At 64.8% G+C, this 114,329-nt stretch carries 101 protein-coding genes and 3 tRNA genes (1 of these 104 running past the window's edge); 32 read left to right on the plus strand and 72 right to left on the minus strand.

Annotated features, from left to right (window positions below; genetic code table 11):
- From AC066S_RS14660 to AC066S_RS14685, 6 genes are all read right to left on the minus strand, one after another.
- The coding region (locus tag AC066S_RS14660) for a caspase family protein (RefSeq protein ID WP_478270026.1) at window positions 1-2,032 on the minus strand (2,032 nt) is incomplete at its 3' end.
- A gap of 202 nt (window positions 2,033-2,234) precedes the next feature.
- Window positions 2,235-2,762 carry a DUF2846 domain-containing protein gene (locus tag AC066S_RS14665; protein ID WP_478270027.1) on the minus strand — a complete coding sequence of 176 codons (528 nt, stop codon included), beginning with the start codon at window positions 2,760-2,762 and terminating at the stop codon, window positions 2,235-2,237.
- 144 nt (window positions 2,763-2,906) lie between these two features.
- A complete protein-coding gene (locus AC066S_RS14670) occupies window positions 2,907-3,650 on the minus strand; it encodes a carbonic anhydrase (RefSeq protein ID WP_478270028.1) in 744 nt (247 codons plus the stop codon).
- Between the two features lie 113 nt (window positions 3,651-3,763).
- Window positions 3,764-7,267, minus strand: coding sequence for a DNA polymerase III subunit alpha (dnaE, locus tag AC066S_RS14675; protein ID WP_478270029.1), 3,504 nt, complete (start codon window positions 7,265-7,267; stop codon window positions 3,764-3,766).
- A gap of 477 nt (window positions 7,268-7,744) precedes the next feature.
- A complete protein-coding gene (locus tag AC066S_RS14680; RefSeq protein ID WP_478270030.1) occupies window positions 7,745-8,470 on the minus strand; it encodes an outer membrane protein in 726 nt (241 codons plus the stop codon).
- A 404-nt stretch (window positions 8,471-8,874) separates the two neighbouring features.
- Window positions 8,875-9,660 carry a helix-turn-helix transcriptional regulator gene (locus AC066S_RS14685; protein ID WP_478270031.1) on the minus strand — a complete coding sequence of 262 codons (786 nt, stop codon included), beginning with the start codon at window positions 9,658-9,660 and terminating at the stop codon, window positions 8,875-8,877.
- 109 nt (window positions 9,661-9,769) lie between these two features.
- Here AC066S_RS14685 and AC066S_RS14690 point away from each other — a divergent pair, with 109 nt between their 5' ends.
- Window positions 9,770-10,849, plus strand: coding sequence for a zinc-binding dehydrogenase (locus tag AC066S_RS14690; RefSeq protein WP_478270032.1), 1,080 nt, complete (start codon window positions 9,770-9,772; stop codon window positions 10,847-10,849).
- A 94-nt stretch (window positions 10,850-10,943) separates the two neighbouring features.
- Here AC066S_RS14690 and AC066S_RS14695 read toward each other — a convergent pair whose 3' ends face one another.
- From AC066S_RS14695 to AC066S_RS14730, 8 genes are all read right to left on the minus strand, one after another.
- Complete coding sequence (locus AC066S_RS14695; protein ID WP_164718564.1) at window positions 10,944-11,645, minus strand: ABC transporter ATP-binding protein; 702 nt, start codon at window positions 11,643-11,645, stop codon at window positions 10,944-10,946.
- 7 nt (window positions 11,646-11,652) lie between these two features.
- The gene (locus AC066S_RS14700; protein ID WP_478270033.1) at window positions 11,653-12,933 is read right to left on the minus strand and encodes a lipoprotein-releasing ABC transporter permease subunit; all 1,281 of its coding nucleotides are present in this window, start codon (window positions 12,931-12,933) and stop codon (window positions 11,653-11,655) included.
- A gap of 88 nt (window positions 12,934-13,021) precedes the next feature.
- Complete coding sequence (gene proS, locus AC066S_RS14705) at window positions 13,022-14,341, minus strand: proline--tRNA ligase (protein ID WP_126257362.1); 1,320 nt, start codon at window positions 14,339-14,341, stop codon at window positions 13,022-13,024.
- 143 nt (window positions 14,342-14,484) lie between these two features.
- Entirely contained in the window at window positions 14,485-16,047 is a 1,563-nt protein-coding gene (locus tag AC066S_RS14710; protein WP_478270034.1) for a copper resistance CopC/CopD family protein, read from the minus strand.
- Window positions 16,047-16,574 carry a YcnI family copper-binding membrane protein gene (locus AC066S_RS14715; protein ID WP_164718563.1) on the minus strand — a complete coding sequence of 176 codons (528 nt, stop codon included), beginning with the start codon at window positions 16,572-16,574 and terminating at the stop codon, window positions 16,047-16,049. Before AC066S_RS14715 ends, AC066S_RS14710 begins: the two co-directional genes overlap by 1 nt.
- A gap of 29 nt (window positions 16,575-16,603) precedes the next feature.
- Window positions 16,604-17,137, minus strand: a complete 534-nt coding sequence (locus tag AC066S_RS14720; protein ID WP_126257359.1) for a copper chaperone PCu(A)C — start codon at window positions 17,135-17,137, stop codon at window positions 16,604-16,606.
- A 62-nt stretch (window positions 17,138-17,199) separates the two neighbouring features.
- Window positions 17,200-19,407, minus strand: coding sequence for a TonB-dependent receptor family protein (locus tag AC066S_RS14725; protein WP_478270035.1), 2,208 nt, complete (start codon window positions 19,405-19,407; stop codon window positions 17,200-17,202).
- A gap of 88 nt (window positions 19,408-19,495) precedes the next feature.
- Entirely contained in the window at window positions 19,496-19,870 is a 375-nt protein-coding gene (locus AC066S_RS14730; RefSeq protein WP_126257357.1) for a DUF2946 family protein, read from the minus strand.
- Window positions 19,871-20,353: 483 nt separating this feature from the next.
- Here AC066S_RS14730 and AC066S_RS14735 point away from each other — a divergent pair, with 483 nt between their 5' ends.
- The 4 genes from AC066S_RS14735 (at window position 20,354) to AC066S_RS14750 (ending at window position 24,469) form a co-directional block, all read left to right on the plus strand.
- On the plus strand, window positions 20,354-20,758 hold the full coding sequence (locus AC066S_RS14735) for a globin (protein WP_135170016.1): 405 nt from the start codon (window positions 20,354-20,356) through the stop codon (window positions 20,756-20,758).
- Window positions 20,759-20,900: 142 nt separating this feature from the next.
- A complete protein-coding gene (locus AC066S_RS14740; protein ID WP_126257355.1) occupies window positions 20,901-21,923 on the plus strand; it encodes a sugar ABC transporter substrate-binding protein in 1,023 nt (340 codons plus the stop codon).
- Between the two features lie 6 nt (window positions 21,924-21,929).
- Window positions 21,930-23,432 carry a sugar ABC transporter ATP-binding protein gene (locus AC066S_RS14745; protein ID WP_478270036.1) on the plus strand — a complete coding sequence of 501 codons (1,503 nt, stop codon included), beginning with the start codon at window positions 21,930-21,932 and terminating at the stop codon, window positions 23,430-23,432.
- An 11-nt stretch (window positions 23,433-23,443) separates the two neighbouring features.
- Window positions 23,444-24,469 (plus strand): ABC transporter permease, encoded by a 1,026-nt coding sequence (locus AC066S_RS14750; RefSeq protein WP_126257353.1) that lies wholly within the window; start codon window positions 23,444-23,446, stop codon window positions 24,467-24,469.
- 157 nt (window positions 24,470-24,626) lie between these two features.
- Here AC066S_RS14750 and AC066S_RS14755 read toward each other — a convergent pair whose 3' ends face one another.
- Both AC066S_RS14755 and AC066S_RS14760 read right to left on the minus strand, forming a co-directional pair.
- Window positions 24,627-25,328 carry an L-2-amino-thiazoline-4-carboxylic acid hydrolase gene (locus AC066S_RS14755; protein WP_478270037.1) on the minus strand — a complete coding sequence of 234 codons (702 nt, stop codon included), beginning with the start codon at window positions 25,326-25,328 and terminating at the stop codon, window positions 24,627-24,629.
- A gap of 49 nt (window positions 25,329-25,377) precedes the next feature.
- A complete protein-coding gene (locus AC066S_RS14760) occupies window positions 25,378-25,770 on the minus strand; it encodes a RidA family protein (RefSeq protein WP_126257351.1) in 393 nt (130 codons plus the stop codon).
- Between the two features lie 128 nt (window positions 25,771-25,898).
- Between AC066S_RS14760 and AC066S_RS14765 the strand changes: the two genes are divergently transcribed.
- Complete coding sequence (locus AC066S_RS14765; protein WP_126257798.1) at window positions 25,899-26,525, plus strand: LysR family transcriptional regulator; 627 nt, start codon at window positions 25,899-25,901, stop codon at window positions 26,523-26,525.
- Between the two features lie 54 nt (window positions 26,526-26,579).
- On the opposite strand, the gene AC066S_RS14770 is transcribed toward AC066S_RS14765, so the two are convergent.
- The 7 genes from AC066S_RS14770 to AC066S_RS14800 all read right to left on the minus strand — a co-directional run bounded on the left by AC066S_RS14770 (window position 26,580) and on the right by AC066S_RS14800 (window position 35,481).
- Complete coding sequence (locus tag AC066S_RS14770; RefSeq protein WP_126257350.1) at window positions 26,580-28,340, minus strand: B12-binding domain-containing radical SAM protein; 1,761 nt, start codon at window positions 28,338-28,340, stop codon at window positions 26,580-26,582.
- A gap of 375 nt (window positions 28,341-28,715) precedes the next feature.
- Window positions 28,716-29,996 (minus strand): lipoprotein-releasing ABC transporter permease subunit, encoded by a 1,281-nt coding sequence (locus tag AC066S_RS14775; protein WP_126257797.1) that lies wholly within the window; start codon window positions 29,994-29,996, stop codon window positions 28,716-28,718.
- 80 nt (window positions 29,997-30,076) lie between these two features.
- Entirely contained in the window at window positions 30,077-31,120 is a 1,044-nt protein-coding gene (locus AC066S_RS14780; RefSeq protein WP_478270038.1) for an ABC transporter ATP-binding protein, read from the minus strand.
- Window positions 31,113-32,093, minus strand: a complete 981-nt coding sequence (locus tag AC066S_RS14785; protein ID WP_478270039.1) for an ABC transporter ATP-binding protein — start codon at window positions 32,091-32,093, stop codon at window positions 31,113-31,115. The genes AC066S_RS14780 and AC066S_RS14785 overlap by 8 nt, the downstream gene beginning before the upstream one ends.
- Complete coding sequence (locus AC066S_RS14790) at window positions 32,090-32,911, minus strand: ABC transporter permease (protein ID WP_135170011.1); 822 nt, start codon at window positions 32,909-32,911, stop codon at window positions 32,090-32,092. Before AC066S_RS14790 ends, AC066S_RS14785 begins: the two co-directional genes overlap by 4 nt.
- Window positions 32,908-33,831: an ABC transporter permease gene (locus AC066S_RS14795; RefSeq protein WP_126257796.1), complete on the minus strand. Its 924-nt coding sequence runs from the start codon at window positions 33,829-33,831 to the stop codon at window positions 32,908-32,910. Before AC066S_RS14795 ends, AC066S_RS14790 begins: the two co-directional genes overlap by 4 nt.
- Before the next feature lie 60 nt (window positions 33,832-33,891).
- Window positions 33,892-35,481: an ABC transporter substrate-binding protein gene (locus tag AC066S_RS14800; RefSeq protein WP_478270040.1), complete on the minus strand. Its 1,590-nt coding sequence runs from the start codon at window positions 35,479-35,481 to the stop codon at window positions 33,892-33,894.
- 268 nt (window positions 35,482-35,749) lie between these two features.
- Between AC066S_RS14800 and AC066S_RS14805 the strand changes: the two genes are divergently transcribed.
- Window positions 35,750-36,634, plus strand: coding sequence for a hypothetical protein (locus AC066S_RS14805; protein WP_478270041.1), 885 nt, complete (start codon window positions 35,750-35,752; stop codon window positions 36,632-36,634).
- A 133-nt stretch (window positions 36,635-36,767) separates the two neighbouring features.
- Here AC066S_RS14805 and mtnK read toward each other — a convergent pair whose 3' ends face one another.
- On the minus strand, window positions 36,768-38,078 hold the full coding sequence (gene mtnK, locus AC066S_RS14810) for an S-methyl-5-thioribose kinase (RefSeq protein ID WP_478270042.1): 1,311 nt from the start codon (window positions 38,076-38,078) through the stop codon (window positions 36,768-36,770).
- A gap of 105 nt (window positions 38,079-38,183) precedes the next feature.
- On the minus strand, window positions 38,184-38,456 hold the full coding sequence (locus AC066S_RS14815; RefSeq protein ID WP_478270043.1) for a hypothetical protein: 273 nt from the start codon (window positions 38,454-38,456) through the stop codon (window positions 38,184-38,186).
- 234 nt (window positions 38,457-38,690) lie between these two features.
- Here AC066S_RS14815 and AC066S_RS14820 point away from each other — a divergent pair, with 234 nt between their 5' ends.
- A complete protein-coding gene (locus tag AC066S_RS14820) occupies window positions 38,691-39,158 on the plus strand; it encodes a YidB family protein (protein ID WP_478270044.1) in 468 nt (155 codons plus the stop codon).
- A 30-nt stretch (window positions 39,159-39,188) separates the two neighbouring features.
- Window positions 39,189-39,452, plus strand: a complete 264-nt coding sequence (locus tag AC066S_RS14825) for a GlsB/YeaQ/YmgE family stress response membrane protein (protein WP_126257341.1) — start codon at window positions 39,189-39,191, stop codon at window positions 39,450-39,452.
- Between the two features lie 88 nt (window positions 39,453-39,540).
- Here the strand turns inward: AC066S_RS14825 and AC066S_RS14830 are convergent, their stop codons facing one another.
- The 22 genes from AC066S_RS14830 to AC066S_RS14935 form a co-directional block, all read right to left on the minus strand.
- Window positions 39,541-39,888 carry a hypothetical protein gene (locus tag AC066S_RS14830; protein WP_126257340.1) on the minus strand — a complete coding sequence of 116 codons (348 nt, stop codon included), beginning with the start codon at window positions 39,886-39,888 and terminating at the stop codon, window positions 39,541-39,543.
- A 214-nt stretch (window positions 39,889-40,102) separates the two neighbouring features.
- Window positions 40,103-40,378, minus strand: coding sequence for a DUF1467 family protein (locus AC066S_RS14835; protein ID WP_135170006.1), 276 nt, complete (start codon window positions 40,376-40,378; stop codon window positions 40,103-40,105).
- A 9-nt stretch (window positions 40,379-40,387) separates the two neighbouring features.
- Entirely contained in the window at window positions 40,388-40,792 is a 405-nt protein-coding gene (mce, locus tag AC066S_RS14840) for a methylmalonyl-CoA epimerase (RefSeq protein WP_028136079.1), read from the minus strand.
- 11 nt (window positions 40,793-40,803) lie between these two features.
- Window positions 40,804-42,474, minus strand: coding sequence for a ribonuclease J (locus AC066S_RS14845; RefSeq protein WP_478270045.1), 1,671 nt, complete (start codon window positions 42,472-42,474; stop codon window positions 40,804-40,806).
- The gene (locus tag AC066S_RS14850) at window positions 42,474-43,280 is read right to left on the minus strand and encodes a biotin--[acetyl-CoA-carboxylase] ligase (protein ID WP_478270046.1); all 807 of its coding nucleotides are present in this window, start codon (window positions 43,278-43,280) and stop codon (window positions 42,474-42,476) included. The genes AC066S_RS14845 and AC066S_RS14850 overlap by 1 nt, the downstream gene beginning before the upstream one ends.
- A gap of 1 nt (window position 43,281) precedes the next feature.
- Entirely contained in the window at window positions 43,282-44,718 is a 1,437-nt protein-coding gene (gene nuoN / locus AC066S_RS14855; RefSeq protein ID WP_126257335.1) for an NADH-quinone oxidoreductase subunit NuoN, read from the minus strand.
- A 22-nt stretch (window positions 44,719-44,740) separates the two neighbouring features.
- A complete protein-coding gene (locus AC066S_RS14860; RefSeq protein WP_126257334.1) occupies window positions 44,741-46,249 on the minus strand; it encodes an NADH-quinone oxidoreductase subunit M in 1,509 nt (502 codons plus the stop codon).
- Window positions 46,250-48,340 (minus strand): NADH-quinone oxidoreductase subunit L, encoded by a 2,091-nt coding sequence (gene nuoL, locus AC066S_RS14865; protein WP_478270047.1) that lies wholly within the window; start codon window positions 48,338-48,340, stop codon window positions 46,250-46,252.
- An 8-nt stretch (window positions 48,341-48,348) separates the two neighbouring features.
- Window positions 48,349-48,657 carry an NADH-quinone oxidoreductase subunit NuoK gene (gene nuoK / locus AC066S_RS14870; protein WP_126257332.1) on the minus strand — a complete coding sequence of 103 codons (309 nt, stop codon included), beginning with the start codon at window positions 48,655-48,657 and terminating at the stop codon, window positions 48,349-48,351.
- The gene (locus AC066S_RS14875) at window positions 48,654-49,292 is read right to left on the minus strand and encodes an NADH-quinone oxidoreductase subunit J (RefSeq protein ID WP_061027048.1); all 639 of its coding nucleotides are present in this window, start codon (window positions 49,290-49,292) and stop codon (window positions 48,654-48,656) included. The genes nuoK and AC066S_RS14875 overlap by 4 nt, the downstream gene beginning before the upstream one ends.
- 116 nt (window positions 49,293-49,408) lie before the next feature.
- On the minus strand, window positions 49,409-49,903 hold the full coding sequence (nuoI, locus tag AC066S_RS14880) for an NADH-quinone oxidoreductase subunit NuoI (RefSeq protein ID WP_191093171.1): 495 nt from the start codon (window positions 49,901-49,903) through the stop codon (window positions 49,409-49,411).
- Window positions 49,904-49,911: 8 nt separating this feature from the next.
- A complete protein-coding gene (gene nuoH, locus AC066S_RS14885) occupies window positions 49,912-50,979 on the minus strand; it encodes an NADH-quinone oxidoreductase subunit NuoH (RefSeq protein ID WP_085969087.1) in 1,068 nt (355 codons plus the stop codon).
- A 10-nt stretch (window positions 50,980-50,989) separates the two neighbouring features.
- Window positions 50,990-53,065 carry an NADH-quinone oxidoreductase subunit NuoG gene (gene nuoG, locus AC066S_RS14890; RefSeq protein ID WP_126257331.1) on the minus strand — a complete coding sequence of 692 codons (2,076 nt, stop codon included), beginning with the start codon at window positions 53,063-53,065 and terminating at the stop codon, window positions 50,990-50,992.
- Window positions 53,066-53,070: 5 nt separating this feature from the next.
- Window positions 53,071-54,396: an NADH-quinone oxidoreductase subunit NuoF gene (gene nuoF / locus AC066S_RS14895; protein WP_028136070.1), complete on the minus strand. Its 1,326-nt coding sequence runs from the start codon at window positions 54,394-54,396 to the stop codon at window positions 53,071-53,073.
- Between the two features lie 15 nt (window positions 54,397-54,411).
- Complete coding sequence (locus AC066S_RS14900) at window positions 54,412-54,618, minus strand: hypothetical protein (RefSeq protein ID WP_126257330.1); 207 nt, start codon at window positions 54,616-54,618, stop codon at window positions 54,412-54,414.
- Entirely contained in the window at window positions 54,618-55,229 is a 612-nt protein-coding gene (nuoE, locus tag AC066S_RS14905) for an NADH-quinone oxidoreductase subunit NuoE (RefSeq protein WP_091885987.1), read from the minus strand. Before nuoE ends, AC066S_RS14900 begins: the two co-directional genes overlap by 1 nt.
- Before the next feature lie 12 nt (window positions 55,230-55,241).
- A complete protein-coding gene (locus AC066S_RS14910; protein WP_164718561.1) occupies window positions 55,242-56,204 on the minus strand; it encodes an FkbM family methyltransferase in 963 nt (320 codons plus the stop codon).
- Complete coding sequence (locus AC066S_RS14915; protein ID WP_028136066.1) at window positions 56,204-57,400, minus strand: NADH-quinone oxidoreductase subunit D; 1,197 nt, start codon at window positions 57,398-57,400, stop codon at window positions 56,204-56,206. Before AC066S_RS14915 ends, AC066S_RS14910 begins: the two co-directional genes overlap by 1 nt.
- A 2-nt stretch (window positions 57,401-57,402) precedes the next feature.
- The gene (locus AC066S_RS14920) at window positions 57,403-58,017 is read right to left on the minus strand and encodes an NADH-quinone oxidoreductase subunit C (protein WP_126257328.1); all 615 of its coding nucleotides are present in this window, start codon (window positions 58,015-58,017) and stop codon (window positions 57,403-57,405) included.
- A gap of 11 nt (window positions 58,018-58,028) precedes the next feature.
- Window positions 58,029-58,616: a NuoB/complex I 20 kDa subunit family protein gene (locus AC066S_RS14925; RefSeq protein WP_028136064.1), complete on the minus strand. Its 588-nt coding sequence runs from the start codon at window positions 58,614-58,616 to the stop codon at window positions 58,029-58,031.
- Window positions 58,607-58,972, minus strand: a complete 366-nt coding sequence (locus AC066S_RS14930) for an NADH-quinone oxidoreductase subunit A (protein ID WP_478270048.1) — start codon at window positions 58,970-58,972, stop codon at window positions 58,607-58,609. The genes AC066S_RS14925 and AC066S_RS14930 overlap by 10 nt, the downstream gene beginning before the upstream one ends.
- A gap of 748 nt (window positions 58,973-59,720) precedes the next feature.
- The gene (locus AC066S_RS14935; RefSeq protein WP_478270049.1) at window positions 59,721-61,982 is read right to left on the minus strand and encodes a TonB-dependent siderophore receptor; all 2,262 of its coding nucleotides are present in this window, start codon (window positions 61,980-61,982) and stop codon (window positions 59,721-59,723) included.
- Between the two features lie 404 nt (window positions 61,983-62,386).
- Here AC066S_RS14935 and AC066S_RS14940 point away from each other — a divergent pair, with 404 nt between their 5' ends.
- From AC066S_RS14940 to AC066S_RS14960, 5 genes are all read left to right on the plus strand, one after another.
- Window positions 62,387-62,590 carry a hypothetical protein gene (locus AC066S_RS14940; RefSeq protein ID WP_126257325.1) on the plus strand — a complete coding sequence of 68 codons (204 nt, stop codon included), beginning with the start codon at window positions 62,387-62,389 and terminating at the stop codon, window positions 62,588-62,590.
- 159 nt (window positions 62,591-62,749) lie between these two features.
- Window positions 62,750-62,826: transfer RNA gene (locus AC066S_RS14945), tRNA-Asp, on the plus strand.
- Between the two features lie 202 nt (window positions 62,827-63,028).
- Complete coding sequence (locus AC066S_RS14950) at window positions 63,029-63,358, plus strand: HU family DNA-binding protein (protein ID WP_126257324.1); 330 nt, start codon at window positions 63,029-63,031, stop codon at window positions 63,356-63,358.
- A gap of 101 nt (window positions 63,359-63,459) precedes the next feature.
- Window positions 63,460-64,710, plus strand: a complete 1,251-nt coding sequence (gene pepT, locus AC066S_RS14955; RefSeq protein ID WP_126257323.1) for a peptidase T — start codon at window positions 63,460-63,462, stop codon at window positions 64,708-64,710.
- 29 nt (window positions 64,711-64,739) lie between these two features.
- Window positions 64,740-65,555, plus strand: coding sequence for an alpha/beta fold hydrolase (locus AC066S_RS14960; protein ID WP_478270050.1), 816 nt, complete (start codon window positions 64,740-64,742; stop codon window positions 65,553-65,555).
- Between the two features lie 16 nt (window positions 65,556-65,571).
- Here the strand turns inward: AC066S_RS14960 and AC066S_RS14965 are convergent, their stop codons facing one another.
- Window positions 65,572-66,462: a hypothetical protein gene (locus AC066S_RS14965; RefSeq protein ID WP_478270051.1), complete on the minus strand. Its 891-nt coding sequence runs from the start codon at window positions 66,460-66,462 to the stop codon at window positions 65,572-65,574.
- 527 nt (window positions 66,463-66,989) lie between these two features.
- Between AC066S_RS14965 and AC066S_RS14970 the strand changes: the two genes are divergently transcribed.
- The 6 genes from AC066S_RS14970 to AC066S_RS14995 all read left to right on the plus strand — a co-directional run bounded on the left by AC066S_RS14970 (window position 66,990) and on the right by AC066S_RS14995 (window position 74,725).
- On the plus strand, window positions 66,990-67,289 hold the full coding sequence (locus AC066S_RS14970; RefSeq protein WP_478270052.1) for a hypothetical protein: 300 nt from the start codon (window positions 66,990-66,992) through the stop codon (window positions 67,287-67,289).
- Between the two features lie 55 nt (window positions 67,290-67,344).
- Entirely contained in the window at window positions 67,345-68,622 is a 1,278-nt protein-coding gene (gene ihpA, locus AC066S_RS14975) for a divalent metal ion exporter subunit IhpA (protein ID WP_478270053.1), read from the plus strand.
- On the plus strand, window positions 68,619-69,593 hold the full coding sequence (ihpB, locus tag AC066S_RS14980) for a divalent metal ion exporter adaptor subunit IhpB (protein WP_478270054.1): 975 nt from the start codon (window positions 68,619-68,621) through the stop codon (window positions 69,591-69,593). Before ihpA ends, ihpB begins: the two co-directional genes overlap by 4 nt.
- Window positions 69,586-72,804 carry an efflux RND transporter permease subunit gene (locus AC066S_RS14985; RefSeq protein ID WP_478270055.1) on the plus strand — a complete coding sequence of 1,073 codons (3,219 nt, stop codon included), beginning with the start codon at window positions 69,586-69,588 and terminating at the stop codon, window positions 72,802-72,804. The genes ihpB and AC066S_RS14985 overlap by 8 nt, the downstream gene beginning before the upstream one ends.
- 2 nt (window positions 72,805-72,806) lie before the next feature.
- Window positions 72,807-73,772: a cation diffusion facilitator family transporter gene (locus tag AC066S_RS14990; RefSeq protein ID WP_478270056.1), complete on the plus strand. Its 966-nt coding sequence runs from the start codon at window positions 72,807-72,809 to the stop codon at window positions 73,770-73,772.
- A gap of 92 nt (window positions 73,773-73,864) precedes the next feature.
- Complete coding sequence (locus tag AC066S_RS14995) at window positions 73,865-74,725, plus strand: cobaltochelatase CobT-related protein (RefSeq protein ID WP_478270057.1); 861 nt, start codon at window positions 73,865-73,867, stop codon at window positions 74,723-74,725.
- Window positions 74,726-74,983: 258 nt separating this feature from the next.
- On the opposite strand, the gene AC066S_RS15000 is transcribed toward AC066S_RS14995, so the two are convergent.
- On the minus strand, window positions 74,984-75,841 hold the full coding sequence (locus AC066S_RS15000; RefSeq protein ID WP_478270058.1) for a class I SAM-dependent methyltransferase: 858 nt from the start codon (window positions 75,839-75,841) through the stop codon (window positions 74,984-74,986).
- Between the two features lie 203 nt (window positions 75,842-76,044).
- On the opposite strand from AC066S_RS15000, the gene AC066S_RS15005 reads away from it, so the two are divergent.
- Window positions 76,045-77,142: an acyltransferase family protein gene (locus AC066S_RS15005; RefSeq protein WP_478270059.1), complete on the plus strand. Its 1,098-nt coding sequence runs from the start codon at window positions 76,045-76,047 to the stop codon at window positions 77,140-77,142.
- Window positions 77,143-77,183: 41 nt separating this feature from the next.
- Here AC066S_RS15005 and AC066S_RS15010 read toward each other — a convergent pair.
- The 7 genes from AC066S_RS15010 to AC066S_RS15040 form a co-directional block, all read right to left on the minus strand.
- Window positions 77,184-77,260: transfer RNA gene (locus AC066S_RS15010), tRNA-Val, on the minus strand.
- Between the two features lie 60 nt (window positions 77,261-77,320).
- Complete coding sequence (locus AC066S_RS15015; protein WP_126257312.1) at window positions 77,321-77,725, minus strand: GFA family protein; 405 nt, start codon at window positions 77,723-77,725, stop codon at window positions 77,321-77,323.
- Window positions 77,726-77,796: 71 nt separating this feature from the next.
- Window positions 77,797-80,220: an endopeptidase La gene (gene lon, locus AC066S_RS15020; protein ID WP_126257311.1), complete on the minus strand. Its 2,424-nt coding sequence runs from the start codon at window positions 80,218-80,220 to the stop codon at window positions 77,797-77,799.
- Window positions 80,221-80,544: 324 nt separating this feature from the next.
- Window positions 80,545-81,816 carry an ATP-dependent Clp protease ATP-binding subunit ClpX gene (gene clpX / locus AC066S_RS15025; RefSeq protein ID WP_018320118.1) on the minus strand — a complete coding sequence of 424 codons (1,272 nt, stop codon included), beginning with the start codon at window positions 81,814-81,816 and terminating at the stop codon, window positions 80,545-80,547.
- Window positions 81,817-82,275: 459 nt separating this feature from the next.
- Window positions 82,276-82,911 carry an ATP-dependent Clp protease proteolytic subunit gene (locus AC066S_RS15030; RefSeq protein ID WP_126257310.1) on the minus strand — a complete coding sequence of 212 codons (636 nt, stop codon included), beginning with the start codon at window positions 82,909-82,911 and terminating at the stop codon, window positions 82,276-82,278.
- 282 nt (window positions 82,912-83,193) lie between these two features.
- Entirely contained in the window at window positions 83,194-84,555 is a 1,362-nt protein-coding gene (gene tig, locus AC066S_RS15035) for a trigger factor (protein ID WP_126257309.1), read from the minus strand.
- Window positions 84,556-84,729: 174 nt separating this feature from the next.
- Window positions 84,730-84,814: transfer RNA gene (locus AC066S_RS15040), tRNA-Leu, on the minus strand.
- A gap of 154 nt (window positions 84,815-84,968) precedes the next feature.
- Here AC066S_RS15040 and AC066S_RS15045 point away from each other — a divergent pair.
- Window positions 84,969-86,273 carry a multicopper oxidase family protein gene (locus AC066S_RS15045; RefSeq protein ID WP_478270060.1) on the plus strand — a complete coding sequence of 435 codons (1,305 nt, stop codon included), beginning with the start codon at window positions 84,969-84,971 and terminating at the stop codon, window positions 86,271-86,273.
- A 4-nt stretch (window positions 86,274-86,277) separates the two neighbouring features.
- On the opposite strand, the gene AC066S_RS15050 is transcribed toward AC066S_RS15045, so the two are convergent.
- Complete coding sequence (locus tag AC066S_RS15050; RefSeq protein ID WP_478270061.1) at window positions 86,278-87,777, minus strand: NAD(P)H-hydrate dehydratase; 1,500 nt, start codon at window positions 87,775-87,777, stop codon at window positions 86,278-86,280.
- 380 nt (window positions 87,778-88,157) lie between these two features.
- Between AC066S_RS15050 and AC066S_RS15055 the strand changes: the two genes are divergently transcribed.
- Window positions 88,158-88,496, plus strand: coding sequence for a P-II family nitrogen regulator (locus AC066S_RS15055; protein ID WP_007603495.1), 339 nt, complete (start codon window positions 88,158-88,160; stop codon window positions 88,494-88,496).
- A 151-nt stretch (window positions 88,497-88,647) separates the two neighbouring features.
- The gene (glnA, locus tag AC066S_RS15060) at window positions 88,648-90,057 is read left to right on the plus strand and encodes a type I glutamate--ammonia ligase (RefSeq protein ID WP_126257306.1); all 1,410 of its coding nucleotides are present in this window, start codon (window positions 88,648-88,650) and stop codon (window positions 90,055-90,057) included.
- Window positions 90,058-90,135: 78 nt separating this feature from the next.
- On the opposite strand, the gene AC066S_RS15065 is transcribed toward glnA, so the two are convergent.
- The 4 genes from AC066S_RS15065 to AC066S_RS15080 form a co-directional block, all read right to left on the minus strand.
- Window positions 90,136-91,275, minus strand: coding sequence for an asparaginase (locus AC066S_RS15065; RefSeq protein ID WP_135169991.1), 1,140 nt, complete (start codon window positions 91,273-91,275; stop codon window positions 90,136-90,138).
- A gap of 322 nt (window positions 91,276-91,597) precedes the next feature.
- Entirely contained in the window at window positions 91,598-93,202 is a 1,605-nt protein-coding gene (locus tag AC066S_RS15070) for a TRAP transporter large permease (RefSeq protein ID WP_478270062.1), read from the minus strand.
- Window positions 93,199-93,738: a TRAP transporter small permease subunit gene (locus tag AC066S_RS15075; protein WP_135169989.1), complete on the minus strand. Its 540-nt coding sequence runs from the start codon at window positions 93,736-93,738 to the stop codon at window positions 93,199-93,201. The genes AC066S_RS15070 and AC066S_RS15075 overlap by 4 nt, the downstream gene beginning before the upstream one ends.
- Window positions 93,739-94,036: 298 nt before the next feature.
- A complete protein-coding gene (locus AC066S_RS15080) occupies window positions 94,037-94,273 on the minus strand; it encodes a hypothetical protein (RefSeq protein WP_126258283.1) in 237 nt (78 codons plus the stop codon).
- A gap of 1,149 nt (window positions 94,274-95,422) precedes the next feature.
- Between AC066S_RS15080 and AC066S_RS15085 the strand changes: the two genes are divergently transcribed.
- The 4 genes from AC066S_RS15085 (at window position 95,423) to AC066S_RS15100 (ending at window position 102,111) form a co-directional block, all read left to right on the plus strand.
- Window positions 95,423-98,668, plus strand: a complete 3,246-nt coding sequence (locus AC066S_RS15085; RefSeq protein WP_478270063.1) for an autotransporter domain-containing protein — start codon at window positions 95,423-95,425, stop codon at window positions 98,666-98,668.
- Window positions 98,669-98,874: 206 nt separating this feature from the next.
- Window positions 98,875-100,215 carry a caspase family protein gene (locus AC066S_RS15090; RefSeq protein WP_478270064.1) on the plus strand — a complete coding sequence of 447 codons (1,341 nt, stop codon included), beginning with the start codon at window positions 98,875-98,877 and terminating at the stop codon, window positions 100,213-100,215.
- A gap of 28 nt (window positions 100,216-100,243) precedes the next feature.
- Window positions 100,244-100,744, plus strand: a complete 501-nt coding sequence (locus AC066S_RS15095; protein ID WP_478270065.1) for a hypothetical protein — start codon at window positions 100,244-100,246, stop codon at window positions 100,742-100,744.
- Between the two features lie 152 nt (window positions 100,745-100,896).
- Window positions 100,897-102,111 carry a hypothetical protein gene (locus tag AC066S_RS15100; RefSeq protein ID WP_478270066.1) on the plus strand — a complete coding sequence of 405 codons (1,215 nt, stop codon included), beginning with the start codon at window positions 100,897-100,899 and terminating at the stop codon, window positions 102,109-102,111.
- On the opposite strand, the gene gmk is transcribed toward AC066S_RS15100, so the two are convergent.
- The 9 genes from gmk to AC066S_RS15145 all read right to left on the minus strand — a co-directional run bounded on the left by gmk (window position 102,044) and on the right by AC066S_RS15145 (window position 110,661).
- Window positions 102,044-102,703, minus strand: coding sequence for a guanylate kinase (gene gmk / locus AC066S_RS15105; protein ID WP_478270067.1), 660 nt, complete (start codon window positions 102,701-102,703; stop codon window positions 102,044-102,046). The genes AC066S_RS15100 and gmk overlap by 68 nt on opposite strands.
- Before the next feature lie 3 nt (window positions 102,704-102,706).
- Window positions 102,707-103,594 (minus strand): YicC/YloC family endoribonuclease, encoded by an 888-nt coding sequence (locus AC066S_RS15110; RefSeq protein ID WP_126258278.1) that lies wholly within the window; start codon window positions 103,592-103,594, stop codon window positions 102,707-102,709.
- Between the two features lie 113 nt (window positions 103,595-103,707).
- On the minus strand, window positions 103,708-104,982 hold the full coding sequence (gene mltG / locus AC066S_RS15115; protein ID WP_478270068.1) for an endolytic transglycosylase MltG: 1,275 nt from the start codon (window positions 104,980-104,982) through the stop codon (window positions 103,708-103,710).
- Window positions 104,983-105,105: 123 nt separating this feature from the next.
- On the minus strand, window positions 105,106-106,371 hold the full coding sequence (gene fabF / locus AC066S_RS15120; protein ID WP_478270069.1) for a beta-ketoacyl-ACP synthase II: 1,266 nt from the start codon (window positions 106,369-106,371) through the stop codon (window positions 105,106-105,108).
- 108 nt (window positions 106,372-106,479) lie between these two features.
- A complete protein-coding gene (locus AC066S_RS15125; protein WP_008551805.1) occupies window positions 106,480-106,719 on the minus strand; it encodes an acyl carrier protein in 240 nt (79 codons plus the stop codon).
- A 314-nt stretch (window positions 106,720-107,033) separates the two neighbouring features.
- Entirely contained in the window at window positions 107,034-107,771 is a 738-nt protein-coding gene (fabG, locus tag AC066S_RS15130; protein WP_126258275.1) for a 3-oxoacyl-[acyl-carrier-protein] reductase, read from the minus strand.
- Between the two features lie 10 nt (window positions 107,772-107,781).
- Window positions 107,782-108,753: an ACP S-malonyltransferase gene (fabD, locus tag AC066S_RS15135; protein ID WP_135169984.1), complete on the minus strand. Its 972-nt coding sequence runs from the start codon at window positions 108,751-108,753 to the stop codon at window positions 107,782-107,784.
- Between the two features lie 174 nt (window positions 108,754-108,927).
- The gene (locus AC066S_RS15140) at window positions 108,928-109,953 is read right to left on the minus strand and encodes a fatty acid desaturase family protein (RefSeq protein WP_478270070.1); all 1,026 of its coding nucleotides are present in this window, start codon (window positions 109,951-109,953) and stop codon (window positions 108,928-108,930) included.
- Window positions 109,954-109,956: 3 nt separating this feature from the next.
- Window positions 109,957-110,661 carry a TetR/AcrR family transcriptional regulator C-terminal domain-containing protein gene (locus AC066S_RS15145; RefSeq protein WP_478270071.1) on the minus strand — a complete coding sequence of 235 codons (705 nt, stop codon included), beginning with the start codon at window positions 110,659-110,661 and terminating at the stop codon, window positions 109,957-109,959.
- A 337-nt stretch (window positions 110,662-110,998) separates the two neighbouring features.
- Between AC066S_RS15145 and rpsF the strand changes: the two genes are divergently transcribed.
- The 4 genes from rpsF (at window position 110,999) to rplI (ending at window position 113,503) form a co-directional block, all read left to right on the plus strand.
- Window positions 110,999-111,499: a 30S ribosomal protein S6 gene (gene rpsF, locus AC066S_RS15150; protein ID WP_126258271.1), complete on the plus strand. Its 501-nt coding sequence runs from the start codon at window positions 110,999-111,001 to the stop codon at window positions 111,497-111,499.
- Window positions 111,500-111,504: 5 nt separating this feature from the next.
- On the plus strand, window positions 111,505-111,744 hold the full coding sequence (gene rpsR, locus AC066S_RS15155; RefSeq protein ID WP_007592020.1) for a 30S ribosomal protein S18: 240 nt from the start codon (window positions 111,505-111,507) through the stop codon (window positions 111,742-111,744).
- A gap of 129 nt (window positions 111,745-111,873) precedes the next feature.
- A complete protein-coding gene (locus tag AC066S_RS15160; RefSeq protein WP_478270072.1) occupies window positions 111,874-112,851 on the plus strand; it encodes a YybS family protein in 978 nt (325 codons plus the stop codon).
- Between the two features lie 52 nt (window positions 112,852-112,903).
- Window positions 112,904-113,503, plus strand: a complete 600-nt coding sequence (gene rplI, locus AC066S_RS15165) for a 50S ribosomal protein L9 (RefSeq protein ID WP_126258269.1) — start codon at window positions 112,904-112,906, stop codon at window positions 113,501-113,503.
- A 111-nt stretch (window positions 113,504-113,614) separates the two neighbouring features.
- Here rplI and AC066S_RS15170 read toward each other — a convergent pair whose 3' ends face one another.
- Window positions 113,615-114,082, minus strand: coding sequence for a PaaI family thioesterase (locus AC066S_RS15170; RefSeq protein ID WP_126258268.1), 468 nt, complete (start codon window positions 114,080-114,082; stop codon window positions 113,615-113,617).
- Window positions 114,083-114,093: 11 nt separating this feature from the next.
- Window positions 114,094-114,329 carry the 3' end of a TetR/AcrR family transcriptional regulator gene (locus tag AC066S_RS15175; protein ID WP_135164348.1) on the minus strand. 361 nt of this gene lie beyond the right edge of the window, so only the last 236 of its 597 coding nucleotides appear in the window; its start codon lies off the right edge, out of view — the gene reads right to left on this strand; the stop codon is at window positions 114,094-114,096.

The following is a 114,329-nucleotide window of genomic DNA, read 5'->3' on the forward strand; positions in this document are numbered from 1 at the left end:
GCGGCGGTGGCGGCGCGAAGCCGAAATCGGGGTCGCTGAAATACAGCACCGGACGGTCGAAATAGACCACCTCCTCCGGCGGCGGTGGCGGCACGTCGTAGTCCAGCATCGTGAAAGTCGGCGGCGGGCCACCAGGGGTCCCGGGGACAGGCAATGTGTTCGCCTGCGGCAGCTTGGCGGGTGCTGGTGGGTGCGGCGTCGCCGCAGCATTGCCAGCCGGCGCCGTCGCGGTCGGACTTGGTGCGGCGTTCGGCGTGGCAGCGCCGGGCACAACCCCCGCCCCCGTCGGCGGAGCGCCCGGAGTCCCCGGCGCCGGCAAGGTATTAGCCTGCGGCGGCTTGGCCACAGCCGGAGGCTGCGCTGTTGTGGCGGGAGCGACATTGGCCGGAGCAGGTGCCGGGATACCCGGCCTCGCCGTCGGCTGGATCGTCGCGCTCGGCGGCATCGGTGCCTTGCCCTGCTGGATCAGCGCGGCGCGCTGCGCGACCGCCTGCGGCACGGCCGGACCTGCCGGATTGGCACGGCCGGCAACCGCCGGCGCCAGATTGGCCGGACCAGGTCCCGGCCCCGCGGCCGGCGCAGGTGCCGGCGGGCGATTGATCACCGTGTTGATCACCGTCGTATTATGGATGTTCTGGTAGATGATGTTGTTGGGCGGCGGCGCGACATAGATCGGGGGCCGGACGAACACCGGAATCGGCACGAACACCGGCTGCGGCAGCACGAACAGGCCGAACACCGGCAGCGGCGGCGCCAGCACGACGAAATCCGGCGGCGGCGGCGGCAGATAATAGACCGGCGGCGGCGGTGGCGGCGCGAAGCCGAAATCGGGGTCGCTGAAATACAGCACCGGACGGTCGAAATAGACCACCTCCTCCGGCGGCGGTGGCGGCACGTCGTAGTCCAGCATCGTGAAAGTCGGCGGCGGCTCGAGCGGCGCAGTCAGGATCGCGAGCCTGCGCCGGGCATCGCCCGCATGCGGCCCGCGCGGATAGCGGCGCAGATACGACCAATAGGCGTCCGGCGTATCGGCGCGATAGGTCCGCCGCCAGGTGATGGCTTCGCGGCGCGCCGCCACGATCGCCATCACGCGCTTTGCGAGCGGATCGCCCGGATAGGCCGCGAGGAATTCCTCATAGGCCGGCAGCGTGTCGCGCGCGAGCGCGGCGGCATAAGCGTCCTGCACGCCGAGATCGCGGATCGGCTTGCTGCGGATTGCGGCGACCTGGTCGGGTGCGGTCTCCGGCGGCGGCGCGTCGGGCCCGCGCTCGAAGAACGAGAACGGCGCCGAGATCTTCTGCTCGTTCCAGGGCACCTGCGCGCCCTTGCTGGCCTCGTTGACGCGCAGGCGGACACGGTCGAACACCTCCGCCAGCGGCAGGCCGCCGGTGCGGATCATCTCGGCCAGCGACTGCGCATAGATGCCGTACGGCCCCGGCTCCTCCGGCGCGACAGTGCCGGGCGCCGCGTTGAACGCGATCAGCATGTTCGCGTCGGGCTCGACCAACGCCAGACCGCCCGCGATCCCGCCCTCGATGAACGGCTGCGCGCGGGCCGCGTCCAGCACAAGGATGTTGGCCTTGAGCGGAATCGCAGCGAGCTGACGCACATAATCGCTGATGCGCAGCGCCTCGGTCGGAATGTCGGTATCGCGCGCGATATTGGAATCGACCGGGATGAAATAGTTCTCGCCGGCAAGCTGCACGCCATAGCCGGCAAGATAGATCATCGCGACGGTTCCCGGCCCCGAGGCCTGGGCTTTCTGGATGAAGTCGCGAAGACTCTTGCGCAGCGTGTCGCCGTCGAGATCGCGCGCTCCGACGACGTCGAAGCCGGCCGCCTGCAGCGTCTGCGCGATCAAGCCGGCATCGTTCGCGGGGGTTGCCAGCGGCGACTTGGCATAGGCGCCGTTGCCGACCACGAGCGCGATGCGCTTTTCCGGCTGCTGCGCGCGGGCCGCGTCCGGCGCGCCGGCGGCAAGGGCCATGATCGGCAGGAGAAGGCAAATGAAGACTCTGAACGTCCCACGCATGGCTTGCTTGCCCGTTATTCTTGTTGCGGTGCCACCACGCATCAGGCGCGCGGCCAGCTGAACGGCACTTGAACGAAAAGCTCGGATTGAGGCGGTGGCGTGGCCGCGCCGCCGCTCGCGTCAGCTCCGCAGCAGCCTCACGGCAACCTCAAGTCAGCGTCGAAACGGCGCAAGGCTCCTTCAGGTCCCTGCGCAGCGCCCCTCACTCCACCGCTTGCAGCTCGGCGAGCTTCGTTCGCGCCGTCGCCTCGTCCAGCGCGACGAGTTCGGCCGGCCCGGGATTGGCCTCGCCCGCCGTCGCGACGGAAACCGCTGCAAGCCCGATCAAGCCGCCGAGGACCGCGCCGCCCGTCGTGGCATCGTGCCTGGGGCTGCTCTTGATGAGATAGAAATGCGTCCGGCCGGCTTCCATCACGATCTCGCGCTTGGTGTCGCCCGGAAACAGCAGCTCCGTCACCAGCAATTCGTGGCGACCTGCCGGCCGATCGGCATAGGCATATTTCCCAGCCACGACCTTGCCGAGCGGCGCACCGTCGAGCTTCACCTCGCAGGCGCAGATGGCCATGCTGAGACCGTTCCGCTTGTCCTGGAGCAGGACGACGCGCGAATGTCCGGCGCGCGGAGGTCCGACTTTCTTTGATACAGAGGCAAAGTCGGTCCCGACCTGATCGCTGACACAGCCCACCAGCATCGCACCGACGGCCAACAACAACGCGCCCCGTCGCAACATCGCACACCCCAGTCCATTCCCCGGGATGCATGCTAGCTGGAATCAGCGACAGGTTGCAACAAGGTCCGACAACCATTGCGGCGATTGCGCAGACCGGGCGTCGGTGCTGCTGCACACGACGCCAGGTGCTCCAAACGCCGGGCTTTAGCCCTGGGCAAGCAACTCGACGGTGCCCGTGCTCAGACGATAGATACCGCCGACCACCTTGAGCTTGCCCTGCTCGACCGCCGCATTGAGGATCGGTGCGGCCGATTTCAGCTTGGCAACGTTGTCGATGACGTTCTGGCGGATGGCGTTGTCGAGCGCGTTGCCGCTCTGCTGGGCCGCGGCCTTCACCGCCGGCGCGATCGCGGAGATCAGCGTGGGGATGTGTCCGGGCGGCGGCTTGTCGTCCTTCAGCGACTTGATCGTGGCGTCGACGGCGCCGCAATTGTCGTGGCCGAGCACCAGGATCAGCGGCGTGCCGAGCACGGCGACGGTGTATTCCATGCTCGCAACGGTCTCGTCGCCGGCAAAATTTCCGGCGATGCGGCACACGAACAGATCGCCGCGTCCGCTGTCGAAGGCATATTCGGGCGCAATCCGCGAATCGGCGCAGCTCAGAACGGCTGCGTAGGGATTTTGACCGCCGACCAGAACCTCGCGCTCATGCTTGAAATCGTGGCGGCGCGACACGCCCGACACGTAGCGCGAATTGCCCTCCATCAACCGCTTCAGCGCCGCATCGGGCGACAGCACGTTCTGGGGTTTCGGCGGCGCCTTCGCCTCCTTGGCCGACGCGGCCCCGCCAAACGCCGCGGCCCCCAGCGCGGAGGCGGCGAAAAGCATCATCGAACGGCGGGAGGGAGCGAGCGATTGATCGGGATTTTCACAGCATTTGTCACACATGGTTGTTCTTCCTTGTTTCGCGCCGGGAAACAACTGATAGCTGTGCCCGGCACAGTTCGAAACCATGCGTGAGTCTGATAGTTAAGCTTTGGTTTGCGGCGGTGCAGGCAGCGTCAGATCTGCTGCACGTCCACCACGCCCGCGACCGCCTTGATCGCGCCGGCGATCTGCGGCGAGACCTTGAAGCGGCCGGGCAGCTTCATCTCGACCTCGGTCTCGAGGTCGAGCATCATCACCAGCGAGACCTCGCCGTCGCCATTTCCGCGCGGCGCGATGCCCGGACTGCCGACCTTCGGCGCAGCGCCGTTTGCAGCCGCCATATCGGGGCCGGCCAGACGCTTGGCGATCGACTCCAACGGCTTGGTATCGCGCACGAAGATGCGCAGGCCCTTCTGCGTCTTGGCGGCGGCATCGTCGAGCGGCTCGGCATGCAGCACGCGGGCGCGGACGTCCTCGCCCTGCAGCTCGGCGCCCAGTTGCAGCAGCACGGCGGCGCCCGGCTCCAGCACGTCGCGATATTGCGCGAGGCCTTCGGAGAACAGCACCGCCTCGAAATGGCCCGTGGGATCGGAGAGTCCCATGATGCCCATCTTGTTGCCGGTCTTGGTGCGCCGCTCCATGCGCGAGACCACGGTGGCGGCGACCTTGCCGGCGGTGGCGCCGGTCTTCACCGCGCGCGAGAATTCCGCCCAGCTCTGCACCCGCAGCCGCTTCAGCACGGTGGCATAATCGTCGAGCGGATGGCCCGACAGGAAGAAGCCGACGGCGTCGTATTCGCGGCGGAGCTTCTCGGCCGGCAGCCAGGGTTCGATCTGCGGCAGCATGATGGTCGGCGCATCCGCCGACATCCCGAACATGTCGTTCTGGCCGATGGTCTCGGCCTGATGCGCGCGCTGGCAGGCGGCCAGGATCGAGTCCGCGCCGGCGAAGACGCGGGCGCGGTTCGGCTCCAGCGTGTCGAAGGCGCCGGCGGCGGCTAGACTTTCGATGATGCGCTTGTTGATCGCGCGCGGATTGACCCGCGCGGCGAAGTCGGCGAGCGAGGTGAACAATCCGCGCTTGGTGCGCTCCTCGATGATCTGCTCGATCGCCTGGATGCCGACGCCCTTGAGCGCTGCGAGCGCGTAGTAGATCGTCTTCTCGCCGACCTCGAAGGTCGCGCCGGAGCGGTTGATGTTCGGCGGCTCGACCTTGATGCCGAGGCGCTGCGCCTCGGAGCGGAATTCGGAGAGCTTGTCGGTGTTGTTGAGATCGAGCGTCATCGACGCCGCGATGAACTCCACCGGGTAATGCGCCTTCATGTAGGCGGTGTGGTAGGACACCAGCGCGTAGGCTGCCGCATGGCTCTTGTTGAAGCCGTAATCGGCGAACTTGGCGAGCAGCTCGAAGATGGTCTCGGCCTGCCCCTTCGGCACGCCGTTCTTCACCGCGCCGGCGACGAAGATGTCGCGCTGCTTGTCCATCTCGGCGCGGATCTTCTTGCCCATGGCGCGGCGCAGCAGGTCGGCGTCGCCGAGCGAATAGCCCGACATCACCTGCGCGATCTGCATCACCTGTTCCTGGTAGATGATGACGCCGAAGGTCTCCTTCAGGATCGGCTCCAGCACGGGATGCAGATATTCCGGCTCCTCGTCGCCGTGCTTGCGCGCGCAATAAGTCGGGATGTTCGCCATCGGGCCCGGCCGATACAGCGCCACCAGCGCGATGATGTCCTCGAAACGGTCCGGGCGCATGTCGACCAGCGCGCGCCGCATGCCCTGGCTTTCAACCTGGAACACCCCGACCACCTCGCCGCGGGCCAGCATCTGGTAGCTCTCGGCATCGTCGATCGGCAGCGTGGCGAGATCGACATGGATGCCGCGCGGCTTCAACAGCTTCACCGCGACGTCGAGGACGGTGAGCGTCTTCAGGCCGAGGAAGTCGAATTTGACGAGGCCGGCCGGCTCGACCCATTTCATGTTGAACTGGGTCACGGGCATGTCGGATTTGGGATCGCGGTAGAGCGGCACGAGCTCGCTCAACGGGCGATCGCCGATCACGATGCCGGCGGCGTGGGTCGAGGCGTGCCGCGTCAGGCCTTCGAGGCGCTGCGCGATGTCGAAGGCGCGCGCCACGATCGGATCTTCGTCGCGGAACGCCTGGAGCTTCGGCTCGCTCTCGATCGCGGCCGCAAGGGTCACCGGTGCGGCCGGATTCTGCGGCACCAGCTTGGTCAGCTTGTCGACCTGGCCATAGGGCATTTGCAGCACGCGGCCGACGTCGCGCAGCACGCCGCGCGCCTGCAGCGTTCCGAAGGTGATGATCTGCGCGACCTGGTCGCGGCCGTAGCGCTCCTGGACGTACCTGATCACCTCGCCGCGGCGGTCCTGGCAGAAGTCGATGTCGAAGTCCGGCATCGAGACGCGTTCGGGATTGAGGAAGCGCTCGAACAGCAGGCCGAACCTGATCGGATCGAGGTCTGTGATGGTCAGCGCCCAGGCAACCAGCGAGCCCGCGCCCGAGCCGCGGCCCGGCCCGACCGGAATGCCCTGGCTCTTCGCCCATTTGATGAAGTCGGACACGATCAGGAAGTAGCCCGCGTATTTCATGCGCATGATGACGTCGAGCTCGAACGCCAGGCGCTTGTTGTAATCTTCTTCGGTTGTGCCTTGCGACAGGCCGTGGATGCTGAGACGCTTTGCGAGCCCCTCCTCCGCCTGGCGCTTCAATTCCGCCGCCTCGACTGCGGCAGCGTCCGAGCTCTGCGCGGCGCCGACGGTAAAGAGCGGCAGGATCGGCTTGCGCGTCATCGGGCGGAAGGAGCAGCGCTCGGCGATCTCCACCGTCGAGGCCAGCGCCTCGGGAATGTCGGCGAACAGCACCGCCATCTCGGCGCGCGTCTTGAAGCGATGATCGGGCGTGAGCTGCTCGCGCTCGGTCTCGGCGATCAGCCGCCCGCCGGCGATGCAGAGCAGCGCGTCATGCGCCTCGTAATCGTCGGTCGTTGCGAAATAAGGCTCGTTGGTCGCGACCAGCGGCAGGCCCCTGGCATAGGCGATGTCGATCAAGCCGCTCTCGACGCGCCGCTCCTTCTCGGTGTTGTGACGCTGCAATTCGATGTAGAGGCGATCGCCGAACAGGCCGGCCAGACGCTCGCAGCGCAAGGCCGCGAGCTCGGCATGACCGCCGGCAAGCGCCAGCGAGATCGGCCCGTCCGGTCCACCCGTCAGCGCGATCAGGCCTTCGGTCTCGCCCTCGAGCCAGTCGAACTTGATGTGGGAGGCATGGGTGTCGGGCGTCTCCAGGAACGCGCGCGAGTTCAGTCGCATCAGGCTGCGATAGCCGCGCTCCTGCGCCGCCAGCAGCACCACGCGCGACGGCCCCATCGCGTTGCGCGCATTCGGATCCTGATCGCCGAAATCGATCGCCAGCTCGCAGCCGACGATCGGCTGGATGCCGGAACTCGCCATCTTGTCGGAGAACTCCAGCGCGCCGAACATGTTGTCGGTGTCGGTCAGCGCCAGGGCCGGCTGGTGGTCTTTCTTGGCAAGCTCGGCGAGCTTGCCGATCTTGATCGAGCCCTTGAGCAGCGAATAGGCCGAGTGAACGTGTAGGTGGACAAATCCGGCGCTCGGCATGGTCGCGTGACGGCCTCTTGCAGATGGAATGGAGCGGTCGCCGGCGCCTCAAGGCATCATGCACCCGCATCTGCCCTCTCCTGCCGACTCGCCTCGCAATGGTGAGGTGCCGCAGCTTCAGAGTCCACGCCCGAGCGGCCAATTGGCCGCGCCGTCCTGCTTTTCCCCAAGGGCCAACGTGGGCTCCCGCCCTGGAGCGCCGCAATCAGAGCTGCGGTATGACTTGAGCCCAGATCGCGATCATCCCGACGAACAGCGTGATCGACGCCAGTGCGGCGGCTTCTTCGACGAAAACCCTGAACATGCCTCGCTCCCTTGCTAGAACGTATGAAGAACATTGTTCTCATTTTGTTCTGACGAGTCAAGCGCGGCAGACGGCCTCCAAGGGCAATGGTTAACTCGATGAATTCACACAATAAAAAAGCCCCGGCCAAGGCCGGGGCTTCTCGACGAGCGCTCCGAGAAGAGCGATCGGTCTCAGTAACGGCCGAGCACCGGGCCGCCGAACTTGTAGTTCAGGCGGACGAGGCCCATGTCGACGTCCTGCTTGATGCGGTCGGTACCCGCCAGGCCTGCGAAAGTGACGTCCTTGTCCTGCAGGAAGATGTGGTTGTACTCGACGCCAACCGACCAGTTCGGCGCAAAACCGTACTCGAGGCCGGCACCGACCGTACCGCCCCAACGGGTCTGGTCGTTCGACGACAGCAGCGCGCCTGAGGCCGTGCTGAACACGTCGTACTTGACGCCGACCACAGCCGCACCGCCCTTGACGTAGAGCAGGACGTTGTTCCAGGCGTAGCCGACCTGACCGGTGATCAGACCGAACGAATCGATCTTCGAGCGGTTGCGAGTGGCGAACAGCGCGCTGACATTGTCGCCCGAGAAGTCGGCCCAGTTGCCCTGACCTTCCACGCCGAACACCCACTGGCCGGACTGCCAGCGATAGCCGATCTGGCCACCGACCGTGCCGCCGGTCGCATCGTGCGAACCCTCACGGCCGCCGCCGACGAGATCCCAAGTGGAGTGCGACGAACCACCGCCGCCGTTGATACCGATGTAGAAGCCGCTCCAGTCGTAAACCGCAGCGAGCGCCGCCGGCGGCGCCTTGGTGTAGGGCCGCGCCGCGAGGTCAGCAGCCAGCGCCGGCGCCGCCGCGCTCAGCGCGACCAAGCTCACAGCAGCAAGCAACAAATTCTTCTTCATTTGATTCCCGTTCCAGTTTCTTCAGAGGCCCCCGGGCCGTGCCGTCGTCATAACAGCGATCGACAGAATTGCTGTAACCTCGACGCAACAGTTCGCGCCAAAGGCCCGCGCTTCATTAATGAAGATTTATCAGGGCGCGTCCGAAACCCTTTGAAACAAGTGTTTTCTGTAGTTCCAATGTTCGCTCGAGGGCGTCAGCTGCGTACGCGCGTAACGACGTCGCGCGCACATTCGCGTGATGCCGAATTGAGAATGCTAGATGAATTGCTCTGCCCATTGTCGCCACATTTTTCGCTCGCGCTCGCCACATTTGCGCGCGCGTCGAGCGCATCACACCGGCGCGCGCTGGCCGCGGGCGGTGAACAGGCCTGCCAATCAGTCTTCAGAAGTTGAAGCCTGCCCCGTCAGTCCCCACCCTCGACCGGCGTGTAAATCACCAGCTTCAGCGCGGGGTCATCGTTGGCCTGGAAGCTGGTGTGCTCGAACCGGAGCAGGCCCCTGGTCGGATGGTTCATGGTCTTGAGGCCGGACATCGTGCTGCGGATGTCGTGGGCTTCCCACCATTTGACGAATTCCGGGCTGCCCTGGCGCAGCCGCGTCAGCAGCTCCGTAAAGGCGGGATCGCCGGCCCAGACGTCATGGGTGGCGCGGAACATCGCGACCATGCTTTTCGCAACCTCGGTCCAGGTCGCACCGTAGAACTTTCGCATCTGCTTGTTGGTCATCACCAGCAGCAGCGTGTTGCGATCCTGCTCCGGCAACTGCCCGAAGGCGAAGATGTCCTCGGCGGCCTCGTTCCAGGCCAGCACGTCCCAGCGCCGCCCGGTGACATAGGCCGGCTGGTTCAGGCTCGCGATCATCCGCCGGATCGGCGGCGGCACGATCTCGCGCGTGAACGCGCCTCTGGCACCGTCACGCGCCAATGCCTTCAGGTGCGCGTGCTCGGCCTTGCTGAGACGGAGCGCGCGGGCCAGCGCGTCGATGGTGGTGACGGACGGGCTGACAGTGCGGCCCTGCTCGAGGCGGATGTACCAGTCGACGCCGATGCCGGCGAGCTGCGCGACCTCCTCGCGGCGCAGCCCCGCGGTGCGCCGGCGGCGGCCAGCCGGAAGCCCGACGGTCTTCGGCGACAGCTTTTCGCGGCGGGACCTGAGAAAATCGCCGAATTCGACGCGGCGCGGGTCGGCCATCGCTGTCGCTCCTGCATGGAGGGCCTCTGCAATACTAGGATAATACCAGGCCTTTTTGTTCCCTCCAAGGCGGCGCATATCGCCATCACCCGACGTCGAGGTGAACATCATGAAAGCTGCCGTGCTCGAATCCTTCGGTTCGCCGCTGGCGATCGAGAATGTCCCCGAGCCGGTGCTCGGCACCGGCGAGGTCATCGTCGATGTCGTCGCCACGCGCGTGTTGTCGTACATGAACGAAGTCTTGGACGGGACGCGCAATTACTCACTCGACCTGCCGATCATCCCGGGTCCTGGCGGCATCGGCCGGGTGCGCGCGATCGGCCCGGACGCAACCAGACTCAGCGTCGGCGACTGGGTGTTCTGCGATCCGACGGTGCGTTCGCGCGACGACGCGGCGGCGCCCGACATCGAGCTGCAAGGGCTCACCGCCGCCGGTCCCGGCGGCATGCGCCTGCAACAGCATTTTCGCCACGGCTCGTTTGCCGAGCAGATGCGCCTGCCGACCGAGAACGTCAAACGGATCGGCACGATCACGTCCGAGGAAGCGGCGCAATGGTGCGCGCTGGGCACGCTGCTGGTGCCTTACGGCGGCTTCCTCGCTACGAACCTGCGGCCAGGCGAGACCGTGCTGGTGAGCGGGGCCACCGGCAATTTCGGCAGCGCAGCCGTCTCCGTCGCGCTGGCGATGGGCGCCGCCTGCGTGGTCGCACCGGGCCGCAACGAGACGATCCTCGCCGATCTCGTCCGCCGCTTCGGCCCGCGGGTGAAGCCGGTCAAGCTCACTGGCGATGAGGTCGATGACCGCGAGGCGATGAAGCGCGCAGCGCCCGGCCCGATCGACTGCGTGCTCGACATCATGCCGCCCTCGGTCAGCCCGACCGTGGTGCGGGCCGCGATCATGACCGTGCGCCCCTATGGACGCGTCGCACTGATGGGCGGCGTCGGCATGGCCGGCGGCGCGGGGCTCGAGTTGCCCTACCCCTGGATCATGCGCAACTGCATCAGCATCCACGGCGTCTGGATGTACCCGCCGGATGCCGCGAGCCGCCTGATCGCGCTGGTGCGCGCGGGACTGCTCAGGCTGGAGGAATACGAGACGACGGCCTTCGACCTCGATCATGCCAACGAGGCCGTGGCGCACGCCGCCGCCAATGGCGGGCCGTTCAAGATGACGGTGATCCGGCCTTGACCGCTTGCGGCGCGGCCGTGCGCGATCGCCGATTTTTTTCGCAAGTCCCGCCAGGCACTTGGCTACTGTGCATGGGGTTGTTTTCGCGGTTTTGTCAGTCGAGCTCGACCACCTGGCCGTTCGACAGCGACACGCGCCGGTCCATGCGGCCGGCGAGCTCCATGTTGTGGGTCGCGATCAGCATCGACACTCTGGTCGCCTTGACCAGCTGCATCAGGGCCTGGAACACGTGATCGGCCGTATGCGGATCGAGGTTGCCGGTCGGCTCGTCCGCGAACAGCACCCGCGGCGCATTGGCAACCGCACGGGCGATCGCGACGCGCTGCTGCTCGCCGCCCGACAGCTCGGCGGGGCGATGGGTGATGCGCTCGCCGAGGCCGAGATAGCCGAGGATCTCCTTGGCGCGCGTGACGCTCTCGGACTTCTTCAGGCCACGGATCATCTGCGGCAGCATGACGTTCTCGAGCGCGGAGAACTCCGGCAACAGCCGGTGCGACTGGTAGACGAAGCCGATATCGGTGCGGCGCAGCTGGGTGCGTTCGATATCGGGCAGCTGCGAGGTCGGCGCGCCGTTGACATAGACCTCACCGGAATCCGGCGCCTCGAGCAGCCCTGCGATGTGCAGCAGCGTGGACTTGCCGGAGCCCGACGGAGCCACCAGCGCGACCGATTGACCGGCCCACAGCGCCAGCTTGGCGCCGTCCAAAATCGTCAGCGGCACCTCGCCCTGCAAGTACTGCCGCTTTATCTCGTGGAGATAAATGACCGGTACATCGTCAGCCCCCTGCTGCTCCATCAGCCCCTCACTCGTACCGCAGCGCTTCGACGGGATCGAGGCGCGCGGCGCGCCACGACGGATACAGCGTCGCCAGGAACGACAGCGTCAGCGCCATGATGACGACGGCCGTGGTTTCGCCGATGTCGATTTCGGCAGGCAGCTTCGACAGGAAATAGAGCTCCGGCGAGAACAGCTCGGTGCTGGTCAGCCAGGACAGGAATTGCCGGATCGATTCGATGTTGAGGCAGATCACGAGCCCGACGAAGAAGCCGACCAGCGTGCCGACCACGCCGATCGAGGCGCCCGTGATCAGGAAGATCCGCATGATCGATCCCTGCGAGGCGCCCATCGTGCGCAGGATCGCGATGTCGCTGCCCTTGTCCTTCACCAGCATGATCAGGCCGGACACGATGTTGAGCGCCGCGACCAGCACGATCATGGTCAGGATCAGGAACATCACGTTGCGCTCGACCTGGAGCGCGTTGAAGAAGGTCGAGTTGCGCTGCCGCCAATCGACCAGGAACACCGGACGTCCCGCGGCCTCCGTCACCGCCTTGCGGAAGGCGTCGATCCTGTCGGGGTTGGTGGTGAACACCTCGATCGAGGTGACGTCGTTGCTGCGGTTGAAATAGGCCTGCGCTTCGGCAAGCGGCATGAACACGAAGCCGAGATCGTATTCGGACATGCCGATCTCGAACACCGCGACGATCTTGTACGGCTTGATGCGCGGCGTCGTGCCCATCGGGGTGACCGCGCCCTTCGGCGCCACCAGCGTGATGCTGTCGCCGGCATGCAGCGAGAGCTGGTCGGCGAGGCGCCGGCCGATCGCCACGCCCTGCCCCTCGTCGAAGCCTTCGAGCGAGCCCTGCTTGATGTTCTTGGCGATCGAGGTGAGGTTGTTGAGGTCGTCGGAGCGGATGCCGCGCACCAGGACGCCCGAGGCGTTCCATGGCGACGATGCCAGCGCCTGGCCGTCCACCACGGGCGCGGCGAGCCGGATGCCCCCGACCTGGCTGAGGCGGTCGGCGACATCCTTCCAGTCGGTCAGCGGCGATTCCAGCGGCTGCACCAGGATGTGGCCGTTGAGCCCGAGGATCTTGTCGAGCAACTCTTTGCGGAAACCGTTCATCACGGCCATGACGATGATCAGCGTCGCCACGCCCAGCATGATGCCGAGAAAGGAGAACCCGGCGATGACCGAGATGAATCCCTCCTTGCGGCGCGCCCGCAAATAGCGCGCCGACAGCATCCACTCGAATGGCGCAAAAGGCGCGGTCTGCACGGTTTTGGTCATGGTCTCATCCATCGCTCGATAATCCCATGATTCGGGGTCAATTGTGGCCGGATTGGCGGCCGCGATCTTGCGATGAACAATATTCAGCCGACCAGCCTTATCAGCCCACAAGTCTTGCGACCGCGTCCGCAGGCGACATGGTCTCGCGGGAGCCGTCACTTCGCCGCTTGATCTCGACCTTGCCGTCGGCAAGCCCCTTCGGCCCGATCATGATCTGCCAGGGAATGCCGATCAGGTCGGCGGCGGCGAACTTGGCGCCGGCGCGCTGGTCGGTGTCGTCATAGAGCACGTCGACGCCCTTGGCGGTGAGCTCGGCATAAAGCTTCTCGCAGGCCGCATCGACGGCGGCATCGCCCTGCTTGAGGTTGAGGATCGAGACGCGGAACGGCGCCACCGCCTCCGGCCATTTGATGCCGGCATCGTCATGGCAGGCCTCGATGATGGCACCCAACAGGCGCGAGACGCCGACGCCGTAGGACCCGCCATGGATCGGCACGTCGACGCCGTCGGGCCCTGCCACCAGCGCCTTCATCGGCTCGGAATACTTGGTGCCGAAGTAGAAGATCTGCCCGACCTCGATGCCGCGGGTGTTCACCCGCTTGTCCGCGGGCACCTCCTGCTCGAAGCGCGCGGCGTCGTGGACGTCTTCGGTCGCGGCATAGAGCGAGGTCCATTGCTTGATGATCGGCGTCAGGTCGTTCTCGTAGTCGACATCCTCACCCGGCACCGGCAGGTCCAGCACGTCGCGATTGATGAAGACGCCGGATTCGCCGGTCTCCGCCAGCACGATGAATTCGTGGCTGAGGTCGCCGCCGATCGGGCCGGTCTCGGCGCGCATCGGAATCGCCTTCAGCCCCATCCGCGCAAAGGTGCGCAAATAGGCAACGAACATCTTGTTGTAGGCGACGCGCGCTGCGGCCTCGTTGAGGTCGAATGAATAGGCGTCCTTCATCAGGAACTCGCGGCCGCGCATCACGCCGAAACGCGGACGCTGCTCGTCGCGGAATTTCCATTGGATATGATAGAGATTGAGCGGGAGGCTCTTGTAGGACTTCACATAGGCGCGAAAGATCTCGGTGATCATTTCCTCGTTGGTCGGCCCGTACAGGAGCTCGCGCTTGTGGCGATCGGCGATGCGCAGCATCTCCGGGCCATAGGCGTCGTAGCGGCCGCTCTCGCGCCAGAGATCGGCCAGCTGGAGCGTCGGCATCAAAACCTCGATCGCGCCGGAGCGATCCTGCTCCTCGCGCACGATCTGCTCGATCTTCTTGAGCACGCGGAAGCCGAGCGGCAGCCAGGCGTAAATGCCGGCCGCCTCCTGCCGGATCATGCCGGCGCGCAGCATCAGCCGATGCGAGACGATCTCCGCCTCTTTCGGATTTTCCTTCAGGATGGGCAGAAAGAACCGCGACAACCGCATGGCAATACTCTGGGAATCAGTGATCGGTTGCAGTGAAACCGGATTGAGAGCGAAAATACAAGACCGGGAATGAGGAAAAGCCGCTAAGCAGCGGAATTCCTGTCATTTTTCCTTCGGACTTCAGGTTCAGCGCGAACCGCGCCTTAACGCGAAGTGACGTCGAGTTCATCCTCGAGCGTGATTTGCTCGAAGTCGCTCACCAGTGCGTCGATCCGCGCGTGCCAGCGGCCGGCAAAGGGAAGCTCGACCTTGCGCACATGCCAGTGGCCGTCCGGCCCCAGCGCGGCCTTCCGCTCCATCGGCTCGATGCCGCGCTCGGGCAGGCTCAGCGTCAACGTCGTCTCCCGTGCCGCCAGCGGACTCCCCTCGCCGTTCATGAGCTGGAGCACGAAGTCATTGATCCCCGGCTTGCCGGGCGAGACCAGGACTTGGAACATCGCCTTGTCGCTGTGGATGTGGATCGCCAGCGGCGTCTCGGGAACGATGGTCCGCGGCGGCGGCGTGAAGCGCCAGCCGGCGACGACGGCCAGGATGGCCAGCGCGATGGCGCATTCGGCCAAGATCGAGCGCTTGAGCGCGGGCGTCCCTGTCCCGTCCCGGGCCAGCGCCGGTGTGAGCCGGAACCGGTTTAGCGCGGCCAGCGCCAGCAATCCCGTGACGAGAACGAGCTTGCTCGCGAGGATCAGTCCGTAACGGGTCTCCACCAACGCTCCCGGCTTTTCGAGCTGCACGATTGCGAGAGCGAGGCCGGTCACGGCCAGCACACCGACCGCCAGCGCAGCGATGCGGGAAAAGCGGTTCACGATTGGGAGCGGCGGTGTCGTCGGATGCGAGACCAGGGCGACGAGCGGCGCAAGCGCACCGATCCAGATGGCGACACCGAGGCCGTGAAGAAAGATCGCCGGACGCATTAGCGCCTCCGGCGGGGCGGTTGCGGCGTGCCCAGTCATGGCGAGCGACAGCCCGACGCCGACCAAGGCCACGATCGCAAGTGCGTGCGCATACCGCGCGCTTCGCAGCGCCATTAGCGCCAGCAGCACCGCCGCGATGGCGACCAGCAGGGCGGGACCGGCACTCGCCCCGAGCGCGACTTTCCAGGGTGCGGCGGTCGTGAGAGCTGTTAGCGGCAGGCCGAGAAGGTCGAGGCCCAACGTGCCGAGAGACGCTGCAGCACCAAGGATACCGATGGCGATCGCCATGCGCGGCGCGGCCATGCCGATCATCGACCATGCGATCCAGCGCGCGAAGAACACGCCGCCGACGCCGACGAACAGCCCGAGATAGAGGCCGACGCGCGCCAGCCAGATCAGCGCATTCACCTCGCCGTCAACCGCGGCGGGGAGCTTCGTCGCCGTCGGCATGCCGATCGAGAAGATCACCGAGCCGACGACCGGATGGCCGTCCTGCGAGATCACGCGATAGCTGACGACCGCGGTGCCCTCAGGCAGATCCGCAGGCATCGCCACCGAAATCGTCTCGCCGGATGCGCTGATACCTACGTCGTCCCGCGCTCTGCCGGCACCGTCGATCAGCCGGATCGCACCGGGCGTCACAGCCTCGTTGAAGCGCAGCTCCACCGCCTTGGGCGCGGCCGCGAGCATGCTCCCGCTCGGCGGCTCGACCGAGATCAGCGCTGCATGCGCCCACGCCGCGCTCGCCAATCCGGCGGCGAACAGCAGGGTCGCGAGCGCGGCGAAGAAGCGCATCAGGATTTCGGCAGCAGCTTCACGCCCGGCGCCGGCGACTTGCCCTCGGACTTGCCCTGATGCGAATGCCCTGCTCCCTCGGTCGGGATTTCGATCCAGCGGCTGACGCCGGTCTCGCATTCCTGGACGACGGGGAAGTATAGGGTGGTGTTCGGCTTGAGCTTGTCGGTCAGGACCGTATGCATGACGAACTCGTCATAGTGCTTGTCCGGCAGCTTGCCGCCGGACCACGCCACCTCCTTGACGCCGGAGGAGAGCTTGTTGCCGTGATAGTCGTATTCGACGGCATATTTGCCCTCGACGACATCGACGTTCCAGCCCGCCTTCGGCATCGGCTTCACCGCGATCACCCCTTCCGGGACCTGCACACGGATCTTCACCGTCGGCGAGCCCGCGCAACCGTGCGGCACGGTGAACACAGCCTTGTAGGAAGCACCGACCGTCGCTTGCTTGGTCTCGAGCGACACGTGCGCCGCCGCCGGCGAGGCAGCGAGCGCGGCAACCAGGAACAGGCAGGCTCTCTTCATGTTCGGTCTCCCGGGAATCGAGATCGATCTCATTTCATTTTCATTCCCGAATGATCCGGCATCTTCTTCATGTCCATGTGACCCGAATGCCCGGCATCGCCGGGGGCCTGCGCGCCGACGCCCTGGACGTCGAGGGAGACGGCGACCTTGCCGGCCTTCTCGAATTGCAGCGTCACCGGCACCTTGTCACCCTGCTTGAACGGGCCCTTCAGCTCCTGGAGCATCAAATGATTGCCGCCGGGCGCGAGCTTCACCGTCTTGCCGGGATCGACCACCAGCCCCTTGTCGAGTGCGCGCATCTTCATCACGCCGTTATCCATCGCCATCTCGTGGATCTCGGCCTTGCCGGCGATGTCGGCGGACACGCCGACCAGCCTGTCCGGCGCCGTCCCCTTGTTCTCGATGACGAGATAGCCGCCGGCAACCTTTGCGCCGCCCGGGGTCGCACGGCTCCAGGCCTGCGAGATGACGAGATCGCCGGCCTTGACGTCGTCGGCCAATGCAGCCGCGCTGCCGCTTAGCAGAATGGCGATGGCGAAAAGTGTTTGTCTGGTCCTGTTCATTTTGGTTCCCTCGTGGTTGATCTGGCCGATCGCGTAAGGTTGTTTCAGCGAGCCCGCAGCACTTACCATCGATACCGCATTCCGGCATAAACCGTCCGTCCCGTTCCCGGCTCGAACAAAGTCGACGCCGCAGTCGCGCGGTCGATGATGCTGGCGCTTGCGATATAGATCCGGTTGGTAAGGTTACGGCCCTCGACGTAGGCGGAGAATGGACCGCCATTGTCAAAACCGGCCTTCAGTCCCAACAATGCATAAGGCTCCGTCGTCAGCGTATTCATGCTGTCAACGAAATAGGCCTTCGGCACCCATTCGACGTTAGGTCCGATATAGAGGCCCGTCGGATGCTTGTAGAGCAATTCGGCGCGCAAATAGTGACGAGGCGCTCCAGGTAGCTGATTGTTGCCAAAGGTAGCATCGTTGTCGAAGCGAAAGTCGTTATAGGTGTAGGCCAGATTGAGCCACACCTTGTCCGGCGCGCTTCCCATTACGAAGAGGTCATGGAAGACCGCGGCCCCCGCGCCGGCTTCGATGCCTTGGTGGATGGTCCGATCCGCATTGGTCACGTTGCAATTGCCGAAGGCGCTGTAGAGGCATAGCAGTTCGTCGCGGATGTTGGCGCGATAAGCGGTCAGCTCCCACGAGTAGTCCGGCCTCCGCATGCGCGTCCCGATCTCGTAGGTCGTCGCGATCTGGGCGCGGATGCTGGTAAACGGAATCGTCGGAATGCCCGGCCCATTTGAACTCTCGCCGAAGCTCGGCACTTCGGCGCTCCGCGACACGTTGGCGAAAGCCTGCCATGTCGGATCGATTTGCCACAGCAAGCCCGTTTTCGGCGACCACAGATTGAAGCGGGTCGCCCCCGATTGATCGCCGTTGCTGAGAAAACGGTCCTGCCGGTTGCGAGTCGCATGGAGAAACTGCGTTCCGGCTATCGCCGCAACGCTGGGAAGGAAATAGAAGCTGTCTTCAACGTAGACGGATGTGTTCTTCGAGCGGTCGATCGACGACGAGAGCAGAGCTCCCTTTTGTCCAGCGATGTTGGCGAATTGCTGATTGTCGATGCTGCCATTCAGCACGTTGACACCCGCAACCAGCCTGTTGCGAAAGCCGCCGATGAAGCGCTCGTCGGTAACTTTCGCGAAGCCTCCGTAGTCCTTGTAACGATAGTCGAGCCACTGGAAAATCGGATGCATCAGATGGCGATCGACGCCGAAGGCTCCGAATTCAACCTTGGTCTGGTCGAAACGGATCGTGGTCTTGTTTGCCAGCCTGACCGTGTCGATATTGCGCTGCTGATCCATGGCAACATTTGCCGGAGCTGCAGCCTCGGGATTGGTCAGCGCAGACGTCTTGGTAACGGTGCCGGGAATGCGTTGCCGCACCTCGTTGGCGTTGAGATAGAAGCGCGTCTCGAAATCCGGCGAAAACTGATAGCCGACATTGGCGCTGAGCCGGTTGCTTGAGCCAAAGCTGTGGTCTCGAAAACCGTCCGCGGCCTGCGTCGAGGCCGTGACGAAGCCGTCCCAAGGACCGTTTGCTCCGCCAGCGTTGGCCTGGAAGCGCTTATATCCGAAGCCTCCCATATCGACGGAAACCCCGTTCGGAAACGGATCGCGGCCGGTCGGCGTCACGAAGTTGATCGCTCCGCCAAGCGAGTTCGCTCCGAACTGGAGCGCGTTGCCGCCCTTGTAGACCTCAACGTACCTGTAGGCGGTAGGGTCGATCTCCTGGAAATCGCCGTAACCGTCCGCGGTGTTGATCGGGATGCCGTCCATATAGAGCTGCACGCCGCGCAGATGGAAATTACGCGACAGCCCGGAGCCTCGGATCGAGAGCCGGGTGTCGTCGCCCCATTTAGGCTGGGCGAAGATGCCAGGGACGTAGTCGAGAACGTCCTTGATTGTGCTCGCGGGCGTAGAATTCCGGTAGGCCTCGGCTGTCACCAGCGCCACGCCGCCCGGCGTCTGGTTGATTTCCGCAAGGGCCTGCTGCGCCGTCAGAACGGTCAACGCGCCTGGACCGCTCGCGCCTTCACCCTGCGAACGCGCCGCTTGTTGCGGAGCCGCGGTGCGCGCGCGCGTTGATCGCACGGGAGTTCGCTGCGAGCGGGCCGGCGCAGCGCGCCTCTCGCGTGGCGAGTCGACGGTCACCGGAGGAAGTTCGCGCCCACTTTCCTGCGCGTCGGCGAGCTGTGGCAGGGAGAGAGCAGAGAGAGAAGCAAGCAAAATTCCGCGCGCGGAAGCGCTTTGGAGCAAACCAAGGCGAGACATGTGAAAATTCCCGATACCAGCACGAGTAGTGCCGGTGCATTGCGAATCCCCGTGCAGCAGCCGCTGACGAGGCAGATTCGTAGCTAGATCAGGAAATGTGAGGCGGCGCGCGCGCCTGGGCGCTCGAGCCCTTGTGAACGGTGGTGGCGGACGCGTCCGCCGGACGCCACACCACCCGCTCGGCATGGCGAACGGGAATCGAGAATGCCGCGGGCGTCGGCGAATCGAGCGAGGCATTGGCCTGGGCCAGGCAGCACAGGGCGCACGCGCCGGCATGGGCGGTCGGCACGCCGGTCTGATCGTTCAGGCCGCCCTGCTCGCTCGCACTATGGCAGATGACGGCGGCAGACAGCGGATCGGCAATGGCCAAGCCGGTCGCCCAGCAGGCGGCAATCGGCGCCAGCACCTGCATCGCCAGGGCGAGCAGGACCAGGGGGAGGAATTTTTGTAGCCGTGCGCGCATCCGCCGAACCGTTCGTTCGTCTGCTAACTAAACACCGCACCCAGCTCCAAGTCGAGGCCAGCACCGCCTCCCTTCTTGCCCCAGCGCAAACTTGTCCAAAATCGTGACCTGCAAAACCCAGCATAGGATGGACGGCAGCCATTTGAGGCAGGTCAAACGGACCCGCGCTCAACAGATTTCTTTTATTTGTCATATACTTGCGGGCCATGACGCCTGATCATTTCGTCTACTGACCGAATTTTGAACATTCGTTGCCGAAAATGATGACAAGTGAGAAAAGTTGATCTAGCATCCCTCTCGCTCAGGCTGGCCGTGAGGTCAAAGTCTGGTGGTCCAAGTCTCGGGAGGAGCCCCTGACGCGCAAAATGCAGCGTCGCCCCGTCAATCAAGAGCAAATCTTAGAATCGGGGATAATAGGGTCGACACAATTTTTGAGCGGGGCCAGGGCCCCGCTCTTTTTTTGTCCGCGAGGCTGACGCGCGGATGCGTGCTTTGCGCAATCCAATCGAAATCAGCTTCGAGCTGGCGGCCTCGCGCTGCGAAGATCTCACGCCCTTCGTCTACCGACGCCTGTTCGACGAGCGTCCCGAGACGCAGGCGATGTTCCGTTCCGACGGCCGCGACCTCGTGAAAGGATCGATGCTCGCGCTGGCGATCGAGGCGATCCTCGATTTCGCCGGTCAGCGTCGCGGGCATTTCCGAATGATCGCCTGCGAGGCCGCCTCGCACGATGGCTATGGCACGCCGCGTGAGCTGTTCATCGCGTTCTTCGCCATCATCAGGGATACGCTGCCCGACCTGCTCGGCGACCAATGGTCAACCGAGATTGCGCGAGCCTGGGACGCATTGCTCGCCGACATCGACACGCTCGCCGGCGCGACGGCCTGACACTTTGCGCTGCACCAACGCGGCCTGCTGCAATGTCGGCGAGTGATTGCAGATTGAGTGGCGGCAACTCTTGTGAGACACTTTCGGACATCGGTAGCGCAATCAATGACGCGCCGAGGCTAAAATCTTATGGGAGCGAGCAATGTCCGGGACGAAAGATTTCTCGACGACGAGGCGCGATCTTCTTCAGGCGGCCGCGACCGCCGGCGCCGGAGCTGCCCTCCTCGGCAGCATGGGCATGAACCCCGCATTGGCAGCCGCGGTCGGGCGCAGCGAGAAGCCGCTGAAGGCGGCGTTCTCCAATGCCGGCCTCCAGGCCACCTGGTGCGCGCAAGGCAAGCAGGCCGCCGAATTCTGGGGCAAGCTGTTCAACGTCGAGGTCACCTGGTTCGACGGTCAGCTCGACGCGGTGAAGCAGCGGGCGGCGATCGACAACATGGCTTCGCAGAAATGGGACTTCGTGGCGATCCAGGCCTTCGGCATCGGCACCCTCACCCAGCCCGTGCAGAAGATGATCGACGCCGGCACGCCGGTGATCGACATGGACACGCTGATCGCCCCGCTCGACCAGATCAACGTGCATTCCTTCCTCGCTCCCGACAACGAGTTCATGGGCGCCTCGGTGACGCAGGCCCTCTGCAACGCCATGGGCGGCAAGGGCAAGATCATCATGACGCAGGGCGCGCTCGGCCACACCGGCGCGCAAGGACGTGCCAAGGGCTTCAATTCGGTGGTCAAGCAATTCCCCGGCATCGAAGTCCTCGACACCCAGCCTGCTGACTGGGACGTCTCCAAGACGGCGCGGCTGTGGGAAACCTATCTGACCAAGTATCCCCAGATCGATGCGGCATTCTTCCACAACGACGACATGGCGCTCGCCGCCGCCAACATCATGAAGGCGCGCGGCCGCACCAACATCCTGATCGGCGGCGTCGATGCCATGCCGCCGGCGATCCAGGCGGTGAGCGAAGGCCGCATGTTCGCGACCGTCCGCAATCCCTCCTGCCGCATCCACGGCGGCGCCATCATCGCCGGCGTCTCGGCCGTGGTCGGCGGCGAGAAGAGCGGACAGGGCATTCCCAAGAACGTCGTTACCGACGGCCCGGTCGTGACCAAGGCCAACGCCGCCGGGATGCAGTGGATGCAGGATCACTTCCTGATCTGAACTTTCATGTCCGAGGGTCGTCCGCCCATCCTTGAACTGCAGGGCATCACGAAGAGCTTCGGCGGCGTCGAGGCACTTCGTGGTGTCGACTTCGCGCTCCATCCCGGCGAGATCCACGGTCTCGTCGGCGAGAACGGCGCCGGAAAAAGCACGCTGATGAAGATCATCGCCGGCGTGCACACCGAATTCTCCGGCCGCTTCCTGATCGGCGGGGTGGAGACGCATTTCCGCTCGGCCCGCGATGCGCACGCGGCCGGCATCGCCATGGTGCACCAGGAGCTCTCCGTCGCGCCCGACCTCACGGTCGCCGAGAACGTCTTCCTCGGCAACCAGCCGACCAACGCCCTCGGCCTCGTACAATGGCGGCGGATGGCGCGCGAGGCCGGCGAGCAGCTTGCCCGCTTCGGCATCGACGTCGATCCGATGACGCGGCTGGGCGACCTCCCCATCGGGTTGCAGCAGCTGATCGAGATCGCGCGCGTGCTGTTCTCCGGCGCCCGCATCATCATCCTGGACGAGCCGACCTCCGCGCTCTCCCCGCCCGAGGTCGAGCGGCTGTTCGCAACGCTGAGGCGGCTGCGCGAGCAAGGCACCGCAATCGTCTTCATCTCGCATTTCATCGAGGACATCCTGCTCGTCTCCGACACGGTGACCGTGTTCCGCAACGGGCGGAAGGTGGCGGAGACCGCGAGCGCGGCGACCAGCAAGGGCGCGCTGATCGAGGCCATGATCGGCCGCGGCGGCGAGGCGCTCGAGCACAGCTATACCGACGATTTGATGCTGCCGCGGCCAAGCGACAGCCAGGTCGTTCTCAAGGTCGATCAGCTCTCGCTGTCCCGCAGCCTGAAGGACGTCTCGTTCGAGGCGCGCGCCGGCGAGGTGCTCGGCATCTACGGCTTCATGGGCTGCGGCCAGCAGGAGCTGTCGCGCATCCTGTTCGGCAAGCTGAAGCCGGACACCGGCACGCTTGTCGTCGACGGCACGCCGAAGACCTTCGCCAGCACGGCGGCGGCGCGGCGCGCCGGCGTGGCGCTGGTGCCGGAGAGCCGACGCGACATGCTGTTTCATCAGGAGCCGGTCTACAAGAACATCTCGATCAGCATTCTCGATCGCATCTCCGCGCTGCTGCTCAAGCCGGCGCAGGAGCGCGACATCGCCAAGCGTCAGGTCGAGCAGTTGCAGATCCGGCCGCCGGTGGTCGGTCTCGACCTTGGCATGCTCTCCGGCGGCAACCAGCAGAAGGTCGCGCTGGCGAAATGGCTGACCTATCCGCCCAAGCTCTTGGTGCTGTGCGAGCCGACCCGCGGCATGGACGTCGGCGCCAAGAACGACGTCATCAACATCGTCCGCGACCTCCGCACCAAAGGGCTCGCGATCATCGTGCTGTCGACCGAGCCGGAAACGGTGCTGTCGCTGGCAGACCGCATCCTCGTGCTCAAGCGCGGCGCATTGGTGCGGGAATTCAGGAACGAGCCGGTCAGCAAGGACCGCCTGCTGGAAGCGGCGTGACGGAGAAGCACATGAGCAGCGAGACGGCTTTAGCGGCGGGGCAGCGGACGCGGGGCCTAGCGCCATTCCTGCGCTCGCAGATGCGCAACATCGCCCCGTTCCTCACCCTGATCTTCCTGTCCGCGTTCTTCGCCTTCGCCAGCCCCTCCTTTGCGACGCTGGACAACCTCGGCAACATCCTGACGCAGGTATCGGTCACCGGCATCATCGCGGTCGGACTCACCTTCGTGATCCTCTGCGCCGAGATCGACCTGTCGATCGCCAGCATCGCCAACGTCACCGGCATCGCCGTCGCCTACTTCACGCTGCAGGAATCCTACGTCAACATCGCCAACATCCCGCTGCCCGGCGCGGTCGCGATCCTGCTGTCGATCCTGCTCTGCGCCCTGCTTGGCCTCGTCAATGCGCTGGGGCTGACCGTGATCGGCATCCCCTCCTTCATCATGACCTTGGCGATGATGCAGATCGCCGCCGGCATCTCGGCGCTGCTGGTGCGCGGCCAGATCGCCTACAAGGTGCCGAGCCTCGTCACCACGCTCGGCTCGGGATCGATCGGCGGCATTCCCTGGATCGTCATCGTCGCCGCCATCATGCTGCTCGCCGGTCATCTGGTGCTGACCTACACGCGCTTCGGCCGCTACGTCTACATGGTCGGGGGCAACCGCGAGGCGGCCGAATATTCCGGCCTCAACGTCAAGCTCATCCTGGGCAGCGTGATGGTGATCTCGGCGGTCTGCTCCGGCATCGGCGGCATGCTCGGCGTCGCCCATTTCGGCAGCGCGCAGCAGAACGAGTTCGATACTTACCTTCTCGACTCCATTGCCGCGGTCGTGGTCGGCGGCACCAGCCTGTTCGGCGGCCGCGGCGGCATCGGCAATACAATCGTCGGGCTGTTCGTGCTCGGCGTCCTCAACAACGGCCTCGACCACGTCAACATCGACAGTTTCCTGAAGATCCTGATCCGCGGCCTGATCCTGCTGGCGGCGCTGGTCATCAACGTCTACGCGCAGCGCTTGAGGGAGAAGGCGGCGGACTAATTCAGACGCCCTCAGAACAAAAAGCGCGAAAACAACCCCATGCACAGTAGCCGGGGCCAGCAGAATCAATGGCTTGCCAGTGACGCTCCGCGCTTGCGGATTTCACGAAGTCCGTTTGACGCGTCGGGCAAAACAGGGCCACGATGTCATCGGCACCTCAGGGTGACGGCTCGATATCCGCAACGCGCGAAAATCGAAAATCGCAGTGGCTCGCACCGCCCGCCAACGTTTGTGTCCGTTCCAGGCGGATGCCTCGCGTTGCATAGGCGTCGAAATCGAGCCCGCAGATGTTCGGCAGGATGTCCTTGTCGCCGTGGCGCGCCGCGAGCTTGCAGAAGCCGCAGGCCTTGTAGTTGATGCCGAATTCGAACTTGTCGTGTGGACCCGGCTCGACGAAATCGTAGACGAAGTCCTCCGGAAACTGCTCCTGATGGCTCTCGGTGACGCTTCTTGCCGCCTGCTCGCGCAACAACGCCTGGTTCTCCGGCGACATGAACTGGCGGCCCGAGGCGAGGCGCTCGGCTTCGGACACCCTGAGCAATTGCGCCTTGTAGGTTTCCCGCTCGATCTCGCCGATCACGGCCACCGGCACGCCGTGCCGTTGCAGCACCCGGCTGATGGCCATGAAGCCCGTCAGGCGCATGAAGAAATCGCTCATGCGGCTTGCCGCGCCGCCGACATAGGGCATCTGGGCGAGCACGATCTCGAATTCGTCCATCACCTCCCGGCTGATTCCGTCGGTATCGCCCAAGTGCGCGCGCTCGCGCAACATTGTTCCGGCAAGGTCGATGCGATCGCGCATGGCGGCCACCATGGCGCTTCGATGCGCCTCGTAGAAGGGATGGACGATCTCAGTCATTGGTCACCCATTTCGGTTCGTTTCATTGCGAGGCCGGCAAGGCCCGGCTTCATTCCGCGGCGATCGCCTCGATCTCCAGCAGCCATTTGCTGTCGACAGTCTCGACGATCACGACTGTCAAGGCGGGCTGGTGCTCCCCGAGCATCGCGCGCCGAATGATGCGGTTGGGCACGACCTGGTTGCGGTCGGTCACGAACGTCGTGATCTTGACCAGATGCTCGACGCCAAGGCCGGCCGCGGCGAGCACTTCCTTGACGTTGCGCCAGGCCTGCTCGCATTGCGCCTCGAAACCCTCTGGCACGGTGCCGTCGGAGCTTTCAGGGACCTGGCCGCTGATGAACAGCAGGCGGCGATGCTGCCTCAGCTCAAGTCCCATGCTGTAGCCGCCCAACGGCGCGTTGAGCGTTGCAGGATTGTGGCTGACGATGTGAGCTGGGGGCATGGTGTTTCTCCGGATTGCGAGCCGACCCTACCCGCCGGCATCGCGGCCGCGCAAAGCATCATTCCTGCGGTTCAGCGCAAGAAAATCTATTGCAGCGCCCCGGCCCGGCAGTGTCAAAGTGCAGCGCGATGACCTACGCTCTTCCACCACTGAACGCGCTCCGCGCCTTCGAAGCCGCCGCACGGCATCTCAGCTTCAAGCTGGCCGCGCACGAGCTGCACGTGACGCCTGCTGCCGTGGGACAGCAAGTGAAAGCGCTGGAGGCGCGCCTTGGCGTGCAGCTGTTCGAGCGGCTGCACAAGCAGCTCATCCTCACCGCGGCCGGACAGGCCTACCTGCCCGGCATCTCCGAAGGTTTTCGCCACATTGCGGAGGCGACCTCGCAATTGAAACCGGCAGGCGCGATGCAGCTTCAATTGGGAGTCCATGGCAGCTTCGACCTGCGCCGGCTCGATCTGGCGGCGTTTCGCAGCACCCATGCGGAGATCGGCTTGCGGGTGCTGCAGCCGGCCGGCCTGCACGAATTGGTCGAGGGCAAGGTCGACCTGTTGATCGCCCGCGGCCTCCGCCATCATCCGGGCTATCGCTGCGAGCGGATCGATGAGGGATCGGGCGGGGGTGATTGGCTGGTTGCGCCGGAAGGTACGGCAGATTGTCCGGAGATCGTGAGTTTTCGCGTGTGGCTACGCGCCTTGCCCGCGGCGAAGCCGCTCGCAAATCGCAGGCCGCGTCTGGTCGGCGGCGTTGGGAGTTGACAGGGCCAAAGGTTGCGTGCCGAGGCCCAGGGCTGCCGTTCAACTCAAGGCATCCTATCCCCCGGCTAACTTAGGTTTCTGTGCCTCTTCGATATGCCGCCGCTGATCGAGAAACGCCTGGCTGGACCGCGTCTTGTACAAATCCAGACTCGCGGTCTCGTCGGCCTGCAGTGTGATCGCCGCATCGACATAGGCGAGCCGGTGCGGATCCGACTTGACCTTGCGCGCCAGCCGGTGGAGGCGCAGAGCGAGCGAAGCCCATTGTACGGCCTTTACGACGGTGTCGGCGGCATAGCGAGGATAGAACGACCAGGCCGGCTCGACCGGCAGATGCGGACGGCGCTCGCCGCGGCTCTTCAGCCGCAGCACACCCCCTTCGAGCGGATGGACGCGCTCAATGGGATGGTAGCCTTTGAAATAGAGCGCGTAGGTGCCGATCTTGCCGACATTATTGCCCATCGCCGCGGCACGCCGCATCAGCGTCTCGATGTGCTCCCAGCTGTAATAGGTGTTCCAGGCGAGCTCGACGGCGCGCTCCCAGTCCGCCTTGGACATGGCGGGGTGGTCCGTCGTGACGTGGTCCAAGTCGTATTTGTTGAGGTCCAGATCCATCGCGACGCCCTTCAAGTAGAGCGTCTTGTGGTCTTCCGAGCCCGGCAGCGGCGTCAGGAAGAAGAACTCCAGCATGTCGATCGGCAGCTCATGCTTGATGATCTCGATGTCGCGGACGATCGATTCCGGTGTGTCGTTGGGAAAGCCAACAATGTAGCCGCCGACGGTCATGATCCTGGCCCTCTTCCAGGCCATCATCATCTCGCGATAGTCGGTGATCTTGTTCTGCCGCTTCTTGGCGCCGAGCAGACTGTCCGGGTTGATGTTTTCGAGGCCGATGAAGCATCGCCGGACGCCGGCCTTGGCGCATTTCTCGATGAAGTTAGGCAGCTTGTGGCAGAGCGTGTCGACCTGGATCGTGAAACGGAGGTCCCAGCCCTCCTTCTCGCGCAACGCGATGATGCGGTCGAGCAAAATTTCCCAATCCTTGTTGCGCGCAAAATTGTCGTCGGTGAGAAAGAAGGCGAAGACGCCCTGAGCGACGTTGGCGCGGATCACGGCCTCGATATCGTCGGCGCTGCGGCGTCGCGACTTGCGGCCCTGCACGTTAATGATGGTGCAGAACGAGCACTGGAACGGGCAGCCGCGCCCCGCGTCGAAGCTCGTGGTGTGGCCGATGACCCGTCCGATCTGCTGGCGGGGAATGATCGGCAAAGGCTGGTTCTCCAAGTGTGGCAGATCGTCGATGTAGTTGTACAGAGGCTGCAATCGCCCGGCGACCGCATCCTGCAACAGCTCCTCGAGCCGTCCCTCGGCTTCGCCTGCGAAGACCGACACACCGAGGTCCATCATCTCCTGAACGCCGGGATCGCGCTCCGGCAACATCGAGAGAGTGCCGGACACATGGAAGCCACCGATCGCAACGTGGATTCCGAGCTTGCGAAACTGTCTCGCCAGATCGAGCGATCGGGGAAACTGGTTGGACTGGACCCCGACCAGCATCACCATGCCGGCCTCCGCGGCCTTGATCGCGCGCGCCAGATCCGCGACACGCACCTTCCAGTTGGTCTCATCGATGGCGTCGATCTCGATGTTGCAATCGGGCCCGAGAACGCCGCGTTCACGACAATCGAGCGCGATGCCGTAAAGACAGGCTAGTGAATTCGAAGGCAGGCCGCCGCGCCACCATCGAATGACATAGCCATCGTCGTCGTAATGTGACGGCTTGATCAGAACAAGCCGAAAAGTCTTGTTCTTCCTCATAAGCTACGAGTAGCTTGATCTCGGTCAAAGGCCAACTGGTTTCCGTCAGCTCCTCGCAAAAAAGACGACGAACTGTGGCACGAAAACATCCGATTAGCTAACCGCAGACGGCGCTATACCATGTTCGGCACAAATGGGGCTGCGTAGTCGCCAGCTAGTGCGCAAGACGTCTGCTCCGGGTCACGTGCGATAATGATCTGATTGATCACAAGATTCCGCGTGCCCCTAAACCCGTGCCGAGCGCGGCTGCGGTCCACTATGCTCCTGATAGCCGCGCAGAAGCCGCCCTCACCAGAGGTCAGAGTTGGACCGGAAGGCGAAATATCCATCCCATAAACGCGCCCGCCGGATAGCCGCCGCGCGTCGTTGCCGTGACTAGCCCCTCTGTCGTAGAGCCTCGACGGGGTCGAGCCGCGCGGCTTGCCACGATGGATATAGCGTTGCGAGGAATGACAGGGTTAGCGCCATGGTCACGACCGCTGCGGACTCCACGAGATCGATCTCCGCCGGCAGTCTTGACAAAAAATAGAGCTTTGGCGGGAACAACTCGGTGCGCGTCAGCCAGGACAACAATTGCCGGACCCCTTCGATATTCCTGCAAACGAGAAGCCCGACGACGAAACCGACCAGTGTCCCCGCCACGCCGATCGAAGCGCCGGTGATCATGAACGTCCGCATGATCGCCCCCTGTGAGGCGCCCATGGTCCTGAGAATCGCGATGTCGCTGCCCTTGTCCTTCACCAGCATGATCAGGCCGGCCACGATGTTCAGTGCGGCTACTAAAACAATCAGGCTGAGGATGAGAAACATCACATTGCGTTCGACCTCGAGCGCGTTGAAGAACGTCGTATTGCGCTGCCGCCAGTCAACGAGGAAGATTGGTCGACCAGCCGCTTCCGCTACCGTCTTGCGAAACAGGTCGACACGATCGGGATTGGCCGTGAAAACCTCGATCGCGGTGACGTCCTGATTGCGGTTAAAAAAGGCCTGCGCTTCTGCGATCGGCATGAAGATGACGCCCGCGTCGTATTCGGACATCCCAATCTCGAAGACAGCCGCGACTCGATATTTCTTGACACGCGGCATCATGCCCATAGGCGTGACTGCGCCGCGTTGCGCAACGAGCGTGATACTTTCGCCAGCATGTACCGAGAGTTGATCGGCAAGGCCCTGGCCGATGGCGACGCCCTGGCCCTCATCAAAATGGTCGAGTGACCCGTGCTTGATGTCATTGGCTATTGAGGGGAGCTGAATGAGATCCGCCGCCCGAATGCCGCGCACCAAAACGCCAGAAGCGTTTGACGAAGATGCCAGTGCCGGGCCGTCAACAACCGGTACCGCCAACCGAACGCCCTGCGCCTGACCGATGCGCTCGGCGACATCCTTCCAGTCGATCAAAGGGGCCTCTAGCGGCTGCGCCACAATATGCCCGTTGAACCCGAGGATCTTACCCAAAAGTTCGGTGCGAAAGCCGTTCATCACCGCCATGACGATGATCAACGTGGCGACCCCGAGCAAGATTCCCAGAAACGAAAACCCCGCGATGACCGAGACAAACCCCTCCTTGCGACGGGCGCGTAGATAGCGTGCGGCGAGCATCCATTCGAACGGTGCAAAGGGTGCGGCTTGCGGCGAATCCATCACAGTCTCGTCCATCATCCGATTAGGGCCGCCATTCTGTCCCGTTATGATCGGATTGGCTACCTTGGCGTGTGCTTAGACGCGCTTTCGGCGCATCAGCCCTCCGCCGAGATTAATGCCGACCGCCCGGCAATCTCCTCGCTCCGCCCACACCTCACCGCGTGCCCATCCGCCCGCGTCTCCAGCATTGGCCCCGGCTCGCTCCGGCACACCGCCTCCGCGTAACGACAGCGCGGGCTGAAGGCACAGCCGTTGGGTGGATTGAGCGGGTTGGGAAGGTCGCCGCCCGTCGTCGCCAGCGGGGCGTGGCGCAAGGGATCGGGTATGGCGGCGATCAGGGCCTGCGTGTAGGGGTGCGCCGGCCGCTCGAAGATCTCACGCCAGTGGCCGTTCTCGACGATGCGGCCGAGATACATCACGGCGACGCGGTCGCTCATGTGCTCGACGACGCCGAGATCGTGGCTGATCATGATGTAGGACAGACCGAGCGTCTCCTTCAGTTCCAGCAGCAGATTGATGATCTGGGCGCGGATCGAGACGTCGAGCGCCGACACCGGCTCGTCGCAGATGACGATCTTGGGATTGAGGATCAGGGCCCGGGCAATGCCGATGCGCTGGCGCTGGCCGCCCGAGAATTCGTGCGGGTAGCGGCCGGCCTGCTCGGGCCGCAGGCCGACATGCCGCAGCATGGTGGCGACGCGGTCCTCGATCTCGCTTTTCGCGGTCACGCCGTGCACCCGCAGCGGATCTTCCAGCGTGCGGCGCACGGTCTGGCGCGGATTGAGCGAGGCGTAGGGATCCTGAAACACCATCTGCACGGTACGCGCCAACGCCTTGCGGTCGCCGGATTGCCTGGTCCTGACGACCTCCCCGTCCAGCACGATGCGGCCGCGCGTCGGCGTCAGCAGGCCAAGGATCGACAAGGCGACCGTCGACTTGCCCGAGCCGGACTCGCCGACGAGGCCGAGGCATTCGCCGCGTTTCAGCTCGAGGTCGACACCGTCCACGGCACGAAGCAGCCGCCGGCCGCGGCCCAGCAGGCCGCCGCCCAGCGGAAAATGGACCGCGAGATCCTCGATGCTGAGAATGAGATCGTCGTCCGGCCGCCGCTCGCCCGGCATGTTGCGCGGCTCATGCATGGTGATGACACCTCACCAGACCGCCCGCCGCCAGCAAGTCCGTCGCCGGCACGACCGTCCGGCAGATCTCGGTCGCCTGCGCGCAGCGCGGATTGAACCGGCAGCCCTCGGGGAAGTTCGTGATGGCGGGAACGACGCCCGCGATTTCCTGTAGCCTGCCGCGGCCGAGCGCCGCACGGCTGCCGAGCCGCGGCAGCGAGTCGACCAGGCCTTGCGTGTAGGGGTGCGAGGGCGCGCGGAAGATATCGGCCGAGCCGCGCTCCTCGACGATGCGGCCGGCATACATCACGGCGACGCGGCGGCAGACATTGGCGACGAGGCCGAGATCGTGGCTGATCACCAGGATCGCCGTTCCCCGCTCGGCGCAGAGATTGCGCATCAGCTCGATGATCTCGGCCTGCACGGTGACATCGAGCGCGGTGGTCGGCTCGTCGGCGATCAGCAGATCCGGACCGCAGGCCATCGCGATGGCGATCATCACGCGCTGGCGCATGCCGCCGGACAGCTGGTGCGGATAGTCCTTCACCCGCCGCTCCGGCGCAGGCACGCGGACGCTTGCCAGCGCCTCGACCGCCAGCCGGTTGGCTTCCTGCCAGCTCTTGCCCTTGTGCAGCACGAACATCTCGGCGATCTGCCGGCCCACGGGCGAGACCGGGTTCAGCGCCGTCATCGGCTCCTGGAAGATCATGGCGATCCGGTTGCCGCGCAGCTCCCGCTGCCTGGCGGCCGAAAGATGCTGGATCTCCTTGCCCTCGAACCGGATGACGCCGCCGCCGATCGCTAAGGGCGGCCGCAACAGGCCGATCAAGGCGAGCGCGGTGATGCTCTTGCCGCAGCCGGATTCGCCGACGAGGCCGAATGTCTCGCCGCGATCGATGCGGAATGAAACGTCCTCGGCCGCCGCGACACGGCTCGATCCGACATCGAGATCGAGCCGGAGATTCTCGACTTCGATCAGCGGCGTACCCGTCATGTACGCCGGCTCCGCGATTGGGGATCGAGAATGTCGCGCAGGCCGTCGCCGAGCAGATTGAGGCCGAGCACGGTCAGGAAGATGGCAAGGCCCGGAAACACCGAGAGCCACGGCGCCGTCGTGATCTGCTCGCGGGCCTCCGACAACATGCTGCCCCAGCTTGGAAAGGGCGGACGGACGCCGAGCCCGAGGAACGACAATGCGGCCTCGGACAACACCGCGCTGCCCATGCCGAGCGTGCCGATGACGATGATCGGCCCGAGCATGTTCGGCAGGAGCTGCGTGATCATGATGCGCAGATCGCCGTAGCCGAGCACGGTCGCCGCCTGCACATAGCCCTGGCTCCGCAGCGACAGCGCCGAGGCCCGCGCGATCCGGCACGTGAAGGACCAGTTGGTCAGCCCGAGCGCGATCAACAGGCTGGTCAGGCCGGGGCCGAGCACCGCCATGATCGCCAGCGCGAAGATCAGCGAAGGGATCGCGAGCATGAGATTGGTCAGAGCGTTGACGAAATCGTCCCACCAGCCGCCAAAATAGCCGGCGCTCAGCCCTAAGGCCACGCCGATGACGCTGTTGATCAGCTGCGAGATGATGCCGACCGTCAGCGAGACCCGGGCGCCGTACACGACGCGGGAATAGATGTCACGGCCCTGATCGTCGGTGCCGAACCACCAGGTCCAGCTCGGCGGCTCCTCCGCGTTCATCAGGTTGGCGTCCATCACGGGATCGGTGTGCGCCAGCCAGGGCGCCAGCAGGCCGACCAGGATCGCCAGCGCGAACAACACGCCACCGATGACGAGATTGGGGCGGAGCTTCATGCGTATCTGATCCTGGGATCGATCACGCCGTAGAGCACGTCGATCAGCAGATTGATCGCGAGAAAGGCCATCACCACCACGAGGATGGAGCCCTGGACGGCCGGAATGTCCCGTTGCAGGACGCTGTCGACCAGGAGCGAGCCGATGCCCGGCCAGGAGAACAATTTCTCGACGACGACCGCCTGCCCCATCAACCCGCCGAACTGCAGGCCGACGGTGGTGAGGATGATGACGAGCGCATTGCGCATCACATGCCACTTCACGACCCTGATTTCGCTCATGCCCTTGGAGCGCGCAGTGCGGACGAAATCAGCCGTCATGATCTCCAGGACCGCGGCGCGCGTCGTCCGGGCAAACAGCGCCATCGGCGAGACGCCGAGCGTAACGGCCGGCAGCAGCAGATATTTCAATCCACCGTCGCCATAGCCGAAACTCGGCAGCCAGCCGAGCTTCAACGCGAACAGGTACATCAGGACGAGGCCGAGCCAGAATTTGGCGATGGAGAGGCCCGACACCGCCACGACCATCGCGAGCGTGTCGACGATGCCGCCCGGTTTCAGCGCGGCGATGAAGCCCAGAGGAACGCCGATCAGAATCGCAAAGGCCATGGCCGCGAAGATCAGCTGCAGCGTCGGCCATGCCCGCTTCGCGATCATGGTCGTGACCGGTTCGCGCGTGCGGAACGAGGTGCCGAAATCACCGGTCGCGAGCTTGGCAATGTAGGCGCCGAAACGCACATAGACAGGATCGTCGAGACCGAGCTGCTTCTTCATGCGCAGCTCGACCTGCGGATCGCTGTCGTCGCTCATGGAGGAGACGATGCTGCCCGGAACGACGCTGAACAGCACGAAGACCAGCAGCACGACGGCGAGCACGGTCGGAACGGTTTGCAGCAATCGACGGATCAGGAAGGAGAGCATCGGCACTGTTCCTCTCTCCCTCCATGGCTTGAGGCGATGGAGGGAGCGCGCGAGCGTATGTCACTTCGCGGGCGAGGTCTCGTCGACCCAGAGATCTTCGACGTTCTGATGGGTCAGCTCCGTCGCGTTCAGCTGAATCCCCTTGAGCCATGGCTGCACCGCCATCACCGCCTTGTTGTAGTTGAAGAACCAGACCGGAGCCTCCTCATAGAGCAGCGCATTGGCCTTTTGCAGCAATTCGCTGCGCTTTGCGACGTCGTCGGCCTGCGCTGCCTGATCGACGATCTTGTCGAAATCGGCATTCTTGTAGGCCATGTAGTTGCAGGCCGGTTGCGGCGTCGACGAGTGGAAGCATTTGAGGGCAGCCAGCGGATCCGGGCCACTGGCCTGGGAATAGATGAAGGCCTGGTAGTCGCCGGTGCGAACCACCTCCGCCAGCACGGCGGTCTCGACCTGCTTGACCTTGGCCTTGATGCCGACCTTGTCCAGCATCGGGATCACGGCCGACACGATCGGCAGGCCCCAGCTTTCGTTCGGGCTGGCGGTCCATTCGAACTCGAAGCCGTTGGGATAGCCGGCCTCGGCGAGCAACTGCTTGGCCTTGGCGGGGTCGTAGGGGTAAGGCTTCATGGCCTTGTCGTAGGCGGGCGAGGTCAGCGGCAGCCAGCTGGTGGCGCGATAGGCCTTGCCCTTGACCAGCTTGTTGATGATCAGATCGGTATCGATCGCGTAATTGATCGCCTGCCGCACGCGCTTGTCGGAGAACGGCTTGAACGAGGGATTCATGCCCATGTAGCGTGTGAAGACCTCGGCGACCTCGACGATGGTGCCCTTGAGGGCAGCATCGGACTGATAGGCGACGTATTGCGCAGGTCCCAGCACCGAGGTGTCGATCTCCTTGTTGCGGAAGGCGACGTCGCGGGCCGCGGCTTCGGCCATGATCGACACGACGACCTTGTCGGCGTAGGGCTTGCCGGGCTTGTAGAACCGGTCCCACCGCTCCAGCACGATGCGCGACCCTGGCACGTGCTCGACGAATTTGAACGGTCCGAGGCCGATCGGCTTCTGGATGAAGCTCTCCTTGGCGCCCTCGTCGGCGGGATAGATCGAAGTCAGCGCAGTGAAGAAGTAGAAGCCCGGATCGACCTTCTCGGTCAGCTTCATCTCAATGGTGAAATCGTCGATCTTCTTCAGGCCGGAGATTTCCTTGGCCTGGCCCTTCTCGACCGCGGCGGCACCCTCGATGACGCGGACGAAGCGCGCCCCGGGATAGGCCTTGGTGCCGTCCATGATGCGGTTATAGGACCAGATGATATCGTCGGCCGTCATCTTGCGGCCATTGTGGAAATAAGCGTCGTCGCGCAGCTTGAAGGTGTGAACCAGGCCCCCGCCGGAGACCACTTCCTCCTTGGCGAGTTCCAGGACCGGCTTGCCTTCCGCGGAATTCCAGACGTAGAGCGAGCGATGCAGCGCCTTGGCGTAGATCTCGTCCTGGGCGCGTTGCGTGGTGTGAATGTCGAGGCTCGTGAAGCTCGAGCCGTAGGGCGCCGTCATGCGGATGGTTCCGCCCTTGCGCGGCGTCTGGGCCTCCGCCGTTGTGGCGAGCGCCAGCCCCATCCCCGCGATGATTGCGATCATCCTGAACATCATGTGTCCCCCAACAACGCAATTCGATGCCGATCAGAGATTTGATCATTCGCAGCCCATCGAATGCAAGCGTCGTTTTTGCTGGAGAGCAATGTCTGTTCCGAGATGGCGGCGCTTCGGCGAGGAGCTCGGAGGCCAGGTTGCATCCCCCGAGCGGTGCAAGCCGCACTGAGGCGGTGCGTCATCGGGCGACCCGGACGGGTGAACATATTTCCCGGTCAACGCGACCAAGCTCTGGATCGTCATCTGAGCCCTGAGGATTGCCCAAAAAATGAAACGCGGAACGTTAGGCGCCTTGCTCGCCGGCAGTCTGGTGGCCGCGACGGCCGCGATGGCGATTCCCGTTACGCCGGACGCTCTCCGTGACAGCCCGACGAACACCATCCAGGTCAGCTGGTCCCACACCACACGGTCCAACGGGTACGTCGACGATACATGGTGGGCACTCAGGGACCGCTGCGCCCCGGACTATCTCGGCGAGCGCCTGCTCTGCGACGCCATCGGGCTTCTGGCACGGGCGACAAGCCGGACGTTCGAGGCCAAGATGTCCGACGACATGGGCCTGCCGCTCGCGGAAGATTGGGACCTGATGACCGCGAAGAATTCACCGTTCATCAGGTCGGCTCACGTCGAGACGCCGCTTGGTGTCGAGGCCGTCCTCGGCTTCTATCGCGCTGCACTCGCAAAGCGCGGCTGGACCGAAGATGACGGTGCGGTCGTCGCGCCCGATCGGGCCGTCGTCGCCTTCACGACGTCAGATGGGCCGGGGCTGCTGCGGCTGGTCCGTCAGGACAACATGACGATTGTCGACCTCTCGCTGCGTAAGCTGTTGGCCGCCACGTCCGCCATCCGGCCGGCACCGGGCCGCGTGATGTTGTTGCTCGGCAACAAGACGGACGAAGCGGCCGACATCACCGTCAATGGGCGAGCTATCAAACTGGCGGCTCACGCCGGAGAGAAACTGATCGACTCCGACGTCGCCGCGGACAAATTGCCCGATAGCCAGAAGATCGATCTGTCGCCCGGCACATACAAGGTCACCCTCAAGCTCGACGGCAGCGCGGCCGCGAGCCGGGAGTTCGAGGTCGCGGCCAACGAGGCCTGGGGCCTTCTGGTCGGCCCCGAGGGTGTGCCGCTGCCGATACGGCTGTATTGAGGGCGTCTGTCTCCCCGTCATTGCGAGCGCAGCGACTTGTCCGCCGAAGCCTTGGCGAAGGCGGAAGCAATCCAGAATGTTTCGCCGCAACAGGGCCCCTCGCAATGACGGAGTGTGCGGCATGGCGACGTCTTCAGCCCGACAGTTCCGGCATCCAGTCCCGCAGTTTTCGCGCAGCCCCCGTAACGTCAGCGATCGTCCGGAACGTCCCCGTCTCCACCATCATGGCACGTGCCAGCCGCACCGCGCGCGCTTCGCTGATGGCGCGCGTCTTCGGGTCCGCGATCAGCTCGAAGTCGATGTTGTGGGCGAGGCCGAAGATGCGGCGGATGGTCTTTGCGGCGGCGAAGCCGATTGTGTCGGCGAACAGGCGCTGCAGGTAGGCCTGCCGCTCGGCCTCCAGGCGCGCGGCGCCCTTCTCTCCGGCAAAGAGCGAGGCGGGATAGGCGTCGCCTGCCGCGCCGGCGCGCCAGAGCTCGAGGAACTTGCGGGCGAATTCGCTCCAGACCTGCTCGACCGTCTCGAGGACCCAGCCTTCGAACGCCGCCCGCTCGCCCGGCGCGCGCTCGTGGCCGGCGGAGGCGAAATAGGCCATCAGGAGGTTGGCGAGCACGGCGCCGACGTCGAACCCCATCGGGCCATAGAACGCGAATTCGGGGTCGATCACCCGCGTCTGGCTCTCCGTGACCATGATCGATCCGGTATGAAGGTCCCCATGCAGCAGCGCCTCCGGGCTTGCCATGAACTTCAGCTTCAGCCGGGAGATCGCGACGTGCAGCTCCATGTCATCGCGCAGCTCCGCAGCGAGGGCATCGAGATACGGCGCGGTCCAGCGGTTCTGCTCGGCGATACGGTAGGGATCGGTGAAGATCAGATCCTCGGTGATCTTGCACAGCGCGTGGTTGCCGGCGAAAGCGGCGATGCCCTCCTTCTTCTCGGCGGCGGACAGCGCGAGGTCGGAGGTGAAGAACAACGTTCGCGCCATGAAGGTGGTGATGTCGCCGACGAAGCCGGGATATTGCGTTCCCGCAACCAGCCCTTTGCGCATGATGATATGGGGCTCGAGCAGCTCCATCACCGTCAGCGCCAGGTTCTCGTTGTGATGCAGCAAGGCCGGCACGAGGCCGGGTGCGAGCTGGGCCTGCTTCGACAGCGCCAGATATTCGTAATGGGCCCGCGACAGCGGCAGCGGCCAGCTTTCGCCGACGAGGCGGACATAGGGCAGCGCCTGCTTGACGGCGACGCCGCCGCGCGCGCCCTTGACGATGAAGACGAGGTTGAGATTGCCGTCGCCGACCTCGGTGATCGTCCAGGACGCCGGCTCGCCGCCCAGCCGGGCCGCGACATCGAAGATCTCTGCAATGTAATCCCGCAAATCGGCTTCATGGAGAATTCGATAACCCTGCCGCCGCGGATCGGCCAACGGTCGAGGCGCTGAACTCATGCCGGTCTCCCCCCACTATGCCGGCGGGAGCAGCTGTTCACTCCCATGTCAGGATTTGAGCCGGCCTTCTTTTCGGATCATCATAGCCAAAAAGCGCGCTGGCGCCTATCGCCACGATCGTTCGACTGAACCGAGCGTATCGATGCGCTGTGCAAGCCAGATCGTGTGGCCGCCGCAATCGCGATCGTCGGCGACATGCGACACGACGCGGAAGCCGTTCCGGCCCAGGAGCGAGCCGATATTCGCTGGCAGCAACGCTCGAAAGCGGTCGAGCCAGGCTGGCTCAAACAGGCCGCTTTGGGCGCGCTTCTCGATCCAGTCCGATGCCTGGCGCTGGTAGAGATCGATGATCCGGTCGGCGGCTTCCGATGATGGCATTTGCGTTCTCGCGCGGCGCTTGCTCCTCAGATCGTCCGGCTCCGCCGAGGTCGAGCTGAGATGGGATTTTACTGCCTCCTGCCGTGGTCCCGGGCAGCCCGTCCCACCCCGTCGTTGCTTCTCTCCCTCGCGACAGAGAGACGCTTCGCCGCAGTGATCATGTGCGATCTCGGGAACTCATGCGTGTTGAGACAGTTTCGCTCTTCTCGGATCTCGGATCTCAAGGAGACGCCAATGGCACGCGGAATGCCTTCCATGACTGCCCTTCTGGCGATGCTGGCCATAGCTGGCTATCAAAACCGCGACAAGCTGGCCGAACTGCTGAAGGGTTCAGGCGCAGGGTCTGCGGGCGGAGGGCCCGCCGGCGGGAGTGCTCAGGAGCCGCTCGGGGGAATGTTGGGCAACCTGGGCGGCATGCTCGGCGCGGGCGGCATCGGGGGGCTGCTCAATGGAGGAATTGGCGAGCTCCTGGAACGATTTAACCAGAATGGCCGGGGCGAGATAGCCGACTCCTGGGTAAAGCCCGGCCCCAACAAGGAGATTTCGCCGCCTGAGCTGAAAACTGCCGTTGGCGCCGACGTGCTCGAGAAGCTCGAACAGCAGACGGGGCTCTCTCAAGACGAGATCCTCGCAAGGCTGTCCCGGGAATTGCCCTCGGCAATCGACAAGTACACACCGGACGGGCGCCTGCCGCAGGCTTAACCGCCGCTGCTTAACTTGAAGAGGTTTGAAATGAGCATTCTCTGGACGATCATCATCGGCTTCGTCGCCGGCGTCATAGCCAAATTCATCATGCCCGGGGACAATGAGCCGTCCGGCTTCATCCTGACGACCATCCTCGGGATCGTGGGCGCATTCGTTGCGACCTACCTCGGCCAGGCCCTCGGCTGGTATCGTCCCGGAGAAGGGGCAGGATTGATCGGCGCGGTCGTTGGCGCGATCGTCGTGCTGCTCGTCTACGGAATGATCGCGGGCCGCCAACGCCGACCGATTTGATAGTCTTGCGTGAAAACTGCGTCGAGGCTACGCACTCGCGTCAAGAGATGCGCAGTTCGGCGCCGAGTTCACGCGGGACACCGAACAATTACTCCCGCTCCAGGAAGCTCGAGCCGATCTCGGCCTTTCTCTTGATCGGATCGTAATCGCAATAAACGAGATCCGCCACCAGCGTGTAGCTGGCGCTGACGTTGTATTTGTCCAGCTTGACCGAGTTCAGGCCGATCACCGAGGTGCTCTTGCCGCCGTTCCATTTGAACGGTGTCGAGCTCTTGGCCTGCTCGCAGGCCATCACCGCTTCGTTAAAGACGTAGCCCTCGACGAACGCCTTCAGCGTTCGCAGCTGCACCGCCATCTTCCACTCGACATAGCCGATGGCGCCGAGCCCGGCGACGATCAGCACCAGCAGCGCGACGACGATGCGTTGAAAAGTCATTTGTGTCCCCCGAAACAATGAGCCAAACGAAAAATTCTAAGCACGCGGCGAGATGAAGCAAGCGCCTCGTCCTTCGAGACGACCGCTTCGCGGTCTCCTCAGGATGAGGCTAACGGACATCGCCGCACGTTGAAACTGCGGCCGCGCACTCTGTCCTCATCCTGAGGAGCCCGCGAAGCGGGCGTCTCGAAGGATGGGCCGCACGCAGATAGACCTAGAACGGCATGCCCATCATCTTCGACAGGCGCTCGATCGAGAGATAGCCGGCGTTATAGGCGACCATGCCGAGGCCGTAGACGATGGCCGAGATGATCGTGGTCCAGATCAGCTTGCGGCCCATCCGGGTCAGGATCGGGGCGCCGGGATCGGTGCCGGGCGCGCCGACGCCGTCCTCGTGCTGGCTGCGCACGCCGAACGGCAGCGTCACGAACAGCGTGACCCACCAGATGACGAAGTAGATCGCGATCGCGGTCGATATCTGGATGGCCATGGGACGGCCTTACGCCTGCTCGATTTCGACCAGCGCGCCGGAAAAATCCTTCGGATGCAGGAACAGCACCGGCTTGCCGTGGGCGCCGATCTTCGGCACGCCATCACCGAGCACCCTTGCCCCCTCCTTCACCAGCGTGTCGCGCGAGGCGATGATGTCGACGACCTCGTAGCAGACGTGGTGGATGCCGCCGTCGGGGTTGCGCTCGACGAATTTTGCGATCGGCGAGGCCTCGCCGAGCGGCTCGATGAACTCGATCTTGGTATTGGGCAGCGTCGCGAACACGGTGATGACGCCGTGCTCGGGCAGCGGCACGGCGTCCGAGATCTGGGCGCCGAACGCGGCGCCGTAGATCCTGGCCGCCTTGACGGCGTCCTTGGTCGCGATCGCGACATGGTTGAGCCGGCCCAGCATGGTTCTCTCCCTCAGACTGTCAGTACGTGTACCAGACAGGGGGGCTTCTTGCCCCAATGTTCGTTGATGACGGCCCGGACAGCGCGTCGCACCGACTCGGCCAGCGCATCGGCATCGCGACGGCGCGCCTTCGGCAGGCCCTCGATCGTCGACATCACCGCGTCGAAGACGATGTCGTCGAAGGGCTCGCCCGCCCGGTTCTTCTCGGGGACGCCGACCAGGTCGACCTCGGGATCGTCGGCGAGCTCCCCCTGCTCGGTCATGGCAATGGCGACGAAGGCGCAGCCGGAGAACGCCATGCGCCGCCGCTCGACCACGGCGCGGGACTTGGAATCCTCCAATATCGTGCCGTCCTTGTAGAGACGTCCCGAGGGCACCTCGCCGATAATGCCGGGATCGCCCGGGCCGAGCTTGACGAGGTCGCCGTTGCGGCAGACCAGCACGCGCGGCACGCCGGCAGCGCGCGCCAGCTTGGCGTGCTCGTGCAGATGCAGCGCCTCGCCATGGACGGGGATCAGGAGCTGCGGCCTGGTCCAGGCGATCAGGTCGCGCAATTCGTCGCGGCGGGGATGGCCGGAGACGTGAACCAGGGCGTCGCGGTCGGTGATGATCTCCACGCCCTGCAGCACCAGATTGTTGATGATCGAGCCGACGGCCTTCTCGTTGCCCGGGATGGTGCGCGAGGAGAAGATCACGCTGTCGCCGCGGTTGAGCGTGATCTCGGGATGGTCGTCATTGGCGATGCGCGCCAGCGCGGCGCGCGGCTCGCCCTGGCTGCCGGTGCACAGCGCCAGCACCTTGTCCTGCGGCAGATGGCCGTAGATGTCGGGCGAGCGGAAATTCTGCACGCCGTCGAGATAGCCGGTCTCGCGCGCGACCTGCACCACGCGCTCCATGGCGCGGCCGACCACGACGACCTCGCGGTCGGCGGCCCTGGCGGCGGCGGCCACGGCCTTGATGCGCGCGACGTTGGAGGCGAAGGTCGTCACGGCGACGCGGCCCTTGGCGGCCTTCACGAGATCGATGATGGTCCGGGCGACCTCGGCCTCCGAGGGCGAGCGGCCGTCGCGCACCGCGTTGGTGGAATCGCCGATCAAGGCGAGCAGGCCCGCCTCGCCGAGCTCGCGCAGCCGCTTCTCGTCGGTGGGAGCCCCGAGCGTCGGGGTCGGGTCGATCTTCCAGTCGCCGGTGTGCAGCACCGTGCCGGCCGAGGTGTGGATCGCCAGCGCGTGCGCTTCGGGAATGGAATGCGCGACGGGGATGAATTCGACGTTGAACGGGCCGACGTCGATGCGCCCGCCCGACGGCACCACCGTCACCGGGATCTTCGGCGCGTTGCGCTCGGCGGCGCATTTGGCCTCGAACAGCGCGGCGCTGAACTGCGTCGCATAGATCGGGCATTTCAGCTTCGGCCAGAGGTCGATGATGGCGCCGAAATGGTCCTCGTGGGCGTGGGTCAGCACCAGGCCCATCAAGTTTTTGCGTTCCTTCTCCAGGAACGAGATGTCCGGCATGATCAGGTCGATGCCCGGCAGGTGCTCCTCGTCGCCGAAGGAGACGCCGAGATCGACCGCGAGCCAGGCGCGCTGCTGGCGGTTGCCGAGGCCGTAGATCGACAGGTTCATGCCGATCTCGCCGACGCCGCCGAGCGGCGCAAATACCAGTTCCTCGGGCTTCGCCATCATGCAGCTCCCACCGAGCGGACCGGACCGAAGAACACCTCGCCTGCCGCCACCGGCACGCGGCGGCCCTCCGCGGTTCGGACGATCAGGCAGCCGGTGTCGTCGATGGTGTCGAAAATGCCTTCCAGCGTCATCGTCCCCGTCTGGATCGCGACCTTCTCGCCGAGGCCGGCGGCCCGCTCCAGCCACAGCTTTCGGATCTCGGCAAAACCGCGTCCATTGTCCCAGATGCCGCGGAACTCGACCCAGGCGTCGGAGAGGGCCGAGAACAGCTCCTCGGCACTGATCTGGACGCCGAGCGCGGCCAGCGACACCGCGGGCGTCGGGGTGCCCTCGGGCGCTGCGACGACGTTGGTGCCGATGCCGACCACGATGGCGAGGCGATCGCCGACCGCCTCGGCCTCCAGACCGATGCCGACCAGCTTCTTGCCGTTGGCCAGCACGTCATTGGGCCATTTCAAGGCGTAGCGGGGACGGCCCTCGCCGAGGCGGAGCGCGGCCTCGAGGCTGACCTTCTCCAGGGCGGCCTCCTCGGCCAGCCCGGCGGCAAACCCGATGGTGGCGGCAACCGCCGGCGCGACGTCCAGGACTTCGAGGACGCTGGCGGCGAGATTGCCGCGCGGCGCGATCCAGGGGCGCTGACGGCGGCCGCGGCCGGCGGTCTGCTCGGATGTGACGAACCACATCGGGCCGCGTTCGCCGGCCCTGGCGCGCTCAATCGCCTCGGTGTTGGTCGAGCCGGTCCGCTCGAACGCCGCGAGCTTGTAGCCCGCAGATGAGGCGCGAGGACCGAGCGCGAAAGCCATCCTAAAACAGCGACTTTGCCGCGGCGGAGGCGACGCTCACCACGGGACCTGCGAACAGCGCGAACAGGATGTTGAACAGGCCCGCAACCGCCAGCACCGTCTTCACCTCGACCCGCACCGGATCGACCTGTCCGGCCGGCTCGTCGAAATACATCGTCTTGACGATGGCGAGATAATAGTAGGCGCCGACCACGCTGGTCAGCACGCCGATGACGGCGAGCGTGAACAAATTCGCCTTGATGGCGGCGACGAAGACGTACCATTTGGCGAAGAAGCCGGCGAGCGGCGGAATGCCGGCGAGCGAGAACAGCAGCATCGCGAACATGAAGGCGAGCAGCGGATTGGTGCGCGAGAGGCCGGCGAAATCGCTGATCTGCTCGACGGCCTGGCCGTTGCGGCGCATGGCGAGGATGATCGAGAACGAGCCCAGCGTCATCGCGACATAGATCACGATGTACATCAGGACGCCCTGCGCGCCCTCGACCGTGCCGGAGGCAAGGCCGACCAGGGCGAAGCCCATGTGGCCGATCGAGGAATAGGCCATCAGGCGCTTGATGTTGGTCTGGCCGATGGCGGCGAAGGAGCCGAGCGCCATCGAGGCGATCGACACGAACACCAGGATCTGCTGCCACTGCGAGACGATGCCCGGGAAAGCGGTCAGCGTGACGCGAGTGAACACGGCGAGCGCGGCGACCTTCGGCGCCGAGGCGAAGAAGGCGGTGACCGGGGTCGGCGCGCCCTCGTAGACGTCGGGCGTCCACATGTGGAACGGCACCGCCGAAACCTTGAAGCAGAGACCGACGAGCAGGAAGACGAGACCGAACAGCAGGCCGACATTCGAGACCGTCGCGACCGCTGCGATGCCGGTGAAGCTGACCGTGCCGGTGAAGCCGTAGATCAGCGAGGCGCCGTAGAGCAGCATGCCCGAGGACAGCGCGCCGAGCACGAAGTACTTCAGGCCGGCTTCGGTCGACTTGGCGTTGTCACGGTTGGAGGCCGCGACGACATAGAGCGCCAGCGACATCAGCTCAAGGCCGAGATAGAGCGAGATCAGGTCGCCGGCCGAGATCAGCACCATCATGCCGAGCGTCGAGAGCAGCACGAGGATGGCATATTCGAAGATGCGGCGCGACGGGTCGGACAGGAACTCGGTCGACAGGATCAGCGTCACCGCCGAGCCGATCAAAGCCAGGATCTTCATGAAGCGGGCGAAATCGTCGACGATGAAGCTGCCGCCGAAGGTCACATGCTTGCCGGCGGGCAGCATGTATTCGAGCACGCCGACCACGACCAGGAGCACGACCGCCAGCGAGGTGATCGCACCGGTCGTCCCCTGCCCGCGATAGGCGCCCAGCATCAGCAGAGCCATGGCGCCGATCGCGAGCACGATCTCGGGCAGCACCGGCGCCAGTTGATAACCTGCAGTCTCAAAGCTCATGACAATATCCTGACCTGCCCGATCAATGGAGCAGTGCGGCGGCCTTCACGGCCGTCACAGCGGTGTTGTAATTGTTGACGAGTTGCTGGACCGAGGCAGCCGACATGTCGAGCACCGGCTTCGGATAGACGCCGAACAGGATCGTCAGCGCGATCATCGGGAACAGAATCACGCACTCGCGCAAGGTGAGATCCTTCATGCTCGCCAGCGACGGCTTGGTCAGCGCCCCGAACACGACCTTGCGGTAGAGCCACAGCGCATAGGCCGCCGACAGGATCACGCCGAAGCTGGCGAAGAACGCCGTCGGGATCGAGACCTTGAAGGTGCCGAGCAGCGTCATGAACTCGCCGACGAAGCCGCTCGTGCCGGGCAGACCGACATTGGCCATGGTGAAGACCATGAACGTCATCGCGTAGAGCGGCATCCGGTTGACGAGGCCGCCATAGGCCGCGATCTCGCGGGTGTGCAGACGGTCGTAGACGACGCCGACGCAGAGGAACAGCGCGCCGGAAACGATGCCGTGCGAGATCATCTGGAACATGCCGCCGGCCACGCCCTGCATGGTGCCGGCGAAGATGCCCATGGTGACGAAGCCCATATGCGCCACCGAGGAGTACGCGATCAGCTTCTTCATGTCCTCCTGCATCAGTGCCACCAGCGAGGTGTAGATGATGGCGATGGCCGAGAGCGTGAAGATCAGCGGCGCGAAGTCGTGCGAGGCCAGCGGGAACATCGGCAGCGAGAAGCGCAGGAAGCCGTAGCCGCCCATCTTCAGCAGGATCGCGGCCAGGACCACCGAGCCCGCCGTCGGCGCCTCGACATGCGCGTCGGGCAGCCAGGTGTGCACCGGCCACATCGGCATCTTCACCGCGAAGGAGGCGAAGAAGGCGAGCCAGGCCCAGGTCTGCAACGAGCGCGGCACGGCGGTGTGCATCAGGGTCGGGATGTCGGTGGTGCCGCCGTTCCAGTACAGCGCCATGATGGCGAGCAGCATCAGGACCGAGCCGAGCAGCGTGTAGAGGAAGAACTTGAACGACGCGTAGACCCGGCGCGGGCCGCCCCACACGCCGATGATCAGGAACATCGGGATCAGGCCGCCCTCGAAGAACAGGTAGAACAGCACGAGATCGAGCGCCGAGAAGGTGCCGATCATCAGCGTTTCCAGGATCAGGAACGCCATCATGTATTCGCGGACGCGGTTCGTGATCGCCTTCCAGCTCGCGATGATGCAGAACGGCATCACGGCGGTGGTGAGGATCACCAGCGGCAGCGAGATGCCGTCGACGCCCATGTGGTAGGTGATGCCGGTGGCGAGCCAGTTCGCCTTCTCGACGAACTGGAAGTCGGGATTGGCGGGGTCGAAGCGCATCACCAGGATCACCGAGACCGCGAAGGTGATCAGCGTGGTCCAGAGCGCGATCCAGCGCGAATTGCGCCTGGCCGCCTCGTCGTCGCCGCGGCTCAAGTAAACGATCAGCGCGCCGACCAGCGGCAGGAACGTCGTGACCGAAAGGATGGGCCAGGTTGTCATTTACTGGCCTCCAAAGCCGAACATGAACCAGGTGATCAGGCCGGCGGCACCGATCAGCATGGCGAACGCGTAGTGATAGAGATAACCGGTCTGGATCTTCACGACGTTGCGGGTGACGTCCAGCACGCGGGCCGAGACGCCGTCGGGGCCGAAGCCGTCGATGATGAAGCCGTCGCCCTTCTTCCAGAGCTGGTAGCCGATCCACTTCGCCGGACGGACGAAGATGATGTCGTAGAGCTCGTCGAAGTACCATTTGTTGAGCAGGAACTGGTACAGCATCGGCTGCGTCTTCGCGAGCTCGACCGGCAGATAGGGCCGGCGGATGTAGAACAGGTACGAGACGAGGAAGCCCAGCACCATCATCACCGTCGGCAGGAAGGCGATGGTCTGCGGGATGTGGTGCATCTCCTCGATGATGTGCGGGTTCATCTTCACGGACTCGCGGAAGAACTCCTCGACGCCGTGACCGGCGAACAGCTCCTTGAACGGGAACCCTGCGACGAACGAGCCGACCGCGAGCACGCCGATCGGGACCAGGATCCAGAGCGGAGCCTCGTGCGCGGCCTCGTAATGATGCTCGTCGTGCGGCTCGCCGTGGAAGGTCTTGAAGATCAGGCGCCAGGAGTAGAACGAGGTCAGGCCGGCGGCGATGATCGTCATCAGGAAGCCGTACACCCCGAACGGATTGTGCGAGGCGTAGGCCGCTTCGATGATGGCGTCCTTGGAGAAATACCCGGCCGTGAGCGGGAAGCCGGTCAGCGCCAGGGTGCCGACCACCATCACCGCATAGGTGTAGGGGATCTTCTTCCAGAGGCCGCCCATGTTGCGGATGTCCTGCTCGTGGTGCATCGCGTAGATCACCGAGCCGGAGCCTAAGAACAGCAGCGCCTTGAAGAAGGCGTGCGTGAACAGATGGAACATGCCGACTGAATAGGCCCCTGCTCCCATCGCCACGAACATGTAGCCGAGCTGAGAACAGGTCGAGTAGGCGACGATGCGCTTGATGTCGTTCTGGACGAGGCCGATCGTGGCCGCGAAGAACGCCGTGGTCGCACCGAAGAACATCACGACGGCCTGCGCGGTCGGGGCGAGCTCGAACAGCGGCGACAGGCGCGCCACCATGAACACGCCGGCGGTGACCATGGTCGCGGCATGGATCAGCGCCGAGACCGGCGTCGGGCCTTCCATCGCGTCCGGCAACCAAGTGTGCAGCAGGAACTGCGCCGACTTGCCCATCGCGCCCATGAACAGCAGCAGGCAGGTCAGGGTCAGCGCGTCGGCGTGCCAGCCGAGGAAGTTGATGGTCTTGCCGGTGAGGCCGGGCGCGGCATGGAAGATCGTCTCGAAATCGGTCGAGCCGACCAGCATGAAGACGGCGAAGATGCCGAGCGCGAAACCGAAGTCGCCGACGCGGTTGACCACGAAAGCCTTGATGGCGGCGGCGTTCGCCGATGGCTTCTGGTACCAGAAGCCGATCAGCAGGTAGCTGGCGAGACCGACGCCTTCCCAGCCGAAGAACAGCTGAACGAGGTTGTCTGCCGTCACCAGCATCAGCATGGCGAAGGTGAACAGGCTGAGATAGCCGAAGAAGCGCGGCCGATTCGGGTCCTCGTCCATGTAGCCGATGGAATAGAGGTGCACGAGCGAGGACACGGTGGTCACCACCACCAGCATCACGGCGGTGAGCGTGTCGACCCGCAGCGTCCACCAGACCTGGAGATCGCCGGAGAAGATCCAGGGCAACAGCTGAATGCGGGCGTCATGGTGCATGAAGCCGACATCGACCAGCGTCATCCAGGACAGCGCGGCCGAGACGAACAGCAGCGCCGTCGTGATCAGCTCGGCCGGGCGCGAGCCCGCCGCGGGCGGCTCGGCCGGACCATGGCCGTGATCGTCGTGACCATGTTCGTCGTGGCCGTGTTCGCCGTGGTCATGGGCGTCATGGGCCGTCGAGGCATGGGCGCCGTGACCGTGGTCGCCGTGATGCTCGACCTCGTCGCCCGAGGGGTTGCGGGCATGCGCGCCCACGAGCGCGATCAGGCCGGCCAAAATGGCGCCCAGCAGAGGCAGGAAAACGATTGCCTGAACCATTTGAGAGCTCAGCCCTTCATCAGATTGACGTCCTCAACCGCGATCGAGCCGCGGTTGCGGAAATAGACCACCAGGATGGCGAGACCGATCGCGGCTTCGGCCGCCGCGACGGTGAGCACCAGCAGCGCGAAGACCTGGCCGACGATGTCGCCGAGGAAGGTCGAGAATGCCACGAGGTTGATGTTGACCGAGAGCAGGATCAGCTCGATCGACATCAGGATGATGATGATGTTCTTGCGGTTCAGGAAGATGCCGAGGATGCCGAGCGTGAACAGGATCGCGCCGACCGCCAGATAATGTCCGAGCCCGACCGTCATTTCACCCACTCCGCCGCATCGGCATCCGAGAGCCCCTGCCCCGGCGCCACCTTGCGCATCGCCATCGCCATCTCGGGCGTGCGCGCGTTCTGAACGTTGATGTCCTGCCGCTTCACGCTGGCCTTGTGGCGCAGCGTCAGCACGATGGCGCCGATCATGGCGACCAGGAGCACCATGCCCGAGAGCTGGAAGTAGTGGATGTACTTCGTATAGAGCACGAGCCCGAGCGCCTCGGTGTTGGAAACGTTGGCCGGGATCGCCGCCGTGATCGTCTTGGAGACGCCGGGATTGATGACCCAGAAGCCGACGGTGAGCAGCAGCTCGAACAGGAAGATGCCGCCGATCACGAGGCCGACCGGCAGGTACTCGATGAAGCCCTCGCGCAGCTCGAGGAAATCGACGTCGAGCATCATGATCACGAACAGGAACAGCACCGCGACCGCGCCGACATAGACGACGATCAGCATCATGCCGAGGAACTCGGCGCCCATCAGCACGAACAGGCCCGAAGCGTTGACGAAGGCCAGGATCAGGTACAGCACGGAGTGCACGGGATTGCGCGAGACAATCACCATCACGGCCGAGGCGACGCAGACGCCGGCGAATAGATAGAAGAACAGCGCGGGAAGGATCATCGAGAAACTCCCGTCATTCCGGGGCGCGCGAAGCGTGAACCCGGAATCTCGAGATTCCGGGTCTGGTCCTTCTGACCATCCCGGAATGACTTGGAAATCTGGATCATGCCCTCACCTCACCGGTACGGCGCGTCGAGCTCGATCGCTTTCGCGATCTCGCGTTCCCAGCGATCGCCGTTGGCGAGCAGCTTGGCCTTGTCATAGAACAGTTCCTCGCGGGTCTCGGTCGCGAACTCGAAGTTCGGACCTTCGACGATGGCGTCCACAGGACAGGCCTCCTGGCAGAGGCCGCAATAGATGCACTTCACCATGTCGATGTCGTAGCGCACGGTGCGGCGGGTGCCGTCGTTGCGGCGCGGTCCGGCTTCGATGGTGATGGCCTGCGCCGGGCAGACCGCTTCGCACAGCTTGCAGGCGATGCAGCGCTCTTCGCCGTTCGGATAGCGGCGCAGCGCGTGCTCGCCGCGGAAGCGCGGCGAGATCGGGCCCTTCTCGAACGGATAGTTCAGCGTCGGCTTCGGCTGGAAGAAATAGCGCATGGCGAGGAAGAACGCCGAGACGAATTCCGACAGCAGAAGCGAGCGTGCAGTGGCGTTGACGTTGATACCCATGACAGCCCTCACTTCGGCGCGATGCCGGCGAAATGCAGCACGCCGGCCACCACGATCACCATCGCCAGCGACAGCGGCAGGAACACCTTCCAGCCGAGGCGCATCAATTGGTCGTAGCGGTAGCGCGGCACGATCGCCTTTGCCATCGCGAACAGGAAGAACATGAAGAACAGCTTCAGCGAGAACCAGATGATGCCCGGCACCCAGTTGAAGGGCGGCAGATCCACCGGCGGCAGCCAGCCTCCGAGGAACAGGATCGTCGCCAGCGCGCACATCGTGACGATCGCGACATACTCGCCGAGCATGAACAGCAAGTACGGAGTCGAGCCGTATTCGACCATGAAACCGGCGACGAGCTCGGATTCGGCTTCGACGAGGTCGAAGGGCGGACGGTTGGTTTCCGCCAGCGCCGAGACGTAGAACACCACGAACATCGGGAACAGCGGCCAGACGTACCAGTTCAGGATGGTGAGCTGCGGCAGCCCGATCAGGCTGGCGAGGCCGCGCGCGTGCTGGGCCTCGACCACGGCCGTCAGGTTCAGCGTGCCGGCGCAGAGCAGCACCGTGATGATGACGAAGCCGATCGAGACTTCGTACGACACCATCTGCGCCGCCGAGCGCAGCGCGGCCAGGAACGGATACTTCGAGTTCGACGACCAGCCGGCCATGATGATGCCGTAGATCGACAGCGACGAGATCGCGAAGATGAAGAGGACGCCGACATTGATGTCGGCGATCACCCAGCCGAGATTGGTCGGGATCACCGCCCAGGCTGCCAGCGCGAGCACGCACGACACCAGCGGCGCCAGCAGGAACACGCCCTTGTTGGCGCCGGCTGGAATGATCGGCTCCTTGAGCACGAACTTCAAGAGGTCGGCGAAGGATTGCAGCAGGCCCCAGGGGCCGACCACGTTCGGGCCGCGCCGGATCTGCACCGCCGCCCAGATCTTGCGGTCGGCGAGCAGGATGTAGGCGATCGCCACCAGCAGGACGACGAGCACCAGCACGCTCTGCGCGACCATGATGATCAGCGGCCAGAGGAAACCGGTCCAGAATGCGCTTTCGAAGAATTCCATCAGATCACGCTCACTCCGCTGCGGTCAGCATGTGCCCGGAGGCGAGGCGCGAGCATTCCGCCATCACGGCGGACGCACGCGCGATTGGGTTGGTCAAATAGAAGTCCTCGACCAGCGGCTTGAACGGCGCCTTCTCGGGCGAGCCGCCCTTCCCCGCCAGCTTCCTGATCTGGTCGGCGGAGCCGGCTTCGATCTGGTCGAGACGGATCAGATGCGGCACGGCCTTGAAGATCGCCTGGCGCAGCTGCGCGAGCGAGTCGTAGCCGAGCTTCTTGCCGAGCGCTTCCGACAGCGCGCGGACGATCGCCCAGTCCTCGCGGGCTTCGCCCGGCGGGAACGCGGCGCGGCCCGTCATCTGCACGCGGCCTTCGGTGTTGACGTAGATCGCGGACTTCTCGGTGTAGGCGGCCGCCGGCAGGATGACGTCGGCGCGGTGCGCGCCGCGGTCGCCATGGGTGCCGATATAGACGACGAAGGTGCCGTCCGCCGCGTTGATCTCGTCGGCCCCGAGCAGGAACAGGAGGTCGAGCGTGCCGAAGGTCGTCATCTGCGCCGCGTTCAGCCCGCCGCCGGTTGCGGAGAAGCCGATGTCGAGCGCGCCGACGCGCGAGGCGGTCTCGTGCAGCACGCCGAAGCCGTTCCAGCCGTCCTTGAGCGCGCCGACGTCGAGCGCGAGCTTGGCAGCGGCCGCGAGGATGGCGGCGCCGTCGTGGCGCGAGGCGGCGCCTCCGCCGACCAGGATGATCGGGTTCTTGGCGTTTTTCAGCACGTCCATGAAGGAGTGCTTGCCGGCGGCGAGCTCACCGAGCGTCTCGGTGCCCGCGCCGAGATGATCGTAGTCGTAGGTCAGATCGGCCTTGGAGCCGATCACGCCGACCTTGAAGCCGCCGGCGCGCCAGCGCTTGCGGATGCGGGCGTTGAACACGGCCGCCTCTTTCCGCGGGTTGGCGCCGATGATGAGCAGCGCATCCGCCTGCTCCACGCCCGCCAGCGTCGGGTTGAAGATGTAGGAGCCGCGGCCGAGCGAGGGATCGAAGGCATCGCCCCCCTGCACCGCCAGATTGCCGGAGCCGAACCTCGCGAGCAGGTCCTTCAGCGCGAACATTTCCTCGACACCGGCGAGGTCGCCGGCGATCGCGCCGATGCGCTTGCCGTCGGTGCGCGCCGCCTTGGCGGCGATCGCGGCAAAGGCCTCCTGCCAGCTCGCCGCGCGCAGCTTGCCGGCCTCACGGACATAGGGCCGGTCGAGCCGCTGGGTGCGCAGGCCGTCGACGACGTGGCGGGTCTTGTCGGAGATCCACTCCTCGTTCACGGCCTCGTTGATGCGCGGCAGGATGCGCATCACCTCGCGGCCGCGGGTGTCGACGCGGATCGCAGAGCCGAGACCGTCCATCACGTCGATCGACTGGGTCTTGCCGAGCTCCCACGGGCGCGCCGCGAAGGCATAGGGCTTCGAGGTCAGCGCGCCGACCGGGCAGATGTCGACGAGGTTGCCCTGCAATTCCGAGGTCAGGGCGTGCTCGAGATAGGTGGTGATCTCCATGTCCTCACCGCGGCCGGTGGCGCCCATCTCGGGGGCGCCGGCGACTTCCGCCGAGAAGCGGACGCAGCGCGTGCACTGGATGCAGCGGTTCATCGAGGTCTTGACCAGCGCGCCGAGATATTTGTCCTCGACGGCGCGCTTGTTCTCGGCGAAGCGGCTGGTGTCGACACCATAGCCCATCGCCTGGTCCTGGAGGTCGCACTCACCGCCCTGGTCGCAGATCGGGCAGTCCAGCGGATGGTTGATGAGCAGGAACTCCATCACGCCTTCGCGCGCCTTCTTCACCATCGGCGAACGCGTGGAGATTTCCGGCGGCTCGCCCTTGGGGCCCGGACGGCAGTCGCGCACGCCCCAGGCGCAGCTCGCGACCGGCTTCGGGCCGCCTTTCACTTCAACGAGGCACATCCGGCAATTGCCGGCGATCGACAGCCGCTCGTGGTAGCAGAAGCGCGGAATCTCGGCGCCGGCCGCCTCGCACGCCTGAAGCAGCGTGTACTCCGGCGGGACATCGATCTCTTTGCCGTCGATGATGAGCTTGGTCATTCTCTCTACTCCGCCGCGACCATGTTCACGGGATCGCGGACGCCGATATCGTCAATGTCGGCCCTGTGCGAATACTGGTCGATGCGCGCTTCGATCTCGTGACGGAAATGTGCGATCAGGCCCTGGATCGGCCATGCCGCCGCGTCGCCCAGCGCGCAGATGGTGTGGCCTTCGACCTGCTTGGTCACCTCGAGCAGCATGTCGATCTCGCGCTTGTGGGCGCGGCCCTCGGCCATGCGGGTCAGCACGCGCCACATCCACCCCGTGCCCTCGCGGCACGGCGTGCACTGGCCGCAGCTCTCATGCTTGTAGAAGTACGAGATGCGGGCGATGGCGCGGATCAGATCGGTCGACTTGTCCATCACGATCACGGCCGCGGTGCCGAGGCCCGAGCGCAGCTTGCTCAGACTGTCGAAATCCATCGGGGTGTCGATGATCTGCTCGGCCGGCACCATGCGCACCGACGAGCCGCCGGGGATCACGGCCTTGAGGTTGTCCCAGCCGCCACGGATGCCGCCGCAATGCTTCTCGATCAGCTCACGGAACGGAATGCCCATGGCCTCTTCGACGTTGCAGGGCCGCTCGACATGGCCAGAGATGCAGAACAGCTTGGTGCCGACATTGTTCGGGCGGCCGATGCCGGCGAACCAGGCCGCGCCGCGGCGCAGGATGTCCGGCGCAACCGCGATGGACTCGACGTTGTTGACGGTGGTCGGGCAGCCGAACAGGCCGACATTCGCCGGGAACGGCGGCTTCAGGCGCGGCTGGCCCTTCTTGCCTTCGAGGCTTTCGAGCAGCGCGGTTTCCTCGCCGCAGATATAGGCGCCGGCGCCGTGCGCGACGTAGATGTCGAACGGCCAGCCGTTGACGTTGTCCTTGCCGACCAGCTTGGCCTCATAGGCCTGGTCGATCGCGGCCTGAAGGCGCTCGCGCTCGCGGATGAACTCGCCGCGGACGTAGATGTAGCAGGCATGCGCGTTCATCGCGAAGCTGGCGATCAGGCAGCCCTCGACCAAAAGATGCGGATCGTGCCGCATGATCTCGCGGTCCTTGCAGGTGCCGGGCTCGGATTCGTCGGCGTTGACGACGAGATAGCTCGGCCGGCCGTCGGTCGATTCCTTCGGCATGAAGGACCATTTCAGGCCGGTCGGGAAGCCGGCGCCGCCGCGGCCGCGGAGCCCCGAGGCCTTCATCTCGTTGATGATCCAGTCGCGGCCCTTGTCGATGATGGCCTTGGTGCCATCCCAGGCGCCACGGCGCCGCGCACCCTCTAGCCCCCAATCGTGGAGGCCGTAAAGGTTCTTGAAGATGCGGTCCTTGTCCTCGAGCATATCAGTGCTTTCCGATCAACGATTGGACTGCTTGTAGGCAAGTCCGGCGGCGCAGACGCCGAAGGTCAGCGCCCAGAGCAGGCTGGATTCCAGCGACGCGTTCAGGCCGAAACGCTGCAGCAGGAAGATGAAAGCGGCCGCCACGACGGCGTGCATCGCAACGAAGCCCCACTTCTTCATGGCACCGCTCTCCTGCCCCGCGGGCGACGAAAGATCACGCATCAGGTGATCTCCTTCAATGTGGTCGGCCCGGTGATCGGCGCCGAGAACTGGCGGCCGTTCTGCGGACCGGGCTTGGGCGGATTGCCCGAGGCGAAGCCGTCGAGCACCTTGCCAAAACTCTCCTTGGTCAGGTCCTCATAGGTGTCCTTGCCGATCAGCACCATCGGCGCGTTCACGCAGGCACCCAGGCACTCCACCTCTTCCCAGCTGAAATTGCCGTCCTTGGACAGATGGAACGGCTCGTGATGGATGCGGTGCTCGCAGACGTGGATCAGGTCCTCGGCGCCGCGCAGCCGGCACGGCGTGGTGCCGCAGACCTGGACGTGGGCCTTCTTGCCGACGGGGGCGAGCTGGAACATGGTGTAGAAGGTCGCAACCTCCAGCACCCGGATATAGGGCATGTCGAGCATATCGGCGATGACGCGGATCGCGGCTTCCGAGACCCAGCCCTCGTTCTGCTCCTGCGCGCGCCAGAGAATGGCGATGACGGCCGAGGCCTGACGTCCGGCTGGATATTTCGCGATCTGCTGCCTGGCGAACGCGAGGTTCTCCTCGGTGAACGCAAAGCTCGCGGGCTGGACTTCCTTCGGTGCTAGTCGACGAACGGACATCTCTTCAATCTCTCACTGCATGCGGCGCGCGGTCTTCGCATTCAGGGCTTCGATCCTGTCCTGCCAGAATGCGCTTGCGGTGCCGAAAACGTTGTAGCCGACGTGAGTCGAGACCTTGATGCGGTCGAGGATCGACAGCTCGGTCACGGTCTCCATCCGTTTGCTGCGCGGATCGAACACGATCAGCTTCAGCGGGGTCTGCTCGAGGATGTAGCGCGACACCGCATGGGAGCGGTCGCTGCCGTGCTCCTCGCACATGATGACGCTGTCGGCCTGGAGCAGCCGCGCGCCGCCCTTGATCGCCTCGATCTCGACGCCCTCGACGTCGAGCTTGATCAGATACTTGCCGGTGGCAGCGACCCTGCCGTCCTCGATCAGATCATCAAGCGAGATGACCGGCACCTCCTCACCGCCCGCCGAGGGATCGCCGGCGATGCTGAAGGCTTCGTGCTTGGTGCCGGACAGCCGCGCGGTGCCGCGGGCCGCGCCGATCGCGCATTTCATCGTCTCGAAGCGATCGCCGTTGACGCGGGCGTTGTTGGCGAGCTTCGGGTAGTTCTGCCCCGACGGCTCGATCGCGATCGCCTTGTGCGCGCCGAACGGCTTGCTCGAGACCAGCACCGACCAGTAGCCGTAATTGGCGCCGCAATCGAGCAGCGTGTAGTCGACGTCGATGGAGTCGGCGAACAAGAGCTCGAGCTCGTCCTCGTAATTGTAGGAGCGGTTGAGCAGCTTGCTCCAATAGCCGTCGCCGTAGGGGAATTCGAACACGGCGTCGGGGTTGAGCTTGATCGCGATGTTGCGCTCGGGCAGCGTCTTCCGCAGCAAATTCGCGCAGGCGATGTAGCCCATATGCGAGAAGTGCGAGGAGATCTTCGATCCCGTCACCAGCGCCAAGGCAGCCGTCCGCTCCCACAGGTTGGCCCCTTCAAGGGCGCCCGAGGCGCGGTCAAACTGGATTGGCGCCTGCGCCATCACCGATCGACCTCTCCGAACACGATGTCGAGCGAGCCGAGGATCGCCGAGACGTCGGCGAGCAGATGGCCGCGGCAGATGTGGTCCATGGCCTGCAGATGGGCAAAGCCCGGCGCGCGGATCTTGCACTTGTAGGGCTTGTTGGTGCCGTCGGAGATCAGATAGACGCCGAACTCGCCCTTGGGCGCCTCGACCGCGGCGTAGACCTCGCCGGCCGGCACGTGCACGCCCTCGGTGTAGAGCTTGAAGTGATGGATCAGCGCTTCCATCGAGCGCTTCATCTCGCCGCGCCGCGGCGGCGCGACCTTGTTGTCCTCGACGACGACGGGGCCCTTGCCGTCAGGCGCATTCAGCTTCTGGATGCACTGCTTCATGATGCGCACGGACTGGCGCATCTCTTCCATGCGGATCAGATAGCGGTCGTAGCAGTCGCCGTTCTTGCCGATCGGAATGTCGAAATCCATCTCGGCGTAGCATTCATAGGGCTGCGACTTGCGCAGGTCCCAGGCCGCGCCCGAGCCGCGCACCATCACGCCCGAGAAGCCCCACTCCCAGGCCTCCTTCAGCGGCACCACGCCGATGTCGACGTTGCGTTGCTTGAAGATGCGGTTGGCGGTGAGCAGGCGGTCGAGATCGTCGACAACTTTCAGGAACGGATCGCACCAGGCCTCGATGTCGTCGACCAGCTTCTGCGGCAGATCCTGATGCACGCCACCGACGCGGAAGTAAGCTGCGTGCATACGGCTGCCCGAGGCGCGCTCGTAGAACACCATCAGCTTCTCGCGCTCCTCGAAGCCCCACAGCGGCGGGGTCAGCGCACCGACGTCCATCGCCTGCGTGGTGACGTTGAGCAGATGCGACAGGATGCGGCCGATCTCGCAATAGAGCACGCGGATCAGCTGGCCGCGGCGCGGCACCTCGATGCCGAGCAGCTTTTCGGCGGCGAGGCAGAAGGCATGCTCCTGGTTCATCGGCGCGACGTAGTCGAGCCGGTCGAAGTAAGGGATCGCCTGGAGATAGGTCTTCTGCTCGATCAGCTTTTCGGTGCCGCGATGAAGCAGGCCGATATGGGGATCGACACGGGCCACGACTTCGCCGTCGAGTTCCAGCACGAGACGCAACACGCCATGGGCCGCAGGATGCTGCGGTCCAAAATTGATGGTGAAGTTGCGAAGCTGTTCGGGTTGCTCGTTCATGATCAGACCTTCGGCCCCGCTTTTTCATCCCCCGGAAGCACCGGATAATCCGCGCCCTCCCATGGCGACAAGAAATCAAACTTGCGGAACTCCTGGTTGAGCCTGACCGGCTCGTACACCACCCGCTTCTCCTGATCGTCGTAGCGGACCTCGACGAAACCGGTGGTCGGGAAGTCCTTGCGCAGCGGATGACCCTCGAAGCCGTAATCGGTGAGGATGCGGCGCATGTCGGGATGGCCGACGAAGAACACGCCATAGAGGTCGTAGGCCTCGCGCTCGAACCAGTCGGCGCCGGGGAAGACGTCGATCAGCGACGGTACCTGGGTGGTCTCGTCGGCCTGGGCCTTGAGCCGGATCCGCGCATTCAGGGTCGGTGACAGGAAGTGATAGATCACGTCGAAGCGCTTTTCGCGCGACGGATAGTCGGCGGCCGTGATGTCGGTGAAGCTGACGAAGCGGCAGCTCGGGTCATCGCGGAGGTACTTGACCACCTCGACGATCTTGCTGACCTCGACCTCAACCGTGAGCTGGTTGAAGGCCACCGAATGACCGGTGGCGGCGCCCGGAAGCGCGCTAACGATCGTCTGCCCCAGGGCGTCGAGCTTGGCGTCGTCCATGACGTAAAACCTTAGCGTTCGATGGTGCCGGTGCGCCGGATCTTCTTCTGCAGCAGCAGCACGCCGTAGAGCAGCGCTTCCGCCGTGGGCGGGCAGCCCGGCACGTAGATGTCGATCGGCACGATGCGGTCGCAGCCGCGCACGACCGAGTAGGAATAGTGATAATAGCCGCCGCCATTTGCGCAGGAGCCCATCGAGATGACGTAGCGCGGCTCCGGCATCTGGTCGTAGACCTTGCGCAGCGCAGGCGCCATCTTGTTGGTGAGCGTGCCCGCGACGATCATCACGTCGGACTGGCGCGGCGAGGCCCGCGGCGCGAAGCCGAAGCGCTCGACGTCGTAGCGCGGCATCGACACCTGCATCATCTCGACCGCGCAGCAGGCGAGACCGAAGGTCATCCACATCAGGGAGCCGGTGCGCGCCCAGGTGATGAGGTCGTCGGTCGCGGCCACGAAGAAGCCCTTGTCGGACAGCTCGGAATTGACCTCGAGGAAGAACGGATCATTGGCGCCGACCGGCTTGCCGGTCGACGGGTCCAGGATGCCCTTGGGGGCCGGCGCGACGACCGGGCCCGTGGACGCTACAGGGGTCAATCCCATTCCAGTGCTCCCTTCGTCCATTCATAGGCGAACCCGACCGTCAGCACGGCGAGAAACACCACCATGGACCAGAAGCCGGTCGCGCCAAGCTTGCCGAACGCCACCGCCCAGGGAAACAGGAACGCCACCTCGAGGTCGAAGATGATGAAGAGGATGGCGACCAGGTAGAAGCGGACATCGAACTTCATGCGCGCGTCGTCGAAGGCGTTGAAGCCGCATTCATACGCCGACAGCTTTTCCGGATCCGGCTGCTGGAACGCCACGATGAACGGCGCGATCAGCAGCACGAGGCCGATCAGGCCCGCTACCCCTATAAAGACGACGAGTGGAAGATAGTTCTGCAGAATGCCGCTCATGGCGAGCCCTTTTTCCCGCAGCCTCGGGACAGCCACGGATTCGTCCGGTTTGGAATTATTCTGAGCCTTAGCGCAGTGCACCAATGGGCGCAAGACACGGTCTTTTCAGGCCCTTTGCCGCTCCCAGAACGGCAAAAATCCCGGAATCACCCCGCGTTGGTATGGAGCAGATCGCAGGGCCCAGCAAGGGCGGTCAGCCGTTTTGCAAGGGGAGCAGCTCGGAGATTGCGGCGCGCGGGCCACGGCAGCGCCTTGCCGTCGATCGCCCGAGGAAAACGCCGGGTTTTCGGCTGCGGCAGCGCACGCAGCGAGGGATAACACCCACCTCAGGAACCTTCGACTGTCCCCGGCGACAGCTTGGCTGGCCAAATCCGAAGCTGCAGCGCCCGAGGGGCCGGTGATTGTCAGCCGCGAGCCAAGACAAGGTTCAAGACAAGTTGGAGCAAGGACACCTATCCACAGGCGCAGGCCATCAGACGAGCCATGCATCGCGGTGAGGACCGGGCCTGCCTCCTGCGGGATCGGCATCGACTTGCGCTATAGTGCCGTCCGATCGGACCCCGCCGCGAGCGCGGCGACGGCGACGTGGAGGGCCGTCGCGCGTGCCGCGCTCGGATGAGCTTCGGGCCAGGGGGGCATAGCCCGGGAGCTCATCAAATGCGTGATCGAAGACCGGCGGCAGTCCAAACAGGGACAGAGGGACGGTCGAGATCAGGCCGGCCCGACCGATGTCTCCCCTCGCCCATCCTCACCATTTGTAGGAGACGCTGGCGGTCACGCGCCGGCGGTCGCCGTAGAAGCATGACGCGGCCGACGCGCAGCTCGCGACGTAGATCTTGTCGGTCAGATTGATCACGTTCAGCGCGGTCCGCCAGTTCTGCCATTCGTAGTGGAGCGCGAGATCGCCGAGCACGACCGCGGGGACCTCGAGGGTGTTGGCCTGGTCGGCCCAGGACGAGCCGACGTAGCGGACCCCGCCGCCGAAGCCGAACCCTTCGAGCGGTCCGTCCTTGAAGGTGTAGTCGGCCCAGCCCGACACCAGGAGCTCAGGCGTGTTGGTCGGCGTCTTCCCGACCAGCGCCGGATTGAGATCCTTGCTGGTGAAGAGATGATAGGCCGTGAAGGCGCCGATGAACTTCAGCTCCTTGGTGGCGTTGGCCACTACTTCGAGCTCGATGCCGCGCGAAGTCACCTCGCCGGTCTGGTTCTGCAACGTGGGGATCACCGGATCGGTGGTGGCCACGTTCTGACGTTTCAGGTTGAAGACCGAGGCGGTGAAGTAGCCGTCGAAGCCCTTGGGAGCGACCTTCACGCCGACTTCGGCCTGTTGGCCGGTCTCCGGCAGGAACAGGCGCTTCGTTGCACTATTGATGCCAATGATCGGATTGTAGCTGGTCGCGTAAGAGACGTAGGGCGCGATGCCGTTGTCGAAATTATAGATCAATCCGGCGCGCCCGCTGAACCTGCTGTCATCGCGGCTGGCGACGGTGGCGCCGGTATCACGAGCGGCCTGAGTCGTCTCGACCCAGTCATTGCGCCCGCTCAGCACCAGCGTGAAGTTGCCGAGCTTCATCTGATCCTGAAGATAGGTGCCGGCCTGCTTCTGCGTAATCCTGACATTACTGAACGGATCGCCGGTGATCGGAATGTCACCCACACCATACGCTGGATTCAGCGCGTTGATCGACGGAACCCCGACGAAACTGAAGGCTTGATAGTCGTCGATCTGGTAGCCTCTCAGATCGACGCCGAACAGCATCGTGTGCTTCACCGGGCCGGTATCGAAACGATACTCCAACTGGTTGTCGAGATTGGCCTGGTTGGCCGTGTCCTTCGCATACCAATTATAACGGAAGATGTCGCCGGCCGTCGCATTGGTATAGCCGTTGCCGACGTAGCCGCGATAGGTCACATCGACGTGCGCGAACCGCGCATTCTGCCGGAACGTGAGGTCATCGGTGAGATTGCGCTCGAACTGGTAGCCGAGCATCTCCTGCTCGCGCGTGAACTTGTCGACGCCGGGATCGCCGACGAAGAAGCTGGTCGGGATCTTGCCGAACGGTGCGTTGGTCACCGTGCCCTGGTACGGCAGGAAGTTGATGCCGCGGGTGTCCGTCTTCGACGCCGACGCGAGAACCGTGAAGGTCGTATCGGCATCAGGCTTCCAGGTGAATGACGGCGCGATGAAATAGTTGTTATCAGGCGTGAAGTCGACCTGCGTGCCGCCGTTCCTGACCTCGCCGACGACGCGATAGAACAGCTTGCCATCCTGAGGCTGCGTCGCAACCGGCCCGCCGACATCGAAGCCGACATAAGCATTGCCGAAATTGTTCACTCCGGTCTCGATGTAGCGGATCGGCTCGGCCGGCGGCAGTTTGCTGATGACGTTGACGATGCCGCTCGGGCTCGATCCGCCATAGAGCACGGCGGACGGACCGCGGAGCACCTCAACGCGTTCCATGTTGGACGGCGGCAGCCGCCAGCTCGCATAGGCGGTGTAGAACAGCTGCATGCCGTCCAGGAACAGCCCGATGTCGTCGGACTTGAAGCCGCGGATCAGCCACCAATCGTTGCGCGTATCGGCGCCGAATGTCCCGGCGCGCACGCCGGCGGTGTAGCGCAGGGTTTCGTCGAGCTTCATCGGCTTCTGGTCGCGGATCTGCTCGGCGCCGATGACGGACACCGATTGCGGCGTCTGCATGATCGGCGTGTTGGTCTTGGTGCCCGACGAGCTGCGTCCGGCGACGTAACCGTTCACCGGACCGCGCGGAGTCTCGACGAAGCCGACATTGCGCGGCGGCTGCTGCGGTCTGTTTCGAGTGGCGACCTGTTCCGACGCCCGCGGCAGACGGCGCTGAGGAGTTGTGGCCGCGCGGCGGCGGGCTTCCGGCGCGGTGACCGTCACCGACGGCAGGTTCTGCGCCCCACTCTGCGAGGAAGATTGTGCAAGTGATGCCTGCGGCATCAAGACCAAAGCGGACGCGGTCGCCAACACGGCCGACCGCAGCATTCCAAGACTGTTCAACGCGCCACCCCAAAGCTGCATGTTCGATACGTCATGCCGCTGTCCCCGGACGGCATGCGCTCGGACGTCACGCTTATGGGAGGGCGCGAAAATTCCCTAATTGAAAGCTTCTTAGAACGGCTCTTAGAAACGATCCAACATGTCCGAGTCGGCCTGGCTTCTTTTCGGATTACCCGATTTTCCAATCAGCTTGCGGAAGCCCGGGACAGGTCGCCAGGCATCGGCGGAGCCGGACGCGACCAACCGGGCCCCCGCCCTCAGGTGCCGGCGGACGAAGCCAGCCCGGCGGCGAGATGAAACCATTTTGCGGAACCCGCGAAACCATCCGGAAACAGATGGTCCTTAAGACAACAGCCATAGACGGCGGCAAAGCCCGTCGGGAGGCTCAGATGAACCACTCAATTCACTCTGCTGATCGTGCGACCCACCTCAAGATCGTGGTGGTGGCGCTGGTAGCCGGCATCATGGTGGCCGGCTTCGGGATCGCAGCCCGTACCAATGCCGATTACAGCCAGACCGCCCAATCCACCCAAGTGATCAAGGCCGGCAAGCCGGTGGTGGTGACGAGCGCCGGGACCTCGGAGATTCGCTGATAATCCTCTTCCGGGCTGACCAATGGCCGCCTTCGGGCGGCCTTTTTCGTTTTCCGGAGCAATGCTTAGCCGAGATGCACCGGGGAAGCGCAACGTCCTTGACTTCACCCAGCCCCGCCTTTAATTCCCCCCTCGTTCCGCGCGCATCGAGCGAACCACGCGGGAGTAGCTCAGTTGGTTAGAGCGCCGGCCTGTCACGCCGGAGGTCGCGGGTTCGAGCCCCGTCTCTCGCGCCATTTTGGCAATCCCTTCATAGCCTTAGCCTGAACTTCTCAACGCCCACGGCATCTGCGCCGGCATTTGACCGCGCACGGCGGGAACTCTCGGCATGGTCAGCCCGCGCCCGAATCGTCTACGCCTTCCAAGGCTTGGAGGGATTCCCCACGCATGACCGGGATTTCCGGGGCCTCCCTGTCATTGGAATCGAGGAGGCCAGCCATGGCTAAGAAGGATTCGGCGAAGAAAGATTCGGCGAAGAAGGCAGCCACTCCCGCCACCATCACGCTCAAGCATCTCGCCGCCGATATCGCCGAGAGCCAGGAGCTCTCGAAAAAGCACGCCGAGGCGGTTCTGACCGACATGGTCGACCTGATCGCCAAGCACCTGCGGAAGGGCGACCGCGTCCGCATTGTCGGTCTCGGCATCCTCCAGGTCCGCAAGCGCGCCGCCCGCACCGGCCGCAATCCCGCCACCGGCGAGGCGATCCACATCAAGGCGAGCAAGAAGGTCACCTTCCGTCCGGTCAAGGAACTGAAAGAGGCGATTTGAGGCAAGGTTTCGTTAGGCCTGTTCTCATCTCGATCCAGCCGCGACGCGGCCCGCTTTCTGGTATATCGCATCTCATCCCCTGACCCGGCGGTTGACCAGAAATGTCCTCTCTCACCTTTTCGCACACCGTGACCGAGCGCTTCCTGCGCTACGTCACCATCGACACCCAGTCCGATCCGGAATCCCCCCGCTCGCCCTCGACCGAGAAGCAGAAGGATCTCGGCCGCGTGCTCGCTGCCGAGCTGAAGGCCATGGGCGTCGCGGACGCCCATCTCGACGATTACGGCTACGTCTACGGCACGATCCCGGCCAACACCGACAAGAAGGTGCCGGTGATCTGCTTCTGCTCACACATGGACACCTCGCCCGACGTCACCGGCAAGGACGTCAAGCCGCAGATCTGGAAGAACTATCGCGGCGGCGATATCGCCCTGCCGGGCGACCCCAGCCAGGTGATCCGCTTCAATGAGCATCCGGCGCTGAAGAACCAGATCGGCAACGACATCATCACCACTGACGGCACGACGCTGTTGGGTGCCGACAACAAGGCCGGCGTCGCGGAGATCATGGATGCCGCGCATTTCTTCATCAACAATCCCGACGTGAAGCACGGCACCATCAAGATCCTGTTCACGCCGGACGAAGAGATCGGCCGCGGCGTCGACAATGTCGACCTGAAGAAGCTCGGCGCCGATTTCGGCTACACCATGGACGGCGAAAGCGCCGGCTGCGTCGAGGACGAGACCTTCTCGGCCGATGGCGCCACCATCACCATCAACGGCGTCAGCGCTCATCCCGGCTACGCCAAGGGCAAGATGGAGCACGCCATCAAGATCGCGGCTGCCATCGTCGAGCGGCTGCCTCGCGAAGGCTGCTCGCCGGAGACGACCTCGGGCAAGCAGGGTTTTCTGCATCCGATCGGCATCGAGGGCGCGCTGGAGCAGGCGACGCTGTCCTTCATCGTCCGCGACTTCAGCGAGGAAGGGCTGAAGGAGAAGGAGGATCTGCTCGAGAGCATCGTCAAGGACGTGATGAAGGACTATCCGCGCTCGACCTACAAATTCGAGGTGAAGGAGCAATACCGCAACATGAAGCAGGTGATCGACCGTCACCCGCACGTGCTCGAATACGCCATCGAGGCGATCCGCCGCGCCGGGCTGCGCCCGATGCGCACCGCGATCCGCGGCGGCACCGACGGCTCGCGCCTTTCCTTCATGGGCCTGCCCTGCCCCAACATCTTTGCCGGCGAGCACGCCTTTCACTCCCGGCTCGAATGGGTCAGCCGGCAGGACATGGAAAAGGCGGTGCAGACCATCGTCCATCTCGCGATGATCTGGGAGGAGAAGGCCTGACGCGCGACGAGAATCGACTTCGCAATTCGATGCAATACATCGCATCCGGCCGTGCCAGCCTCGCAACGGAAGTCGCAGGCGACGGCGAGACCGTCGTCTTTCTTCATGCCAATGTGTGCGACCGGCGCATGTGGCGCGCCCAATTCGATCGGATGAGCGCCACCCACAAGGTGGTCGCTTATGACCGACGCGGGTTCGGCGAAACCCGCGCCGAGCCTGAAGACTTTTCCGCCCTCGCCGACCTCGTCGCGGTGCTGGAGGCAACCGCAGGCGGCCAGCCCGCAATCCTCGTCGGCTGCTCCCTCGGCGGGCGCATCGCGCTCGATGCCGCGGTCCGGCATCCCTCCCGCGTTCGCGCCTTCGTTCTGATCGCTCCGAATGTCGCAGGCGCACCCGATCCGGACTATGCCCCCGACATCGAGGCGTTGATGAAGCAATCGAAGCAGGCCGAGGCCTCCGGCGACCTCGAACGGTTGAACGCGATGAAGGCGCGCCTGTGGCTGGATGGTCCGCTGGCTCTCGAAGGCCGCGTCACCGGTCCCGCCCGCGATCTGCTCCTCGACATGAACGGCATCGCACTCCGCTCCGCACCGTTCGGATCAGACGTCGATATTCAACCCTTCTACCACCGGCTTCATGAGATCGCGGTGCCTACCCTTGTCGTCTGGGGTGAACTCGACTTCCCCTATGTTCAGGATCGCTGTCGCCACGTCGTCGCGGCAGTCCCGGGCGCGCAGGGCCATGAAATGCCTGACGTAGCCCATCTCCCCAGCCTGGAGCGCCCGGCGGACGTCACAAGTCTCGTTACCGAGTTCGTCCGCCGACACGCGGGCACAGGCAGGTAGAGGCACGCCTCGAAAACTACGGCACCGGCATCACGCGCGGATTGCGATGGAAACGATTTGAGCTCGCCATCCAGTTCGGCAACGGCTCTCCATCGCGATGCCGACCGCCGGCGACGGCTGCAGCCCAGGCCACCGCGGCGCCGATCAGGGTCGCGGCCGCGACCGAAAATGCCACGATGATCGAGTTGCGACGCGCGCGGTTGATCGCCGTCCTCGAATCCGCGATCAGCGCATCGACGCGCCGTTCGGCGTCGGGGGCCGCCAGCCCTGTGAGACCAGCAACCTGTTGCACCAGGTAGGCCCGGTCATCGGTGCTGACACCGCTGTGGCTGGACGACGTCATCAGAATGCGTCCCGCTTCAGCCCGCGCCTCCCTCAGATCGATGTTCGGCGCGCGGCGGGGTGCGCGAAACAGCTTGTCGAGCTCATAGCTCAACAGAGGCTCGGCCGCGGACGTATTGCTGGCTGAGCTCCGCATCGGCGAACGATCGAGCGCGGCAGCGCCGAGAAGCGCGAGCAGAGCCGCGCCAGCCAGCACCGCCAGGGCCCAGGAAGTCAGCCCGTGCAGGCCGTCCCGCCGCTCGCAATCATCCTCGATGGTTGCAAGCGCAGGCGCCGGTCGGGCCGTCCGGCCGGCGATGTAGCCGCCGAAGCCGAAGCTGACGATCGCCTGGATGATCAAATAGAGTCCGGAGAGCAGCGCCAGCGCTGCCGATGCATCGCGCCAAGTCGGCGAGGCCGAACTGACCCCCAAGCCGACCGCGACACCAAATCCGATCAGGATGAACGACATTGCGCTGGCGGCGAGAGCGCCTGCGAACACCGAGCTCCATTGGATTGTGCGGGGGGCTTCGCCTTCCAGGCCGCCTTCCATGATTTCTTCCCGCATGAGCGTTTCGACCGTCATTGCGGCCGCCTCAACGCAGGCCGAAGAACGACAGGATCGCCATGATGACGACGACCAAGCCGATCAGATAAATCAGTCCGTCCATTGTCCGTCCTCCTCAGTTTCTTCTGACGCCTAATCGCGACGTATGAGGAACGTTCCAAATTGCAGAGATCGGCGGGAACGAATGGGCGGGATGCGAATTGAGTGCTGGAGTCCCAAGGATGAAGATTGTGAGCACAAGGCCTCAGTCGGCTAGTTCCGGCTGGGGCCTTTCCGTGTCTGCGACCGCCGCACCGGCGCCGGTTCGCATGGCCACGATCGAGACATTGGCTTCGCGCCGGCGCCATATCGCCCGCCGATGAAACGCGATTGGCTCGCGTGCACCGCTGCGGCAATTGTTCCAGGGACGTAACAATGTTGCGGGTCGACACTGTTCCGGCCGCCATGCTAGGCCGGGCATCGACCGCAACCAGAGTGACGTCGTGCTCGCCACCCGCCAGCCCTCAGCAACCTGCCGTCCGTGCCATTGGCGCGGGCTGCTGTCCGTGCTGATCGCGGTGGTCTATCTGCTTGCGGGCGCCCTGCACGCCTCGCACGATATCGACGTGACCACGCCCGGCGGCGGCTCGGAAACTGCCGCGGTCCTGGACGAACCCTCGGGCCATAGCGACCACAAGGCCGTCGGCGGACATCATTGTCATGGCTGCTTCTGGCTGACGGTCACCCAGCCGGCGCCATCGGCCGCGTCGGTCGCGCCCGTGCCGGCAACACGCCCGCAACATGCCTCCCGGCTCGCCGGCATTGTCCCCGAAACCGACTCTCCGCCCCCCAAACGCATTGCCTGAACGGTTTGGTCGGGCGTTCAGCGCCCATTAGGTTCATCCTTTACAGGTCGGTTTCATGTTTCGCAGGGGAATTGCCGCGCGCCTGGCGTGCGCGGCAGCGTGTCTGATTGCCGGAGTGGCGCTTGCACCGCCGTCGCAGGCCCAGACTTTGACGATGCGCAGTGCACTGTCGCGCGCGCTGGCCGCGAGCCCGCGACTGACGGCGGCGGAGCGCGACGTCGGCATCGCCACGGGCCAGCGCATCCAGGCCGGCGCGCTGCTCAATCCGGAGCTGTCGTACGAGCAGGACGATTCGTTCGGCTCCGGCAAATATCGCGGGACGCGATCGGCCGAGACCACGCTCCAGATCAGCCAGGCCTTCGAGCTGTTCGGCAAGCGCGACGCGCGGATCGCGGCCGGAGCGGCCGGTGTCGAAGTCGCGGCGATCCAGCGCAAGGCCGTCAGGCTCGAAGTGCTGTCGGAGACCGCGATCGCCTTCCTCAGCGTGCTCGGCGCGCAGCGCCGCATCCAGATCCTCGACGAGCAGATCGCCGCCATCGACCGCCTGACCCCACTGCTGCGCCGCCGTGTCGAGGCCGGCGCCTCCTCGCCGGCCGAGACCGGCCGCGCCGAGGTCGCCTCCGCCCTGGTGAGGGCCGACCGCGAACGCTTCAAGGCGAGCCTGGCGAGCGCCCGGCGCGAGCTTGCGGTGCTGATGGGCGATCCCGCCGCGAAATTCGGCGAGGTCTCCGGCCGGCTCGACACCATGGGCAAGCCGCCGACGTTCCAATCGGTGGTCGCGGCCATCGACGCCAATCCGCAATTGGTGCGCTGGACCGCGGTGTTTGCCCAGCGCAACGCCGAGCTGCTGCTGGCGCGGCTCAAGCCTTATCCTGATGTACGGATTGCCGCCGGCTGGCGTCACTATAGCGAGACCAATGACGACGCGGTGCGGCTGTCCCTCTCGGTTCCGATCCCCGTGTTCGACCGGAACCAGGGCAACATCCTGTCGGCGCAGGAAAGCCTTGCCAAGACCAAAGCCGAGCGCGAGGCCAACCGTAACACGCTGATCGTGATTGCCGGGCGCGCCTACGACTCGCTGCAGGGCTCGCTGCGCGAGCTCGCGGTGCTGCGCGAGACCGCCATTCCCAAGGCAGTCGAAGCGTCCGAGGCGATCTCGCAAGGCTACGGCCAGGGCCGCTTCACCCTGCTCGAGGTGCTCGATGCCCAGGCCAGCGTCACCCAGGCGCGGCTCCGCGAGCAGGAGGCGCTGCAGAATTTCCACGCCGGCGTTGCGATCATCGAAGGCCTCGTCGGCAATCCCTTCACGCTGGCGCGGGAGAGCGCACGATGAAGACGTCCTCCACCATCGTCGTTGCCATCGTTGCCGCCGCGCTCGGCGCTTACGGCTATTCCCTGCTCGCCCCGGACAAGCTCGCACACACCGAGCATGCCGAGCATGCCGAAAAGAAGCCGAACGACCATGTCGAGCAGGACGAGCACGGCGCCGACCGCATCCGCATCTCCGACGTCAAGCTGGCCGCCGCTGGCGTCACGCTGGCGGAGGCCGCGAGCGCGACGCTGACCGACACGCTCGCCTTCAACGGCATCCTGCGCGCGAACCAGGAAGCCGTGGTGCAGGTGACGCCGCGCTTTCCGGGCGTCGTCAAATCCATCCTGAAGCGCATCGGCGACAAGGTCGCCAAGGACGATCTGCTTGCCGCGATCGAGAGCAACCAGAGCCTCACCGTCTATGAGCTCAAGGCGCCGATTGCCGGTACCATCATCGAGCGGCAGATCTCGCTCGGCGAATACGCCTCCGAACAGAAGCCGGCCTTCGTCGTCGCCGACCTCTCCACCATCTGGGTCGATCTGTCGATCTACCGGCAGGATCTCCGGCGTGTCCACCTCAACGACGAGGTGCTGATCGATCCCGACGACGGCCGCGGCGAGATCAAGGGCACGATCTCCTACATGGCGCCGATCGGCAGTAGCGAGACCCAGACCGCGCTGGCGCGCGTGGTGCTGCAAAACCCGGACGGGCGCCTGCGCCCCGGCCTGTTCGTCACGGCGCGGCTGATCCTTGCGGCACGCAACGTCGCGGTCGCCGTGCGCCGGAGCGCGATTCAGACGCTGGAGAGCCGGACCATCGTGTTCGTCCGCGAGGACGGCGACAAGATCGAGGCCCGCCCGGTCGAGCTTGGAGATTCCGATCCCCGCCACGTCGAGATCAAGGCGGGGCTTTCTGCCGGCGAGCATTACGTCGCCGAGAACAGTTTTGTCGTGAAGGCGGAGATGGGCAAGGGCGAGGCCGAGCATGATTGAGCGCCTCATCGCCGTCTCGCTTGCCCAGCGCTGGCTGGTCCTCCTGCTCGCGCTCGGCGCCATCGCTTTCGGGGCCTGGAACTTCCAGCGCCTGCCGATCGACGCCGTGCCTGACGTCACCAACGTCCAGGTCCAGATCAACACCCGCGCGCCCGGCTATTCCCCGCTCGAGACCGAGCAGCGCATCACCTTCCCGGTCGAGACCGCGATGGGAGGCCTGCCGAAACTCGACTACACCCGCTCGCTGTCGCGCTACGGCCTCAGCCAGGTGACGGTCGTCTTCAAGGACGGCACCGACATCTTCTTCGCCCGCCAGCTCGTCGGCGAACGCATCCAGCAGGTGAAGGACCAGCTGCCTGTTGGCGTCGAGGTCGCGATGGGCCCGGTCTCGACCGGGCTCGGCGAAATCTTCATGTACACAGTCGAGGCCAAGGCGGGCGCGAAGACGCAAGGCGGCCACGACTATTCGCTGACCGAATTGCGCACCGTGCAGGACTGGATCATCAAGCCGCAGCTTCGCAACGTGCCCGGCGTGATCGAGATCAACACCATCGGCGGCTTCGAACGGCAATTCCACGTACTGCCGGACCCCGGCAAGCTGATGGCCTACCGGCTCGGCTTCCGCGACGTGATGACGGCGCTCGCCGCCAACAACGCCAATGTCGGCGCCGGCTATATCGAGCGCAACGGCGAGCAATATCTGGTTCGTTCGCCGGGCCAGGTCGGCAACATCAGCGAGATCCAGGACATCGTGATCGGCTCGCGCGGCGGCAATCCCGTCAGGATCAGGGACGTCGCGACCGTCACCGAGGGCCGCGATCTGCGCACGGGAGCTGCGACGCGCGACGGCGAGGAAACCGTGCTCGGCACCGCCATGCTGCTGATCGGCGAGAACAGCCGCACGGTGGCGCGCCGCGTCGCGGCCCGGCTCGAGGACATCGCCAAATCGCTGCCCGAAGGCGTCGTGACGCGGACCGTCTACGATCGCACCGACCTCGTCGAAGCCACCATCCGCACCGTCAGGAACAACCTGCTGGAGGGCGCGGCGCTGGTGGTGGCGGTGCTGTTCCTGATCCTCGGCAACATCCGCGCGGCGCTCGTGGTGGCCTGCGTCATTCCGCTATCGATGGCGATGACGATCACCGGCATGGTCGAGACCAGGGTCAGCGCGAACCTGATGAGCCTGGGCGCGATCGATTTCGGCATCATCGTCGACGGTGCAGTGATCATCGTCGAGAATTGCCTGCGCATGCTGGCTGCGGCCCAGCGCGAGAAGGGGCGCCTGCTCACGCTCCCGGAGCGGCTGCGCGCGATCCTGCGCGGGTCGAGCGAAGTCATCAAGCCGAGCCTGTTCGGAACGCTGATCATCGCGGTGGTCTACCTGCCCGTGCTGACGCTGACCGGCGTCGAAGGCAAGATGTTCACGCCGATGGCGCTGACCGTGCTGATGGCGCTGGGCGCCGCCGTGCTGTTCTCCATCACCTTCGTGCCGGCGGCGGTGGCCATCTTCGTCACCGGCAAGGTCTCCGAGCACGAAAACCTGTTCATGCGGATGGCGAAGCGCGGCTATCTGCCCCTGCTCCGCTGGGCCATCGACAACCGCGCGGCCGTCGCCATCGTGGCCGCGCTCATCGTGATCGCCAGTGGGATCGCTGCTTCGCGCATGGGCGGCGAGTTCATTCCGAGCCTGGACGAAGGCGACGTCGCGCTTGCCTCGATCCGGATTCCCGGCACCAGCCTGACGCAATCGCTGGATCTGCAGAAGGCGCTGGAAAAGCGCATCACGCAGATTCCGGAGGTGAAGGAGTTCTTCACCCGCATCGGCACCGCCGAGATCGCGACCGACCCGATGTCGCCGGCGCAGACCGACGGCTACATCATGCTCAAGCCGCGCAGCGAATGGCCCGACCCGGACAAGCCGAAATCGGAGGTGGTCGAGGCCATCGATCATGCCGCGGACGACATTCCCGGCAGCGCCTATGAACTTTCCCAGCCGATCCAGTTCCGGGTCAACGAGCTGACCTCCGGCGTGCGCAGCGATGTCGGCGTCAAGATTTTCGGCGACGACCTCGACATCCTGCAAGGTGCCGCAAAGCAGGTCGAGGCCGCGATCCGGGGCATCCGAGGCGCCAGCGACGTCAAGATCGAGCAGGTCGCGGGCCTGCCGATCCTCACCGTGCCGCTCGACCGCCAGGCGCTCGCCCGCTACGGTCTCAGCGTCGCTGAGGTGCAGGGCATCGTCGAGATCGCAGTCGGCGGCAAGTCCGCCGGCAAGCTGTTCGAGGGCGACCGCCGTTTCGACATCGTGGTCCGCTTGCCCGAGCATTTGCGCGGCAATCTCGAGGCGATCCGGGCGATTCCCATCCCGTTGCCGCCTGGCGAGGAGGCCGGCTCCGGCCCGGCCATTCGAACCGCCCTCGTCGCCTCTCCCCTCGCCCAGATGCGCTACGTGCCGCTGTCGTCGGTCGCAACCGTCGATGCGACGCCCGGGCCCAACCAGATCAGCCGCGAGAACGGCAAGAGACGGATCGTCGTCACCGCCAATGTCCGCGCGCGCGACCTCGGCTCCTTCGTGGCCGAGGCCGAGACAGCGGTGGCCGAGAAGGTCAAGCTGCCGCCGGGCTACTTCATCGGCTGGGGCGGCCAGTTCGAGCAGCTGGTCTCGGCGACCAAGCGGCTGACCATCGTGGTGCCGGTGGCGTTGCTGCTGGTGTTCCTGCTGCTGTTCATGAGCATGGGATCGGCGGCCGACGCGGCGCTGGTGTTCTCCGGCGTGCCGCTGGCGCTGACCGGCGGCGTTGCCGCGCTGTTGCTGCGCGACATTCCCCTCTCCATCAGCGCCGGTGTCGGCTTCATCGCGCTGTCGGGCGTCGCCGTGCTCAACGGCCTCGTCATCATCGCCTTCATCGAGCGGCTGCGCAGCGAGGGGCGCCCCATCGCGGAGGCAGTGCGCGAAGGCGCACTGACGCGGCTGCGGCCGGTGCTGATGACGGCGCTCGTCGCCTCGCTCGGCTTCGTGCCGATGGCTCTCGCCACCGGCGCCGGCGCCGAGGTGCAGCGGCCGCTCGCGACCGTGGTGATCGGCGGCATCATCTCCTCGACCGTCCTGACCCTGCTGGTGCTGCCGGCGCTCTACGTGCTGTTCCGCCGTGACGGGGCGCGCGAAACGCCTACAATGACGCCTGATTTGGCGGCTTCCGGGGAGCGCTAGAATTGGGCCACGATCACCACGCTCATCACCACCATGATCATGCCGGCCATTCGCATGATCATGGCCATGATCATGGGCACGGCCATGTCCATGCCCCCGCGAATTTCGGCAAGGCGTTCGCGCTCGGCATTTCGCTCAACACCGCGCTGGTCGTCGCCGAGGCGATCTACGGCTACATCGGCAACTCCACCGCCCTGCTCGCCGACGCCGGCCATAACCTGTCCGACGTGCTCGGCCTCGTCATCGCCTGGGGCGCCTCGATCGCAGCGCGACGCGCGCCGAGCGGCCGCTTCACCTATGGCCTGCGCGCCTCCACCATCCTGGCGGCGCTGGCGAACGCCATCTTCTTGCTGGTCGCCACCGGCGCGATCGGTTGGGAAGCGATCCTGCGCCTGCGCGAACCGGAGCCGGTCGCGGGCGTCACCGTGATGGTGGTGGCGGGCATCGGCATCCTCATCAACGGCTTCACCGCGATGCTGTTCGCGCGCGGACGCAGCGACGACATCAACATCGAGGGCGCGTACCTGCACATGGCGGCGGACGCCGCGGTGTCACTCGGCGTCGTGATCTCGGCGGCGCTGATCATCTGGACCGGCTGGCTCTGGCTCGATCCCGTCACCAGCCTCGTCATCTGCGCAACCATCCTCTGGAGCACCACCAGCCTGCTGCGGGGCTCCATCGACATGTCGATGGCGGCCGCGCCCAAGGGCACCGACCTCGCCGCGATCAGAGCTTTCCTTCTGGCGCGTCCCGGCGTCTCAGGGATCCACGATCTCCATGTCTGGCCGATCTCCACCACCGAGACGGCGCTGACCTGCCACCTCGTCATGCCCACGGGCACGGACGACGCATTCCTGATGCAGACGGCGCAGCTGCTGAAGGGCTCCTTCCGCATCGGCCACACCACGCTTCAGGTCGAGACGCATCCAGACAACGGCTGCGCGCTGGCGCCGGATGATGTGGTGTGAGGAGACGACAACGGCTGTGCCGGTTGCCGGTTGCACCGGCGCTGCTCAAAATGTGAGACTGCCCCTGGCCCATCCCTGCCGTCGAAAAGCGCATGCCGTCGGAATATCGCGTCTATACGACTAAGTTTGACAAAGAGATCCGCGCGGGCGAGATCGACTCAGTCCTGGGACCGCTATCCCCCAACGAGCAAGCGGCGCTCGACGAGGCCAGGCGGGTGCTGGCAATGCGCCTGCTGCCTTGGAAAACAGACCTCGAAATTACTGCTTCCGAGACTGCGATCCGGATCAGATCGACTCTTGGAGACGCCGGACGGGCGGATGCCGTCGTCTCCATACTCATCGACCATTCGGGCTCAATGCGGGGGCAAAAGATCCTGTACACGGCAGCCACGATAGAAGTGGTCCACAGGTTTCTGGAATCGCTAGGGATCGCGCACGAGGTGCTTGGCTTCACAACCTCGCAATGGCGTGGCGGACGCTCGCGCAGGCGGTGGAAGTGGCGCTTTAGACCACCAGAAAACCCGGGCCGGTTGAATGATCTCCTTCACATCGTATACCAAAGCCCGAATGACAAGGGCATCAGCGCGTGGCATCTCGGCCAGATGCTCCGCCCAGATTTGCTCAAGGAGAATATCGACGGCGAAGCAATCCTGTGGGCGGAACGCCGCTTGCGAGGCTTGCCGCAACGACGCAAGCATCTCATTGTCTTGTCTGACGGCGCGCCGGTCGATGACTCGACGCTTCAAGCCAATGGCAAGGACTACCTCTGGGATCACCTCCGCGACGTGATCGAACGGATCCGAGGAACTGGCGAGGTGCAACTCGCAGCCGTCTTGATCGGCCACGAAGCCCGCCCACACTACCCCGTGTTCGATCAGATCGACGCCGCCAGCGATCTGGGCGGCGCCCTGCTGTCGCTCATCGAGCGTGTGCTCACTGCGAAGGCGACCTAGCTGGCCCTGCTGCTCGGTCAACCACTACACGCCAGCAGCTGAAATCTCGAGGATCAAAGCGCGTGACGGCTCCCCCTCCACGGCAGTGTGCTGTCGTCGAGTTCGACCAACTCATATCTGCGGCCGCAAGTGACCCAGTTCGTAGATTTTCGTCATTGCGAGCGCAGCGAAGCAATCCAGAATCCTTCCGCAGAAAGACTCTGGATTGCTTCGTCGCTTCGCTCCTCGCAATGACGGGCGTGGAGAGAGCGCCGAGCCTCACCCCACCTTCGCCGTCACGATCCAGATCGCACCCTGCAACGCCACGCTCTGCCCTTTCAGGAATGGCGTCAGCATCTCACGGATCGACGCCTTGGCGGCCTCGTACGTCTCCGGCGGATGGCCCTGCAGCGCACGGCTGGCGGGGCCGATCTGGAGCGCACCGTCGACCGCCGCATCGAGGCCGCCGCCGATCGCGACATCCATCGGCAGATTTTGCGGCTGCATCGCCACGTCCACGAAGCCTGCGCCTTTCAGGATGCGCATCACGCGCTCTTCCGAGGCGAAGGCGAACGGGCCCGGCTCCTCCGGCCCGACCGGCGGCATCTTCGGCACGTGCTTGTAGACCGCCATCAGCGGCGCCATCATCCACGGATTCTCCTTGGGCTCGCGCCAGCAGGCGAAGGCGAGCCGACCCGACGGCTTCAGCGCGCGTCGCAGATTGGTGAAGGACGCGATCGGATCGGCGAAGAACATCACGCCAAAGCGCGAGGCGAGCAGATCGAAGCTCGCCGGCTCGAACGGGTACACCGTCGCATCCGCCAGCACGAAATCGAGCGGCAGGCCCTTTGGCGCCAGTGCACGCGCCTGCGACAGCATCGGCTCAGAGACGTCGAGGCCGAGCGCAAACCCGTCGGGCGCGACAGCCTTGGCGAACGCGAACGTCGTCGCACCGGAGCCGCAGCCGACGTCGAGGACGCGCTCGCCCGGTTGTGGCCTCGCGCGCTCGATCAGGACGTCCGCAATCGGCCCGAGCAGCTTCTCCTGCGCCGCGTGGCGGTCGGCCCAGCGCTGCCCGCCCGGACCGTTCCAATAGGCGATCTGGTCGGCGTTTTGCTCGTGGCCAGGCTGTTGCATCGCATTCTCCTTCGGGCTGGGCCGCCCGCCCCGCCGAAAGAGGCTTATCCGCATGCAGTTCCCGGACGCAAGACCGATTCCGGCGAGCTATCTGCGGCAGCTACAGTCGCGAGCGGAAAGGTACGGGAGCGACGTGTGCGACCGGTCCAGAGTTGACACAATCGAGACCCACTGTTCTAACTCGGGAAACATGGGGAAACCCTTTGAAATCCGAACGATCAGTCGGCATCGATTGCCTGCGCGCCATCGCGATCATCTGGGTGCTGCTCTTTCATTTTGTGCCGCTTCAGGTCTTCAATCGCGGTACGTTTGGCGTCCTGCTGTTCTTCATCATCAGCGGCTATTGCATCGCATTCAGCGTTGAGACCTCGCAATCGGCCTGGCACTTCTACGCCAAGAGGCTCGGCCGCCTGCTGCCGGCGCTGATCGTCTGCGGCTTCCTGACGACGCTGTTCAAGAATGTGATGCCCGATCTGGTCGAGCAAGGCCGTGGAGTGACTTGGTTCGACTACGTCTATACGCTGATATCTCTTCCGACTCTCAACGTCCTCCACGTCGATCATCATTTGCCCGACGGCGCCTATTGGTCATTGCAGATTGAGTTTCAGTTCTACCTCTTCTGCTTCGTGATGATGGCGCTGGGCCTCAAGCAACGGCTCGTGGCGTTGCTCTGCGTGGTGACCATATTCCGGACCCTGACCACCAGCACGGACTTCTACACCTCAAACGACTTCTTTCCGTTCTTCATTGCCGGCATGAGCGTCGCAGCTCTCGTCAGGGGGCGCAGGAGGGAGGCGATCATTGGAATCGCCGTGGCGTTCTCGGTCGAACTCTATCATCTGAATTTCAACGTCAAGCAGCCGTCGGTCGCAATCGAGATGTACCGGTCGCTGCTGCTATGGTCCGGCACGGCGGCCGTCTATCTTGCCGCGCGGTATGACCATGTCCTGCTTCGATCGCTTCGCGCCGTGGCCGTCCCCTTGGCCTTCATCGGCGTCATCAGCTATCCGCTCTACCTGCTTCATCAGGACATCGGGAATATGATCCTGCACTGGGCTCACATTGGCCGCGACCATAATTCGGCCCTGCTCGTTCGAGCCGTCGTGCTGCCAGGTTTCCTCGCTGGCATGGCTTGGCTGATCTTTGCACTTGTCGAGAAACCCGCGATCAAGCCGCTAACAGCGTTGCTGGCCAACCCGCTCGCTTGGGTTCGGCAATGGCAGCCGTCAGCGGCGCAAACCCGGTATCAAGCCGCCGCCGCGGCCAGCGCAGACGTCGCGCGCGGGGAGCCGGTCGGGTAGATCCGATCCGCGCTGAATCGCAAGCGCACCGACCGGCAGATTGGTGGGCGGTCACGGATTCGAACCGCGGACCCTCTCGGTGTAAACGAGATGCTCTAACCAGCTGAGCTAACCGCCCTCGCCGCCTCTTTAGCCTCACAGGCCCCGGACGGGCAAGCGCGGAACTTCAGTCCCGGCCTCAATCCTGCGGCCGCCCCGGCAGCAGCGGCACCGCGTCGATCCACACCGCGGCCGACCGGCACCAGATCTGCCGGACGGGACGCAGCTGGTCGCGCTGGCGGATAGAGCCCCAGCGGATGCCCCAATCGTCGGCCTGGTCGCCCTCGCCGCTGGTGAACAGCGGGGAACCGCAATCGGCGCAGAAGTGCTGGAAGCGCATCCGGCCGTTGTCGCCGCGCTTGCCGTAGATTTTTGGCGTGCCGGCGGTCAGGCGAATGTCAGCTCCCGAACAGATGGCCGTCACGCGGAACGGCGAGCCGGTCAGGGTCTGGCAATCGGTGCAATGGCAAACCGACACGGCTTCGGGGTCGATCTCGGCTTGATAGGTGATCCTGCCGCAATGGCATTGGCCGTCGATCTGCATCGCCCTCTCTCCCCTCCACCCCAAACAAAAACGGCGCCCGAAGGCGCCGTTTTATCATCTTTCGCTTCGGCCTAGTGAGCGGTCAGACCGCCGGCGGCCTCGTCGCCGTCGGGCTTCACCGTCACCTTGGTGTCCTCTTCCCAGACGATCGGCGTCGGCTTCTTCACCAACGCCTTGGCGATGACGTCGTCGAGGCGGGAGACCGGGATGATCTCCATGCCGCCCTTGATCGCATCGGAAATCTCCGTGAGATCCTTGGCGTTGTCCTCGGGGATCAGCACCGTCTTGATACCGCCGCGGGCCGCAGCCAGCAGCTTCTCCTTCAGGCCGCCGATCGGCAGCACGCGGCCGCGCAGCGTGATCTCGCCGGTCATCGCGACATCGTGGCGGACCGGGATGCCGGTCATGACCGAGATGATCGCGGTGGCCATCGCGACACCTGCGGACGGACCGTCCTTCGGCGTCGCGCCCTCCGGCACGTGCACGTGGATGTCGCGCCGGTCGAACAGCGGCGGCTCGATGCCGTAGTTGATCGCGCGCGAGCGGACATAGGACGCCGCCGCCGAGATCGACTCCTTCATCACATCACGCAGATTGCCGGTGACCGTCATCTTGCCCTTGCCGGGCATCATGACGCCTTCGATCGTCAAGAGCTCGCCGCCGACGTCGGTCCAGGCAAGGCCGGTGACGATGCCGACCTGCGCCTCGCTCTCGATCTCGCCGAAGCGGTACTTCGGCACGCCGAGCAGCTCTTCCAGAGTCTTCTCGGTGACCTTGACCGACTTCTTCTTGGAGATCATCAGCTCCTTCACCGCCTTGCGGGCGAGTGTGGAGAGCTCACGCTCCAGATTACGCACGCCCGCTTCGCGGGTGTAGCGGCGGATCAACAGCAGCAGCGCGTCGTCGTCGATCGAGAACTCCTTGGAGTCCAGGCCATGCTTGGACACCGCGTTCGGGATCAGATGCTTGCGCGCGATCTCGACCTTCTCGTTCTCAGTGTAGCCCGCGATCCGGATGATCTCCATGCGGTCCATCAGCGGCCCCGGAATATTGAGCGTATTCGCGGTGGTGATGAACATCACGTTGGACAGATCGTAGTCGACCTCGAGATAGTGGTCGTTGAAGGTCCCGTTCTGCTCGGGGTCGAGGACCTCGAGCAAGGCGGAGGACGGATCGCCGCGGAAATCGGCGCCCATCTTGTCGATCTCGTCCAGCAGGAACAGCGGGTTGGACGACTTCGCCTTCCGCATCGACTGGATGATCTTGCCGGGCATCGAGCCGATATAGGTGCGGCGGTGACCGCGGATCTCGGCCTCGTCGCGCACGCCGCCGAGCGAGACGCGCACGAATTCGCGCCCCGTCGCCTTCGCGATCGACTTGCCAAGCGAGGTCTTGCCGACGCCGGGAGGTCCGACGAGGCACAGGATCGGGCCCGTCAGCTTGTTGGCGCGCGACTGCACCGCGAGATACTCGACGATGCGTTCCTTAACCTTCTCGAGCCCATAGTGATCCGAATCCAGGATGGCCTGCGCAGCCTCCAGATCCTTCTTCACCTTGGACTTCTTGTTCCACGGAATCGACAGCAGCCAATCCAGATAGTTGCGCACGACGGTCGCTTCCGCGGACATCGGCGACATCTGGCGCAGCTTCTTCAATTCATGCTGCGCCTTCTCGCGCGCTTCCTTGGAGAGCTTGGTCTTGGAGATCTTCTCTTCGAGGTCGGCGAGCTCGTCGCGACCGTCGTCGTCGCCGAGTTCCTTTTGGATCGCCTTCATCTGCTCGTTGAGATAATACTCGCGCTGGGTCTTCTCCATTTGTCGTTTGACACGAGAACGAATCCGCTTCTCGACCTGCAGCACCGAGATCTCGCTCTCCATCAGGCCCAGCACCTTCTCCAGGCGCGTAGTGACCGACAGCGTCTCCAGGATGCCTTGCCGATCCGCGATCTTGACCGCGAGATGCGAGGCAACGGTGTCGGCGAGCTTGGCGAAATCGGTGATCGCCTGCACGACGCCGACGACCTCGGCCGAGATCTTCTTGTTGAGCTTCACATAGCTCTCGAAGTCGGACACGACCGAGCGTGCCAGCGCCTCCGCCTCGACCGACTTCGCATCGGTGTCGGCGAGCGCGACGGCCGTCGCCTCGTAATAATCGGCGCGATCGGTGTATTTCGACACGCGCGCGCGCTCGAGCCCTTCGACCAGCACCTTCACGGTGCCGTCGGGAAGCTTCAAGAGCTGCAGCACGCTGGCGAGCGTCCCGGTCTCGTAAATGGCATCGGGCGCCGGATCATCGTCGGACGCGTTCTTCTGCGTCGCGAGCATGATCAGCGCATCGTTCTTCATCACCTCCTCGAGCGCGCGGATCGACTTCTCGCGACCGACGAAGAGCGGAACGATCATGTGCGGGAAGACGACGATGTCGCGCAGCGGCAGCACAGGATAGGCGTGCGTTTCGCCATGGACGATGGTTGGCCGGGTTTTTGGATTAGTCATGGCCTTTTCCTTTTGCTTTGCCCCCTTGCACGCAGCCCGCCATGCTCATGCGCAACCGCCACAAGGTGCCGAGGTGATCCGCAAGGCCGGTCGGTCCTCTACGAGTTGGACCGGCTCGCCGGATCGGAACTGAGGCGAATCTGGAAGAGAATTCTCGCTCGCCGCCGACATTAGGTGGCTATCGACCCGAGGGGTGTCAAGTCATTGAAAAACGCGCGCCATCAGTCGCTTACGCAACGCGGTAAGCGACGCAACACCGGCTGCGGAGATATTCTTCCGCAGCCCGACTTGAAGGTACGATTGGAGCGTTCCAGCGCCGCCAGATCAGGCGCTGGCGTTCTCGACGGCGCGATCGGACCGATCGGCGTAGATGTAGAGCGGACGCGCCGTGCCTTCCACGACTTCGCGGGAAATCACGACTTCTTCCACACCTTCCAGACCCGGCAGGTCGAACATGGTCTCGAGCAGGATCGCTTCGAGGATCGAACGCAGGCCCCGCGCGCCGGTCTTGCGCTCGATCGCCTTGCGGGCGACCGCGCCAAGCGCCTCGTCGGCGAAGGTCAGCTCGATGTTCTCCATCTCGAACAGCCGCTGGTACTGTTTCACCAGCGCGTTCTTCGGCTCGGTGAGGATCTTCTTCAGCGAGGTCTCGTCGAGGTCCTCGAGCGTTGCCACGACCGGCAGACGGCCGACGAACTCGGGGATGAGGCCGTACTTCAGGAGGTCCTCAGGCTCGACGTGACGGAAGATCTCGCCGGTCCGGCGGTCTTCCGGCGCCATCACCTGGGCGGCGAAACCGATCGAGGTCGACCGTCCGCGCGCCGAGATGATCTTCTCGAGGCCGGCGAACGCGCCACCGCAGATGAACAGGATGTTGGTGGTATCCACCTGCAGGAACTCCTGCTGCGGATGCTTGCGGCCGCCCTGCGGCGGAACCGACGCCACCGTGCCTTCCATGATCTTGAGCAGCGCCTGCTGCACGCCCTCACCCGACACGTCGCGCGTGATCGAGGGATTGTCGGACTTGCGGCTGATCTTGTCGATTTCGTCGATGTAGACGATGCCGCGCTGAGCCCGCTCGACATTGTAGTCGGCGGCCTGGAGCAGCTTCAGGATGATGTTCTCGACGTCCTCACCGACATAGCCGGCCTCGGTCAGCGTCGTCGCATCCGCCATGGTGAACGGCACGTCCAGAATGCGGGCGAGCGTCTGCGCAAGCAGCGTCTTGCCCGAACCGGTCGGACCGATCAGCAGGATGTTCGACTTCGCGAGCTCGACGTCGTTGTGCTTGGTCTGGTGGTTGAGGCGCTTGTAGTGATTGTGCACCGCGACCGACAGGACCTTCTTGGCATGGCTCTGGCCGATCACGTAGTCGTCCAGGACCTTGCAGATTTCCTTCGGCGTCGGAATGCCGTCGCGCGACTTGACCAGCGAGGACTTGTTCTCCTCGCGGATGATGTCCATGCAGAGCTCGACGCATTCGTCGCAGATGAAGACCGTGGGACCCGCGATCAGTTTGCGGACTTCGTGCTGGCTCTTGCCGCAGAACGAGCAATATAGCGTGTTCTTGGAGTCGCTCGTGCCGACCTTACTCATTCATGTCTCCGTCCGCGGTTCGATCCCGTTCCGCTCGATCGCTCCATTCCGACACGTCGGTCGGCATGTAGCTTAAGTAGAGCAAATTCCGTACCAAAAAAGACCCTACGCATTACATCCCGTGCGAATCACGGTCGCTCGATTCTCCGCGATCATAGCCGATCAATCGTAGCCAACCATGCTGTCACCCGACTATCAAGAATTCGCTAATCGGGGGCCGCCGGCTACCCGTGACAATACCGTGATTTCCAGTCTTGGCACGGGCGAAGTGACCGAAATCACCACGGCGTTGCTGGATTGCCACGAAAAACAAGCACGAAAGCGGAACTTTCTGCCTGTCGCAGGTCGGAAAACTGCGTTTTGCAACGCGCGCACGCGACCATAGCGTGAACGTCGCCTGATGGTGACAGGCGATCTTCCCAAGGGGTTGCCGAGGGATCGCCGTCCACCCCAGTAGTGTTACTGGGTCTTCGCCGGCGCGGGTTCCTCAGCGCGCTTTTCGATGACTTTGTCGACCAAGCCGAAGTCCCTCGCGTCGTTGGCGGTGAGGAATTTGTCGCGTTCCAGCGCGTCCTCGATCGTCTTGTAGGTCTGGCCGGTGTGCTTCACGTAGATCTCGTTGAGCCGCTTTTTCAGGTTCAGGATTTCCTGGGCGTGCAGCATGATGTCGGTGGCCTGGCCCTGGAAGCCGCCGGAGGGCTGGTGCACCATGATGCGTGAATTCGGCAGCGAGAAGCGCATGTCCTTCTCGCCGGCGCAGAGCAGCAGCGAGCCCATCGAGGCCGCCTGCCCCGTGCACAGCGTCGAGACCGGCGGACGGATGAACTGCATGGTGTCGTAGATCGCAAGGCCCGACGTCACCACGCCACCCGGCGAGTTGATGTACATCGAGATTTCCTTCTTCGGATTTTCCGCTTCAAGGAACAAGAGCTGTGCGACGATCAGCGTCGACATGCCGTCCTCGACCGGGCCGGTCACGAAGATGATGCGCTCCTTCAGGAGGCGCGAGAAGATGTCGTAGGCGCGCTCGCCACGGTTGGTCTGCTCGACCACCATGGGCACGAGGTTCATGTAGGTTTCAACCGGATCGCGCATGAGTCACCTAGGGTTTTCGGAGACGGCCATCGCCGGGCAAGGCTGCCAGCTTGGCTGGAACTGCCGGACGGGCGAATGGACGTCCTGTGATGCAGGAACTTGGGTAAGAGGTAGAAGGCGTATCGACAGATATAGCCCAATTCGCTCCTGACAAGTGCGGCGCGCATTAAGGCTTAATCTGTCGGGCAGTTGAAGCTGATTCGCACAAAGAGGCCCAGCCGGCCATCTGGCTAGCTGGGCCTCTTCGCTGATCATCCTTAACAGATGGCTCTCTCAAAGCCCTCAGGCCGCGGTCTTTTCCGCCTCGTCGTCCTTGTAGAGGTCCTCGCGCGAGACCTTCTTCTCGGTCACGTTGGCGAGCTCGAGGATGAAGTCGACGACCTTGTCCTCATAGATCGGTGCACGAAGCTGGGCCAACGCCTGGGCGTTGCTGCGGTAATAGTCCCAGACCTCTTTCTCGCGGCCCGGCATCGAGCGCGCGCGCTCGATCACGGCGCGGCCGACCTCGTCATCCGTCACGGTGATCTTGTTCTTCTCGCCGATCTCGGAGAGCACGAGGCCAAGCCGCACGCGGCGGTCGGCGATCTTGCGGTACTCTTCCTGGGCCTTGTCCTCGGTGGTGTCCTCGTCGGCGAAGGTCTTGCCGGCGGAAGCCATCTCGGCCTTGACCGAGTTCCACATCAGATTGAACTCTTCATCGACCAGCGAGGGCGGCGCCTCGAAGCGATGCGCTTCGTCGAGGCGGTCGAGCAAGGCGCGCTTGACGCGCTGGCGCGTCGCGGTCGCGAACTCGGCAACCAGACGCTCGCGCGCGGCTTCCTTCAGCTTGTCCAGCGATTCCAGGCCAAGCGTCTTGGCGAACTCGTCGTCGATCGCAACGTCCTGCGGCGCCTCGATCGAGGTCGCGGTGGTCTCGAACTCGGCCGGCTGGCCGGCGAGCTTGTCGTTCATGTAGTTCTTCGGGAACGACACCTTCAGCGTGCGGGTCTCGCCAGCGCCGATGCCGATCAGCTGCTCCTCGAAGCCCGGAATGAAGGTGTTGGAACCGATCGCGACCTGGATGCCCTCGCCGGTGCCGCCCTCGAAGACTTCGCCGTTGATGGAGCCCTTGAAGTTGATGGTGACGCGGTCGCCGGATTCGGCCTTGGCGCCCTCGGCCTTCGCGGCATAGGTGCGGTTGCTGTCGGCGATGCGCTTGATCGCTTCGTCGACGTCGGCGTCGGTGACTTCGGCGACGGGCTTTTCGACCTGGAAGGTCTTGAAGTCGGCGAGCGCGATCGCCGGCACCACCTCGATCGCGACCGTGTAGGTCAGATCGGTCTTGCCGCTCAGGAGCTCCTCGACCTCGGCCTGCTCGCTCGGCATGGTGATCTTCGGCTCGGTCGCAAGGCGGAAGCCGCGCTCGGAGAACAGCTGCGTGTTGGTGTCGCGGATGGTCTGGTCGATGGTCTCGGCCATCACCGAGCGGCCGTAGACCTTCTTCAGGTGCGAGACCGGCACCTTGCCGGGACGGAAGCCGTTGATGCGGACCTTGTCCTTAAGGTCAACGAGCTTGGCGCCGGCCTTGGCGTCGAGATCAGACGCGGGAACGCTGATCTTGAACTCGTGCTTCAAACCTTCCGAGAGGGTCTCTGTGACCTGCATGGCGTCCAATCTTCTTCTCGTTCGGTCCCGGCGCGCATGCGTCGGGACGCTGTCATTAATCGATCCGGCGCAAGGCAAACGCCTCAACGCCGGTGCTGCATCGGACCGGCTCCCAGCGGACAGACATCCGCGCGAAAGCAGGTCCTCGTAATCCGTGCAAACGCGATAAGCGCTTGGTGCGGGCGGAGGGACTCGAACCCCCACAACTTTCGTCACTGGAACCTAAATCCAGCGCGTCTACCAGTTCCGCCACGCCCGCGTGAAGTTGCATCAAGACCGGCCGCGATGCCGCGGGCGGCCGGGCTTATAGCATGTGCCTGACTGTTCGCAGCAAAAAAATGGTCTGATGGCGGCAGGCTTCAAGTAGGCACGATGGCTGGACTTATCCAGCGCGGCGTGGTCCGGATCGCCCCATGAAACCGCGGATCTTTGACCCCAATCGGCGCGAGGTTCTGGCCGGGCTTGGCGCTTCCGCGGCCGGGGTCCTGGCGGGGGGAGCAACCCCGCCTGTGACCGCCCAGCTTGCCCTTCAGGCAAGGGCGTCAACCCTGTCTCTCAGACCGGGTCAGCCGGCGACACCAATCTGGGAGCTGGCCGCCGTCAGCCATCTCCAGGACGTCCGGCTCAAGCGCGGCGACCGTTGCGAGGTGGTGTTTCGAAACGACCTGCCTGTGCCGCTTGCCCCAGTCTGGTACGGCCTCAATGGCCCCGCTACGGCCGACCCGCTGCGGGGGCGCGCGCCCGCGCCATCGAATGCGGTCGAAACATCAATTGTTTCAATACCTCATGCCGGAACCTTGCTGGCCGACTTCCGCCTGTTCGAGGACAGCCTGAAGCAGCCCGCGCGCCCGCTTCCGATCCTGGCGGCAGAGACCAGCCCGCCCGTCGTCGACCGTGACGAGGTGCTGTTGATCGAGGAATGGCGCCTGCGGCCCGATGGCACCGCTGTCCCGCCGGGCCAGGATCCAAAGGACGCGACGGCGCTCTATACGATCAACGGTCAGACTTCATTCGAACTCTCAGCCCTGGGCCATCAACGGCTGCGGCTGCGCTTTATCAACGGCTCGCAACGTACTGTGCTGGCTATCAAACTGGAAAGCCACGACGTCCGCGTGCTGGCCTTGGACGGGCAGCCCGCCGAGCCGTTCTCGGCGCGCAACGGCGCCCTGGTGCTGGCGCCCGGAGCACGGGCCGACGCCTTCGTGGATGCGGCCGTATCCGCCCGGTTCCTGCTGCATGACGGCACGGCGGCGCACCAGGTCGGCAGCCTCAAGATCTCAGATCAGCTGGCGCGGCGCGTTGCGCTGGCGCCGCCGCAGCCGCTCCCTCCGAACGACCTTCCCGAGAAGCTCGATCTGAGAGGCGCCCTGCGGTTCGATGTCGCGCTCGGCGCGCCCGACGCCGGCTGGGCCCGGCCGGTGAATTTCTCCACGGCCTCCGCACCCGCCTTCCGGGCCAAGACCGGCCGCACCGTCGTGCTTGCCCTGAAGAACCCCGGCTCTGTCACCACCGTGCTCCACCTGCACGGCCACCCCTTCCGCCTGCTCGACAAGCTCGACGACGGCTGGAAGCCCTACTGGCTCGACACGCTGGCGATCGAGCCGGGCCAGACCCAGCGCGTCGCCTTCGCGGCGACCGCGCCCGGCCGCTGGCTGCTCGAATCCGTCGCCACCGACTGGGCCGCGCCGCGGCTGGTGCGCTGGTACGCGGTGGAGTGAGCGCTCAGTATTCGATGCCCAGCGCGGAATAGATCCGCCGGTGCACCGCCGGCAGCGTCTCGGTGAGATCCTCCGCGATCAGTCCCGGCCCGGCTTCGCTTGCCGCCTCGCCATGCATCCAGACGCCGATGCTGGCGGCTTCGAACGCCGGCACGCCCTGCGCCAGCAGCCCTGCGATGATGCCGGACAGCACGTCACCGGCGCCGGCGGTGGCGAGCCAGGGCGGCGCGTTGGCGGCAATGGTGGCGCGGCCGTCGGGGGCGGCGATCGTGCTGTCCGGCCCCTTCAGCAGCACGACGGCGCCGGAACGCTCGGCGGCGGCGCGCACCCGCTCCAGCTTGGAGCGGCCCGGAAATTTGTTGCTGAGATCCGAGAACAGGCGCGGAAACTCGCCTTCGTGCGGCGTCAGCACCACCGCATTGTCCTCAGAGGACTTGATCGATTCGAACAGGCGCTCGGGGGTTGCGGCAAAGCTGGTCAGCGCGTCGGCATCGAGCACCAGACGACGCTGCGCGCTCAGCGCGGTGTGGACGAGATCGCAGGTGCGCTCACCGATGCCCGCGCCGGGACCGATGATGCAGGTGGTGTAGCGCTTGTCGCCGAGCAGCTCGCCGAACTCGACGACGGTGTCGACGGGGCGCACCATCACCGCCGTCAGCGCAGCCGCGTTGATCGCGAGCGCATCGCGCGGGCTCGCCAGCGTCACCAGACCCGCCCCTGCCCGCAGCGCGGCGCGCGCGGCGAGCCGCGCGGCCCCGGTCGCTGCCGCATCGCCGGAGACCGCCAGCACATGCCCGCGCGCGTATTTGTGGCCATCGATGCGCGGCACCGGAAAGGCGGCGCCCCAGAGATCCGGATCGTTCTCGAAGGTCTGCGGCGCGATCTCGTCCAGCACTTGCGCCTCGATGCCGATATCGGCGACGCGCACCCGGCCGCAATGCATCCGGCCCGGCAGCAGCAAATGCGCCGGCTTCTTGCGGAAGAAGGTGATGGTCTCGGTGGCGTTCACCGCAGCACCCATCAATGCCGCGCTGGTGCCGTTGATGCCGCTCGGCAGATCGACCGCGAGCACCGGGGCACCGTTGGCGTTGATCGCCTCGATCATCGCACGCGCCTCACCATCGACGGGGCGGCTGAGACCCGCACCGAACAGCGCATCGATGATCAGCGCAGGTCTTCCGATCGCCTGCGGATTGAACGGGAGCACCGGGTGCTTCCAGCCGCGCGCGGCGGAGGCCGCATCGCCCTGGAGCTGGTCGCGCTCGCACATCGGGATCACCGAGACCTCGCGCCCCTGGGCGGCGAGCTCGGCGGCTGCGACAAAGCCGTCACCGCCATTGTTGCCGGGACCGGCCACGATCAGGATCGGCCCCTCCTCGACCAGCGCCTGGGCGGCCTCGGCGACCGCCTGGCCCGCGCTCAGCATCAGCTTGAAGCCGGGCGTGCCGGCCGCGATGGTGAGCTGGTCGGCGCGCTGCATTTCGGCGTTGGTCAGTACTTCCATGCCACTTCCCTATACAATCGCCTTTTCAACAGGCAGCTTCGGCGCCGCTCCGACGCAGGGAACAACGAACTGCACATATATTGAACCGTTTGCCTATTCCGCAGTCTTCGGTATTTTGTGCAGATTGGCGCCACCACTCAGAGATGCTCGTTAAAAGGCTGATAACGCTCCAATAATCAGGGCATTTGCAACTTGGCATAGACCCTGCTTTCGAGGAAGCCGCTTCGGTTCGTCGTGCTCACTGGCATTTCTCAGGGTGTCGCCGGCCGTTGGTGCCGGACAGGTCAGGGCTTCCGGCATAGCGAAGACAACATCGTGCGTTAGAGAAGCGCATCCTGACGAAGACGTTGCTATTTGATCGAAAGGCCGGGAGGCGCGCAGTGAAGAAAATCGAAGCCATCATCAAGCCATTCAAGCTCGACGAGGTGAAGGAAGCGCTTCAGGAAGTCGGCCTTCAGGGCATCACGGTGACCGAGGCCAAGGGCTTTGGCCGGCAGAAGGGGCACGCCGAGCTCTACCGCGGAGCAGAATACATCGTCGACTTCCTGCCCAAGGTGAAGATCGAGATCGTGATCGGCGACGATCTGGTCGAGCGCGCCATCGACGCGATCCGCCGCGCCGCGCAAACCGGGCGCATCGGCGACGGTAAGATCTTCGTCTCCAACATCGAAGAGGCGATCCGCATCCGAACCGGCGAATCCGGGCTGGACGCTATCTGAGCCGGGTGCTATCCCGCACTTTGCGACACTCCGACTAGAATGAAGGCTGCTTCGGCGGCCTGATTTCGTTTGTGCGGTCGCGCAAAACTCGCCTGAGCGAGAATAATTTTGCTCATCTGGAAACCGACCCGCAGAGCCAAAAGGGGTATGCATGAAGACCGCCAAAGACGTCCTGAAATCGATCAAGGACAACGACGTCAAGTACGTCGACCTGCGCTTCACCGATCCGCGCGGCAAGTGGCAGCATGTGACGTTCGACGTCACCATGATCGATGAAGACATCTTCGCCGAAGGGACGATGTTCGACGGCTCCTCGATCGCCGGCTGGAAGGCGATCAACGAGTCCGACATGTGCCTGATGCCCGATCCGGTTACCGCGACGATCGACCCGTTCTTCGCCGAGACCACCATGGTCATCACCTGCGACGTGCTCGAGCCGACCACCGGCGAGCCCTACAACCGCGACCCCCGCGGCATCGCCAAGAAGGCCGAGGCCATGGTGAAGTCGATGGGCGTGGGCGACAGCGTGTTCGTCGGCCCCGAAGCCGAGTTCTTCGTGTTCGACGACGTGCGCTATTCGGCCGACCCCTACAAGACCGGTTTCCGGCTCGACTCCTCGGAGCTGCCGACCAATTCCGACACCGAATATGAAGGCGGCAATCTCGGCCACCGCATCCGCACCAAGGGCGGCTATTTCCCCGTTCCCCCGCAAGATTCGGTGCAGGACATGCGCTCCGAGATGCTGGGGGCCATGGCCAAGATGGGCGTCAAGGTCGAGAAGCATCACCACGAGGTCGCCTCCGCCCAGCACGAGCTCGGCATGAAGTTCGACACCCTGACGCTGATGGCCGACCACATGCAGATCTACAAGTACTGCATCCATCAGGTCGCGCACATCTACGGCAAGACCGCCACCTTCATGCCGAAGCCGATCTTCGGCGACAACGGCTCGGGCATGCACGTGCACCAGTCGATCTGGAAGGACGGCAAGCCGGTGTTCGCCGGCAACAAGTACGCCGACCTGTCGGAGACCTGCCTGCACTACATCGGCGGCATCATCAAGCACGCCAAGGCGATCAACGCCTTCACCAACCCCTCGACCAACTCCTACAAGCGTCTGGTTCCGGGCTATGAGGCTCCCGTGCTGCTCGCCTATTCCGCGCGCAACCGCTCGGCCTCCTGCCGCATCCCCTACACCGCTTCGCCCAAAGCGAAGCGCGTCGAGGTGCGCTTCCCCGATCCGATGGCCAATCCTTATCTCGGCTTCGCTGCGATGCTGATGGCCGGCCTCGACGGCATCAAGAACAAGATCGATCCGGGTCCGGCGATGGACAAGGACCTCTACGACCTGCCGAAGGAAGAGCTGAAGCAGATCCCGACGGTGTGCGGCAGCCTGCGCGAGGCGCTCGAGAACCTCGACAAGGACCGCGGCTTCCTCAAGGCCGGCGGCGTATTCGACGACGACTTCATCGACGCCTACATCGAACTGAAGATGACCGAGGTCGCCCGCTTCGAAATGACGCCGCACCCGGTCGAGTTCGAAATGTACTATTCGGGCTAAGCGGCCTGAACTGTCTGCGACCAGCAAAAGGCGCCCCGAACGGGGCGCCTTTTCGTTTGGGGACTCGTAGGATGGTCATCACCACGTCGCCGTGAACGCCTTCTGCAGCTCGGCCGGCACCGTCACACCGCTCGCGATCAGCAGCTGGGCGAGAACGCGCGCCTTCTGCGGATTGAGGTCCTCCGAAACGACGAAGCCGTTCTTGTCGTCGTCGACCTCGACGTTCCTCGTGACGAAGCCGGAGCGGACGCGCGTGGAGCGCACGACCATGATGCCCTTCCTGGCCGCGGCTTCGAGCGCATCGAGCGCCGGCTTCGAGGTGTTGCCGTCGCCCACCCCGGCCAGCACGATGCCCTTGGCGCCACGCTTGATGGCGTCCTCGATCGGGACGGCGTCCATGTTGGCGTGCGAGTAGACGATCTCGACGCGCGGCAATTGCTCGCCCGCCGGCAGCGGATAGGTCGCGCGCCTGAAGCTCGCGGCCTGGGTCATGAACCGAATGCCGCCGGCGGTGTCGACATAGCCGACCGGTCCGTCATTGGGCGAGCCGAACGTCTCGACGCTGGTGGTGTTGGTCTTGGTGACCGAGCGCGCGCCCTGAATCTTGTCGTTCAACACGGCCAAAACGCCGCGCCCGCGCGAGCGCGGATCGGCGGCGACCTGCACGGCTTCATAGAGATTGCCGGGGCCGTCGGCGCTCACCGCCGTGGCCGGCCGCATCGAGCCGACGATCACCACCGGCTTGTCGCCGCGCACCACATTGTCGAGAAAGAACGCGGTCTCCTCGAGCGTGTCGGTGCCATGGGTGATGACGACGCCGTCCGCTTCGTTCTTGTCGAAAGCGTCCTGGATGCGACGGGCCAGCGCAAACCAGACCTTGTCGTTCATGTCCTGGGACCCGATCGACGAGATCTGCTCGGCATTCAGCTTCGCCAGCTTGTCCAGGCCCGGGACGGACTGCATCAGCTGCTCGCCCGTGATCTGGCCCGATTTGTACGCGCCCGTCGCACGCGCGTCGGCCTGGCCCGCGATGGTGCCGCCCGTCGCAAGAACGAGTATGCGCGGCAGGCCGCCAGCCGAAGCATCCTTGCCCGGCTCCGCAGCCTGCGCTGCCGCGCCGATGCAGCCAGACCAGAGCACGAAAGCCATCAGAGGAATGGCAAGTGCCGATCGTCGGCCAGGCCGGTGAAGTGCTGATGTGACGGCGTCGCTGGTCATCGAATGTCTCCTGCTGTCCCGGGCAGACAATTCGAAGCCGCGCAATGGGGCCGAAGATGGGCGGCACACGCAGGGCGGGTAGAGTCCTGGCAAGACATCATCTCGCCGGCCGTATCGGGATGCGCCCCGCATCGGACCCGTCAGCTTTCGTTCTGCATCTGACTCCACTTCGTTCTCAAAGAACAAATCAGAGCCGCAAAAATCAGGCCGGACCAATTCCTACTGATTGGTTTATCTCGTCCGAGATTTGGAATGCCGATTGAGTGTAGGGCGCGGTCGGCGCCGGCGGGGCGCGCCTGTCACCCCCCGCGGAGTTATCTCCTCAATTCTTCGGCTGGCCGAAATCGAGCGGCGGCGGCAGCTCGATGTCCGGAATTTCGATCTTGATCTTGTCCAGATCCACCTTCCTGGGGGCGTCCAGCAATCCGGTGACCGTGATCGGGAATGCAATGACGACCGCAACCATAATCGCCTGCAGGCCGATCCAGGGCATCGCGCCCCAATAGATGTCCGAGCTCTTGACCTCCTTCGGCGCCACGCCCCGCAGGTAGAACAAGGCAAAGCCGAAGGGAGGATGCAGGAAGGAGGTCTGCATGTTGACGCAGAGCATGACACCGAACCAGATCAAAGCGGCGTCCGCGCCGACGACCGGCGTCAGCAGCTTCTGCGCGATCGGCGCGATCATCGGAATGATGATGAAGGCGATCTCGAAGAAGTCGAGGAAGAACGCGATGAAGAAGATGAACAGGTTCATGAAGATCAGGAAGCCCCACACGCCTCCCGGCAGCGACGTCAGCATGTGCTCCAGCCAGACACCACCGTTGCAACCGAGAAAGACGATCGAGAAGCAGGTCGATCCGATCAGGATGAACGTCACCATGCAGGTGATGCGCATGGTGGTCTCGTAGCCCTGCTTGACCAGGCTGCGCAGGTCCGGAATCCTGACCGCCTCGATGCAGACCCAGGCGACCGCGAAATAAGCGATCGCGAAGGCGATCTTGAACGCCAGATTCGGCGTGAAGTAGATGCCGATGATGGTGCCGACGCCCGCCGCCGCAACACCGATGAGCAATATCTTGTGTCCGGCCGAGCTGAAATCCTTGTGATGGATGACGGCGAGAACGATCGCGCCGACCGCGCCCATCGCGCCTGCTTCGGTCGGGGTGGCGAGACCGAGCATCATCGTGCCGAGCACGACGAAGATCAGGACGGCGGACGGAATGATGCCCAACAGGCATTTGCGCCAGAGCGCCCAACCCGTGAGCGTCCTTGCTTCCTTCGGCACTGCCGGAACGTGGCCCGGCTTGATCAAGCTCAGGACAAACGTGTAACCGGCGAACAGGGCGATCTGGAGGATCGATGGGCCCCAGGCACCCAGATACATATCGCCAACCGACTTCCCAAGCTGATCCGCGAGCACGATCAGGACCAGCGAGGGCGGCACCAGCTGGGTAATGGTGCCGGAGGCCGCAAGCACGCCGGTGATGTAGCGCATGTTGTAGCCGTAGCGGATCATCACCGGCATCGAGATCAGCGCCATCGCGATCACCTGCGCCGCCACGGTGCCCGTGATGGCACCGAGGATGAAGCCGACGATGATCACGGAATAGCCGAGACCGCCGCGAACGGGCCCGAACAACTGCCCCATCGAATCCAGCATGTCCTCCGCGAGGCCGCATCGTTCGAGGATTGCGCCCATGAACGTGAAGAATGGAATTGCGAGCAGCAGCTCGTTCGCCAGAACGCTACCGTAGATGCGTTCCGGAATCGCCTGGAGGAAGCTGAACCCGAAAAACCCTTCGTGGATCGCAAGAAATCCAAATGAAAGGCCGAGCGCGGCCAGCGTGAAGGCGACCGGATATCCGATCAGCATGGCCAGGATCAGCCCGCCGAACATCAGCGGCGGCATCATCTCAAGCGTGATCATTGGGTCGGCCGCTCGTATTTCGCCTCGATGGTGACTTCACCACGCAAGGCCGCAATGCGTTTGATGGCTTCCGAGACGCCTTGCAGAGCCACCATGAAAAATCCCGACGTCAGCACGAACTTGATCGGCCACCGGAGCAGACCGCCGGCATTGTTGGACATCTCGCCGATTATGATCGAGTTGTAGAACATCGCCCAGGACAGGTAGCTGAGCAGAAGGCACGCCGGGACGAGAAAGACCAAAGTGCCGATCAGGTCGAGCCATAGCTGGCCGCGTTCGGAAAGCATGAGGTAGATGATTTCGACCCGCACATGCTCGTTGCGCTTGAACGTGTAGGACGAGCCGAACATCACGATGACGGCGAACATATACCACTGCGTCTCGAGCCAGCTGTTGGAGCTGTAGCTGAAGGCGTACCGGATCATGGCATTTACAGCGCTGACCAGGCAGGCCGCGAGCACCAGAACGTTGCAGACGTTTCCGATCTTTTCGTTCAGCCAGTCGATAGCTGTGCTTACCGCCAACAATGGGCGCATCGATGTCTTTTCCCCGCTCGCTGAGTGCTATCTCCAAGCGAGCATGACCGTGGCGGCACATCGCCAGCCGTCCACTTCTGCGCGGGAGCTAATCCACCCTCCTGATGCTTCCGCCCGTTCTTGTTGTCGGTTTTCGGCAAGACCTGTTCAGGTCTCACCCTCCGCGTGAAGCAAGGCACATTTACCGCCAGCAAATTCCGGGTCAACAACAAAAATAGACAATCTGCCGCGCTAACGTCTAAGACCAAGTCGCTGTGATCGAGCACCTGTTCTGAGACCTGCGTGCGCGCTCGAACGCCTATCCCTCGACGTCGTACTGCTTGCAGAGGTGATCGCCGATCTGGACGAGCATGGCAACGCACTCGGGGTAGCCCGGCCGATCCGAGGTGGCCCGATCTGCGCTGGCTCGAAACTCCCAGGAATTGCCGTCGCGGAGGATGGAAATTATCATTCCCTCGGGACAGTCGGCGTGGACCTTCAACTCGGCCTTCGCCATGGCGATGAGTTCGCTTTCAGTCTTCACGGGTCTGCTCATGAAGGTCATCCTCCATCTCGGTGTAGAACTTTAGTTGTAACGACCAAGCCCATCAAACAAGTCTTTCCGACAAAACCGTTCCCGGCATTGGGCTAGCGCAATCGGGCCCGATCCGCTCGAATTCCAAGGGAGGATTTTTCCCTTACGAGGCGTCGGGCAAAACACCCTGGTCAAGGCCTCGGCCCAAAAATATTCCACTTTCCCGAATTTCGGATTTGTGGCATACACCGCTCATCCCGGCCCTTGCCAAAGGGGCGCTTCGCGATCGTCACGAGATGCGGGCCGGGTGGCGGTGGACGCGGTAGCGCCGGCGCGAGATGCCTGATGACAGGGCGGGCAACCGTGAGTCGTCAGGCGGCGCGATACGACCCGGCGCGGTCACAGCGGTCTCGTTGATGCCTGCGGGCGAGCACACGCGAGCCTTCAGGTCTTTCGGCGGAGCCGTCCGCGGACGGAGAAGTCGTGTGGTCCTGACGCCCGGGGTCTGTGCGTCAAGTCGTGCGGTGATGCGGCGGCCCGACCGGGCACGCGCATCAGCCATCCGCAAGGCGACGGGGGCAATAGTGCATCGCTCCCCGGGGAGAGCACGAAGGACACCGTTAAAACCATCCGCGCAGGGAAGGCCGGGCGACCGGCATCACCTGTGGTCCACCCCGTGTGCATTTTCACAGCGCACGGACTTGCGGGTGCCGCCGGCGCCCGGCCTTCCCTGCGCCCTTTGGCCTTCAGAGGGCGCAAACGACCAGCAAAGCTCGGGCGAAATGCGCCGCGAGACTGTGAAGGCGTGTCTGCAGTACAAACGCCGATTGAGTGCGATCTACTTGCCCCAGCCCGTCATTGCGAGCACAGCGAAGCAATCCAGAATCCCACCGCAGCGATACGGCAAGAGCGCGCCACGTCTCCATGACCTGGTCAGCCAAATTTCCCGGCGGCTACCGGTGGGAATCATTGACAAGCTCCAGCCCGCAATGATGTGGTTCCATCGCTGAAAGGGGACGCAACCGGGTCACTAGCCGCCCGCATTGCTCGCATCCGTGGAAGGCTGGTTGAGATGTCGTTTGCGACGCTCGGTGCCCGGCCAAGAGGGCACTGGGAATGTCGCAGGGAGCGAGGTCTCCAAGCCAGGGCGTCAAACGCGGTCGGACCGCCATGGCGTCGTTGGCCGCACTAAGACTGTCCCTGGCGACACTGGCATGGACTGTAACGACACAAGCGCAGGCTCAAAGCTGGAACGGCGCCACACCGGATTGGTTCACGGCCGGCAATTGGACGCCCGGTGGCGTCCCGACCAACGCCACCAACGCAACCATCGACACCAGTTCGCCCAACGCCGCCGTCATCTCGTCCGGCAACGCGCAGGCGCAGACCGTTATCATCGGCTTGTCCGCGACCGGAGGCCTGACCATCCAGAACGGGGCGACGCTGTCTGATTCGGTCGGGGCCCTCGGCCGCTTTCTCGGCGCGACCGGTACGGCTACGGTTGATGGCGCAGGCTCGTCCTGGAGCAACTCCGCCGATCTCTCCGTCGGCTATTCCGGCGCCGGCACGCTGACGATCCGGAACGGGGGCGCGGTGGGCAACCAGTCCGGGCATGTCGGCCGCGGTGCCGGCGCGACCGGCACCGCGACGGTCGACGGCGCGGGCTCAACCTGGACCAATCAGATCGCGCTCTATGTCGGCAATTCAGGCACGGGCACGCTGACGATCCAGAACGGCGGCACGGTGAGCAACGGCGCCGACGCGTTCATCGGTGTCAATTCCGGCGCAACCGGCAGCGTGACGGTCGACGGCGCGGGCTCAACCTGGACCGATACCGGCAATCTCTATGTCGGCCAAACCGGCACCGGCGTGCTGACGATCCGGAACGGCGGCGCGGTCAGCAACGGCGCCGACGGACATATCGGCGCCAATTCCGGAGCGACCGGCACGGTGACCGTCACAGGCGCCGGCTCATCCTGGACCAATTTCGGCACAGTCTCGATCGGGGAAGCCGGCAACGGTACGCTGACGATCGCCAGTGGCGGTGCGGTGAGCAACACGACCGCCACGATCGGCGCCAATGCCGGCGCGACCGGCACGGCGACGGTCACCGGCACGGGCTCGTCCTGGACCAATTCCGGCAGTCTCTCGGTCGGTCAGGACGGCACAGGTACGCTGACGATCGCAGGCGGCGGCGCGGTCAGCAACACGGTCGGCGCGATCGCCGCCAATGCCGGTTCGACCGGCAGCGTGACGGTCACCGGTGCCGGTTCGTCCTGGACCAATTCCAGCAATTTCTATGTCGGGCAAAACGGCACCGGCACGCTGACGATCGCGGACGGCGGCGCGGTGAGCAGCTTGATCGGGATCATCGGCGGCGCTTTGGGAACGACGGGCACCGTGACGGTCACCGGCGCCGGATCGTCCTGGACCACCTCATCGTACATTGATGTCGGACTGAACGGCACCGGCGCGCTGACGGTGGCCAATGGCGCCGTCGTCTCGGCATCTTCCGTGACGCTTGGCAATTTGGCCTTTTCGGTGGGAACACTGAACATCGGTGCCGCGTCCGGCCAGACCGCAGTTGCGCCCGGCACGCTGAACACGCCGTTGGTCAGGTTCAGGACCGGCACCGGCTACATCGTGTTCAATCACACGACATCGAACTACACCTTCGCACCCGTCATCTCCGGCAGCTCCGGCACGGTGGCGGTCGAGGCTGGCACCACCATTTTCACCGCCGCCAGCAACTACACCGGCGCAACCACCGTCAATGGCGGCACGCTTGCGGTCAACGGCTCGATCGTGTCGAGCTCGACGGTGAACAGCGGCGGCACGCTATCCGGCAGCGGCACGGTCGGATCGGTAACCGTGAACAGTGGCGGCTCGCTGGCGCCCGGCTTCAGCGGGGCCGGCTCGGTGCTGACCATTTCCGGCAGCCTCGCGATGCAGTCGGGCGCGCTTTATCTCGTGCAGCTCGGATCGGTGACGGCCTCGCGCGCCGACGTCTCGGGCACCGCGACGCTCACCGGCGCGGGCGTGCAGGTGAGACTTGCTCCGGGAAGCACGGTTGCAAAACAGTCCACGATCCTGCACGCGGCCGGCGGCCTCGGCGGCACAACCTTCGCAGGCGCCAGCGCGACGAACTTCGTCGCCAGCCTGAGCTACACGCCGACGGATGTGCTGCTCAATCTCTCGGCCGCCCTCGGTGCCGGCACCGGGCTGAACGTGAACCAGCAGAACGTTGCCGATGTGCTCAACAACGCCTTCAACGGCGGCGGCGCGCTGCCGGCGAATTTCGCCGACGTATTCGGCCTCACTGGCAGCAATCTTCGCACCGCGCTGTCGCAGCTGTCCGGAGAGCCTGCTACCGGCGCGCAGCAGGGTGCATTCCAGTTCACGGGCCAGTTCCTGGACCTGATGCTCGACCCGTCCGCCGGCGGGCGTAACGGCGCCATTGGTGCCGGAAGCCAGGCAATCGGCTTCGCACCTGAGCGCGCGGCCTTGCCGGACGACATCGCCCTCGCCTATGCGAGAGCGACGAAAACGCCGCCAGACAAAGCTCAGCCGGCGTATGGGCCGCGCTGGAGCGTGTGGGGCAGCGGCTTCGGCGGCACAGGCAAGACCAATGGCGACGCGGTCATCGGCAGCCACGACGTCACCGCGCAAGTCGCGGGCGGCGCTGCAGGGCTCGATTATCACCTGACCCGCAACGCAATGGTGGGCTTCGCACTCGCCGGTGGCGGCACCCGATGGGATCTCATGCAAGGGCTCGGCGGCGGCAGGAGCGATGCCTTCCAGAGCGGCGTCTATGCGGCCGTCCGCTCCGGGCCGGCCTATGTCGCGGCCTCACTGGCGGCGGCCAACCACTGGATGTCGACCGACCGCTTCGCCGCCTTCGGCGACCATCTCACTGCCAGCTTCAATGCGCAGAGCTATGGCGGGCGCATTGAAGGCGGCTATCGCTTCGTGACGCCGCTCGTCGCGATCACGCCTTACGCGGCGCTGCAGGCGCAGGGCTTCCGCACACGGGCCTATAGCGAGACCGATCTCACCGGCGGCGGCTTTGGTCTCGCCTACAACGCCCGCAGCGCGACTGACACGCGCGGCGAAGTCGGCGCCCGCTTCGACCGCGCCATGCTGGTTGCACCCGGCACGGCGTTGACGCTGCGCGGCCGCCTCGCCTTCGCGCATGACTGGGTCAGCGATCCCGCGCTGTCAGCGGTGTTCCAGACGCTGCCGACGGCGAGCTTCGTTGTCAACGGCGCGGCGCCCGCGAAAGACACCGCGCTCGTCTCCACCGGCGCCGATCTGCACCTGGCCCGCGGCATCACCCTGTCGGCCAAATTCGACGGCGCCTTCGCCGATCGCACGCAGACCTACACGGGCACCGGCATGCTGCGTTACCGCTGGTAGCCTGGCGGCTCATGGGGTGCTGGGGATTCACACCCATGTCCCGTAAGATGGGTTGATCCCTTGCGAAACCCATCACTCTGCGCAGCAGCGGAAGAACGCCGCAGCGCGTCCGGGACACGAGGGTGAGCTGCGCCCTCCTCCGTTCGCACCGCTTTCCGCCCGCGCACCCAGCTGCTAGACTGGCGCCATTATTTTGGGGAATTTTGATGCGCGCGAGGATTTTCAATCGCGTTCTGGGTCTGGCCGCGCTGGCGCTGCTTGCTGTCGCTGCGGAGCCGGCATCGGCCGAGAAGCGCATCGCGCTGGTGGTCGGCAACTCCGCCTACAGGAACATCACACCGCTCGATAACCCGTCCAAGGATGCGAGCCTGATGGCGGAGACGCTCGGTGCGCTCGGCTTCACGCTGGTCGGCGGACGCGCCCAGCTCGATCTCGACAAGGGTGCGATGGACATCGCGGTGCAGAATTTTGGCCGGCAGGTCCAGGGCGCCGACGTCGCGCTGTTCTATTATGCCGGCCATGGCGTGCAGGTGGCCGGCTCCAACTATCTCGTGCCGGTCGGCGCCAATCCGACGCGCGAGGCCGACGTCGATTTCCAGATGACCGACATCAATCTCGTGCTGCGCCAGATGCAGGGCTCCGGCACCCGCCTCAACCTCGTGATCCTGGACGCCTGCCGCAACAATCCGTTCGGCTCACGCGGCTTGCGATCATCGGATGGCGGACTTGCGCAGATGCGTGCGCCCGAGGGCACGCTGATCTCCTATGCGACCCAGCCCGGCAACGTCGCGCAGGACGGCAGCGACGGTCACAGCCCCTATACTAAGGCGCTGGCGACCACGATCCGCGTCGCGGGCCTCGACGTATTCCAGACCTTCAACCAGGTCGGCCTCGCCGTGAAGCGCGCCACCGCGGGCGCGCAGCAGCCCTGGGTGTCGTCCTCGCCGATCGACGGCACGTTCTACTTCGTGCCGCCCACGCAAGTTGCGCCGCCGCCGATCGCTGCGATGCAACCCGATCCCTCACCTGCCGGACGCTTGCGCGCCGATCCCGACCGCGTCCCCTTGCGCGATGCGGCGCTGCTCAGTGAGCTCAGCGAGCGGCTCTACGAGCTCAATTTCGATCCTGACACGCCCGACGGCCTGACGCGCGCCATCACGAAGCTGCAACAGCGCATCGCCGTGGCGCCGACAGGCGAAGCCACCGAGGGCCTGCTGCTGCGGCTGCGCAAGATGGAGGATCTCAGGCCCTGGGGCTCAATCGTCTACGGGCCCGACAGCAGCAAATGGGGCATCTCGTGGAACCACGCCTCGCGGCGCGCGGCGGTAGCGGACGCCCGCGGCAATTGCGCCGGCGCCAAATGCCCGATCGAGCTTTCGTTCTACGGCAGAAGCTGCGGCGCGTTCGCGATCTCCGACAAGTCCTGGTCGCTGGTCCAGCGCGAGGGCGTGCAGCGCGCCCGGGACGCCGCGCTTGACGAATGCGGCAAGGCTGGCAGAGCTTGCCGCATTATCGGATCCGTCTGCGCGGACGGCTCCGGCCGTTGATCCCTTTTTCATTTTGGATTTTTTGATCATGCTCTATGCCGTCTCCCATCCAACCACCCTCATCGTCCTCCTCACCGCGGCCCTCGCCTCGCCTGCCGCCTTCGCGCAATCCGGCAGCGCCGGGGGATCGATCGGCAATGACGAGAAGTCGCTGTCCGGCTCGCGTTCGGACCGCTCGACGGAGCCCGCGCCCTCGGCGCGGCGAAGCAAGCCGGCCGCCGAGGAGCCGCGCTCGTCGTCGCGTCGCAGCGGCGGCGGAGGTGGCGGCGGCGGTGGCTTTGACGGCGCCTGGGTGGTGACCAGCGTCGGCTGCGGCGGCACCACATCCGGCGCGGTCGTGGTCTCCTCGGGCAAGGTCATCGGCCAGGGCGTTACGGGCACCGTCAGCCCGAGCGGCGCGGTCAGCACGGTCGGTCAAGGCGACGGCGTGACCTTCACCAGCTCCGGACGCCTCGGCGCGCGCGGCGGTTCCGGAACCTGGCGCCGATCCGACGGCTGCGGCGGAACCTGGAGTTCGGCGAAACAATAACGGCGGCAAGACGCCCGATTTTCCGGCGGAACGAACGCCCCGCAGGCCCGATTCAAGCCACATCCTCTCCGGATTTGCGGCTCATTGCCACCCAAGTCTTTGATGACAAAGGGCTGGTTAAGAGTTGCGTCATGCGTAACCGGGAGACCAGGATGGGCAACCGCACCGCAAAATTCGTATCCGCGCTGGTCGGCAGCATTATTGCCGGCCTGCCACTGGCCGCCGTGTCGCAGAACGCGCCGAACGCATCGAGCACCGCCAATGCGGCCGCCGACTGCCTCGCCTCGCCGAAGGGCACCGCGCCACAGGGACAGCACTGGTACTATCGCCTCGACCGCACGACCAAGCGGCAATGCTGGTATTTGCGCGCCGCCGGCGACAAGGACAGCGCGAAGGCCGTGCAGACCGCGCAGGCCACCACGCAAGCCACCGCGGACACGCCACCGGATTCAACAGCGCCGCAACAGACCGTGCAGAACGCGCGTGCCGAATATGTAGGCTCGCGGAGTGGTGCGGCCGCCAAGGCGCCGAACGCAATCACGCCGGCCGCAACAACGCCGGCACAACAACCTGCGGACCAGGTTGACAACAGCGCGCAGCAAGCTCCCGCCGCCACGGCGTGGCCCGATGTCCCAGCGGCGGCCACCGCTCCAGCGCCGCAGCCCGCGCCGACCGCGGTCGCAGCAGCCGCGCAGCCGAGCGCAAAGCCGTCAAAATCCCCGGCTCCGCTCCCGGCCGCCGCAACGGACGGCACGACCGACAAGCCGGCCGGCTCGGTGCAGATGCTGCTGCTGGTGATCGGCGGCGCGCTAGCGCTCGCAGGGATCCTCGCCAGCCTCGTCTACCGCTTCGCCGGCGGAGGCGTCCGCGTCCGGGCCGCCGACCGCCGCAGGCATTGGGACGATACGCCGCAGAACCATGACGGAAGCCGCGCGCCATGGCTCGGTGCGACGCCGGCCGTCGCGCCGCGCACGCAGCCGAGCCCGGTCGACTTCGACGAAGCACGACCGCAGACCGCGCAGCTCGCAGCATTCACCAGGGAGATCTCCGTGATCGCCGCCCAATCCGCCTCCGTCCGCAGCAAGGCCGCAGAGCTCGACAAGGCCGACATCTTCCACGGAGCGTTCGCGATCGAAGCCGCGCCCCGGCTCGCGGCCAAGAAGACCGAGGACAAGAAGCCCGCTGCGCGCGACGAGGTCGATCGCAATGAAGATGTGCAGACCGAGGATGCCGTCGACGTCGACGTGATCACCGCGATGCTGGAACGGCTGGCGAAGCAAGGGCCGCGGTTGCGAGAGCCTAGCCCTGAAGCTGCCCTTGCAAACCTCGCACGAAACCAACGAGGCCAATCCGCCGCTCGCGCTTGAGGCGCTCGGCCTTCAGGATCGACTGCACCTCGCCGAAGGCCTCATCGACATCGTGGTTGATGACGATGTAGTCGTACTCGGCCCAGTGGCTCATCTCGTGGCTGGCGCGGCTCATGCGCTTGCGGATCACCTCGTCGGAATCCTGCGCGCGCGAATGCAGGCGCTTTTCGAGATCGGCCGCTGAGGGCGGCAGGATGAAGACGCGGACGACGTCGGAGCTGGCTTTCTGATGCAGTTGCTGTGTGCCCTGCCAGTCGATGTCGAACAGCACATCCTTTCCGGCAGACAGTGCCGCCTCCACCGGAGCACGCGGCGTGCCGTAGAGATTGTCGAACACGGTGGCCCATTCGAGCAACTCGTCGCCCTTTACCATCGCTTCGAAGCGCGACTTGTCCACGAAAAAGTAATCACGACCCTCGATCTCCCCGGGTCGCTTCGCGCGCGTGGTCGCCGACACCGACATCTTCAGGCCGGGCTCTCGGTCGAGCAACATCCGCGACAGCGTGGTCTTGCCCGCGCCCGAGGGTGAGGACAGCACGAACATCAAGCCGCGCCGCTCGACACCGTCAGTTCCGTGATCGCCCGTCGTCATCGATCACTCCAGATTCTGGACCTGCTCGCGGAACTGCTCGACCACGTTCTTCATGGCCAGTCCCGTATTGGTCAGCTCGATGTCGTTCGACTTCGAGCAGCAGGTGTTGACCTCGCGGTGAAACTCCTGCGCCAGGAAGTCGAGCTTGCGGCCGATCGGGCCGCCCTTGCCGATCAGCTCGCGCGCCTGGGCGATGTGGGATGCGATGCGGTCGAGCTCCTCGCGAATGTCGGCCTTGGTGGCGATCAGGATCGCCTCCTGCATCAGACGGTCGGAATCGAACCGGTCGGAGGTGTCGAGCAGCGCAGCGATCTGCTCGGCGAGCCTCGCCTTGATCGCCTCCGGCTTGCGACCGGGCGAAGCTTCGGCCTTCTTCGCCAGTTGCTCGATCTCGTCCACGCGCTGCGCCAGGATCTGCCCGAGCGACGTGCCCTCGCGCTTGCGCATCGCGACGAGCTCGTCGAGCGCCTTGTCGAAGGCCTCGGCGGCAGCGGCACGCGCGGCCTTGTCCTCCTCCTCGTCACCCTCGGGCTCGGCGACCTCGACGACGCCCTTGATGGCGAGCAGGCCATCGATGCTCGGCGCCACCGCGTCGACCTTGCCGGCGATCATGGCGGCCGCCTTCAGGACGGCGTTGAGCACGTCCTCGTTGACGCGGACCGAGGCGGCGGCGTTGGCGCGCTTGACGTTGAGATTGGCGTAGACGGTGCCGCGCGACAAAAGCTCGCCGGCGCGCTTCTTGGCGTGGGCCTCGAGCTCGTCGAAGCCCTGCGGCAGCCGCACCCTGAGGTCAAAGCCCTTGGCGTTGACGGACTTCAATTCCCACTCGAACGTGTACGGCCCGCTTGCGCCGTGGCATCTCGCAAAGCCGGTCATGGACGACAGCGCCATCAGGTCAGATTCTCCAGAAACACGGGATTCGCGCGGCATCAGGCCACGCGAATCTTAAGACTATCTTGCAGGAATGTGGAATCCGCAAAGTCCGCAGCAGCTGTGCGACGGACCTAGCGCTGGACCACCGGCGGCGACGGCTGCACCGCGCCCTGCCGCGCCGGTGCCGGAGCTGCCGGGCGTGCCGCCGGCGGCTTTTTCTGCTGATTGGGCCGCGCCGGCGTGGTTGCCGTCGGCGTATCGCCGGCCCCGGGCGCAGCGGCGGCGGGCGGCGATGCTTCCTCGGCCGGCTCGACCGTGTCGTTCTGGATCTGCTTTTCCATCGCGCGCAGCTTGGCCACGTTCTTCTGGTGCGCGTCGTAGGTCTCGGTAAAGGCGTGCCCGCCGGTGCCGTCGGCGACGAAATAGAGGTCGCGGGTGCGGGCCGGATTGGCGGCGGCCTCCAGCGAGGCGCGGCCGGGGTTGGAGATCGGCCCCGGCGGCAGGCCCTCGATCACATAGGTGTTGTAGGGCGAGGGCTGCGTGATCTCGCTGCGCTTGATCGGGCGGCCCAGCGTGCCCTTGCCGCCGACCAGGCCGTAGATGATGGTCGGATCGGACTGCAGCTTGATCCGCTGCTTCAGGCGATTGACGAACACAGCGGCGACGCGGCTGCGCTCGTCGGGCTTGCCGGTCTCCTTCTCCACGATCGAAGCCAGCGTCACCAGCTGCTCCGGCGTCTTGACCGGAATGTCCTGATTGCGACGCTCCCAGATCTCGGCGAGCACGCGCTTGTGCGCCTGCTGCATGCGCTGGACCACCTGCTCGCGCGGCGTGCCGCGCGGGAACTTGTAGGTCTCCGGCAGCAGCGTGCCTTCGCGCGGCAGCTCGCGCACGCTGCCGGTGAAGATGTCGTTGTCGGACAGTCGCGCCACGATCTGCTCGGAGGTCAGGCCCTCCGGAATCGTGACGGCATGCTGCACCACCTTGCCCTCGACGATGGTGGCAATGACGTCGCGGAGCGAAGCGTTCTTCTGGAACGAATATTCACCCGGCTTGAGGTCCGAACTCGCCTTCAACGCGGCAACGCTGGCGATGAACACCCAGGGATTGATGTCGGTCACGCCTTCCCGGTTCAGCGTCTCGGCGATATCGCGCTTGCCGGCGCGCTGCGGGATGTTGACGATCTTGTCGTCCTTCAGCGGCCCGGGCGCCTCGAGCACCTGCCGGCCGTAATAATAGACGCCGCCGGCGCCGAGCATGGCGATCAGCAGAAGGGTGATGATGGCGTTGCCGACCACCACGAAGGGATTGCGGGCGCGTTCCGATCGCTTCGGCGGCGGCGGGAGCTGCTCGGGCTCGAGTGCGGCCCGCGGACTCCGCGGCGAAATGGGCGGCCTTTCACTCATAGAAACAACCTGAATCCTACCGGTTCAATAGCGGCCCGACAATCGCTTGCCGGGCCAAATGCACGCCCACTTCCATGACTATCGCCGATTACGGCAAAACGGTGGATTCGTATCAAACGCAAACTAATCGGCCAAACGTCGGACGATCACCGACGCATTGGTACCGCCAAAACCAAACGAGTTCGACAAGGCGACATTGACCTCCCGCTTCTTCGCAATGTGCGGCACGAGGTCGATCGCGGTCTCCACCGACGGATTGTCGAGGTTGATCGTCGGCGGCACGACATTATCGCGAATCGCGAGGATGGCGAAGATCGCTTCGATCGCGCCGGCCGCGCCGAGCAGATGACCGGTCGACGATTTGGTCGAGGACATCGCGACCTTGGAGGCGGCATTGCCGAGCAGACGCTCGACGGCACCGAGCTCGATCTCGTCGCCGAGCGGCGTCGAGGTGCCGTGCGCGTTGATGTAGTCGAGATCGGATGCGGTCAGGCCGGCGCGCTTGAGCGCCGCCGCCATGCTGCGGAAACCGCCCTCGCCGTCGGGCGACGGCGAGGTAATGTGATAGGCATCCCCCGACAGACCGTAGCCGATCACCTCGGCATAGATCTTCGCGCCGCGGCGCCTCGCATGCTCGAGCTCTTCCAGCACCAGGACGCCGGCGCCCTCGCCCATCACGAAGCCGTCGCGGTCCTTGTCGTAGGGACGCGAGGCCCTCGCGGGTGTCTCATTGAAGCCGGTCGAAAGCGCGCGCGCGGCGTTGAAGCCGGCGATACCGATGCGGCTGATCGGCGACTCGGCGCCGCCTGCGACCATCACATCGGCATCACCCAGCGCGATCAGGCGGGCGGCATCGCCGACCGCGTGCGCGCCGGTCGAGCAGGCCGTCACCACCGAATGGTTCGGCCCCTTCAGCCCGTGTGCGATCGAGACGTAGCCGGAGGCGAGATTGATCAGGCGGCCCGGAATGAAGAACGGCGACACCCGGCGCGGTCCGCGCTCCTTCAGGAGAATCGCAGTGTCGGCGATGCCGCTGAGGCCGCCGATGCCGGATCCGATCATGGTTCCGGTCGCGCACTTGTCCTCTTCCGACTCGGGGTGCCAGTTGGCGTCGTCGAGCGCTTGGCCGGCCGCGGCCATGCCGAAGATGATGAAGTCGTCGACCTTGCGCTGGTCCTTCGGCTCCATCCACTTGTCGGGATTGAAGGTGCCGTTGGTGCCGTCGCCGCGTACGACGGTGCAGGCGTATTTTGTCTGAAGATCGGAGACGTCGAAGCTCTCGATCAGGCGCGCGCCGCTTTCGCCGTTGAGGATGCGTTTCCAGGTCGGTTCGACGCCGCAGCCGAGCGGCGACACCATGCCGAGACCAGTAACGACAACCCGCCTCATGTCCGAAAACTCCGCATCGAAAGATTCACGGCCAATAACAAGAAACCGGCTGACCGCTGCGAAGCGGCCCGTCCGGTTTCAATGTTGTCCCCGCGAAAATGAAGAGCGTTAGCTCTTCGCGTTCTTCTCGAGAAACTTCGTGGCATCGCCGACGGTGAGAATCGTTTCCGCGGCGTCGTCCGGAATCTCGCAACCGAATTCCTCTTCGAACGCCATCACCAGCTCGACGGTGTCCAGACTGTCGGCGCCGAGGTCGTCGATGAAGCTCGCGTTGTCGACAACCTTCTCGGGTTCAACACCAAGGTGTTCGACCACGATCTTCTTAACCCGCTCGCCAATGTCACTCATTGCTTAACCTCGTGTTGTTCCCTGTAGACCCGACCCCCCGGGACGATACGAGCCGTCGTGGTCGTGTTACTTGCCTTCGCTTACGAACTTTGATTTGGCCCCATCCTAACCGATACAGGGCCCGGCGAACGACGGCCAAGGCTCCGCATCGCCAATATACAGGGTTTCAAAAACCTGCAATGGCGTTCTTTGCCCATCCGTTGAAGGTCCGGTTATCACACTTCAATTGCCTTGACTACAAGCCTCATTTCGCTCCGGAAACGGCCGTATGCCGCATCCCGCGCCGCCGATGCGGGCAGTGCGGAATGAAGGCCTCAGATCATGGCCATGCCGCCGTTGACGTGGATGGTCTGGCCGGTGACGTAGGCTGCTTCGTTCGAGCTCAGGTACACGGCGGCCGCCGCGATGTCCTCGGGCGTCCCCAGACGGGCAGCCGGAACCTTGGTCAGAATCGTTTCGCGCTGCTTGTCGTTGAGCGCGTCGGTCATCGGCGTCTTGATGAAGCCCGGCGCGATGCAGTTCGCGGTCACGCCGCGCTTGGCGTATTCGGCGCCCAGCGTCTTGATCATGCCGATCAGGCCCGCCTTCGAGGCGGTGTAGTTACCCTGTCCGGGATTGCCGGTGACGCCGACCACCGAGGTGATGGCGATGATGCGACCGAAGCGCTTGCGCATCATCAGCTTGGTGGCGGCACGCGCGAGGCGGAAGGTCGCGGTCAGATTGACGTTGATGACCTCCTCCCAATCCTCGTCACGAAGCTGCACGAAGAGATTGTCACGGGTGATGCCGGCATTGGCGATGAGGATGTCGACCTGGCCCATCGCGGCTTCCGCAGCGGGCACCAGCGCCTCGACCTCATCGGCCTTGGAGAGATTGCAGGGCAATACAAAGACGCGCTCGCCGAGCTTGCCGGCAAGCTCATCCAGCACTTCCTTGCGCGTCCCTGAGATCGCGACGGTCGCGCCCTGCGCATGCAGGGCCTGCGCGATCGCGCCGCCGATGCCGCCGGTGGCGCCGGTGACGAGCGCCTTTTTGCCAGTCAGATCGAACATCGATAACTCCTCAACCCTGCTTGGCGGCGGCCAAGGCGTCCTTTAAGGCGTCCTTGGCGGCGGCAATGTCATTGGGACCGCCGACAGCAACGCCGACGGCACCGTCCGCGATGCGCTTGACGAGACCGGTCAGCACCTTGCCGGCGCCGATCTCGAAGAATCGGGTGACGCCCTGCCCTGCCATATAGGCGACCGACTCGCGCCAGCGCACCGTTCCGGTGACCTGCTCGACCAGGCGGCGGCGGATCTCGTCGGGATCGGTGATGGCGCTTGCCAGCACGTTCGACACCAGCGGCGCGGCCGGCGCCTTGATCGTGACTTTCGACAGCGCCTCCGCCATGGCATCGGCGGCGGGCTGCATCAGCTTGCAATGGAACGGGGCGGACACCGGCAGCAGCATCGCGCGCTTGGCACCCTTGGTCTTGGCGATCTCGACGGCGCGATCGACCGCGGCCTTGTCGCCTGAGACGACCACCTGCCCGCCGCCATTGTCGTTGGCAGCCTGGCAGACCTGCCCCTGCGCCGCCTCATTGGCCACCGCCATGGCGGCCTCGTAGTCGAGCCCGAGCAGCGCGGCCATTGCGCCGGCACCGACCGGGACGGCCTTTTGCATTGCAAGACCGCGGGTGCGCAGCAGGCGGGCGGTATCCGACACCGTCAGGCTGCCGGCCGCAGCGAGCGCCGAATATTCTCCCAGAGAGTGGCCGGCGACGAAGGCCGCGTCTCGTCCCACGGAAAATCCGGCCTCGGCCTCCAGCACGCGCAGGGTGGCGATGGACACCGCCATCAGCGCCGGCTGGGCGTTTTCGGTGAGCTGGAGGGTCTCGGCCGGACCATCCCAGATGATGGCCGTCAGCTTCTCGGAAAGCGCAGCATCGACCTCGTCGAACACGGCGCGCGCCGCCGGAAAGGCCTCGGCCAGGGCCTTGCCCATGCCGACCGCCTGGGACCCCTGCCCCGGAAATGTGAATGCTGCCGTCATCGGCGCTCCCTGCTTGTCGGACACGATCCCGCTTGAGAACCGGCAGCCGATTACGCGCGGCCTTGGGCCATGGTTCCGGATCGCGCTCCAAAGGGGGCCGTAGACACTGTCCGGGGCCGGACTGTCAAGCCGCGATGGGAACCCCGGCCAGCATTCAACTGGGGATACGCAGGCTCAAAACCCGCCGGCGGTCTGGTTGGCATCGACCTTCGCGCCCGCCCGCGCACGGCGCGCGCTGTTCACCAGTTCGCCCCGGCGGTCATCCCGATCGGGCTTCGCCGTCGCCAGCCGCAGCACCGCGGCATAGCCCGGCTGCACCTCCATGCGGCCGGCATAGCGGCTCGCGCTCAGCAGCCGATGCACCTTCGGCAGATTGTAGCAGGGCACGTAGAACAGCAGATGATGCTCGAGGTGATAGTTCACGTAGTACGGCGCGATGAACAGCCGCTCGAGAAAATTGGCATGCGTGGTGCGGGTGTTGCGCAACGGATCGCTGCTGTCGGGGACGACGGCGTGCTCGGCGATGTTGCGGATTCGGGTGATGACCATCATCCAGGTCAGCAGCGGCACCAGCCATAACAGCGGATAGGCCCACCATACGCCGACCGCCGCGCACGCGGCAAACATCACTGCATTGACGATGCATTGCGGACCGAGCTTGTCCCAGAAATGCGCCAGGCGCTGACGCCACGGCCAGTGCTTCGCGCCGAGCGCGTTGAGCAACTGCGCCTTGCGCTGCTGGTAGCCGGTCTGTCCGGTGATGTCGCGCATGAACTTGCGGCGATAGCTCAGCTTCGTGATCGGAAACGGCGCCGACAGCACGAGATCGGGATCGTCCTCCTGCTGCGTGCGCGCATGGTGCTGGAGGTGGTAACGCCGGTAGCTGCGCGTCTCCGCAAACAGCGGATAGGCACACAACCACTGGCTCAGGGTCAGATTGGTCTTCTCGTCGGCGGACAGGCAGCCATGCGCGCCGTCATGCATCAGGATCGCGAGGCCCAGCTGGCGCGAGCCGATGATCGCGACGGCGAGGACATAGGTGACCGGATTGGGCCACCACGCGACCAAAGCAATCGCGCCAACGATCAGCGCCCAGGCGTGCGCGATCAGCGCAACGCCTTTCCAGGTCACACGCCGGCGCACGTCGGCAAGTTGGTCGTCGGTCAGGAAGTCGCGGGCACGCATGCGTAGCGCGGTCATGGCCTAACCCTCCTCGTCCGGCGTGGTCGTTGCGTCACGCTCCTCGACAAGGCGCAGGCGCGCCGTGTCGGTGGATTTCGCCTGCTCGCCGAGCACCCGCAGCATCTCGGCGCAGAGCTCCTCGGGCGAGCGGCCCATCGCGTAGCCTTCGAGAATGACGCCGATGGCGACGGCCCAGAAACGCCGCGAGCTTTCGTCGGGCGCCCGCAGCGAACGCCAGCCGTGCCGTGCCACCTGGCTCGCATAGGCGCGCGCGCCTTCGCCGTGCAGGCGCTCGATGGTCCGCTCCACGAGCGGCGCAAGATCCTGGCGGCGCCGCGTCAATGTCAGCGCCTCGGCGAAGAAAGCGACGGAATCGCTCGCCGTCACGGTCTGCGCCAGCGCATGCGTGTAGTCCCGCGGCGTCCGCGCCTTCAGCGCCGCCTGCTCGGTCGCACGCGCCAGATACAGCAGCTCGCGGCAGGCGCATTCGACGAACAGCGCTTCCTTGGTGCGGAAGTAATAGGTGATCTGGCTCGGAAATGCGTCCGCCGCGGCCGCGATGTCGGTGATCGCCGTGCCCGACAGCCCGCGCTCCCGGAACAGCGGGCTGGCCGCATCCAGCAGCAGCGAGCGCATCTTGCGGCCGGCCGACCTTGTGGCGCGCGCGGCGTGCTTCGGATCGCCCGCCGACGCTTCGAACGGAGCTTGAATCGATTCACCCGCCATCAATTCCTCCCGACTTATTCTTTGTATGACATACAAACAAATACGTCAAGCCGGTACGGGAGGGTGGATTGGCCGCCCCGACCACCGCCGTTTCGGCCGAAAGCTCGGCGCTCGAACCTTGCCAAGTCGGCCAAAATCCGTATAAGGCGCGCATCCGCAGACCCCGGCCGGGAGCTGAACGGACGGTCTCAGCAAATCATTCGTGATTTTGGTGTGGCAGGGCCAGTCGGCCCGTCGTCCCGTGTTTCCGCCTTCTGAGCTTAATCCCAGAGTCCTTTCCGAAGGCCTCTTAAGGGCTTGACGCCGGGCGATGCGCCAACATGAGGAAAGGACCACCATGGCTCTTTATGAGCATGTTTTTCTCGCGCGTCAGGACGCGAGCACGCAGCAGGTCGAAGAGCTGACTGCGCAGATGACCGGCATCGTCGAGGGTCTCGGCGGCAAGGTCACCAAGACCGAGAATTGGGGCGTACGCTCCCTCACCTACCGCATGAACAAGAACCGCAAGGCGCACTTCGTGCTGCTCAACATCGACGCGCCGTCCGCGGCGATCGCCGAGATCGAGCGCCAGGAGCGCATCAGCGAAGACGTGATCCGCTATCTCAGCGTCCGCGTCGAGGAGCTCGAGGAAGGCCCGTCCGCGATGATGCGTAAGGCCGACCGCGACCGCGAGCGTGACGATCGTGGCGGCGGCTTCCGCGGCGAGCGCGAAGGCGGCTTCCGTGGCGACCGCGAGGGCGGTTTCCGTGGCGGCGATCGCGACGGTGGTGGCTTCCGCGGCGACCGCGGCCCGCGCCGTCCGCGCGAAGAAGCTGAAACCACGACGGATGGGGAGTAAGAACAATGGCTGAAGCTGGTGCACGCCGTCCGTTTTTCCGTCGTCGCAAGAGCTGCCCGTTCACGGGCGCCAATGCTCCGAAGATCGACTACAAGGACTCCAAGCTCCTGATGCGTTACGTCTCCGAGCGCGGCAAGATCGTGCCGAGCCGCATCACGGCGGTGTCCGCGAAGAAGCAGCGTGAGCTCGCCCGCGCCATCAAGCGCGCGCGGTTCCTGGGCCTGCTGCCCTACGTCATTCGCTAAGACGACCAATTCGGCCGGCGGCCTGAGCCGCCGGTCGCAACTTTTCGATCTCATAAGGCTTCCGGGTCGTCCGGTCGCCGATGGTTGGGGCGAACTGCCTCTAACCGCTCGAAGGGAGCGGGACAGCTGATGATTGCATTTGTGCTGATAGCCCTGATCGCCGGCGCTGCGTCGGCCCTGATGTTCGCCTCGATCATTTCGGGCGCGCTGATCTCGCTCGTCCTGTTCTATCTCGCACCGCTCCCTTTGATGGTCGCCGCGATCGGCTGGGGACCGCTTTGCGCCAGTCTCGGCGGTATCGCTGCTGCGATCGGCCTCGGTGCCCTGTTCGGCCTGCCCTATTGCATCGCATTCGCCCTCACCGTCGCACTGCCGGCCTGGTGGCTCGGCCATCTCGCCCTGCTCAGCCGTCCCGTGGGACCTGTCGCGCCGAACGCTGCCGCCGAACCAGCCGCCGCACCTGAGCTCGAATGGTATCCGGTCGGCCGCATCCTGCTGTGGCTCGCCGGCTTCGCCGCCCTGACCACGATGGCTGCCCTGCTCACGCTCGGGACCGATGCCGACACCATCCTCGGCACGCTGCGGCGCGGCCTGATGCGCCTCCTCCGCGCCACCGACCCGCAAAGCTCCGGCGAAGTCGGTCAGTTCGTCGACGCGCTGGTGCGCATCGCACCGGCCGGCGCCACCATCATCGCGATGATGACGCTGACCCTCAACCTCTGGCTCAGCGCCAAGATCACCGCGACGTCGGGCCGGCTGCGGCGCCCGTGGCCGGACATCAAGACGGCAGAGCTGCCGCCGATGACTCTGGTGGCGCTCTGCGTCGCACTCGCCTTCTGCTTCACCGGCGGGCTGCTCGCGATCGTCGCCCAGATCACCGCGGCGGCGCTGATGATGGGCTATGCGCTGACCGGCTTCGCCGTGCTGCACACCCTTACGCTGGCGCTGAAGAGCCGCACGTTCTGGCTCGGCTCGACCTACGCCGTCGTGGTCGTGTTCGGATGGCCCGTGATCGCGATGGTGATCCTCGGCCTTGCGGATGCCATGTTCGGCTTCCGCGAACGCTTCCTGCGCAGCCGGCAGCCGCCGCCGCTGCCGACCCCTTGAGTTCAACCCCGAAAATCGAAACCCAAGAGAGCACTTCAAAAGGAGAACGAATATGGAAGTCATTTTGCTGGAACGCGTCAACAAGCTCGGCCAGATGGGCGAAGTCGTGAAGGTTCGCGACGGCTACGCCCGCAATTTCCTGCTCAAGCGCGGCAAGGCGCTGCGTGCCACCGCCGACAACCGTGCCAAGTATGACGGCATGAAGGCCGAGCTCGAGGCCCGCAACCTCCAGGCCAAGGGCGAAGCCTCCAAGGTCGCCGAGAAGATCAAGGACAAGAACATCATCGTGATCCGCCAGGCTTCCGAAGCCGGCCAGCTGTTCGGCTCGGTCACGGTGCGCGACATCGTCATGGCGTTCGAGGCCGACGGCGTCCACCTCGACCGTCCGCAGGTGCAGCTCGACGCGCCGATCAAGACCATCGGCAAGCACACGGTCATCGTTGCCGTTCACCCCGAGGTCGAGGTCGAGATCACCGTCACGGTTGCGCGCAGCCAGGACGAGGCCGAGCGCATCAACCGCGGCGAGGACATCTCGACCCGCAACGAAGACCGCGACGCGGCCGCCGAGGCGATCGCCGCCGCCGGCGAATTCTTCGATCCGGAAGCCGAGCACGACGAGGTCGAGCCGGCACCGGCCGCGGAAGAGAAGTAAGCGAAGCATGTCGTTCCGGCGCGGTCCGCAGGACCGAACCCGGAACCTCGAGATTCCGGGCCTGGCGCTTGCGCGCCATCCCGGAATGACGAACAAGAAAGCCCGGCTGCCTCAGGCGGCCGGGCTTTTCGTTTTGGCGGCAACGTCCTCGCTCAACATCGCGATCGAGGCCAGCGCCGTTGCCGTGTGCTTCTCGACGCCGTCGCTGACGCAGAACACGTCGGCGGCAACAACCGACACCTGACGGCCCGGCTTGATCACCCGGGCACGGCAGATCAGCTTCTCGCCGACCGCGGGCGACAACAGGTTGAGCTTGTATTCCGCGGTCAGCGCCGGCTGGCCACGCGAGGTGGCGGCTGCAATCGTCGTGGCGTTGTCGACCAGGAAAGCGGTGACGCCGCCATGGAAGAAGCCGTGCTGCTGCAGCAGCTCCGGCCGGCGATCCACGGCAATCGTGCAGGTGCCGCGCGTCAATTCCGACAGCTCGGCGCCGACCAGGTTCATGAAGCCCTGCCGGCCGACATTGGCATGGATGTGCTCGGCAATTGGAGCGAATTCCGGATCTGCTTCGGCGCGCATGCAGTCTCTCCTTATTGCTTGGTGATGCGATCGAGCGGCCGTAGCGCACGGATGGCGCAGGCGATCAGCGTGTCGGCCTCGACGCGCGGATCGGCGCGGTCGCGTCCCGACAGGAAGGCGCGGCAGAAAATCTGCGCCGGACCGATGAGCTGGCTGACGAACATCGCCGGCGTCATCGGCAAGAGCTCGCCGTTGGCAACCAGCGGCGCGCGCCAGCGCTCGATGCCGTCGCCAAGGCGCGCATTCT

The organism is Bradyrhizobium sp. CFUWI, assembly GCF_056429085.1.

Bases quoted from the DNA above. Each gene is read 5' to 3' on its own strand.
- AC066S_RS14665 (WP_478270027.1), bottom strand. From the start codon at position 2,762: ATGTTGCGACGGGGCGCGTTGTTGTTGGCCGTCGGTGCGATGCTGGTG.
- AC066S_RS14670 (WP_478270028.1), bottom strand. From the start codon at position 3,650: ATGTGTGACAAATGCTGTGAAAATCCCGATCAATCGCTCGCTCCCTCC.
- dnaE (WP_478270029.1), bottom strand. From the start codon at position 7,267: ATGCCGAGCGCCGGATTTGTCCACCTACACGTTCACTCGGCCTATTCG.
- AC066S_RS14680 (WP_478270030.1), bottom strand. From the start codon at position 8,470: ATGAAGAAGAATTTGTTGCTTGCTGCTGTGAGCTTGGTCGCGCTGAGC.
- AC066S_RS14685 (WP_478270031.1), bottom strand. From the start codon at position 9,660: ATGGCCGACCCGCGCCGCGTCGAATTCGGCGATTTTCTCAGGTCCCGC.
- AC066S_RS14690 (WP_478270032.1), top strand. From the start codon at position 9,770: ATGAAAGCTGCCGTGCTCGAATCCTTCGGTTCGCCGCTGGCGATCGAG.
- AC066S_RS14695 (WP_164718564.1), bottom strand. From the start codon at position 11,645: ATGGAGCAGCAGGGGGCTGACGATGTACCGGTCATTTATCTCCACGAG.
- AC066S_RS14700 (WP_478270033.1), bottom strand. From the start codon at position 12,933: ATGGATGAGACCATGACCAAAACCGTGCAGACCGCGCCTTTTGCGCCA.
- proS (WP_126257362.1), bottom strand. From the start codon at position 14,341: ATGCGGTTGTCGCGGTTCTTTCTGCCCATCCTGAAGGAAAATCCGAAA.
- AC066S_RS14710 (WP_478270034.1), bottom strand. From the start codon at position 16,047: ATGCGCTTCTTCGCCGCGCTCGCGACCCTGCTGTTCGCCGCCGGATTG.
- AC066S_RS14715 (WP_164718563.1), bottom strand. From the start codon at position 16,574: ATGAAGAGAGCCTGCCTGTTCCTGGTTGCCGCGCTCGCTGCCTCGCCG.
- AC066S_RS14720 (WP_126257359.1), bottom strand. From the start codon at position 17,137: ATGAACAGGACCAGACAAACACTTTTCGCCATCGCCATTCTGCTAAGC.
- AC066S_RS14725 (WP_478270035.1), bottom strand. From the start codon at position 19,407: ATGTCTCGCCTTGGTTTGCTCCAAAGCGCTTCCGCGCGCGGAATTTTG.
- AC066S_RS14730 (WP_126257357.1), bottom strand. From the start codon at position 19,870: ATGCGCGCACGGCTACAAAAATTCCTCCCCCTGGTCCTGCTCGCCCTG.
- AC066S_RS14735 (WP_135170016.1), top strand. From the start codon at position 20,354: ATGCGTGCTTTGCGCAATCCAATCGAAATCAGCTTCGAGCTGGCGGCC.
- AC066S_RS14740 (WP_126257355.1), top strand. From the start codon at position 20,901: ATGTCCGGGACGAAAGATTTCTCGACGACGAGGCGCGATCTTCTTCAG.
- AC066S_RS14745 (WP_478270036.1), top strand. From the start codon at position 21,930: ATGTCCGAGGGTCGTCCGCCCATCCTTGAACTGCAGGGCATCACGAAG.
- AC066S_RS14750 (WP_126257353.1), top strand. From the start codon at position 23,444: ATGAGCAGCGAGACGGCTTTAGCGGCGGGGCAGCGGACGCGGGGCCTA.
- AC066S_RS14755 (WP_478270037.1), bottom strand. From the start codon at position 25,328: ATGACTGAGATCGTCCATCCCTTCTACGAGGCGCATCGAAGCGCCATG.
- AC066S_RS14760 (WP_126257351.1), bottom strand. From the start codon at position 25,770: ATGCCCCCAGCTCACATCGTCAGCCACAATCCTGCAACGCTCAACGCG.
- AC066S_RS14765 (WP_126257798.1), top strand. From the start codon at position 25,899: ATGACCTACGCTCTTCCACCACTGAACGCGCTCCGCGCCTTCGAAGCC.
- AC066S_RS14770 (WP_126257350.1), bottom strand. From the start codon at position 28,340: ATGAGGAAGAACAAGACTTTTCGGCTTGTTCTGATCAAGCCGTCACAT.
- AC066S_RS14775 (WP_126257797.1), bottom strand. From the start codon at position 29,996: ATGGACGAGACTGTGATGGATTCGCCGCAAGCCGCACCCTTTGCACCG.
- AC066S_RS14780 (WP_478270038.1), bottom strand. From the start codon at position 31,120: ATGCATGAGCCGCGCAACATGCCGGGCGAGCGGCGGCCGGACGACGAT.
- AC066S_RS14785 (WP_478270039.1), bottom strand. From the start codon at position 32,093: ATGACGGGTACGCCGCTGATCGAAGTCGAGAATCTCCGGCTCGATCTC.
- AC066S_RS14790 (WP_135170011.1), bottom strand. From the start codon at position 32,911: ATGAAGCTCCGCCCCAATCTCGTCATCGGTGGCGTGTTGTTCGCGCTG.
- AC066S_RS14795 (WP_126257796.1), bottom strand. From the start codon at position 33,831: ATGCTCTCCTTCCTGATCCGTCGATTGCTGCAAACCGTTCCGACCGTG.
- AC066S_RS14800 (WP_478270040.1), bottom strand. From the start codon at position 35,481: ATGATGTTCAGGATGATCGCAATCATCGCGGGGATGGGGCTGGCGCTC.
- AC066S_RS14805 (WP_478270041.1), top strand. From the start codon at position 35,750: ATGAAACGCGGAACGTTAGGCGCCTTGCTCGCCGGCAGTCTGGTGGCC.
- mtnK (WP_478270042.1), bottom strand. From the start codon at position 38,078: ATGAGTTCAGCGCCTCGACCGTTGGCCGATCCGCGGCGGCAGGGTTAT.
- AC066S_RS14815 (WP_478270043.1), bottom strand. From the start codon at position 38,456: ATGCCATCATCGGAAGCCGCCGACCGGATCATCGATCTCTACCAGCGC.
- AC066S_RS14820 (WP_478270044.1), top strand. From the start codon at position 38,691: ATGGCACGCGGAATGCCTTCCATGACTGCCCTTCTGGCGATGCTGGCC.
- AC066S_RS14825 (WP_126257341.1), top strand. From the start codon at position 39,189: ATGAGCATTCTCTGGACGATCATCATCGGCTTCGTCGCCGGCGTCATA.
- AC066S_RS14830 (WP_126257340.1), bottom strand. From the start codon at position 39,888: ATGACTTTTCAACGCATCGTCGTCGCGCTGCTGGTGCTGATCGTCGCC.
- AC066S_RS14835 (WP_135170006.1), bottom strand. From the start codon at position 40,378: ATGGCCATCCAGATATCGACCGCGATCGCGATCTACTTCGTCATCTGG.
- mce (WP_028136079.1), bottom strand. From the start codon at position 40,792: ATGCTGGGCCGGCTCAACCATGTCGCGATCGCGACCAAGGACGCCGTC.
- AC066S_RS14845 (WP_478270045.1), bottom strand. From the start codon at position 42,474: ATGGCGAAGCCCGAGGAACTGGTATTTGCGCCGCTCGGCGGCGTCGGC.
- AC066S_RS14850 (WP_478270046.1), bottom strand. From the start codon at position 43,280: ATGGCTTTCGCGCTCGGTCCTCGCGCCTCATCTGCGGGCTACAAGCTC.
- nuoN (WP_126257335.1), bottom strand. From the start codon at position 44,718: ATGAGCTTTGAGACTGCAGGTTATCAACTGGCGCCGGTGCTGCCCGAG.
- AC066S_RS14860 (WP_126257334.1), bottom strand. From the start codon at position 46,249: ATGACAACCTGGCCCATCCTTTCGGTCACGACGTTCCTGCCGCTGGTC.
- nuoL (WP_478270047.1), bottom strand. From the start codon at position 48,340: ATGGTTCAGGCAATCGTTTTCCTGCCTCTGCTGGGCGCCATTTTGGCC.
- nuoK (WP_126257332.1), bottom strand. From the start codon at position 48,657: ATGACGGTCGGGCTCGGACATTATCTGGCGGTCGGCGCGATCCTGTTC.
- AC066S_RS14875 (WP_061027048.1), bottom strand. From the start codon at position 49,292: ATGATCCTTCCCGCGCTGTTCTTCTATCTATTCGCCGGCGTCTGCGTC.
- nuoI (WP_191093171.1), bottom strand. From the start codon at position 49,903: ATGGGTATCAACGTCAACGCCACTGCACGCTCGCTTCTGCTGTCGGAA.
- nuoH (WP_085969087.1), bottom strand. From the start codon at position 50,979: ATGGAATTCTTCGAAAGCGCATTCTGGACCGGTTTCCTCTGGCCGCTG.
- nuoG (WP_126257331.1), bottom strand. From the start codon at position 53,065: ATGACCAAGCTCATCATCGACGGCAAAGAGATCGATGTCCCGCCGGAG.
- nuoF (WP_028136070.1), bottom strand. From the start codon at position 54,396: ATGCTCGAGGACAAGGACCGCATCTTCAAGAACCTTTACGGCCTCCAC.
- AC066S_RS14900 (WP_126257330.1), bottom strand. From the start codon at position 54,618: ATGCGTGATCTTTCGTCGCCCGCGGGGCAGGAGAGCGGTGCCATGAAG.
- nuoE (WP_091885987.1), bottom strand. From the start codon at position 55,229: ATGTCCGTTCGTCGACTAGCACCGAAGGAAGTCCAGCCCGCGAGCTTT.
- AC066S_RS14910 (WP_164718561.1), bottom strand. From the start codon at position 56,204: ATGGCGCAGGCGCCAATCCAGTTTGACCGCGCCTCGGGCGCCCTTGAA.
- AC066S_RS14915 (WP_028136066.1), bottom strand. From the start codon at position 57,400: ATGAACGAGCAACCCGAACAGCTTCGCAACTTCACCATCAATTTTGGA.
- AC066S_RS14920 (WP_126257328.1), bottom strand. From the start codon at position 58,017: ATGGACGACGCCAAGCTCGACGCCCTGGGGCAGACGATCGTTAGCGCG.
- AC066S_RS14925 (WP_028136064.1), bottom strand. From the start codon at position 58,616: ATGGGATTGACCCCTGTAGCGTCCACGGGCCCGGTCGTCGCGCCGGCC.
- AC066S_RS14930 (WP_478270048.1), bottom strand. From the start codon at position 58,972: ATGAGCGGCATTCTGCAGAACTATCTTCCACTCGTCGTCTTTATAGGG.
- AC066S_RS14935 (WP_478270049.1), bottom strand. From the start codon at position 61,982: ATGCTGCGGTCGGCCGTGTTGGCGACCGCGTCCGCTTTGGTCTTGATG.
- AC066S_RS14940 (WP_126257325.1), top strand. From the start codon at position 62,387: ATGAACCACTCAATTCACTCTGCTGATCGTGCGACCCACCTCAAGATC.
- AC066S_RS14950 (WP_126257324.1), top strand. From the start codon at position 63,029: ATGGCTAAGAAGGATTCGGCGAAGAAAGATTCGGCGAAGAAGGCAGCC.
- pepT (WP_126257323.1), top strand. From the start codon at position 63,460: ATGTCCTCTCTCACCTTTTCGCACACCGTGACCGAGCGCTTCCTGCGC.
- AC066S_RS14960 (WP_478270050.1), top strand. From the start codon at position 64,740: ATGCAATACATCGCATCCGGCCGTGCCAGCCTCGCAACGGAAGTCGCA.
- AC066S_RS14965 (WP_478270051.1), bottom strand. From the start codon at position 66,462: ATGACGGTCGAAACGCTCATGCGGGAAGAAATCATGGAAGGCGGCCTG.
- ihpA (WP_478270053.1), top strand. From the start codon at position 67,345: ATGTTTCGCAGGGGAATTGCCGCGCGCCTGGCGTGCGCGGCAGCGTGT.
- ihpB (WP_478270054.1), top strand. From the start codon at position 68,619: ATGAAGACGTCCTCCACCATCGTCGTTGCCATCGTTGCCGCCGCGCTC.
- AC066S_RS14985 (WP_478270055.1), top strand. From the start codon at position 69,586: ATGATTGAGCGCCTCATCGCCGTCTCGCTTGCCCAGCGCTGGCTGGTC.
- AC066S_RS14995 (WP_478270057.1), top strand. From the start codon at position 73,865: ATGCCGTCGGAATATCGCGTCTATACGACTAAGTTTGACAAAGAGATC.
- AC066S_RS15000 (WP_478270058.1), bottom strand. From the start codon at position 75,841: ATGCAACAGCCTGGCCACGAGCAAAACGCCGACCAGATCGCCTATTGG.
- AC066S_RS15015 (WP_126257312.1), bottom strand. From the start codon at position 77,725: ATGCAGATCGACGGCCAATGCCATTGCGGCAGGATCACCTATCAAGCC.
- lon (WP_126257311.1), bottom strand. From the start codon at position 80,220: ATGACTAATCCAAAAACCCGGCCAACCATCGTCCATGGCGAAACGCAC.
- clpX (WP_018320118.1), bottom strand. From the start codon at position 81,816: ATGAGTAAGGTCGGCACGAGCGACTCCAAGAACACGCTATATTGCTCG.
- AC066S_RS15030 (WP_126257310.1), bottom strand. From the start codon at position 82,911: ATGCGCGATCCGGTTGAAACCTACATGAACCTCGTGCCCATGGTGGTC.
- tig (WP_126257309.1), bottom strand. From the start codon at position 84,555: ATGCAGGTCACAGAGACCCTCTCGGAAGGTTTGAAGCACGAGTTCAAG.
- AC066S_RS15045 (WP_478270060.1), top strand. From the start codon at position 84,969: ATGAAACCGCGGATCTTTGACCCCAATCGGCGCGAGGTTCTGGCCGGG.
- AC066S_RS15050 (WP_478270061.1), bottom strand. From the start codon at position 87,777: ATGGAAGTACTGACCAACGCCGAAATGCAGCGCGCCGACCAGCTCACC.
- glnA (WP_126257306.1), top strand. From the start codon at position 88,648: ATGAAGACCGCCAAAGACGTCCTGAAATCGATCAAGGACAACGACGTC.
- AC066S_RS15065 (WP_135169991.1), bottom strand. From the start codon at position 91,275: ATGACCAGCGACGCCGTCACATCAGCACTTCACCGGCCTGGCCGACGA.
- AC066S_RS15070 (WP_478270062.1), bottom strand. From the start codon at position 93,202: ATGATCACGCTTGAGATGATGCCGCCGCTGATGTTCGGCGGGCTGATC.
- AC066S_RS15075 (WP_135169989.1), bottom strand. From the start codon at position 93,738: ATGCGCCCATTGTTGGCGGTAAGCACAGCTATCGACTGGCTGAACGAA.
- AC066S_RS15080 (WP_126258283.1), bottom strand. From the start codon at position 94,273: ATGAGCAGACCCGTGAAGACTGAAAGCGAACTCATCGCCATGGCGAAG.
- AC066S_RS15085 (WP_478270063.1), top strand. From the start codon at position 95,423: ATGGCGTCGTTGGCCGCACTAAGACTGTCCCTGGCGACACTGGCATGG.
- AC066S_RS15090 (WP_478270064.1), top strand. From the start codon at position 98,875: ATGCGCGCGAGGATTTTCAATCGCGTTCTGGGTCTGGCCGCGCTGGCG.
- AC066S_RS15095 (WP_478270065.1), top strand. From the start codon at position 100,244: ATGCTCTATGCCGTCTCCCATCCAACCACCCTCATCGTCCTCCTCACC.
- AC066S_RS15100 (WP_478270066.1), top strand. From the start codon at position 100,897: ATGGGCAACCGCACCGCAAAATTCGTATCCGCGCTGGTCGGCAGCATT.
- gmk (WP_478270067.1), bottom strand. From the start codon at position 102,703: ATGACGACGGGCGATCACGGAACTGACGGTGTCGAGCGGCGCGGCTTG.
- AC066S_RS15110 (WP_126258278.1), bottom strand. From the start codon at position 103,594: ATGGCGCTGTCGTCCATGACCGGCTTTGCGAGATGCCACGGCGCAAGC.
- mltG (WP_478270068.1), bottom strand. From the start codon at position 104,982: ATGAGTGAAAGGCCGCCCATTTCGCCGCGGAGTCCGCGGGCCGCACTC.
- fabF (WP_478270069.1), bottom strand. From the start codon at position 106,371: ATGAGGCGGGTTGTCGTTACTGGTCTCGGCATGGTGTCGCCGCTCGGC.
- AC066S_RS15125 (WP_008551805.1), bottom strand. From the start codon at position 106,719: ATGAGTGACATTGGCGAGCGGGTTAAGAAGATCGTGGTCGAACACCTT.
- fabG (WP_126258275.1), bottom strand. From the start codon at position 107,771: ATGTTCGATCTGACTGGCAAAAAGGCGCTCGTCACCGGCGCCACCGGC.
- fabD (WP_135169984.1), bottom strand. From the start codon at position 108,753: ATGACGGCAGCATTCACATTTCCGGGGCAGGGGTCCCAGGCGGTCGGC.
- AC066S_RS15140 (WP_478270070.1), bottom strand. From the start codon at position 109,953: ATGACCGCGCTACGCATGCGTGCCCGCGACTTCCTGACCGACGACCAA.
- AC066S_RS15145 (WP_478270071.1), bottom strand. From the start codon at position 110,661: ATGGCGGGTGAATCGATTCAAGCTCCGTTCGAAGCGTCGGCGGGCGAT.
- rpsF (WP_126258271.1), top strand. From the start codon at position 110,999: ATGGCTCTTTATGAGCATGTTTTTCTCGCGCGTCAGGACGCGAGCACG.
- rpsR (WP_007592020.1), top strand. From the start codon at position 111,505: ATGGCTGAAGCTGGTGCACGCCGTCCGTTTTTCCGTCGTCGCAAGAGC.
- AC066S_RS15160 (WP_478270072.1), top strand. From the start codon at position 111,874: ATGATTGCATTTGTGCTGATAGCCCTGATCGCCGGCGCTGCGTCGGCC.
- rplI (WP_126258269.1), top strand. From the start codon at position 112,904: ATGGAAGTCATTTTGCTGGAACGCGTCAACAAGCTCGGCCAGATGGGC.
- AC066S_RS15170 (WP_126258268.1), bottom strand. From the start codon at position 114,082: ATGCGCGCCGAAGCAGATCCGGAATTCGCTCCAATTGCCGAGCACATC.